This window comes from Pseudomonas sp. L7 (assembly GCF_046605565.1).
GTDB lineage: Bacteria > Pseudomonadota > Gammaproteobacteria > Pseudomonadales > Pseudomonadaceae > Aquipseudomonas > Aquipseudomonas wayambapalatensis.
In genome coordinates this window covers 1,108,587-1,223,929 of sequence record NZ_CP176784.1, presented here as the reverse complement: position 1 = coordinate 1,223,929, position 115,343 = coordinate 1,108,587, and the positions used below count along the sequence as shown (strand labels likewise).

Genomic DNA, 115,343 nt, shown 5'->3' with positions numbered 1-115,343 from the left:
TGCCACCGTACTTGCGCGCCTTCTTGCTGCCCAGCAGCAGGCCCATGGCACCGGCCGCCAGCGCCCCGCCTCCGGCACCGGAAAGCAGGCCGCCAAGGCCTGCCCCCTTGCCCTGGCCACCCCCGAGCAGGTCGCCAATACCGGGCACCTTGCCCTGCTGGTTCTGCAGCAGCGACTGGCCGGACTTGAGCAATTGATCGAGCAGACCACGGGTGTTCATCTGGATGACTCCTGGACGGATAGGGAAGCTCCAGATTAGGCCCGCAGCCTGAATTCTCGCTTAATGCATTTGCTTCGGGATGTTGCATTAGTCTCGTCGAGCGTTTCCACCGTGCGGATCTGTCAATCCCGCAAGTCCGACTCATGAATCGGGTTGGCCCGGCTGGTCGCACGCTGGTACTGCGCAGGCCAGGTTGCCTTGTTGCCACCCAGGTCATCATCGGCATGCAGCGGCCAGTAAGGGTCGCGCAGCAGTTCGCGGGCGAGGAAGATCACGTCGGCCTGACCGGTACGCAGGATGTGCTCGGCCTGGGCGGGTTCGGTGATCATGCCCACGGTGCCGGTGGCAATTTCCGACTCTTTGCGTACGCGCTCGGCGAAGCGAGTCTGGTAACCCGGGCCGGTGGGGATCTCGGCATTGACCGAGGTACCGCCCGAGGACACGTCGATCAGGTCGACCCCCAGCGCCCTCAGACGACGCGCCAGCTCGACCGTTTCGTCGGGGTTCCAGCCATCTTCGACCCAGTCGGTGGCCGAGACCCGCACGAATAGCGGCAACTCTTGCGGCCACACATTACGTACGGCCTCGGTCACCTGAAGCGTCAGACGAATACGGTTCTCGAAGCAGCTGCCGTACTCGTCACGCCGCTGGTTGCTCAGAGGTGAGAGGAACTGATGCAGCAGGTAGCCGTGGGCCGCATGGATTTCGACGACCTTGAACCCGGCCGTCTTCGCACGCTCGGCGGCCTGGACGAAGGCCTGGACGACGCCCTGGATTTCATCGTGGCTCAGCTCGCGCGGCGGCGTATGCTCCGGGTCGAAGGCAATCTTCGAAGGCCCGACCGGCTGCCAGCCGCCGTCCTCGATCTTGACGCTACCGTGTTTGCCCAGCCAGGGACGATGGGTGCTGGCCTTGCGCCCGGCATGCGCCAGCTGGATGCCCGGGACGGCGCCCTGGGAGGTGATGAAGCGGGTGATACGTTGCAGCGGGGCGATCTGGTCGTCGTTCCACAACCCGAGATCTTCGGCAGTGATTCTTCCATCGGCAGTGACAGCCACCGCTTCGGTGATCACCAGCCCGGCGCCACCGACGGCGCGACTGCCCAGGTGGACCAGATGCCAGTCGTTGGCCAGGCCATCGACGCTCGAGTACTGGCACATTGGTGATACCGCAATGCGATTGGGCAGGGTCAGCTGACGCAGGGTATACGGCTCAAGCAGCAGGCTCATGAGGGGACCTCCCAAGGACTCCAATGGTCATCCGACCCGGACACTCGTGTGCGGCCGTGGCCCGGTACCGGTCTTTGTTGAGACTAGACCAGATTACCTTGGGGGGAAGTTCCGCCGGATGGACGCCGCGCGCTGACACCTGCCCCGTGTCAGCGCGGCTCCATGTGCGCGATCATCAACTGCACGCTTTCATTGCCGCGAAACTCGTTCACATCGAGCTTGTAGGCCACCTCCACCCAACGCACTGTCGGATTGGGCCAGATTTCGCGGTCGATGCCGAAAGCGATCCCATCAAGTTTCACCGAGCCGCACTCGCTCTTGAGCACCACTTTCAAATGCCGCTCCCCTACCACGCGCTGTTCGACCAACTGGAACACGCCATGGAACAGCGGCTCGGGAAAATGCTGCCCCCAAGGGCCGGCATTGCGCAGGGCACGAGCCAGGTCCAGATGGAATTCCTCGACCGCCAGGGTGCCATCGGACAGCAGGCGCCCGGTCAGGTCGTCCTCGCACAACTGGCGCCGCACCTCTTCGTCGAACGCATCGGCAAAGGCCTGGAAGTTGGCCTCCGGCAGCGACAAGCCTGCGGCCATGGCATGGCCGCCGAACTTGCTGATCAGGTGCGGGTGGCGCGCGGCCACGGCATCCAGCGCATCACGGATATGGAAGCCCGGCACCGAACGCGCCGACCCCTTGAGCATACCCTCGCCCGCATCGGCAAAGGCAATGGTCGGCCGGTGGTAGCGCTCCTTCAGGCGCGAGGCGAGGATGCCGATCACACCTTGGTGCCAGTCGGCGTCGAACAGACACAGGCCATAGGGCATGGACTCGACCGGCAAGTCCTTGAGCTGGGCCAGGGCTTCACGCTGCATGCCCTGCTCGATGGACTTGCGATCCTGGTTGAGCCCGTCCAGTTGCCCGGCCATGTCCAGCGCCACGGCGGCGTCTTCGCACAGCAGGCATTCGATGCCCAGGCTCATGTCGTCCAGCCGACCGGCGGCATTGAGCCGTGGTCCGAGGATGAAACCCAGGTCGGTCGAGGTGATGCGCCGGTGATCGCGGCGCGCCACTTCGAGGATTGCCTTCAGCCCGGGGCGAGCGCGCCCGGCACGAATGCGCTCGAGGCCCTGGTGCACGAGGATACGGTTGTTGGCATCCAGCGGCACCACGTCGGCGACACTGCCCAGCGCCACCAGGTCGAGCAGTTCGCCGATGTTCGGCTGGGCTTGCGTCTCATAGCGGCCAAGGCTGCGCAGGCGGGCACGCAGGGCCATCAGCACGTAGAAGATCACCCCCACGCCAGCCAGCGACTTGCTGGGGAAGGTACAGCCTGGCTGGTTCGGGTTGACGATCGCATCGGCGTCGGGCAACTGCTCGCCAGGCAGGTGGTGGTCGGTGACCAGGACCTTGAGCCCGGCCGCCTTGGCCGCCGCCACGCCATCGACGCTGGAGATACCGTTATCGACAGTGATCAGCAGCTGTGGCTGACGCTGCAATGCCACCTGCACGATCTCGGGGGTCAGGCCATAGCCGTACTCGAAGCGATTGGGCACCAGGTAATCCACATGGGCCGCACCCAGCAGTCGCAGCCCCAGCACACCCACGGTGCTGGCGGTGGCGCCATCGGCGTCGAAGTCGCCAACGATCAGGATGCGCTGACGCAGGTCCAGGGCCTCGACCAACAGGTCGACGGCCGCCTCGATTCCTTTAAGTTGCTGGTACGGCAACAGGCGCGCCAGGCTCTTGTCCAGCTCGGACTCGCTCTGCACGCCGCGCGCGGCATACAGGCGGGTCAACAGGGGCGGCAGGTTACCGAGGAAGGGCAATGCCGATGGCAGGGGGCGGGGTTCGATACGCATGGGGTCTTCGGCGGTCAGATCGGATCAGGTCAGCCGCGCTCACCGAGCAGCCACTGCAGTTGGACTTCGTGCTGGCCACGGTCGTCGGTGACGAATACCGTGCCTTCACTGATCATCACATCCCATTTGATGGTACGCGGCATGTCGGTGGCCAGAACCTCCAGGACTTCCTGCGGAACAGCAGCGATACTCAGGTTTTTCAGGCCCTTGACCGCGCCGACCACCTTGTTCTCCCACACCCGCAAGCTGCCGTAGGCCAGCAGGCTGGTGCGCTCGGTGCGACGCGAGCACCAGGTCAGGCGCTCGGCGTCGGGCTGGCCGACTTCGATCCAGTGCAGGATGCGATCATCCAGGCTTTTTTCCCACAGGGCAGCTTCATCGACATCCGACAGACCGCGGCCGAACGACAGGTTCTCGTTGTACCAAAGGGCGTAGGCCAGCAGACGGACGGCCATGCGCTCCTCAGTCTCCGACGGGTGACGAGCGATCGTCTGACGGACGTTTTCGTACACGCCGCGGTCGAGGTCGGTCAGATTCAGTTCGAACTTGTAGGTAGTGGAAGGCTGGGCCATGGGAAAGGGGCTTCTTTGGAGAAAGTCGCAGAGTTTAACCGATCCGAGTTTGTTGGGGTGGGTGGTTGCGCATCTGCGTGCACTAGACTCTGCCTTGCAACAGTATCTGCCATTGACCAGCTGTGATAAAACCAAGCCTCTTTTCTGTCGCCACGGACGCACCATGCCCACCCCCGCCAAACCCCTCGCCGGTCTGAAGGTCATCGAGCTCGGCACCTTGATCGCCGGTCCCTTCGCTTCGCGTATCTGCGCCGAATTCGGCGCCGAGGTGATCAAGGTCGAATCACCTGATGGCGGCGATCCGCTGCGCAAGTGGCGCAAACTGTATGAAGGGACTTCGCTGTGGTGGTTCGTCCAGGCACGCAACAAGCAATCGCTTACCCTCAACCTCAAGCACCCCGAAGGGCGCGAGATCCTCAAGCAATTGCTGGCCGGCGCTGACATCCTGATCGAGAACTTCCGCCCTGGCGTGCTGGAGAAACTGGGCCTTGGCTGGGACGTGCTGCATGCCCTCAACCCACGCCTGGTGATGGTGCGCCTGTCAGGCTTCGGCCAGACCGGGCCGATGAAGGACCAGCCGGGCTTCGGTGCAGTCGGCGAGTCCATGGGGGGGCTGCGCTACATCACAGGTTTCGAGGATCGCCCGCCCGTGCGCACGGGCATTTCCATCGGCGACTCGATTGCCGCCCTCTGGGGCGTGATCGGCGCGCTGATGGCCCTGCGACATCGCGAGGTCAATGGCGGTGAAGGGCAGGTGGTGGATGTGGCGTTGTACGAGGCAATCTTTGCGATGATGGAAAGCATGGTGCCGGAGTTCGACGTGTTCGGCTTCATTCGCGAGCGCACCGGCAACATCATGCCGGGCATCACCCCCTCCTCCATCCACACCAGTGCCGACGGGCGGCACGTGCAGATCGGCGCCAACGGCGATGCGATCTTCAAACGCTTCATGCAGGCCATCGGCCGCGACGACCTGGCCGAGGACGCGACCCTGGCCAGCAACGATGGTCGTGACCTGCGTCGCGACGAGCTATACGGGGTGATCGACCGCTGGGTCAACAGCCTGCCGCTGGAACAGGTGATGCAGTCACTGAACGATGCCGGCGTGCCTGCCAGCCGCATCTATTCGGCCGAGGACATGTTCAGCGACCCGCAATTCCTCGCCCGGGAAATGTTCCTCCAGGCGAAACTCCCGGACGGCAAGCCCTTCAAGATGCCAGGTATCGTGCCCAAGCTGTCGCAGACACCAGGCTCCACGGAGTGGGTCGGGCCTGCGCTGGGGGAGCACACGGCGACGCTGCTCGCCGGGCTGGGCTACAGCGATGCCCAGGTGGCACGCCTGCGCGAGCAGGGGGCGGTCTGATCGGGCGCCGAACCAGCATGATGCGCTTGTGTGTGCTGCTCTGCGCCCTGCTGCTGCCCTGGCAGCAGGGCCAGGCCCGTGAGCGCCTGACCTGGCTGGTGCGCGACCTGCCGCCGTTCACCATTCTCGAAGGCCAGGAAAAGGGCCAGGGCGTGGTCGACCGCATGCTGCCTCTGCTCATCGAGCAGATGCCAGAATACGATCACACAGTCCTTCGGGTGAATCGCGCCCGTGGCATCCAGATGCTCCAAGAGCACAGCTTCACCTGCGACCCGACCCTGCTATGGACGCCGGAACGCGCCCGTTTCGTGCACTTTTCCCAACCCTCGCTGCCCATCCTCAGTGGCGGGCTAGTCATCCGCAAGGCTGACCAGAGGCTGCTGGACGATCCCGGGGAAGGCTCGCCTGTGGACCTGAAGCAGTTGCTGGAGCGTCCCGGGCTGAAACTGGGAATCGTGGCCCAGCGCAGCTACGGGGCAGTGGTCGACGATATCCTGCGGCTGTTGCCAGAAGCCACGCTGAGCCGCCACTACGGCAACGATGCCACCGCCAACCTCTTGCAGATGCAGCAGCTGGGGCGCCTGCAACTGGTGCTTGGCTACTGGCCAGAGGTGCGCTACCTGGTCCAGCAGCAGGGCGGCTCGCTGGACAGCTACCAGTTCCACCCGATCAAAGGGGCGAATCGCTACCAGTTTCTGCATGTGGGCTGCTCCGACACCCCACTAGGACGCGAGGCCATCGCCCATATCGACAAGCTGTTGCCACACCTGCGCCAGGAAGTCCTCCCTGAGTTCTACGCCAACTGGCTTGACCCCGAACTGCGCACAGAGTACCTGGAACAGACCCGACGCCTGGTCGAGGAGGCTCCCGCTCCGACCAGCATCAAGCCATGACGCAGGCAAAAGAAACCCCGGATGCTGGGGAAGACATCCGGGGTCAACGCAAAGCCCTTGAATGGACTCTGTACGGCGATCCAACGCTACCGGAGCAAAGCAGCGTTCGAGCACCCTATAAAATCTGACGAGACACTCAGGCAAAGGTTCCCTGAGGTTGATGCCGGTGTTGCAATGCCGCGATCACACAGGGCTGCAGACGCCCTTCGACGATCTGCAGGTCGCGGTGCAGACCGTCGACCAGATCGACCAGCAAGCGCTGCTCCTGTAGCTGGCGAACGCTCACGGCGCGGCGCAATACCTCGTTGCCCTGCGCATCGAGCACGGTGAGTTGGCGATTGCCGCGCGCATCCGCATCGTCGAGTCGGGTGTGATAAGGGGACAGGGCATCGTTGAGCAGGGAGCAGATTCTTTCCATCCGGCGTACTCGCTTTGTCGGGGACCTATCGGAACTGACCGTCAGGCACTTGGGAAAGTTCGCTCGCACCTGTATCAGCCAGCATGCGTGGGCAACATGACAGTTTCGATATCCCGCCCGGAGTGCCTGCGCGGCGGTCGACGCAGCCGCTGCAATGCCGCCTGCAACCCCCTCATCGACAACGGCCAGGGCAATTGGGCAACGACCCACTGCCCCTGACGCTGGGCCTCGGAAGCGAGATCAGGGCCGCGCACAGGGGGCTGTCCGACGAACAGCAGCGCACGCGCATGGCCCTGCCTGGTCACGTGCTTCAACAGTGCCTGGGCGCTCAGCGCCGGCATGCCATGGTCGATGATGAGCATGTCCAAGGCTCGCATCTGCGCCATGCTTGCCTTGGCGCTGGCCAGATCGCAGGCGATGCGCACGTTGAAAACCCCCAGGGCATTGCAGGCCTGGTGCAAAGCGATCTGCTGGGCGGGATGAGACTGGACGATAAGAATGTTGAGCCGGTGCATGAGCCGCTCCTGAGGGCTGCGAGCCCTGATGGACAGGGCGCCCACTCTAGAAAAGCAGCATAGGGACTCAAATAGGAAAAGCCTGAAAAGACGAAGGATGATTCTGTAATTAAAGAACCGCTCAAACGCAAACGGGGCAAGCCGATGTTCCGACTTGCCCCGCCAATGCCCTCGAGTACCGCGTTTTACAGCGGCTTGCCGCGGTTGCCGTGCTGGCTGACGAAGGCCTGGACCGTCTTCAGGTCATTGGCCAGGACCGTGCAACGCTCCTCGCGGCTGAACAGGTCGCTCAGGTGCGCAGGCAGCTCGAGGGCCTTGCCGACACCGGCCTTCTCCACTGCCTCGGGGAATTTGACCGGATGCGCGGTGCCCAGCACCACCATTGGCGTATCCAGGCTGCGACGGCACTCACGAGCGGCTTTGACGCCGATGGCGGTGTGCGGATCAAGCACTTCGCCGGTGGCCTTGAACACCTCGGCGATGGTCTCGCAGGTCTGCTCGTCGCTCACTGCCAGGGAGTCGAACAGCTTGCGCGCCTCGGTCCAGCGATCCTGCTCCACGCTGAAGCCACCACCCTGCTTGAAGTTGGCCATCAACTCGGCGATCGCCGCGCCGTTGCGACCGTGCAGGTCGAACAGCAGGCGCTCGAAGTTGGACGAGACCATGATGTCCATCGACGGCGAGAGCGTTGGGTGCAGCGCGTCCTTGACGTACTGGTTGCCGCTCATGAAGCGGTGCAGGATGTCGTTGCGGTTGGTGGCCACCACCAGCTGGCTGATCGGCAGGCCCATGTTGCGCGCCAGGTAACCGGCGAAGATATCGCCGAAGTTGCCGGTCGGGACCGAGAACGCGACCGAGCGCGCCGGGCCGCCCAACTGCAGTGCCGCATGGAAGTAGTAGACGATCTGGGCCATGATCCGCGCCCAGTTGATCGAGTTGACCGCGACCAGGCGAGTGCCCTTGAGGAAGGACTGGTCGGCGAAGCTGGCCTTGACCATCTCCTGGCAGTCGTCGAAGTTGCCTTCGATGGCGATGTTGTGGATGTTGTCACCGAGGATGGTGGTCATCTGCCGACGCTGAACTTCCGACACGCGCTGGTGCGGGTGCAGGATGAAGATGTCGACGTTGTCGCAACGGCGGCAGCCTTCGATGGCGGCGGAACCGGTATCACCGCTGGTGGCACCGACGATCACCACGCGCTCGCCACGCTTGACCAGCACGTGGTCGAGCAGACGGCCGAGCAGTTGCAGGGCGAAGTCCTTGAACGCCAGCGTCGGGCCGTGGAACAGCTCCATCACCCACTCGTTGCCGTTCAGCTGGCGCAGCGGTGCCACCGCGGCGTGGGCGAAGGCACCGTAGGTTTCCTCGAGGATCTTCTTGAAGTCGGCATCGGCGATGCTGCCGGTGACGAAGGGGCGCATCACTCGGAACGCCAGTTCGTGATACGGCAAGCCGGCCCAGGAAGCGATTTCTTCCTGGGTGAAGCGCGGCAGGTTTTCCGGCACGTACAGGCCGCCGTCGCTGGCAAGACCTGCCAGCAGGACGTCTTCGAAATTCAGGGCCGGAGCCTGGCCGCGAGTACTGATATAGCGCATTGTGCAAACCTTCGGTTCTGGGCGCGGGCCGCCGTCGCGGCCCGCCGCTGAATTAATTGAGCTGTTCGACGCGAATACGCACGACGTTGCCGACCACATCCTGCAGGGCTTCAAGGGCGACGATGGCATCGTTGATACGCTGCTCGACCACGCCGTGGGTCAGCAGAATCATCGGCACCAGGCCGTCCTGTTCTTCGGCTTCCTTCTGCATGATCGACTCTATGTTGATGCCACGCTCGGACAGGATGCTGGCGACCTGGGCCAGCACGCCTGGGTGATCCTTGGCCTGGATCCGCAGGTAATAGGCGCTTTCGCACGCCTCGATCGGCAGGATCGGGTGCGCCGACAGCGAATCCGGCTGGAAGGCCAGGTGCGGAACGCGGTTCTCCGGGTCGGAGGTCATGGCACGCACCACATCGACCAGGTCGGCGACCACCGACGAAGCGGTCGGCTCCATGCCGGCACCGGCGCCGTAGTAGAGCGTCGAGCCAGCAGCGTCGCCGTTGACCATCACCGCGTTCATCACGCCGTTGACGTTGGCGATCAGGCGGTCGCTCGGGATCAGCGTCGGGTGCACGCGCAGCTCGATGCCGTCGGCAGTGCGGCGGGCCACACCCAGGTGCTTGATGCGATAGCCCAGGGCTTCGGCGTAGTTGACGTCAGCAGTGGTCAGGCGGGTGATGCCCTCGGTGTAGGCCTTGTCGAACTGCAGCGGAATACCGAAGGCGATGGAGGCCAGGATGGTCAGCTTGTGCGCAGCATCGATGCCCTCGACGTCGAGGGTCGGGTCGGCCTCGGCATAGCCCAGCGCCTGGGCTTCGGCCAGCACGTCAGGGAAAGCACGGCCCTTTTCACGCATTTCGGTGAGGATGAAGTTACCGGTGCCGTTGATGATCCCGGCCAACCAGTTGATGCGGTTGGCCGACAGGCCTTCGCGGATCGCCTTGATCACCGGGATGCCGCCGGCAACCGCCGCCTCGAAGGCCACGATCACGCCCTTTTCACGGGCCTTGGCGAAAATCTCGTTGCCGTGCACGGCAATCAGCGCCTTATTGGCGGTGACCACGTGCTTGCCGTTCTCGATGGCCTTGAGCACCAGATCGCGGGCAATGGTGTAGCCACCGATCAGCTCGATGACGATGTCGATTTCGGGGTTGGTCGCGACTTCGAACACATCAGCGGTAATGGGGGTACCGGTAATCTGGCAGTTCGGGTTCTGCGAGCGCATGGCAATCTGGGCCACTTCAATACCGCGCCCGGCACGGCGGGCAATCTCCTCGGCGTTGCGCTGAAGTACATTGAAGGTACCGCCACCGACGGTCCCCAACCCACAGATGCCTACTTTGACCGGTTTCACTGTGAACTCCCCATTGAACGGCCGGCACCTGCGCCGACCGTGAAACATGCCGTCACCCCATGACGACGGCGTATTGAATGAATTACTTGGCGGCTTGCGCCTGGCCGGCCAGGGCCAGCTTGGCCACCTGCGGTGCCGGCTGGTAGCCCGGGATCACCTGGCCGCTTTCGAGCACGATCGCCGGCGTGCCGTTGACACCGATCGACTGGCCGAGCTGGAACTGCTTGCTGACCGGGTTGGCGCACTTGGCCGCCTTGATTTCCTTGCCGTCGACCATCTTGTCCATCGCCGCGCGACGGTCACTGGAGCACCAGACAGCCTGCAGTTGCTCGTCACCCGGCGAGCCCAGGCCCTGGCGCGGGAAGGCGACATAGCGCACCTCGATACCGCGCTTGTTAAGCTCGGGCACCTCGGCGTGCAGCTTGTGGCAGTACGGGCAGGTCGTGTCGGTGAACACGGTGATGTGCGATTTGGTTTCGCCCTTGGCCGGGTAAACCACCATTTCAGTCGCAGGAATACCATTGATCAGCTTGGCGATGCCCTGGCGTTCGGTTTTCTCGGTCAGGTTGACCGGCTTGCCATCCTGGATCTGGTACAGGTAGCCCTGCATGACGAACTGGCCATCTGCGCTGGCATAGAGCACGCGGCCGCCCTGCAGCTTGACTTCGTAGAGCCCGCCGACCGGGCTGGTGGCGACGCCTTCGATCGGGACTTCCAGTTCCAGTGTCTTGAGTGTGTTGCGAATGGCTTGCTCGGCACCGGCGTTGACATCGGTGGCCGCAGCGACGGCAAAGGTACTGGCCAGCGCCAGGGCGGCGGCGGCAAACATCTGGGTCACGCGCATGGGGTACTCCTGAAGGCGGACGGGGACCGGAGGACGTCGCCTGCGGAAAAAATCGCGGCGACCAGACAGTCCCTGGTGCAAACCGCTCAAGCCTACCACATCAGGCCGCGACGAAATCACTGTCTGATGGCCGCCGGGCGGAACATGAAAATCATTCATCCACGCGGATGGTGCTGGGCATGCAACTGCTGCAAACGTGCCTTGGCGACGTGGGTGTAGATCTGCGTGGTGGAAAGGTCGCTGTGCCCCAGCAGCATCTGCACCACCCTCAGGTCGGCACCATGGTTGAGCAGATGGGTGGCAAAGGCGTGACGCAAGGTATGCGGTGACAGTGGCTTGTCGATACCGGCCACGCGCGCGTGGTGCTTGATGCGGTGCCAGAACGTCTGGCGGGTCATTTCCTCGCCCCGCAGGCTGGGGAACAGCACATCGCTGGGGCGACCGTTGAGCAGCTCGCCGCGACCGTCGCGCACGTAGCGCTCGATCCACAGTACCGCCTCCTCGCCCATCGGCACCAGACGCTCCTTGCTGCCCTTGCCCATCACCCGCAGTACCCCCTGGCGCAGGTTGACCTGATCGAGGGTCAGGCTCACCAGCTCGGTGACCCGCAGGCCGCAGGCGTAGAGAACCTCGAGCATGGCTCGGTCGCGCTGGCCGATGGCTTCGGCCAGGTCGGGTGCCTTGAGCAGCGCTTCGACATCCGCTTCCGACAGGGATTTGGGCAAAGGCCTACCCAGCTGCGGCATATCGACCTGCAAGGTCGGATCGACACCAATGAGTTTTTCCCGCAGCAGATAGCGATAAAAGCCACGCACACCAGAGAGAAACCGCGCAGTGGAGCGCGGCTTGTAACCCTGATCGAAGCGCCAGGCAAGGTGGTCGAGGATCGAATCGCGGCCAGCCTCAGGCAACGCGACGCCACGCTCCTGCAACCAGCCATTGAACAGGGCCAGGTCGCTGCGGTAGGAAACGCGGGTGTTGTCGGACAGGCCTTTTTCCAGCCAGAGGGCATCGAGAAACTGATCGATCAGGGGGTGGTCCAGGGCGGGCATTCGGAGGGCTGCTGGGTGTTGAAAGTGGGCTTAGTGTTTCACAGCCGCATAATTGTTGTCTGTACCGGCCTCTTCGCGGCTAAAGCCGCTCCTACAGGGATCGCGCAGCGCCTGTGGGAGCGGCTTTAGCCGCGAAAGCGCCCGCACTGGAGAACTCAGGCCTGAGCCAGTACTGGCACCGGTCGCTTGTCCTCGTCGATGGCGACAAAGCTGAACACCCCATGAATCGCACGCTCGCGGCCGTCGAGGTACATGTTCTCGACGAACACATCGACCTGTACCTGCAAGCTGGTATTGCCCACCTTGATCACGCTGCCAACCAGCTCGACGATCGAGCCCGCCGGGATCGGGTGCTTGAAGTCGATGCGGTCGGTGGACACGGTCACCAGCGGCAGGCGACAGAAACGCGTAGCGGCGATGAACGACACCTCATCCATCCAGGCCAGCGCGGTGCCGCCAAACAAGGTGTTGTGGTGATTGGTGGTATTGGGAAATACGGCCTTGGTCACGCGAGTGATCGACAGCTCGGTACGGCGCTGGATTTCCTGGTCTCTTGGGGTGGTGGTCATGGGGTACTCGAATCGCAAGGGAATGGCAGCGGGGCGACCCGCGAAGCAGGCAACACCAATACCACAAAATGCAAAAAAGCAGCCCGAAGGCTGCTTTTTCTCTCGCAAGGCGACCAAGGCCGCCGGTCAAACTGCACTCAGGACAGTTTTTCCTTGATGCGAGCGGCTTTGCCGGACAGGTCGCGCAGGTAGTACAGCTTGGCTTTACGCACGTCACCACGACGTTTCACGGCCAGGCTGTCGATCTGTGGGCTGTAGGTCTGGAAGGTACGCTCTACGCCAACGCCGCTGGAGATCTTGCGCACGGTGAAGGCGCTGTTCAGACCGCGGTTACGCTTGGCGATAACAACGCCTTCGAACGCCTGCAGACGCGAGCGATCGCCTTCCTTCACTTTAACCTGAACGACAATGGTGTCGCCTGGTGCGAAGGTCGGGATTTCCTTGCTCATCTGCTCGGCTTCGAGCTGCTGGATGATCTTGTTGGTCATGCTGTGCTCCTAAGATGGATAACTTGATCCACCATCGATACGTTAACTATCGTCCCGCTCGCGGAGGTATTCCTCGAGCAGCTTCTTCTCTTCTCCAGAAAGCGAGCGACTTTCCAGAAGATCGGCGCGTCGTTCGAAGGTCCTACCAAGGGACTGCTTCATTCTCCAACGCCGGATGTGTGCATGGTTGCCACTTAGCAACACGTCGGGTACACGCTGATCCGCATACACCTCAGGTCGGGTGTAGTGCGGGCAATCCAGCAGACCATCGGTGAAGGAGTCTTCCTCCGCCGAGTCCACATGCCCTAAAGCTCCGGGCAGCAGCCGCGTAACCGCATCGATCAGTACCATGGCCGGCAGCTCGCCACCGGAAAGTACATAGTCACCAATCGACCACTCCTCATCGACATGAGCTTCGATAAAACGCTCGTCGATGCCTTCATAACGACCGGCGATCAGGATCAACGATTCCTGTTCGGCCAGGCCTTTGACCGCCTGCTGAGTCAGCTTGCGGCCTTGTGGCGAGAGGTAGATCACCTTCGCCGATGCTCCGGTCGCCTGCCTGGCACTGGCCAGGGCGTCTTCCAGAGGCTTGATCTTCATCACCATGCCCGGACCACCGCCAAACGGCCGATCATCCACCGTGTGGTGACGATCAGTGGTGTAGTCCCGTGGGTTCCAGCAGGTCACTTGCAGCAACCCCTGTTTCACCGCACGACTGGTAATGCCGTACTCCGTGATGGCCGAGAACATCTCGGGGAACAACGTGATGACTTCTACGCGAAGGTTACCCATCGTCTAGAAATCCGCGTCCCATTCGACTCGCATCACACCTGCTTCCAGGTCGATTGCCAGCACGCATTGCTCCGTATAGGGCAACAGACGCTCGCGATCATCCAGGCTGCCAGCGCAAGGCTTGACCACCATTACATCGTTCGCACCGGTCTCCAACAGGTGATCGACCTTGCCGAACAGTTGTTCGTCCTGGTTGATGACCTTCAGGCCCTGCAACTGGTACCAGTAGTACTCGTCGGCGGCCAGGTTGGGCAAAAGGCTCCGCGCAATGCAGATTTCGTAACCGCTCAGAAGACGGGCTTCATCGCGATCGTCGAGGCCTTTCAGTTTCACGACCAGGCCCTTCTGGGAGCCACGACCGCTGACCAGCTCGACCTGCTTTACCTTGCCTTCGTGCCGAAGCGTCCAGCGCGGATAATCCAACAGGTTTTCAATCGGATCGGTAAAGGAATACACCTTCACCTCGCCGCGAACGCCGTGAACCGAAAAAATCTTGCCAACGACGATGAGGTCGTCAGCCTTTTCTGGCGTCGCGTTCATACTGCTCAGGCAGCAGCCTTGGCAGCGTCCTTCAGCAGCTGAGCAACACGCTCAGACGGCTGCGCGCCCTGGCTCAGCCAGTAGGTGACGCGTTCCTGGTTGACCGACAGCTTGACTTCGGCGCCCGAGGCGATCGGGTTGAAGAAGCCAACGCGCTCAACGAAACGGCCGTCACGGGCGTTACGCGAGTTGGTCACGGTCAGGTGGTAGAAAGGGCGCTTTTTCGAGCCGCCACGGGCCAGACGAATGGTTACCATGTGAACATCGTTCCTATAGTCGGTACTGCAGTCAGTGCTGCAAATCTGAATGCCAAATAGGCACACGGGTGCCCAAAAGGCCGCATATTCTCAGGGAATACACGGACATTTGCAAATGGCTTTTTCGCAAGAGCCATGCAAAGCAATCCAGACCTGCCGCTTAAGCCGCTGTTTTGCGGCGCTTTCCCGCCGAGGCGGGGTCTGCCTGGCCGCCTTGAAATCAAGGCGACCAAGCGGATTCGGTTACAGCTTCGGCATGCCGCCGCCCGGCAGCATCCCGCCCAGGCCACGCATCATCTTGGCCATGCCGCCCTTGGCGGAGAATTTCTTCATCATCTTCTGCATCTGCTTGTGCTGCTTGATCAGTCGGCCGATATCCTGCACCTGCGTGCCGGAGCCCAGGGCGATACGGCGCTTGCGCGAACCGCTGATCAGGTCGGGGTCGCGACGTTCGGCAGGGGTCATGGAGTTGATGATCGCCTCCATCTGCTTGAACTGTTTCTCGGCCGCGCCCTGGGCATTGCCCATCTGCGACAGGTTGACGCCACCGATGCTGGGCAGCTTGTCCATCAGGCCACCCAGGCCGCCCATGTTCTTCATCTGCTGCAACTGGTCGCGGAAGTCTTCGAGATCGAAGCCCTTGCCCTTCTTCAGCTTCTTGGCCAGCTTGTCGGCCTTGGCCTTGTCGATGTTCTGCTCGGCCTGCTCGATCAGGCTGAGCACGTCACCCATGCCGAGGATGCGCGAGGCGATGCGGTCAGGGTGGAAAGGCTCGAGGGCTTCGGTCTTCTCGCCCATACCGATGAACTTGATCGGCTTGCCGGTGATGGCGCGCACCGACAGCGCGGCACCGCCACGGGCATCACCATCGACCTTGGTCAGCACCACGCCGGTCAGCGGCAGCGCCTCGCCAAAGGCCTTGGCGGTATTGGCGGCGTCCTGACCGGTCATGGCATCGACCACGAACAGCGTCTCGACCGGCTTGACCGCCGCGTGCAGGGCCTTGATCTCGTCCATCATGTCGGCGTCGATGTGCAGACGGCCGGCGGTGTCGAGGATGACCACGTCGATGAACTTGATCTTGGCTTCGCGAATCGCCGCCTCGGCGATATCGACCGGCTTCTGGCTGATATCGGACGGGAAGAAGGTCACGCCGATGTCGTTGGCCAGGGTTTCGAGCTGCTTGATCGCCGCCGGGCGGTATACGTCGGCGGACACCACCATGACGGTCTTTTTCTTGCGCTCTTTAAGGAAGCGCGCCAGCTTGCCGGCGGTGGTGGTCTTACCGGCGCCCTGCAGGCCCGCCATCAACACCACGGCTGGCGGAGCCGCATTGAGCGCGAGGTCTTCGTTGGCCGCGCCCATCAGGCTTTCCAGTTCGGCCTGGACGATCTTCACGAAGGCCTGGCCCGGCGTCAGGCTGCGCGACACCTCTGTGCCGACCGCGCGCTCCTTGATGCTGTTGACGAAGTCCTTGACCACCGGCAGGGCGACGTCGGCCTCGAGCAGGGCCATGCGCACTTCACGCAACGTGTCCTTGATGTTCTCTTCGGTCAGCTTGGCCTTGCCGGTGACATGGCGCAGCGTCTGTGACAGGCGGTCGGTCAGGTTTTCGAACATGGTGATCCTTTCAGGCCCAATTAAAGCCGAGGTTGTTCAGGCGCCCTGGCGGATATCCACACGCGCAGGGCACAGCAAGCCGGGCATTATAACGGAGAGCGGCGACGGCGCACACCTTGGCGCTGAGCGGCAGCGGCGGCGGCCTTTTCGCTGGCAAGTCACAGCGCCGAACCGCCGCCTCCATGAAACCTTGAGCCCGCGAAAAGGCCGACACGGCCTGCAGTCTTCCTAGGCAACCGCGTTCTATGCCAAACTCCCCTCCTTTAGGGCTCGCCTACCAGGACCTATGCTCTCCTCACCCAGCCTCATCCCCAACCTGATCGCGGCCATCCTTTATATTGCCGCGACCGCCTATCAAGGCTCGCGCCTGGCACAGGGTGCCAAGGTCGACAAACGCCTGCTCGGCCTGTTGGGCGTGATTGCCGTTGTCGCACAGACCGGCGCCCTGTTCTTCCAGTTGCTCACCCCACTGGGCCTGAGCCTCGACTTCTTCAGCGCCGCCAGCCTGATCGCCACCGCGGTGATCGCCCTGACGCTGCTCGCCTGCCTGAGCATTCCGGTGGAGAACCTGCTGGTGCTGCTGTTCCCGCTGGGTGCAGTGACAGCGCTGCTGGCACAGTTCGCGCCAGCCGGCACCGTGCCGCTGGTCAATGAAGAGCCCGGCATCCTGGCGCATATCCTGCTGTCGATCCTCGCCTATGGCCTGTTCACCATCGCCGTGGTCCAGGCCCTGCTGCTGTTGCTCCAGGACCACCAGCTCAAGCACAAGCACCCCTCGGGACTGATCCGCAACTTCCCCCCACTGCAAACAATGGAAAGCCTGCTGTTCGGCTTCCTCTGGGCGGGCTGGATCCTCCTGTCGCTGTCGCTGATCTCCGGCTGGCTGTTCTTCGAGAACCTGTTCGCCCAGCACCTGGTGCACAAGACCTCGCTGTCGTGCCTGGCCTGGATCGTGTTCAGCGTCCTGCTGTGGGGGCGCAATCGCCTGGGATGGCGCGGGCACAAGGCGATCCGCTGGACCCTGGCGGGTTTCTGCCTGCTGATGCTGGCCTACTTCGGCAGCAAGCTGGTCCGCGAATTCATCCTGCACATCTGACGGGCAATCATGGACACTTTGCCGTACGCCCCGCTGCTCGGCACCCTGGTACTGGCGTTGCTGTGGTCAGCGCTGTTCAGTGCGGTCGAGGCCGCCCGCCAGCAACTCAACGGCCACGTCCGCTCCAGCGAGACAGAAGCCCCCACCCTGCCCGCCCAGGCACTGGTCCTTTGCGCCAGCCTCGGCAAGTTGCTGGTGCTGGGCCTGGCCTGCCTGATCGGTCAGCGCTACAGCGGCGAACATGGCTTCTGGCTGGCCGGGCTCTGTGCCACGCTGACGCTGCTGGTGCTGGCCGAGTACCTGCCGCGGCGCCTGGCACGACGCAACCCGCACGCCTTCGCCAGCCTCGGTGGCAGCCTGCTCAAGCTGCCACTGGCAGCGCTGCAGCCGCTGGCCTGCCTGCTCGACGGCATGGCCAAAGTGATCCTGCGCCCGTTCCGCGTGCAGCCTCCCGCCGTCGCCCTGCACCCACAGGACGAAGACGCCCTGGATGACGACGAGCCGCACGAAACCCCACGCCAGGGCCTGATCGAGGGCCTGCAAGCGCTGGACAGGATTACCGTCAACGACATCCTGGTCCCGCGCAACGAAGTCGATGGCATCAACCTCGACGACCCGATCGAACAGATCATCGAACAGCTGATCCTCAGCCGCCACACCCGCCTGCCCGTCTATCACAACGACATCAACCAGGTCGAAGCGATCCTCAACACCAAGCTCATCAGCCACCTGCTGCCACGCGCCGAACTGACCCTGGAGAAACTCCAGGCCGCCTGCTACGAGCCCTACTTCGTCCCGGAAAGCACCCCGCTGCAACTGCAACTGCTGAACTTCCACAAGCAGCAGCGGCGCATGGGCGTGGTCGTGGACGAGTACGGCGAAGTGCTGGGGATCGTGACGCTCGAAGACATCCTTGAAGAAATAGTCGGCGAGTTCGAAGACGAGCAGAGCCTGGACAACCCCCATATCCATCCCCAGCCCGATGGCCGCTTCATCATCGAAGGCACCGCCTCGCTGCGCGAGCTCAACCGCAGCCTGGGCTGGCACCTGCCCTGCGACGGCGGCCCGAAAACCCTCAACGGCCTGGTCACCGAAGCACTGGAAAGCATCCCGGCAAGCGCGGTTTGCCTGAAAGTCGGACGCTACCGCCTGGAAATCCTCGAAACCGAGGACAATTGCGCCAGCAAGGTACTGGTCTGGACCGTAACCCGATAGCTATACTCGGGCCACGCTTACCCAGCCCTGCCGTCCCGCCTGCTACCCGCACCCGGCGCCCCACGGCCAGTCCGCCTCACTGACGTGCCAGCGGCCCTGCGTCCTATCCCGAACAGCGTCCGCGCCCTGCCATCCCGGGGCCCTCGTCAGCCTGGCGAACCACAACAATACGCTGCGGCCCGCCTGATCGGCCGCGCGAACGACTGTTCAGGGACCTACGCATGACAACCAGCAACACCTACGCCGAACCTGTCTCGGCGACCCCGGTCAATTCGCCCGCCCGGGTCGCCACCGCCAGCTTCATCGGCACCGCCATCGAGTTCTACGATTTCTACGTGTACGCCACGGCTGCGGCGCTGGTGATCGGTCCAGTGTTCTTCCCGTCCGGCTCAGGCACCGCGCAGATGCTTGCAGCCTTCCTCACCTTCGGTATCGCCTTCCTCGCCCGGCCGCTGGGTTCGGCCCTGTTCGGCCACTTCGGTGATCGCATCGGGCGCAAGTCGACCCTGGTCGCCTCGTTGCTGCTGATGGGGGTGTCCACCACACTGATCGGTGTCCTGCCAGGCTATGACAGCATCGGCGTATGGGCCCCGATCATTCTCTGCGTGCTGCGCTTCGGCCAGGGGCTGGGATTGGGCGGCGAATGGGGCGGTGCAGCCCTGCTCGCCACCGAGAACGCACCGCCCGGCAAGCGCGCCTGGTTCGGCATGTTCCCGCAGTTGGGCCCGTCGATTGGCTTCCTCGCCGCCAACGGTCTGTTCCTGACCCTGGCACTGGTGCTCAGCGACGAGCAGTTCCGTGAATGGGGCTGGCGCATTCCGTTCCTGCTCAGCGCTGCATTGGTGCTGGTGGGCCTTTACGTACGCCTGAAGCTCGAGGAAAGCCCGGTCTTCGCCAAGGCCGTGGCCCGTCAAGAGCGGGTGAAAATGCCGGTGGTCGACCTGTTCGCCAAGTACTGGATGCCCACCTTGCTGGGCGCTGCGGCGATGGTGGTGTGCTACGCACTGTTCTACATCTCCACGGTGTTCTCGCTCAGCTATGGCGTCTCCACACTCGGCTACAGTCGCGAAACCTTCCTCGGCCTGCTGTGCTTCGCCGTGGTGTTCATGGCACTGGCTACGCCGCTGTCGGCCTGGCTCAGCGACCGCTATGGGCGCAAGCCGGTGCTGATCGTCGGTGGGCTGCTGGCCATTGCCTCAGGCTTCACCATGGAACCCCTACTGACCTCGGGCTCCACCGCCGGCGTGGCGCTGTTCCTGGCGATCGAACTGTTCCTGATGGGCGTGACCTTCGCCCCGATGGGCGCGCTGCTGCCTGAGCTGTTCCCGACCCACGTGCGTTACACCGGGGCCTCGGCGGCCTACAACCTGGGCGGCATCGTCGGCGCCTCGGCGGCACCGTTCTTTGCCCAGCAACTGGTGAGCATGGGAGGTTTGAGCTGGGTGGGGGGATATGTGTCGGTGGCGGCGGTGATCAGCCTGATTGCAGTGCTGTGCCTGAAGGAAACTCGCCATACCGAGCTTTGAGCAGTTGGGGCAAGCCCGCTCCCGCAGGAATCCGTAGGAGCGGGCTTGCCCGCGAATGGGCTGCGCAGCAGCCCCGTGCGATCTCAGATCAGAACTCGACCTTCACCGCCTGCGAAGCACGGGTCGCCTTGGCGCGCGCCGCTTCGACCGACTCGTCGCGGGCCAGGCACACGCCCATGCGGCGGGTGCCGTTGATTTCCGGCTTGCCGAACAGGCGAATGGCGGTGTCCGGCTCGCTCAGCGCTGCGCCGAGGTTGGCAAAGCTGGTCTGCTGCGACTGGCCTTCGGGCAGGATCACGGCCGAGGCCGACGGACCGAACTGACGCACCACCGGGATCGGCAGGCCAAGAATCGCACGGGCATGCAGGGCGAACTGCGACAGGTCCTGGGAAATCAGGGTGACCAGACCGGTGTCATGCGGACGTGGCGACACTTCGCTGAACCACACCTGGTCGCCCTTGACGAACAGCTCGACGCCGAACAGGCCACGACCACCCAGCGCATCGGTGACCGCCTGAGCCACACGCTGCGACTCAGCCAGCGCCTTCGGGCTCATGGCCTGGGGCTGCCAGGACTCCTGGTAGTCGCCCTTCTCCTGACGGTGACCGACCGGCGCGAGGAAGGTGGTGCCGCCCACATGACGCACGGTCAGCAGGGTGATTTCGTACTCGAAATCAATGAAACCCTCGACGATCACCCGGCCCTTGCCAGCACGCCCGCCTTCCTGGGCGTAGTCCCAGGCTTTCTGCAGGTCGGCATCACTGCGCAGCAGGCTCTGGCCCTTGCCCGACGAGCTCATTACCGGCTTTACCACGCACGGATAGCCAACATCGGCCACGCCCTTGGCGAAGTCTTCATAAGTGTCGGCGAAGTGGTAGGGCGAGGTCGGCAGTTCCAGCTCTTCGGCAGCCAGGCGACGAATTCCTTCGCGGTTCATGGTCAGCTGAGTGGCGCGGGCGGTCGGCACCACGTTGAAACCTTCGTTCTCCAGCTCGACCAGCGTGGCGGTGGCGATGGCCTCGATCTCCGGCACGATGTAGTGCGGTTTTTCAGCCTCGATCACCGCACGCAGGGCGACGCCGTCGAGCATGTTGATCACATGGCTGCGGTGCGCGACCTGCATGGCAGGCGCGTTGGCGTAACGGTCCACGGCGATCACCTCGACGCCCAGGCGCTGCAGCTCGATCACCACTTCCTTGCCCAGCTCGCCGCAGCCACACAGCAGTACGCGGGTCGCGGTCGGCGACAATGGGGTTCCGATACGGGTCATTTCAGGTCCTCGAAGGCGTCCGGGGCGCGCCGGCTGGTGCTGCCCGCTGAAAAAGGACCGGTATTCTACATCAATCGGGCGCGGATCAACCCACCGCCAGCGCGCGTCGCGCCCGCCACGCCATGATCAGCCAGACCGCCGTCACACCAGCAAACTTCGAGGCCATCGCTGTGCCGATCACGGCAGGCGTCAGTGCACCGATCATGCCGAAGAAGATGAAGGTGTCCACCGGGATGCTCAGCGCCGAGCTCAGCCACAGGCGGTCACGCAGGGGTCTGCGGGTGACGCTGAACACCAGCCAGTCAATCAGTTCGGACACGAAGAACGCCGTAGCGCTGGCCAGGGCGATGGCCGGCTCCGAAGTCGCGTAGGACAGCACCAGCGCCGCCAGCATCGCGATCAGTGCGCCATGCCCGTAACGGGTCTGCACCATGTCACGCAGGATGAACACCAGCCCGCCCCAGGCGGACCAGATCACGTCCAGGTGCGGAGCGCTGGAGAAGGCGTAGTTGATGAGCACCACGCTGCTGATGTAGGCGATGAGGTAGAACATGATCCGGAGATTCGAGGGGCAAGCCCGACAGATTAGCGCCAGCCCCATCGTGGGACAAGTCGCAGCGGCAAACCGCCGCTAGCTCAACCGATCACCAACCCCGCCGCCACGGCCCGCTCATGGCACAGCTTGAGCACCGCCCGGCGCTCGTCATTGGCCATCCGTGCCCACCGGGTGATCTCCTGCACCGTACGCTGGCAACCGATGCAGATGTCCTGCTCATCCAGCGCACAGACGTTCACGCACGGCGAGGCGACCGGCCGCTCGTCAGTCTTCATCGACCACCAGCTCCCGCGCATAGCGCTCGGCGTTGTGCACATAGTGCGCGGCGCTGGCTTCGAGCATGCGCTTCTGCTGCTCGGTCAGCTCGCGCACCACCTTGCCGGGCGAGCCCATCACCAGCGAACCGTCGGGAATCTCCTTGCCTTCCGGGATCAGCGCATTGGCGCCGATGATGCAGTGCTTGCCGATCCGCGCACCGTTGAGGATGACCGCATTGATGCCGACCAGGCTGTAGTCGCCGACGCTGCAGCCATGCAGCATGGCATTGTGGCCAATGGTCACGCCCTTACCCAGGGTCAGCGGCGACCCCATGTCGGTGTGCATGACGGTACCGTCCTGGACATTGCTGTCCTCGCCGATGTCGATCAGCTCGTTGTCGCCGCGCAGCACGGCGCCGAACCACACACTGGCCCGGGCCTGCAGGCGCACCTTGCCGATCAAGGTGGCAGTGGGGGCAGCCCAACTGCTGGGATGGGCTTCGACCCGCAGGTCGCCCAAGCGGTATTTCATGTCGTGTTCCTCACGGTTGAACGCAGTCGGCGGGTGAACCCCGCTCAGTTCTGGATAAAGCGCTCTGGCGGCTGGTGCAGGCTGATACCGGCGTCGAACAGCACGTTGACCAGCTCGACGATCATGATCGCCGACAGCCCCCAGATCTTGTAGTCGCCATAACGGTAGCTGGGCACGTACCAACTGCGCCCCTGGTAGTCGATGCGATGGGTGTGGTCGCGTGGGTCCTGGCGAAAGAACGACAGAGGGACGTTGAAGACCGCGGCGATTTCGGCATCGTTGGGCTGGTACTCGACGTAATCCGGAATCAGCCCGACGAACGGCGTTACCTTCAGCCCGTGCAACGAAATAAGCGGGCTCAGGGGGCCGATCACCTCGACCAACCCCGGCGGCAGGCCGATTTCCTCCTCGGCTTCGCGCAGGGCGGTGAACACCAGGTCCGGGTCTTCCGGATCGCGGCGCCCTCCGGGAAAGGCCACCTCGCCACCATGGGTGGAAAGCCCCTTGGCACGCAGGGTGAGCACCAGCTCGGGCTCTTCGCTACGGGTAATGGGCAGCAGCACCGCCGCCTCGGGAAAACGGCGATCCGCCTCCAGTGACGCAGGGGTATGGTTGCTCATTCGGCGAAGAAGCTCGTCCAGCATTACGCACTCTCGATTCCAAGGCCTGCCTTGCATGATGCACCAAAGCCGCGAGGCACCCAAGCCCCGACGGCTTGCGACAACCCCGTCAGCCGCGCCAAGATAGCCGCTCACACAGGAATAAAAGCATGAAATTCTGCAGCGCGTGCGGCCAACCGGTCATTCAGCAGATTCCCGAGGGCGACAGCCGCCTGCGGTACGTCTGCCCCTCCTGCCAGACCATCCACTACCAGAACCCCAACATCGTCGCAGGCGTCTTGCCGATCTGGGGCAGCCAGGTGTTGCTGTGTCGCCGCGCCATCGAGCCCCGCCGCGGCTTCTGGACCCTGCCCGCCGGCTTCATGGAGAACGGCGAAACCCTTGACCAGGCCGCTCGTCGCGAGACCGTCGAGGAAGCCTGCGCACGCGTGGGCCCAACCACCCTCTACCAGTTGTTCGACCTGCCGCACATCAACCAGGTGCACGTGTTCTTCCGCGCAGAGCTCGCCGACCTGGACTTCGACGTCGGTGTCGAGAGCCTGGAAGTGCGGTTGTTCGAAGAGCATGAAATACCCTGGAACGAACTGGCTTTCCGCACCGTCACGCGGACACTAGAATGCTATTATCGCGACCGCATCGGGCAGCAGTACCCCATAGGCCATGAATACCTGCCGCCGATGAACGTTTCGTCGTCCACCTAGCTATTTCAGGATACGTTTCATGCGCTGGTTGCTTGCCCTCTTCTGCTTGTGCGTTGCATCGGTGTCCCAGGCGGCGTTCACCGAGACCATCATTCGCAAGCCCCTGCCCGCGACCACGTCACAGGGCACGCAGCCCCAGGCCAGGCCTGTGCAAAGCAGCAGCCAGCCGCAGATCGACAAGGTGCTGGTGCTCAAGTCAGAGCGGCGCCTGCAATTGATCAGCCGCGGCGAGCCACTCAAGACCTACCGCATCTCCCTGGGCAAACAACCCAAGGGCGCCAAGGAGCGCGAAGGCGACAAGCGCACCCCTGAAGGCTTCTACTGGCTCGACTGGCGCAAGGTCAGCGACCGCTACAACCTGGCCATGCACATCTCCTACCCAAACATCAGCGACGCCGCCAAGGCGCGCCGCGAAGGGGTCAATGCCGGCAGCATGATCATGATCCACGGCACACCGATCAACGAAGAATACCCGGAGTGGTACTTCCACACCCTCGACTGGACCGAAGGCTGCATCGCCATGCGCAACGACGACATGCGTGAAGTGTGGAGCATGGTCAAGGACGGGACCATGATCGAGATTCGCCCCTGAGCCCTCGGGCTCACCCTTGCAGCTCCCACTTCCCCAGCGTGGAGCCCGCCCGCGCCTGAGAAAGACGGCGCAGGCTGACGGCGCGTCCTACATTTTCAGCAAGTCCTCAGAATATCCCGACTCAAAAAGGTTATTTGCCTGATACCCATACAGGCAATGTATCGCATCCAAACGACTGTTCGAATTTTTAGAATCCACGCAAACGAGTACTTGAACCGTACGACCTCTGCGGAATTCTTCGATGGCGAACACCCCGTTTCCGGCTATCTGCCTTTCAATCATCAGTGCATTGCTCGCGCTGCTGACCAGCTCGGTTGCCCTTGCAGCCGATACCGCCAGCGAGCAGCTACGCGACCAGCAACGCGAGCTTCAGCAATTGCAGCAACAGCAGCGGCTGGAGCACTGGCAGCGCCGCCCTGCCCCGCAAGGATCAGGGCAGCCGACACCATCGGCAACCCCTTCAGCCCAATGCTGGCCGGTCAGCGGCCTGCGCCTGAGCGGCAACGTGCGCATCACCAACGCCACGCTCGAACAGAGCCTGCGCCCGCTGCTGCACTCGTGCATGACTGCGCACGCCATCAACCGACTGCTCCTGGCAATCACCGAAGGCTACGTAAGGGCGGGGTATCCGGCAAGCCGCCCTTATCTGAGACATCCCCCCAAGGCTGGCGCCCCCCTCGACATCGTCATCGTCGAAGGCTTCGTCGAGAGTATCGAGTTGGATACCGCGCTGCCGCTGTCGCTGGCCGGTGCCTTTCCCGACATGCTCGGCCATCCACTGTACCTGCCCGACCTGGAGCAAGGGCTCGATCAACTGAACCGCCTGCGCGCCTATGACCTGGGCGCCAACCTGTTGCCCGGCGACGTACCCGGCGGTACGCGGATACAACTCGAACCACGCCGGATCGGTTCGCGCTGGCATCTGGACAGCCGCCTCGACAACCGCGGCAGCGCACTCACCGGCCGCCATCGCCTGAACCTGAGCCTCGGCCTGGACAGCCCGCTGGGGCTGAACGACGACCTGCGCCTGTCATTGAACTCCAGTGTCTTCCAGGCACCGGGGCGCAGCCAGGGTGCCAGCCTCTACTACAGCGTTCCCTACGGCCCCTGGACCTTCGCCCTGAACGCCAGCCAGCTCAGCTACCGCGCACCACTACCCGGCAACCGCCTCAGCAGCCGGGGCAGCAGCAGCCTGCAAGGGCTGAGTGCCGACCGCATGCTGTGGCGCAACCAGCAGGGCATGCTCAACGCCAGCCTGCGCCTTGACCACAAACGCGTGGGCAACTGGCTCGGCCCGCTGAAGATCGCCCAGCAGAGCCCGACACTCACCACCCTCGAGGCGGGCCTCAACCTGCTCTGGCTCGAAGGCGGCCTGTGGAACGCCTATGTCGGCGTCGCCCAAGGCGTGGATCTGTTCGGTGCCGACCGCGCACCGCTTGGCCGCAAGAGCTCCGAGCCTGGTTTTCGCAAGTACCGCACCAACCTCCTGTACCTGCACCCGGGGCCCTGGCGCTGGCAGAGCGAACTGAACCTGCAATACAGCCCCGACCGCCTGCCGGCCATCGAACAGCTTGCCCTCTCCGACGACCTCGCCGTGCGCGGCTTTCGCCAGCACAGCGTCTCCGGCGCCAGCGGTGCGGTGTGGCGCAACACCTTGAGCCACACCCTTCCCCTCAGCCTGCCCCTGGAAATCCGCCCGCACCTCGGGCTGGACCTGGGCTGGACGCGCTTCGATCACGGCAGCAGCTCGCAACGCCTGAGCGGGGCCGTGCTCGGCGTGGTACTGGGCACGCCGGGCAATCGCCTGCGCCTGGACTACCAGCGCGCGCTGAGTGCCAGCGACCGATCACGCAGCACCCTGGAGCCGGGCTTCTGGGTGTTCGAATGGACCTTGACGATCTGATTCACCCACAACAAGAGAGACAACCCCGTGAACGATAAAAAGCCCCGCAAAGCGACCACTCCCGACGCCCTGCGCTGGAGCATATTTCTCACACTGGCAGCCGCCTCACCGGCCCTGCTCGCCCAGGGCAGCCTGCAACCGGCTCCTGGACCGGGCGGCACCCCGCTGATCAACGACGCCCATGGCGTGCCGGTCATCGAGATCGTCGCACCCAACGCCAGCGGCCTGTCGCACAACCAGTTCCTCCACTACAACATCGGCCAGGCGGGTGCGGTGCTCAACAACGCCCTGCAGGCCGGCCAGTCGCAACTGGCAGGCGCCCTGGCCGCCAACCCGCAGTTCCAGGGGCAGGCTGCCTCGACCATCCTCAACGAAGTGATCAGCCGCAACGCCTCGCTGATCGAAGGCCCACAGGAAATCTTCGGCCGCCCCGCCGACTACATCCTCGCCAACAGCAATGGCATCACCCTCAATGGTGGCAGCTTCATCAACACGACCCGCGCCGGTTTCCTGGTCGGTGATGTGCAGCTCGAGGACGGCCGCGTGCGCCTGCTCGACTCACGCAACGCCCATGGCATGCTCAGCGTGCTCGACGGTGGCCAGAGCAACGATGGCGGCGCCCTCGAACTGATCGCCCCGCGCATCGACAGCAAGGGTACGCTCAAGACCCGCGACGACCTGCAGTTGATTGCCGGACGCAACCGCATCGACGCCAGCAACGGCCAGGTCCTCGAACACCTGCCAGGCACCCCGGCGAGCATCGATGCCAGCCTGTTCGGCGCCATGTACGCCGGCCGCATCCGCGTGGTCAGCACGGCCGAGGGCGCGGGCGTGCGAATCGGCGCGATCGACATGCACGGGTACGATGGCATCCACGTCCAGTCGGCCGGCGGGCTGCACATCGGTGACGACGGCACGCGCAACGCCGCACTGCGCAGCCGACAGGGCGACCTCGACCTCAGCGCCAGCGGCGACCTGAGGCTGCAGGCCGTCACGGGCGAGGGCAAATCGATCAACGTCAATGCGGGCCAGAAACTCACGCTGGATACCACAGCCCGGGAAAACATCGAACGTGACCGTAAGTCATGGGACAAGAAGTGGCTGTTCGTCACCACCGAGACCTACGAACGCAACACCACCGAGACCGAGCGCACGCTTACCGGCACGCACTTGCAAGCCGATGACCGCCTGGCGCTGAAGTCCGGCGGCGACATGCAACTGGTAGCGGCCACCCTCAAGGCCGGCGGCGAACTCAACCTCGACAGCGCGACCAACCTGAGCATCGAAGCCGGCAAGCAGAGCCGACGTGTCGAAGAGCAGGTACGCCATCGCAAGCACCTGTGGCGGGGTGACAGCGACAGCGACCAGTACCAGGAGACCGCCAAACCCAGCGATCTGCAGGGGGGCACGCTGATCGCCAAGGCTGGTGAGGCACTCAAGGTCCAGGGCAGCCGGATGCACAGCGAGGGCGACATGGCGCTGTCGGCAAGCCAGGTCGACATCGCCACCACGGCCCTGGAGGCACGCGGCACACAACGCGACTACCGGGGCGACCTGGTTTCCGGCAGCTTCTTCGGCGACCGCGAAGGCAAGGACAATACCGCCCAGCAGGTCGCCGGCAGTGTGATCACCTCGGGCGCCAACCTGAACGTCACCGCCGGACAGGTCAGGGTCAAGGGCAGCACCATCGCCAGCGAAGGCGAATCGGTGCTCTACGGTGACAAGGGCAAGCTGGTGATCGAAGCCGACCACAGCCGCTCCAGCACCACCGACAAACAGAGCGACAGCAAGCTGTTCGGCCTGATCGGCCACGACCGCAGCCACAGCGCCAACCAGGAGAAGGTGCTGGCAAGCGACGTCAGTTCGAAAAGCGACCTGCGCCTGGCCAGCGCCGAAGAGTTGCGCATCCAGGGCGCCAAGGTCGAGGCCGGTCGGCAGCTCAAGATCGAAGCCAAGGGCGACCTCATCGTCGAGAGTGCGCAGGCGCGCAGCGACAGCAAGACCGACACGCAACAGCGCTCACTCACCGCCAGCGCCCGCCAGACCGCCAACGCCAAGGACGACAAGCCCGGATCTCGCCAGTACGAGGCTGGAGTCGGCTATGCGGTCGTCAGCACACACAGCCAGCAACGCGTGACCGAACAGGTGGCCAGCGAGCTCAAGGGCGGCTCGGTCGAACTGCAAAGCGGTGCGCACTTGCAGGTCAATGGCTCGAAAGTCACCGCCACTACTGGCGACCTCGCGTTGCAAGGGCAACGGATCACACTCGGCGCCACCCACAACGACCACCAGACAGACACCCAGAGCACCGACAGCGGTGGCAGCCTGGTCGTGACCGGCGGCATCGACCGAATCGGCAGCCTCTTCGAGGGGCATCATCAGAAGGAGACCGTGCGTGAGCGCGACAGCAAGGTACAACGCAGCGAATTGCAGGCAGGTGGCGATGTGAAGATCGACACAGGGACGTTGGTGACCGAGGCCGCACGCGTCGACGCTGGCAAGGCGTTGCTGGTCAAGGCCAAGGAGATCGAGAACCGAGCGGTACAGGATGTGCACGAACGCGAGCAGCGCAATGACAACTGGCGTGGCACCCTCGGTGCCAGCCTCGAATACCGCGACCTGACCCGGCCCATCGAGCGCCTGATACTCGGCGAGGAAGCCGCGCGCTTCCAGCAGGCCTCGCCCGAGGACGCGATGGCCGCACCCAGCGTCGGCGGCGACATGACCGTGGACCATCTGAAGCGCCTGGAAAACCAGCGCCGCGGTATCGCCCAGGTCAGCGAGCTGTCCGGTGCCAGCGTCAAGGTCGAAGCCGAGCGCATCGACGATCAAGGCACGGCCTGGCGCGCCAATGAGGGCCTCCTGGCGATCACCGCCAACCAGCATCATCAACGTGCGGCGGTCGACGAGCAGTCGCGCCTCGTCGAGCAATTGGCCGTTGGCGGTGACATGCGGGTCGACACCAGTACCGGCAACGACCTCAATGTGCGCGCCAGCGCTAAAGGTGGCTCGTCGAACAGCGAAGACAGCACCCGCAACGCCCGGGTCGGCAGCCTCTATGGGCAAACGGGTATCCAGGTCCAACTGGGCGCCGACGGCCTGTACGAAGGTACGCGCATCAACGCCGGCAACGGCGACCTCAGCATCACCAGCAACGGCAAGCTCTTGCTGAGCGCAGCTCACGACCAGCGCTCCGAACACCAGCGCCAGACCGACGGCAATGCCTGGGCCAAGGTGGGCAACCGCCCCGGCAGTACCGGTGTCGAGGGTCGCGGCTACCTTGACCTGACCGAGCTCCAGCGCCAGAAAAGCAAGGCCCAGGTCGGCCAGATCGACGCCAAGGGCAAGGTGCTGCTCAGCAGCGGCGCCGACCTTATCCTCGAAGGCACTCGCATCGGCAGCCGCGAAGCACCGACTGGCGGCATCGAACTGGACAGCGCCGGGCTGTTGCAGGTCAAGGCGGCCCACGACAGCCAGCAGGCCAGCGGCCACAACCTCGGCGGCGGGCTCGAGCTGGCAGCCAAGTTCGGCACGGGCAAAGGCGGCGCACTGGGCGGTCACTTCGCCAATGGCAAGCTCAACGAGAAGGCCAGCCAGGCAGTCGATGCCCGCTTCGACACCCAAGGCACCCTGCAGATCAGTAGCCGTGCACGCGACGATATCGCCCTGCATCTCCAAGGCCTGCAAGCCTCGGCCGCGCAGATCAAGCTGGAGGCCAGCAAGGGTGGCATGCTGGTCGAAGCCTCGTCCGACAAGGAGCAGCGCGACAACCTGGAGATCACTGCCGGTGCCGGTTTCAGGCTCAACCGCGGCGAAACCCCGGACAAGGATATCCGCGGCCTGCACGGGCGGGTGCAGGTCAATCTCGACAAGCGCGACAACCAGACCTGGAATGCCAGCACCTTGCGCGCTGACCGCATCGAGCTGGCAAGCCAAGGTGACACCCGCATCGAAGGCGCAAGCCTGGACGCCGACCGGATCCGCGGCGACATCGGTGGCGATCTGCTGCTGGCCAGCCGCAAGGATCGCGTCGACACACTGGTCGTCAAGGCCGACGCCCGTCTGAGCCACGAGAAGAATCCCCAGGGTTATCTCGATGCTGCCGGAGCCCTCTCCGGCCCAGCGGCAGGCAAGGTCACCGAGAAGGTTGGCCCGACGCTGAGCAAGGTGGACCCGAAGCTGTCGCCGACCGTGAAAGTCGAGGTGTCCCACACCCAGCGCGACACCGTCGCTCACCAGGCCACGCTCAAGGGCAATGAAGGCGTCGAGCTGAAGGTCGGTGGCCAGGCGCGTCTGGTCGGGGCACGGATCCAGTCGAGCGCTGGTGACGTCGATCTGCAGGCCCAGTCGGTCAGCCGCGAAACGCTCACGGGTCGTGACTACCAGCGCAATGTCTCGGTGGACTTCTCCAACTCGCCGGTCGACATGGGTACGGCCATTGCGGAACTGTCCAAGAGCAAGGGCGCGGCGGATGGTGAGAATGCGCTGGACCTGGGGCTGCTGCGCACCAGCGGGCATAGCCGCAGTGAGGAGTGGGTGTCGAATGTCGGGAGCAAGGGTGCGCGCTGATCGTTGAGTGCAGGAGCAGGGAGATCCTGTAGGAGCGGGCTGGTCCCGCGATGGCAACACCGCGGTGGATGGCACCGGCTATGCCGGTGTTCGCGGGCAAGCCCGCTCCTACAAGGGGGTGGCGTAGGTGCCTGGTATTCCTGGCGTCGCCTATGCGTATCGCATCCTTCGAAAATCAGAAAATACGCCTTTCCTGTAGTCCATTTCCCAAAGATACTCCCGGCGCCTTTTTTCCGTTGCGGCTCCTGGGGCAGCGCTCTAGTCTCGGCGCGTCGTTGCACATCAACGACACAGCTTTGACAGGCTGTGACGGTAAATAGCGTATGGCCAAACCTTGATGGCGGCTGTACGTGCGGGCACGCTCGCGTGCGCCGGAACTTTGCTATTTCCGCCGGTCTGTCAACCCACGTACAGCTGCCACCCTTCTGTTTGACAGCAGGTAGGTGGCCGCACATGAAGGTAAATAGCTATGTTAAAGATCGTCCCCGACCCACCTCACAACAACCACTCTCTCGAAGACACCATCATCCAAGCCACCGAGTACGCACTCTGCGCACAAACCGTGGCCCATCAAGCGGTCCTCCTCCAACCCAAGTCCCCCGTCTCGCTCCTGGTAATGGCTGCCATTCATGAAATGGAAGCGCTAAGGATTTTGCTGGAGTCGGCTTTGATACAGATTCAGATGCCGGCAGAGCCGCAGACAGCTCACTAAGCGGTTTTCGGGAGATGAAGGGATGGATACAAGCGACACCACACCGAACACCACCGTTGGCAAGACTCGGTTCTACCAAGGCAAGGGTCTGACCCAGCCGCTGTTCTGCATCGAGCCGGGCATCCCGTGCGAGCGTGCACGCGAGCAGGCTTCGGAGTTGATGGGGTACGTGCGCGACATGACCTTGAGCGGGGTGATGGATGAGAACCCGCAACTGGTCTGGGCTTCGTACTACCTGAGCGCATTGGCCAAGGCATTGATGGACGATGCGGAGCTGGGGATGGGCCGGTAAAAGCGGGGTTATCGGACCTGGAGTTGAGTTGGTTGTGGGAGATTCTGTCTGCCTCAAAATCTAAAGGTCCAGCCCAATCCCTGTGGGAGCGGGCTTGCCCGCGAAAAAGACACCGCGCTGCATGGCACCGGCTTGGCCGGTGATCGCGGGACAAGTCGCAGCGGCGGTTCGGCGCTCCCACAAGTTTTAGATAAGACCGTTGCTTCGGCAAGAAACAGGCAAGCTGGGGCACTACCACCTGAGCTGCCGCTCGCCCTTGGCAGCCTCCGGCCCCAACCACTGGGCGCCACGCAGCAAGGGCGTCAGCGCAGCATCAGGCTGGACCTCGAAACGGACCTGGGCGCGCCTAGCCAGCAGGTCGGCGTCAAGATCGAGCTGGTGTTGACCTTGCAGGGCCAGCGCGCCCTGCAAGTGCCAGTCACCTGCACAGCGCATTTGGAGCCAGCCCTGCCCCAACCCCAGCGACCATGGCGATACCAGCGCCAGGTCGTTCACCTGCAAACGCCCCTCGGCACCGACGCACTGTCGCCACGCACCCTTCACATTGACACGCCCCTGCCAATGCCCCGCCAGGCGATAAGCCACCGGCACACTCGCCGCAGCCTCGAGCGCCTCGACATCCGCCCGCCAGCGCCAGGGCCAACCGCTCAACCGCATCAGCCAATCCTGGCCCTGATAACCCAGGCGGATTTCGCCCTGTGCCTGCCACGGTCGCCACTGCCAGCTCAGCGGCCCGACATCGCCCACCTGCTCGGCCTGTCCGTGCCAGAGGCTGCCGCTGACGGCCCTGCCTGGCACCAGCCAGTGTGCAGGCAACTCGACGAGCAGCGTGACAGCACACACCAGCGCCGGCCACAGCAGCACGCGCGCCCTCATGGCCGGACCCGCAGGTCGAAGCGCAGGCGCTTGCCCTCCTGTTCCATACCCCATTGCAGCGGCTGTGCGCCATCGATCTGCAACGCCTGCAACCACCCCAGCAGCGCCTGCTCGTCCGCGACCGAGCCACGCACCTGCCAGCCCTGCTCCTGCGGCTCGACCTCTGTCAGCTCGATGTGCCGGGCCTGGGCAGACTGACGCAGACGCTCCAGGCTCAAGACCGGGCCGCCCTCAAGGCTGATCGCCGCTTCTGCCAGCCCGCGCCACTGGCTCATCTCGGCCCAGCGTGCGCTCGCCTCACGCACCAGGATGACGATCAGCAACAGCGCGATCAGCCCCCATGCCAGACGCATACGCTGGCGCTGTAAAAAGACGCGGATCATGAACGGCTCCCCAGGTCGAACACCACGCCCTGTGCCTGCACCTGCACCGCCGCCCCGACCTTTGCGGCCATTTCATCCCACGGCGGCACCGTGCCGTCGCCGTCCAATTGCAGATGCCAGCGCTGCCCATCGAAGCGCACGGCGCGCAGGCGCCACTGCGGGTGCTCGTGCAGCCAGCCCTGCAACTGCCCTTGCAAACCGTCGAGCCGACGCAGACGCAAAACCCGCTCGCCGTCGGCGTCACGCAGCCGCCTGAGCGCCTGCGCTGCCTGGCGTGGCGTGGCCTGCGGGCCGGTAACCGCCAGCACCTGCTGCCGATACAGCTGGGCCTGACGCCATTGCTGACTGATCCACAGACCGCCCCAGACGGCGGCGAGCACCAGGCAGGCGCCTACCAAGCGCTTTTGCAGCCCCGTGACCTTCAATGATTGGCGCGGACGACGCGTTTCCCGCAGCGCTGGCAAGGTATCGAGATCGGCAATCCGCTGTGGCCAGTGTCCATCGACCGGCTCAAGCGCCTGCGTATCCCACGGCGCAGGTGCAGAGCCCAACACCTGTGGCCAGGCCAGCCAGTGCTCGCTGCCCTCTTCGTCAACCCGCGCGTACAGGGTCGACCGTGCCTGTCGCCATTGCCATCCACAGCCCGGGTCGAGTGTCGGCAACAGCTGGAACTGCGACCAGCAACGCTCTACCTCCAGCCCCCACTCCACGCACTGGGCCAACCAGCCATCGAGCCGATCCCGCGCCACGACCACCAACCGCAGTTGCCCTGCCGTGCGACCGATGCATGCACAGTGCACCTCATCGCTCCCCTGCAACAGACGGTCCTCCAGCAGCAGCGGCCATTCCTCACGCTTGAGCCCGGGCGGCGCCGGCAACTGGAAATGGCTGCACGCCTCGCCCGGCACCACCAGGGCAACCCGGGCGATCAGATCCTGCGGCGGGCGCCCCTGCCCTTCGTCACGCAGCATGCCGCTTTCCAGCAGGCACCAGTGCCAACCTCCATCAGCCTCCGGACGCAACAGCAACCAGGGTCGCGCAGGCGAGCGCCGCCGCCATTCAAGCTTCATGAGCGCCCCCAGGGCAGGACGAATGTGCAGACATAAGGTGCTCCGTCACGCTGCAGATGCAGGCGCACGCCACGGCCGGGGTGCGTCGGTTGATCGGAAGGCCAGGCCAGCCAACTGCCGCCCTGGAAATACAGAATGCTCATCTCGCTGACCCGCTCCAGGCGCTCGCGTACCACCCAACGCGGCTTGTCGGCGGCGTAGAGATCGGCGGAAGTTTCCAGCAGCACGCGCTGCTCCCTCGGCTCGAAACGCAGGCGCTGACGCTGCAAGCGGGAACCGCCTTCGGCCTGGGGCCAGGCCGCAGCAGCGACCCACAGCAACTGCTGGTTCTGCGCCTGCCAATCGAGCCAGCGCATGGCCAGTGGCAGGCGCTGCTCGTACACCTGGCGCAGCACCGGGCTGTCGAACCGCCGCTCCAGCGCCAGGCAGAACTCCAGCACACCGGGCTCGTTCTGCTGCTCGGCGAGACGCTCGCGCACCGTGAGCCAGCCATGCACCAAGGCCGCCAGCAGGATGCCCAGCACCGCGGTCAGCGCCAGCGCCACCATCAGTTCGATCAGGGTCAACCCCGTCTGGCGACGCTTCATGGGCGCTCCAGAAACAGGGTGTACAAACCCAGCGGCACACGCTGATCGCGGTCGGCGAACAGGCGCAGCTCGCCACGGCGCAGATCGCGCACGCCGGTGCTGCGCAGTTGCAGGTCCCAGTGACACACCTGCGCGCCCTGTTGCAGCGCCCCGGCGGTGCGATTGCTGCCCGGCCAATACTGCTCGACCGCAAACCGTGCCTGCAGCTCACGGGCGCACAGGGCACCAAGGCGGTGCTGCTGCACGCCTTCCTGCACCGCCAGGCGCTGGCGCAACACCTGGCTGGTGATCACCGCCAGTACGGCGGCAATACCCAGCGCCACGCTGACTTCAAGCAAGGTGAAACCGCGCTGTCGCCGCCTCATGGAAGCGCCACGACCTGCAACTGCCCCTCGCGCCCCCAGCTCCAGCGCTGCCCGCCTTCGGCGCCACGCCAGTTCACCTTGCCGGGCCTTGCCCAACCTTCGGGGGTGAACACCAGTTGCGGCGCTGCTGCCGCCTGCCAGTCCGGGCGCAGGTCTTGCGGCCAATCCCCCAACGCGACCGTCTCCAGCACCCAGCCGGTGCCGTCATGGCGAACGAACTCAGGGCGCTTGCCGCTCCAGCGCAGGCCACGCAACTGGCCGGTATGCCGGGCCACGGCGGACTGCTCGCGGGTCGCGGCGACCAGCCGCTGCATGGCCTGGTCGACCCGCGTACGACCGCTGTCGAGCCAGGCCACGCTCAAGCCGGTCATCAGCCCGGCGATGGCCAGCACCACCAGCAATTCGAGCAGGCTGAAGCCGCGCTGGGAAGGCAAGTCAGAGGTCCCAGTTGCCCAGGTCGGCATCCAGCCCTTCGCCACCGACCACGCCATCGGCGCCGAGCGAATAGACATCGACACGGCCATGCTCGCCCGGCATGCGGTACTGGTAAGGCGTGCCCCATGGGTCTTCCGGCAGGCGACGAATGTAGCCATCGCTGCGCCAGGCACGCGGTAGCGGCTCCTGGCCCGGCTTCTTCACCAATGCGGCGAGGCCTTGCTCGCTGCTGGGAAAGCGCAGGTTGTCGAGCCGGTACATGTCCAGCGCCTGCTCGAGGGTGGCAAGGTCAGCCATCACCTTCTGGCGCATGGCCTTGTCCTGGTTGCCCAGCACGCTGGGCGCGACCACCGCGATCAGCAGGCCGATGATGAAAATCACCACCATGATTTCCATGAGGGTGAAGCCGCGCTGACGCCTGGCGCGATACTGCATGCAAAGACTCCTTTTCACAGTTGCAGACCCTGGTTGAGCTGCATGATCGGCAACAGCACCGCCAGCACGATGAACAGCACCACGCCGCCCATCACCAGGATCATCAGAGGTTCGAAAAGCGCCATGGCGGTGTCGACCTGACGGGCAAAGCCGCGCTCCTGGTCGTCGGCCACGCGCTCGAGCATGTCGGCCAGGGTGCCGCTGGCCTCGCCGCTGCCGACCATGTTCACCAGCAGTGGTGGAAACTGGCCGCTGGCATCCAGCGCCCGATGCAGGCTGGTGCCACCCTGGACCTGCAGGCGCACCTGCTCCAGGGCCAGGCGGATACGCTGGTTGGCGACCGTTTCGCTGGCCACCTGCAGTGCTTCGAGCAGGGCCACGCCACTGCCGCAGAGAATCGCCAGGCTGCGCGCCAGACGTGCGCTCTCCAGCACCTGCAGCAGGCTGCCGACACGCGGCAGGCGCAGCAGCAGGTCGTCGCGGCGCAGGCGCCAGTGCGGCTTGCGCAACAGCCAACCGCACAGCAGCGTCAGCGGGATCGCCGCACCCAGCAGCCAGGGCCCAGCGTTGGCCAGGCCCTGGCTGATGGCGATCAGCAACGAGGTGATCAGCGGCAGCGCCTGTCCGGAATGGGCGAACTGCTCGGTCAGCTTGGGCACCACGAACGTCATCAGACCGACCACCACCGCCAGCGACACACCCATCAGCACGCAGGGATAGATCAGCGCAGTGCGCGCCTTGTGCTGTTGGCGCTGGACCTGCTCCAGGTGATCAGCCAGGCGCGTCAGCACCTGCGCCAGGCGCCCGGAGCGCTCGCCCGCCTCGACCAGTGCGCAGTACAACCCGGTGAACGGCGCGCCTTGCCGCGCAAGACTGCGGGCCAACCCCAGGCCTTCGGCCAGCGCGCCGCGCACCGACACCAGCACGGCCTGCAAGGCTGGCGCGCGCAATTGCCGTTCGAGCGTGGCCAGGGCATCGACCAGGGGAATGCCGGCACCGGTGAGCGTGGCCAACTGGCGGGTCAGCTCGCACAGCTGGGCACGGCTCAGGCGCTGGCGACGCGGTTGCCGCAAGCTGCCTTCATGGCGTTGCAACTTGCGTGCGAACAGGCCCTGCTCACGCAACAACTGGCGCGCATGGCGCTCGCTGTCGGCCTGCACACTGGCCTTGTGCGGTTTGCCTGCCAGGTCCAGGGCCTGGTAGCGATAGGTCGGCATGCTCAGCCCTGCACCACGCGCAACACTTCGGCCAGGCTGGTCTCGCCACGGGCCAGGCAGTCACTGGCCATGGCCACCAGGCTCTGCCGGCGTGTGGCCAGGTGGGCCTGCATCGTCACTTCGCTGGCGCCCTCATAAAGCAGGGCGACCAAGCCTGCATCCAGCTCGATGAATTCATAAAGGCCCAAGCGCCCGACATAACCGCTGCCCTGGCAACTGTCGCAACCCACCGGATGGTGGGTGGCCTGCAAGGCGGCCAACTCCGGCCACAGGCGCCGCTCGGCGGCAAGCAACGGGCGTGGCTCGGCACAACTGCACAGGCGCCGGACCAGGCGCTGGGCCAGCACCCCGCGCAGGCTGGAGGCGATCAGGAAGGGTTCGATGCCCATGTCACGCAGGCGCGTCACCGCGCCGATCGCACTGTTGGTGTGCAAGGTCGAGAGCACCAGATGGCCGGTCAGGCTGGCCTGCACGGCGATCTGCGCCGTCTCCTGGTCGCGGATCTCACCGAGCATGATCACGTCCGGGTCCTGGCGCAGGATCGCGCGCAAGCCGGTGGCGAAGGTCAGCCCGGCACGCGGGTTGATCGCGGTCTGGCCGATACCGGCAATGGCGTACTCCACCGGGTCTTCGACGGTGAGGATATTGCGACTGCCGTCGTTGAGGCTGTTGAGGCTGGCGTACAGCGTGGTGGTCTTGCCCGAGCCCGTGGGGCCGGTGGACAGCACGATGCCATTGGGCCGCGCCAGGCACGCGCGCAGGCCCTGCAACGCTGCGGCCGGCATGCCGAGGTTGTCCAGCGCCAGCAGGCTGGCCTGCTTGTCGAGCACGCGCATCACCACGCGCTCGCCATGGATGCCGGGCAGTGTCGAGACCCGTACGTCCACTTCGCGTCCGGCGGCGCGCAGGGTGATGCGTCCGTCCTGGGGCTGGCGTTTCTCGGCGATGTCCAGGCGCGCCATGACCTTGATTCGCGACACCAGCATGGCCGACAGCGCTCGCGGCGGGCGCAGAACCTCGCGCAGATGACCATCGACGCGCAGGCGCACCACCAGGCTCTGCTCGAAGGTCTCGATGTGGATGTCCGAGGCACGCAGGCGCAGGGCCTGGCCGAACAGGCCGTTGATCAGGCGGATCACCGGGGCTTCGTCGTCGCTTTCGAGCAGGTCTTCGATGCGTGGCATTTCGCTCATCAGGCTGTCGAGGTCAACCTGCTCGCCGATGCCTTCGATCAATGCGGCGGTGGCCGAGTCGGCAGCCTGGTAGAGCTGGCCAAGACGCTCGTCGAAAGCGGCGCGATCGAGGCGCTCCAGGCGCAGTGGCTGGCCATGCACGCGCAGCAGCTCTTGCACTTGGTCGCTGTCGGCATCCTCGCGCAACCATAGCTGCCAGCCCTGGTCGTCCGGGGCCATGGCCACGCCAGCCTGACGCGCCAGGCGGTAGCCGAGCATCACCAGTTACCGCCTTCAAGCCGCGCGCGGCTGGCCGGGAACGCCTTGAGCAAGGCGCCACCCTCGGCGAGTTCCGGCATCTGCAAGGCCGTGTCCTGCTGCAGGCTGCGGTACTTTTCCTGGCTCAGCCCGGCAAGGCTCGGCCCGTCACGCATGATCCGCGGGCGGATGAACACCATCAGGTTCTGCTTCACGTTGCGGTTGCTGTCGGAGCGGAACAAACGGCCGAGCACGGGAATGTCACCGAGCAACGGCACGCGCTGATTGCTGGTGGTGGACTCGTCGCTGATCAGGCCACCGAGAATCACCAGGCCATTGTCGTCAACCATCACTTTGGTCTTGATCTCCCGCTTGTTGGTGATCACGTCGCTGGCGGCGCGCGAATCGGCGATCGAGGACACTTCCTGGACGATGTCCAGGCGCACGCTGTTGTCGCTGTTGACCTGCGGCTTGATGCGCAACTTCACCCCCACCTCCTTGCGTTCGATGGTCTGGTAGGGGTTGGCGTTGTTCTGGGTCACGGAGCCGGTGACGAAAGGGACTTCCTGGCCGACCAGGATCGACGCCTCGGCGTTGTCCAGGGTCAGCAGGGTCGGGGTCGACAGCAGGTTGAAACCGCTCTTGCCCTTGAGCGCGTTGATCAGCATGGCGAAGTTGAAACCGCCGCCGAAATGGCCGATGCCGGCGGTGGCGCCCGTGGTGGCCGAGAGCAGCTTGCCCAGCTCCTTGTTGTCGCCGCTGGCGGCAGCGCCGGCGATGTTGGCGATGTTCACCCCGTTGCTGCCGAAGTTGACGATACCGGCGCCGAACTTCTCGTCGGCGAACAGCCACTGCACGCCCAGCTCTTGGGCGCTGCTGTCGGACACTTCGGCGATGATCGCCTCGACCACCACCTGGGCGCGGCGGATATCGAGTTGCTCGACGATGTTGCGATAGGCCGCCAGCTCACTGTCGGGGCCGACCATGACCACCGCATTGGCGCCCTCTTCATACTCCAGGCGCACGCCCGAATCGCTGGCGGTGCGTACTGGCGCCTCCTTGCCTTCGCCGGCGGGCGCATCGGGCACCCCGCCGTCCTGGCCGAGACCGCGCAGCACCTTGACCACTTCCGCAGCATTGGCGTGACGCAGGTAGATCACCTGGGTGTTGCTGCTGTGCAGGTTGTCGCTGGGTCGGTCGAGCTGGCCGAGCAGCGCACGGACGCGCTCGCGGCTGTCGGCGCTGCCACGCACCAGCAGCGCATTGCTGCGCGGGTCGGCCACCACCTGGGCACTGTCGGCGCCCTGCTCGCGTGCCAGCAGGCGGGTGACCAGGGGCGCGGTGTCGGCGGCGCTGGCATGCTTGAGTGGCATCACCTGCAAGGGTTCGTCGCTGACCTGGTCGAGCTGGCGTAGCAGCTTGTCGATGCGCTCCAGGTTGCTGCGCCAGTCGGTGACCACCAGCAGGTTGGCGGCAGGGTATGGGGTGATCACCCCGACGCGCGGATCGATCAGCGGCTTGAGAATGCCGAGCATCTGTTCGCTGGCGGCGTTGCGCACATTGAATACCCGGGTCGCCACGCCGTCGCTGCCCTTGCTCTGCTTGCCGGCGTTCTCCACCGGCACCGGCTCCAGGCGCGCGGCCTGGTCGGGGACGATCTTCACGCTGCCGTTGGGCAGGTCCACGGCGGCAAAGCCCTGGGCACGCAACTGGGCGAGGAAGATGTCGTAGATGGCTTCGGCGTCGTGGCGATCGACGGTGCGTACCGTGACCTTGCCGGTGACCCGTGGATCGACGATGAAGGTGGTGCCCGTGATGCGCGAGACGCTGTCGATGAACTCGCCCATGTCGGTGTCGACGAAGTTCACCTCGTATTGCGGCACCCCGTCTTCGTCGACCTCAGGGTCTTCGGCCCAGGCCTGCGCAGAGCACAGGCCGAGGCTCAGCACGCAGGCCACAGCGTATCTTGCGATCATTGCTCATCCTTGCCGCTTGAAGCCGGTCACGGCGGGCCGTGGCGGCCAGGGCAGGCGCTCGCGCCGCCCCTGGTTGTCGAAAATCAGGCCATCGGCATCGATGTCCTGCAGCACGATCCCTGGCGCCAGTCGCTGGCCACGGCCCAGGGTGCGGACCTGCTGGCCGAAACGCAGCACCACCACCGTGGCGGACAGCGGCTCGGCCTTGAGCCCGCCGAGGTAGTGCAGCGGCAGGCGTGTCAGGGGGATGCCACCCTCATCGGATGGCGCCTGCCAGTGGCCAGCCATCAGGCCTGGCAAGGTCGATGCCTGTTCACGCGGGACACCGAGCGGTTGCGGCTGGCGACTCAGTTGCAGGATGCACTGGGCGGCGAGCCAGCCGGCCAAGGTCAGCAGCAGCACGTTGGGCAGGCGCGACAGCCCGATCACGACGCCACCTGGCGCGGGTGCCACCCCGGATGCCCTTGTACATAGCGCACCTCGGGCCATTGCAACGGCGCCAGTTGCCAGTTCGGCGCCTGGCGCGCCAGCCAGGCCTCGACCTTCTGCCACAGCGGCTCGCCGGCCTGGGCATCGAAGTGCAGGCCGAAGGTGCGGCACAGGCCCTGCACCGTGGGGAGCCCGGCGACGCGCTTGCCCATCGGGCTGTAGCTGACCTGCCAGGCGTGGCCTTGCCAGCGCGGCAGGTCCTGGCTGTTGTCGAGCAGCAGCGGGTCGCCGAACAATTGCTCGGCGGCATTCTCCAGCACCTGTTCCACCTGGCGCGCAGGGGCCTCGACCACAGGCGCCGAGTAGCCGCCGGTGAGGCTGATCAGATGCTCGCGGGTGATCGCCTGGCCAGCAGGCAGTGGATGGTCGTAACGCAGCCCCGGCAGCAGCACCGGCATGCTCGAGTCGTCGGCCAGGGCCTGATGCAAGAGACGATCCCAACTGCCGCCACGGGTATCACGGCGCCACAAGGCCTGCGGCGCGCGCGCCAGCGGCTGGTCAAGCCAGGCCGCATGACCGGCGCGCTGCTGGCGCAGCGTGGTGCGTAACTGGCTGGCGCGCGCTTGGGCAGTTGGCGAAAGTCGATCCTCGAAAGCAGGCACGAAACGCGCCTCGAATTGCCACTGCCCCGCGGTTTGCTGGCAACGCAGGCGATAGACGCCACTGGCGCGGCACCCAGCGAACAGCACCGGCACCTGACGGCCCGACGCTTGCGTGACAGGCACCGGTGTCGGCCATAGATCCTGGCCACGGGCACACAGCAGGACATCGATTTCGTCGATCCGCTCGGCCAGCCAAAGGCCGGGGCCAGTACCGACATCCGCCAGGGCGACCACCAGGTCGGCCTCGCGCCGGGCTTGCTGGAAACTTGGCAGCAATGATTGGTACCACTGCTTGAGCGAGGCTTTCTGATCCTGGGCGTAAGGGTCGGTCACACCGACCACCGCAATGCGCACGCCGCCGCGCTCGAACACACGCAGGGGCTCGACACCCAGGCCCTTGGCCTGTTCAACGCCAAGCCCGGCGCCGAGGGTAATCGCAGGGGACTGACGATAAAGACCGGCGCAGCGTTGCGGCCACAGCACGCGCTCATCACTGCTCACACGCACGTCGCTGGCCAGCATCCGACTGCCTTGCACGCCGCTATCGCCTTGGGTCAGGTAGGCCAGGCCGCTGCCGTTCCAGTTCTGGCCGTTTTCCAGGGTCAGGCAGCGCTCGGCGCCGGCCTCGTTGCGCATCTGCTCCATCAGTGCGGCCAATACGGCATAACCGCCAAGGCGCGCCTGGCTGGCCTGGCCGGCATCGAGCAATGGCGCGAGCTCGGCATGGCCGCTACTGGCATGGCTGCCGGTCATCCACGGAGCACGTCCCAGATGGCTGACCGGCCCCAGGCGCGTGGCCGGCACCACTGGCAGGCCAGGCTCGCGGGCATCGAGGGTGTCGGCGACATAGAGCAGTTCGAGCGAGGCGTCGCCGCCGCGCTGACCGGGGATCGCGGAGCAGGCGCCCAACAAAGGCGCCAAGGCCCCGACGCCCATCCAGCCAATCACTTCGCGTCTGCGCACACTGCTCGCCATCGCCCCCGCCATCCTTAACCTGAGTTCACGTTCGGCCCCGGATATTGGGGTGGCTGCGTGACAGTTTGATGGCAGAAATCCGACAGGCCATGCCGGAAAGATCTGAAAAATCTTGTTACTAATAGCGGTTGGTTTTAAAACCTCGTTAACATTTTTGCCAATCAATCATCATACTTGCCCCCTACAGTCTCGGTTCCTCTTACTCAGCCATTACAAGGACACCCTGATGAGTCGAGAAACCGGCGATAACCTGGACCGGAACCAGAGCGGCAACCTGCCGATGGCCAGCGTGATGGATACCTACCTGAGCCGTCGTACCGTGATGCGCGGCAGCCTCGGCGCGGCCATCGCGATGATCGCAGGCACCGGCCTGACCGCCTGTTTCGACGGGGGTGGCGGCAGCTCACATCACGATGACCCGGCCACCGAGCCGCCTGTGACCGAACCGCCAGCCAAGCTCAAGCTGGGCTTCCAGTCCATCGCCGGCTCGCGCACCGACGCCTGCGTCATTGCCCCCGGTTACAGCGCCTATGTGATCGCGCCGTGGGGCACGCCGCTGAACAGCAACGGCAATCCGTGGAAGTCCGACGGCAGCAATACCTCGACCGATCAGGCCAACGCGATGGGCATGAACCATGACGGCATGCACTTCTTCCCCATCAACGGCAGCTCCGACGATGGGTTGCTGGCGATCAACTTCGAATACATCGAAGCCGACGCGCTGCACCCGAACGGCCCGACCACCGATGGCACCGGCAAGCGCCCGGTCGAAGAAGTGCGCAAGGAGATCAACGCCCACGGCGCCGGCGTGGTGCGCCTGAGCAAGGTCAACGGCCGCTGGCAGGTGATGCAGAACGACCCGCTCAACCGCCGCTTCACCACTGCCTCGTTGATGGACATCGCCGGCCCTATGCGCGGCACCGATCACGTCAAGACCAAGTTCTCGCCGACCGGCACCCAGGCGCGCGGCACCAACAACAACTGCGGCAACGGCTACACGCCGTGGGGCACCTACCTGACCTGCGAGGAGAACTGGCCTGGCATCTTCGTCAACAAGGGTGTGCGCCCGGCTGATCAGGTGCGCATCGGCGTCAGTGCCAGCAGCGGCCAGTACAAGTGGGAAACCGTTGCTGGCGACGCCAGCGAGGTCAACGGCGAGTTCGCCCGCTTCAACGTGACCCCGACCGGCGCCAGCGCCACCGACGACTACCGCAACGAAGCCAGCACCTATGGCTACATCGTCGAGATCGACCCGTACAACAGTGCCACCCTGGCAGTGAAGCGCACCGCCCTTGGCCGCTTCCGCCACGAGGGCTGCTGCCCGGGCCTGCCGGTCGCGGGCAAGCCGCTGGTGTGGTACACCGGCGACGACTCGAACAACGAGTACCTGTACAAGTTCGTCTCCGACGCCGTATGGGATCCAGCCGACGCCACCCCGGCCGACCGTCTGGCTACCGGTGCCAAGTACATGGACAAGGGCAAGCTCTACGTCGCCCGCTTCAATGCCGACGGCAAGGGCGTATGGCTGCTGCTGGACGTGGCCACCCCCACCACCGCCGGGAGCACGCTGGGGGCGCTGTACGGTGATCTGCCGGGCATCATCCTCAACACCCGCGGCGCGGCTGACGCAGTCGGCGCGACGCCGATGGACCGCCCTGAGTGGACCGCCGTCAACCCGCTCAATGGCGATGTCTACCTGACGCTGACCAACAACAGCGCGCGTACTGCCGCCAAGGTGGATGCGGCCAACCCGCGCGGCCCGAACCGCCATGGCCACATCATCCGCTGGCACGACAGCGACGATCACAAGAGCTTCACCTGGGACATCTTCGTGTTCGGCGCCAACGCTGCCGGTACACCGGACATCAACCGCTCGGGCCTGACCGAACTGAACCAGTTCGCCAGCCCAGACGGGATGAGCTTCGATAGCCGTGGGGTGCTGTGGTTCGAGACCGACAACGGCGAGACCACCTTGACCAGCTACACCAATGACCAGTTGCTGGCGGTGATCCCCACCGACCTGGTCGATGCCACCGGCAAGCAGATCCCGGTCAACGCCCAGAACCAGGTGGACCTGCGGCGCTTCTTCGTCGGCCCTAACGGCTGCGAGGTGACGGGGATCAGCTTCACGCCAGACAACAAGACGCTGTTCATCAACATCCAGCACCCGGGGAACTGGCCGTATACCGACAAGGCGACAGATGTGACCCCGGCAGGGAGCCGGGTGCGACCACGGGCATCTACCGTGGTGATTCAACGTAATGATGGCGGGGAAATCGGGACCGCCTGAGCCTGGGCCGGGCAGTCAGCCTTGTGCTGGCTGCACCGGCCTCTTCGCGGGCAGGTCAGGCTTACCAGGCCATCGGTTCCCGCCCCAGCACCCGCACCTGCTGCGCCGGCACCCGCGCATGCCACTGCACCACCCCCAGCGCCTCGATCTGAAACTGACTGCGCACCGACCGCCCCTCTTCCTCGAACGAAAGCTGCAACAGGAAGAGCCCGCTGTTGAGCAACAACCCCTCGCTCAACCGGGCGAAGCTCTCGTCATCCAAAGCGCCCAGCGCCTGGCGTAACGCTCCTGCATCGACATAACCCGAAGCCGGCCGATTACTGATGATCCGGCTGAGCAGCGATCGGGAAAAGTGCCCCTCGTAGAGCGCCTCCAGCAACGGCAGGTGCTCCAGGTTCAAGGCATTGGCATTGAGCCGCCAGCCGCTGGTCTGCGGCAATGCGCACAGCATCGGATAACGCCCCTGGCGCCCGGCATCGGGCTCGAGCAGCAGGTTCAGTTCGCTCGGGTCGAGCATCGCCTGGTTGGCCGCCAGACGCGGTGGCTGCTGACGCAGGTACTGGCCGCTCTCGGCACCTTGCAGGCGCGTGTCGCTGTCAGCGTCCAGCCAATCGGCCAGGGCGTCGACCAATCGCTCGGCCGCCAAGTCGTCGCCGAGCAACCGGCGCAGCTGACGCTCGGCACGCTCGGCGTCTTCGCCCAGCAAGGCATTGACGTTGAAGCAGGTGTGCTGGTCGCGCACCCGCAGGCGTGCCTTGCCTGCCCCAAAGTCATACTCCAGCGCCTGGCCGCGCAGGGCCTGCCAGAACAGAGGGCTGGCGCGCCAGGCCGGATCGCGCAGGGCCTGGCTGGCATAGGCAAGGCCAGCCTGCTCCATCGCCCGCACCTGCACGCGCTGACGCAGCAAGCGCGTTTCATCGACCTGGCGACGCCCCTCCTCCACCAGCCAGGCCAGGCCCGCCGCAAGCATCGCCAGCGCCACCATCACCATCAGCAACGCTGCACCCTGTTGTCGCCCGCCACCCATTGCACCGCGCCTCTTCATCCGTGGAGGCGACAGTCAACACGGTGCGTGTTGCAAGCACATGGCAATGTTTCCCGACAGTCACGTTGGCGTCATCTGAAGCAGGCAGGATTGGCCTTCCTTTTCATGACCTTACAGGGGTTCTCACAAATGGGCGGTATAGGCATCTGGCAACTGGTGATCGTGCTGCTGATCGTTTTCCTGCTGTTCGGCACCAAGCGCCTCAAAGGCCTGGGCAGCGATGTCGGCGAAGCGATCCAGGGTTTTCGCAAGTCGATGGGCGGTGACGACAACAGCAGCGCATCACCCAGCGCACAGGTTCAACAGCAGCCAACGGATCGCCAAGGCTGATGTTCGAGATCGGTTTCAGCGAACTGCTGCTGGTTGGCGTCGTCGCTCTGCTGGTCCTGGGGCCCGAACGCCTGCCGGTGGCGATGCGCACCGTCGGGCGCGGCCTTGGGCAGGCGCGGCAGGCCATGAACATGCTGCGCGCCCAGGTCGAGCGGGAAATCGACATGCCAGCCCTGGATGATGCGGCGCTGCGCAAACTGGAGCAGGATATCCGCCAGGGTGTCAGCCTCGATGAAGCCCCCGCCAGGGAAGGTAGATCATGAGCTTCGCTATCCACGGAAGGTCGGCAATGCCGCTGACCGAACACCTGCGAGACGTACGCAAGCGCCTGGTGCGTTGCCTGCTGGCCATCGCCCTGGCGTTCGCCGGGTTGTTCCCCTTCGCCCAGACCCTCTACACCCTGGTCTCCGAACCGCTGCGCCGCTTCCTGCCCGAAGGCGCGAGCATGATCGCGACCAGCGTCACCTCGCCGTTTCTCACGCCCTTCAAGCTGACGGCCATGTGCGCGCTGTTCATCAGCATGCCAGTGCTGCTGCATCAGGCTTGGGGCTTCATCGCGCCGGGGCTGTATCGGCGGGAGAAACGCATCGCCCTGCCGCTGCTGGTGTCGAGCATCCTGCTGTTCTACGGCGGCATGGCATTCGCGTTCTTCCTGGTGTTTCCGATGATGTTCGGTTTCTTCGCCAGCGTGACGCCCGAAGGCGTGGCAATGATGACCGACATCAGCCAGTACCTGGACTTCATCCTCGCGCTTTTCCTGGCGTTCGGCCTGGCATTCGAGATTCCGGTGGCGACCTTCATCGTGGTCTGGGCAGGCATGACCGATGTTGCCAGCTTGCGCCGTAGCCGGCCCTACGTGATCGTCGGCTGTTTCGTGGCCGGTATGATCCTCACGCCTCCTGACGTGTTCTCCCAGACCATGCTCGCCATCCCGATGTGGTTGCTGTTCGAGATCGGCCTGCTGGCCTGCGGGGCCCTTCAAAACCGCTCCTGCCTTTCGTAGCGCCTACAGCGGGAGGCGTTGCCTGCTCCCTCTTGCACCACGCGGCTCACATGCTGGGGGCTCCGTCAGTTGATGAGTCCCCAGCATGATCCCACTAAGTCTGCACACCCGCTTCGCTCTTGATCGACTCACCGAAATCAGCCGGCCACTCTCAGCACAGGCCTTTCGCGAAATGCTCATCCCTGTGTTCGGTGACGACCTGCCAGACAGTTGCTACCAGCAGCTGCAGGACGCACTGCGCGACGGCACGTTGAGCAACCCTGTACACCAGGTCAGCCAACAGGTGGCGGGCAAAGCCTGCTACGACAATGCCACGCGTATCATCCACCTGCACCCCGAGGTGATCGCTGGCGCGCTGCTGCAGCCACAGGCAGCCTGTGAACTGGCGACCATCCTGCTGCACGAGTTCGGTCATCACCTGGACAACCTTCTGCGCCAAGACTTCGCGAAAGGCCTGGACGATGGCTTAGCCTCGGTGGCCGAGGATGCAGAACTCGAGGAAGGTGCGCGCTTCGCCTACCTGATCGGCTGCATGGAGTCAGGCCCGAGCGGTGATCTGCCGATCGCCCAACTGACCGAAGCAGGCCGAACCATCACCCTGCGAGCCGATGACCAGGCCATGCGCATGTTCATCCGCCAGAGCCAGGATGAACATGCGCAACGCGCCAACACCAATGAAGGCAGCACCGAGGGCTTTTCTGCGGGCAAGGGCGACAAGAAAAACCCTGAAATGTCCTGGGGGCATGAGTCGATCGAGGAAGACCTCAAGTACGCCGGGTTCAATGAGCAACAACGCAAGGCGATCTATTTCGGCAACTGGTTGCGCGACTACTCGCAGTTGCTCGATCCCAAGCTGGTCCGCGCCGAGGACGCGCCCAAAGAGTTCCCGCGCAAGCTCTCCCGGAAAGTCCTGACCCAACTCGTAGACCTGCTGGCGCTCAAGGCATTCCCCAGCCTGCAATCCACGCCGCAAGAGCGCGCGCACTACGTGATCACACCGCAGATGCTCGGGGTGTATCGTCCTACCGAGCACATCGACAATCCCTACAACCCCAGCCCGTCAGTGACTGATCCGCGCACCATCGATGCAGACTTCGAGCCGCCTGTGGCACAGGACGATCCGCGGTTGCAGGTCGATCCGGATACGTCCATGAAGCGCCAAATCTTCAGTTCCGTCGATTACATGTGCGGACGACTACGCGAGGCAATGGCGGCCGGCCCGACCCCTGAGGGCATGCGCAAATTCGGTGCAGCACTACACGTGCTGGAAGATTACTTCGCCCACTCCAACTACGCCGAATTGAGCCTGCACAAGCAGGGTCACGACACTGTACTGACCTGGACCGCACAAGCCGACTGCAAGCACGGCTGGCCCATTGTCACTGGCATGTTCGCCGGTAGCGATGTGATAGCCAGCCTGGCCGAGCCGATGGCCAAAGTACTCTTCGCGCCCTCCGGCGACTTCGAGAACATCACGCCAGGGCAACGCTCGGACACTGAACTGGCGCTGCTGATCCTGCTTCAGGATCACCCCGATCCGCAGTGGCAGGAACACCTGAACAGTGCACTGGAAATTCGCGATACATTGGCGGACCTTCCCGGGTTCAATGTGGCGAGGCGCGTTTCCTGGATCACGGGCTCACCGCTGCGCCTTGCAACCGACCTGCCCAAGATCGGCTATCGCGCCATCCTCAACCTGATCGGCAACTCGGTCGACGATATCCAGACGTACAGGATGGGCAATCCCATGCTCACCGGTTCGACCAATCCGACCCACTCCCAGCTTGCCAAGGACCATGACGTGCATCCGCTGCATACCTTGGCCACTCTGATGGCCCGGGTTGCGGTGCGCGATGTCGGCTTCGCCATGTACAAATACTGGCAGGGCGGCCGGTTGCGCGATCCGGTCAAGGTAGCGCGCAGCTACTTTACCCACCCCAATGACAGTGAGTGGCAGGACGAGCTGGTCAGCAAATGGGCTAGCGAGCATCCCAAGGAAATCCAGAAATCCAGCAACCCAGCCGTCTTCGAAGAGCTCCATCACCATCATGAGGCGCCAGCGGTGGATGAAAGCGCCTGGGAACGTCTGAAAGGGCTGTTCAGTTAAAACCTGTAGAAACGACAAGCCCCGGCAGGAGACTGCCGGGGCTTGTCGGTTTGCAGCAGCGAAACTTCAGCGCATTCAGACGTCGAGCAAAGGCCAGACCTCATACGCCGGCGTTTCATAAGGATGGCTCTGCTTCAATGCAGCAACCACCTGACGAACCCGCTCATCGGCCACCACCAGCTCCACCTTCCACTCCTCCACCACCTCGACCTGGCCAACCTGCCCGAGGAATGGCTGGCTGCCATCCAACGGGCGGAACTGACCCTGGCCAAGTGTCTGCCAGGCACAGTGATCGTAGTCACCGATACGTCCGCCTCCAGCAGCGAACACGGCGGCCTTGACCACTTCGACATGGCTGGCGGGGACGAAGAAGGCGAGCTTGTGCACCGCTTAGTTCACCCACACCCGCGCGTTGCGGAACATGCGCATCAGCGCGGCGTCTTCCTGCCAGTCATCCGGACGCCAGGAGTTCTGCACGGCGCGGAACACACGCTCAGGGTGCGGCATCATGATGGTGACGCGACCGTCGCGGCTGGTGAGGCCGGTGATGCCCCGTGGCGAACCGTTCGGGTTGGCCGGGTACTGCTCGGTGACCTTGCCGTGGTTGTCGACGAAACGCAGGGCCACGCAACCGGACAGGTCGGCTTCCAGCAGCGCCTCTTCGCTGGCGAACTCGGCATGGCCTTCACCGTGGGCGATGGCGATCGGCATGCGCGAACCGGCCATGCCCTGCAGGAAGATCGAGTTGGACTTCTGCACCTCGACCATGGCTACACGCGCTTCGAACTGCTCCGAGCGGTTGCGCACGAAGTGCGGCCAGTACTCGGTGCCCGGGATCAGTTCGTGCAGGTTGGACATCATCTGGCAACCGTTGCACACGCCCAGGGCGAAGCTGTCGGTACGCTCGAAGAAGGCCTGGAAGGCATCGCGGGCACGGCTGTTGAACAGCGCCGACTTGGCCCAGCCTTCACCGGCACCCAGTACGTCGCCGTAGGAGAAGCCACCGCAGGCGACCAGGCCCTTGAAGGCTTCGAAGTCGACACGACCGGCGAGGATGTCGCTCATGTGCACGTCGATGGCGGCAAAGCCTGCACGGTCGAAGGCCGCAGCCATCTCGACCTGGCCGTTGACGCCCTGCTCACGCAGGATCGCCACTTGCGGCCGCACACCCTTCTTGATGTAAGGCGCGGCAACGTCGTCGTTGACGTCGTAGCCGAGCTTGACCGACAGGCCTGGATTGTCCTCTTCGAGCAGGACATCGAACTCCTGGTCGGCGCAGTCGGCGTTGTCGCGCAGGCGCTGGATCTGGTAGCTGGTCTCGGCCCACTGGCGCTGCAGCATGCGGCGGTCATCGTCGAACAGCACTTCGCCGTTCAGGCTGATGGACACCTCACCGTTGTTGACCGGCTTGCCGATCACCGCGACGCACTCCTCGCCCAGGCCGGCGGCGCTGAACTGGGCCAATACGTCCGGAGTGGCGTCCTGGCGAACCTGGATGACCGCGCCCAGCTCTTCGTTGAAGAGGATGGCCGGCACGTCGCCCTTGCTGTCGGTCAGCGGATCGAGTTGCAGGTCGAGGCCGCAATGACCGGCGAAGGCCATTTCCAGCACGGTGGTGACCAGGCCGCCGTCGGAACGGTCGTGGTAGGCCAGCAGGTGACCGTCGGCGTTCAGGCCCTGGATCACGGCGAAGAACGCCTTGAGGTCTTCGGCGTCGTCGACGTCCGGTGCCTGGGCGGCGATCTTGCCGTAGGTCTGGGCCAGGATCGAGGCGCCCATGCGGTTCTTGCCGCGGCCCAGGTCGATCAGGATCAGGTCGGTTTCACCCTTGTCCATGCGCAGTTGCGGGGTGAGGGTCTTGCGGATGTCGGTGACCGGGGCGAAGCCTGTGATGATCAGCGACATCGGCGAGGTGACGCTCTTCTCGACGCCCTCTTCGCTCCACTTGGTCTTCATCGACATCGAGTCTTTGCCGACCGGAATGGTAATGCCCAGCTCGGGGCACAGCTCCATGCCGACAGCCTTGACGGTGTCGTACAGGCGCGCGTCTTCACCCGGGTGGCCGGCAGCGGACATCCAGTTGGCCGACAGCTTGATGTCGGACAGCTTGTCGATGCGCGAGGCGGCCAGGTTGGTGATGGTTTCGCCGATGGCCATGCGCCCGGACGCCGGGGCATCCAGCAGTGCCAGCGGTGTACGCTCGCCCATGGCCATGGCTTCACCGGTGTAGACGTCGAAGCTGGTGGCGGTGACGGCGCAGTCGGCCACCGGCACCTGCCACGGGCCGACCATCTGGTCGCGGGCGACCAGGCCGGTGATGGTGCGGTCGCCGATGGTGATCAGGAAGCTCTTGCTGGCCACGGCCGGGTGGCTCAGCACGCGCTGCACAGCCTGGTCGAGGTCCAGCTCGCTCGGGTCGAAATCATCGCCCAGCTCGGCTTCGCGAGTGACCGAACGGTGCATGCGCGGCGGCTTGCCCAGCAGCACGTCGAGCGGCATATCGACCGGCGTGTTTTTGAAGTGGCTGTCGGTGACAGTCAAATGCTGTTCTTCGGTGGCCTCGCCGACCACCGCGAACGGGCAGCGCTCACGCTCGCAGATGGCCTTGAAGCGCTCGAAATCGACGGCGCTGACGGCCAGCACGTAACGCTCCTGCGATTCGTTGCTCCAGATTTCGTGCGGGGCCATGCCCGGCTCGTCGTTGGGCACGTTGCGCAGCTCGAAGCGGCCACCGCGGCCACCGTCGTTGACCAACTCCGGGAAGGCGTTGGAGATGCCGCCGGCACCGACGTCGTGGATAAAGGCGATCGGGTTGGCGTCGCCCAACTGCCAGCAGCGGTCGATGACTTCCTGGCAGCGGCGCTCCATTTCCGGGTTTTCGCGCTGTACCGAGGCGAAGTCCAGGTCAGCCGAGCTGGCACCGGTGGCCACCGACGAGGCAGCGCCGCCGCCCAGGCCGATCAGCATGGCCGGGCCACCGAGCACGATCAGCTTGGCGCCAACGGTGATCTCGCCCTTCTGCACGTGGTCTTCGCGGATGTTGCCCATGCCGCCAGCGAGCATGATCGGCTTGTGGTAGCCGCGTACTTCTTCACCGTGCGGGGTGTTGATGGACTGCTCGAAGGTGCGGAAGTAACCGGTCAGGGCCGGACGACCGAATTCGTTGTTGAACGCAGCGCCGCCCAGCGGGCCTTCGATCATGATGTCGAGGGCGTCGACGATACGCTCCGGCTTGCCGTAGGCCTGCTCCCATGGCTGCTCGAAGCCCGGGATGCGCAGGTTGGAGACGGTAAAGCCGGTGAGGCCGGCCTTGGGCTTGGCGCCCCGGCCGGTGGCGCCTTCGTCGCGAATCTCGCCGCCGGAGCCGGTGGAGGCGCCGGAGAACGGGGCGATGGCGGTCGGGTGGTTGTGCGTCTCGACCTTCATCAGGATGTGCACCGGCTCCTGCACCGCACCGTACTGGCGGGTTTCAGGGTTCGGGAAGAAGCGGCCGGCGACGTTGCCGACGATCACCGAGGCATTGTCCTTGTACGCAGACAGCACACCTTCGTTGTGCATCTGGTAGGTGTTCTTGATCATGCCGAACAGGCTCTTTTCCTGAGCCTGGCCGTCGATGTCCCAACTGGCGTTGAAGATCTTGTGGCGGCAGTGCTCGGAGTTGGCCTGGGCGAACATCATCAGCTCGATGTCGTTCGGGTTGCGCTTGAGCCCCAGGAAAGCGTTGACCAGGTAGTCGATCTCATCTTCGGCCAGGGCCAGGCCCAGGTCGACGTTGGCCTGGGCCAGGGCGGCGCGGCCACCTGCGAGAATGTCGACCGAGGTCATCGGCTTGGGCTGGGCGTGGCTGAACAGGTCAGCGGCCTGTTCCAGTTGCGTCAGCACGCGCTGGGTCATGCGATCGTGCAGTTCGGCCGCGACCTGCGCGGCGTCGGCGTCGCTGAGCGAGCCGGCAACGTAGTAGGCGATGCCGCGCTCCAGGCGCTGGATCGACTGCAGGCCGCAGTTGTGGGCGATGTCGCTGGCCTTGGAAGCCCAGGGCGAAATGGTGCCCAGACGCGGCACGACCAGGAACAGGCGGCCGCTCGGCTCCTGTACCGGCACGCTCGGGCCGTACTTGAGCAGACGCCCCAGCACCTGCTGCTGGTCGGCGGTCAGCTCGCCGTCGACGTCGGCGAAGTGGGCAAATTCGGCATACAAACCAGTAACAGCGGGGACTTTCTGGCTCAGTTGCTCGAGTAATTTACCGTGGCGAAAGGCAGAAAGGGCAGGAGCGCCGCGCAGGATCAACATCGTCGGGACAGCCTCAGGAAGGGGTGTGCTTAGAGGCCGTGCATTCTAGCCTAATTCGACGGCTTTCGGCACCCGCCAGAGGGCAATGCTGCCGGGCGGCGGAACCGGACCTGAGGGTCAGAATTCTGCCGGGTTGGCTTGGGGGATTTTTCGCCTGTTGAGCGCCAGGCTTGAAGGGTTTTTCGTCCGAAAGATCGAGCGCCGCCCGCGCGGCGCTTCGCGGGCGGCGCTCGATCTTTCAGACACCCTCCCTCCAAAGACATGTACCTCCCAGCTCCCCCACCCTCCAAAGGCATACACCTCCCCGCCCCACCACAACCCGCGCCTCCCCCTCGCAACCCAAAACCCGCTACCAGACAAGCTACCGGTTGTCGAGATATGGCGCGGGCGGTCCTTTGCGTATACTGCAACCTATGTTCGCCCACACTGCTTTGCGCCAGCGCTGCGCCAGATGGCTCTTCGCAACCGGACTCTTGCTGATGCTCGGTGCCTGTGTTGAAAAACCCAGCACCCTCGAGCGCGTGAAGGAGGACGGCGTGCTGCGCGTCATAACCCGCAACAGCCCGGCCACCTACTTCCAGGACCGCAACGGCGAAACCGGTTTCGAATACGAGCTGGTCAAGCGTTTCGCCGACGATCTCGGCGTCAAGCTGGAGATCGAGACCGCCGACAACCTCGACGATCTCTTCGACCAGTTGGGCAAGCCTTCCGGCCCGGTGCTGGCCGCCGCCGGCCTGGTCAGCAGTGAGCAACGCACCACCCAGGCGAAGTTTTCCCACCCGTATCTCGAAGTCACCCCCCAGGTCATCTACCGCAACGGCCGCTCCCGCCCCACCGAACCCAAGGACTTGATCGGCAAGAAGATCATGGTGCTCAAGGGCAGCAGCCACGCCGAACAGCTGGCCGAACTGAAGAAACAGTATCCGACGCTTGAATACGAAGTGTCCGACGCCGTGGAGGTGGTCGACCTGCTGCGCATGGTCGACGAAGGCCAGATCGACCTGACACTGGTCGACTCCAACGAGCTGGCGATGAACCAGGTGTACTTCTCCAACGTGCGCGTGGCCTTCGACCTGGGTGATGCCCGCGACCAGCGCTGGGCCGTGGCGGCCGGCGAAGACAACAGCCTGCTCAACGAGATCAACGAGTTTCTCGACAAGGCGCAGAAGAACGGCACGCTTCAGCGTCTGAAAGACCGTTATTACGGCCATGTGGACGTGCTTGGCTACGTCGGTGCCTACACCTTCGCCCAGCACCTGCAGCAGCGCCTGCCCAAGTATGAAAAGCACTTCAAGAGCTACGCCAAGGTCGAGCAGGTCGACTGGCGGCTGCTGGCGGCGATCGGTTACCAGGAATCGATGTGGCAGCCCGAGGTGACCTCCAAGACCGGCGTACGCGGCCTGATGATGCTGACCCAGCGCACCGCCCAGGCCATGGGCGTGTCCAACCGGCTGGACCCGAAGCAGAGCATCATGGGTGGGGCGAAATACTTCATGCTCATCAAGGAGCAACTGGACGACAGCATTCAGGAGCCGGACCGCACCTGGTTCGCCCTGGCCGCCTACAACGTCGGCAGCGGCCACCTCGAGGACGCCCGCACACTCGCCAAGCGTGAAGGCCTGAACCCGAACAAGTGGCTGGACGTGAAGAAGATGCTGCCGCGCCTGTCGCAAAAGCAGTGGTACAGCAAGACCAAGTATGGCTACGCCCGCGGCGGCGAGCCGGTGCACTTCGTGGCCAACATCCGTCGCTACTACGACATCCTCACCTGGGTGACCCAGCCGCAGCTCGAAGGCCAGGTGGCCGAGGGCAACCTGCATGTGCCGGGGGTCAACAAGGACAAGCCGGCGGAACAATCACCGCCGATGTGACATCCCGCCTCCCGTTGTAGGACCGCAGGTCCCTGTGGGAGCGGGCTTGCCCGCGAAAGGAACACCGCGATGCATGGCACCGGCTACGCCGGTGATCGCGGGACAAGTCGGGGCGCCGAACCGCCGCTCCCACAGGGATTGGGCTGGCCTTTAGATTTTGAACAAGACAGTTGCTCCTACAGGGATCGTGTCAGCTAAGCTTTGGCCCGGCGCGCCTTGAAGAAATCGCTGAGGATCTGCCCGCACTCCTGCGCCATCACGCCTCCCTCCACCATCACTCGATGATTCAAAAAGCCCTGGGTGAAGAACTGCCCCTGGCTCTGCACCACCCCGGCCTTGGGTTCCAGCGCCCCATACACCACCCGCTCGATTCGCGAATGGACGATCAGCCCCGCACACATGCTGCAGGGTTCAAGGGTCACATACAGGGTGCTGCCCGGCAGCCGGTAGTTGCTGACAGCCTTGGCCGCATCGCGGATGGCGACCATTTCGGCGTGGGCGCTGGGGTCACTGTCGGTGATGGGCCGGTTGAAACCTCGGCCAATCACCTGCCCCTGCTGCACCAGCACCGCACCTACCGGCACCTCGCCCAGCAAGGCGCCTTCAGCCGCCAGTTCCAGGGCCAACTGCATGAATGCCTGATCGCCGCTGCGATCGATGATCCGCGGACGCATCAGACCACCGCGATCGCGGCCATCAGGCCGGTTTCCATGTGGTCGATCACATGGCAGTGGAACATCCAGGTGCCCGGGTTATCCGCCACCAGCGCCACCTGGGCACGTTCGTTCTTGCCCAGCAGGTAGGTGTCGGTGAACCAGGGCTCGGTGATCTTGCGGCGATTGGAGGCGATCACCTTGAAACTCATACCGTGAAGATGGATAGGGTGCTGGTACTGGGTCATGTTCTTCAGCTCGAAGATATAGCTGTTGCCCTTTTTCAACGTGGCGATCGGCCGGTCGGCGCAGGTCTTGTCGGTGATGTCCCAGGCCTGGCCGTTGATCTGCCACAGACTCGGTGGCTTGCCATTGTCGGTGTTCACCGAAACCTTGCCCGCCCACTCGAAATTGAAGTTCAGCTTCTCGGCGTTCTCCAGGTCCGGCTCGGCGATCGGGTTCGGCGGCAACGCCTTGGGCCAGTCGCCCGGCGCCTCGCTGCTGGCGACCGAACGCAATGTGCCCAGGCGCACGAAACCGTCGCGCAGGGAAATCTCCTCGCCGGCCTCGGGAATTCGGATGGCCAGGCAGATGCGCATGCCGGGGCCCAGCCAGTACTCGTCCTCGAGCGGCCTCGGGGTCACTGGGTTGCCATCGAGCGCATAGACCATCGCCTCGTAGTTGCCCTTGAGGTTGATGCGGTAGGTCCAGGTGTTGTCCAGGTTGAGCAGCCGCACGCGCACCACTTGGCCCGCAGGCAACTCGGTGACTGCCTCGGCCTTGCCGTTGATGGTGATCAAGCGGCCAGCCGTGCCATTGCGCGCCGCTTCGCGAGGCACACTGAATGGCATGAATTCGCCCTGTTCGTCCACGTGCCAGGTCTTCAGGCTCAGGGTGCGTTCATGCCGGAAACCCGTCGGCTCGCGCTCCTCGACGATCAGCGGCCCGACCAGGCCGCGCCCCAGCTCTTCGGAGCTGCTGACATGCGGGTGATACCAGTAGCTGCCGGCATCCGGCACACGGAACTTGTAGTCGAAGAACTCGCCCGGCTTGACCGGCAGTTGCGACACATAAGGTACGCCGTCCATTTCCAGCGGCAGGCGGATGCCGTGCCAATGGATGGTGGTTTCCACCGGCAGGTGATTGATGAAGCGTACCCGCAACCAGGTGCCCTGGCGCACCCGCAACTCGGTGCCCGGTGCCGACGGCCCGAAAGCCCAGGCTTCGGTCTTGAATCCGGGGACCAGCTCGACATCCAGGGGCGCCGCGATCAGCTCGTAGTCGTGCCCGGCATTGTCGTCCTCGACCTTGCCCAGCCAGTAGCGAGCCGCGCCTCCGGCGCCCAGGCCAACCACGACGAGGCCGGTGAGGCCCTTGAGCATTTGTCGACGGGTAAAGGACATACGTGCAGGCACCTCGTTTTGCGCAATCAAGCTGCCAGCACCGCTGGCAATGAAGGGCGAATACGATACACCTGCAATTGAGAAAGATTAAGTGAACTGTTGTCGCGCTGCTGCACCAGGCCGGCTTCAGCGGTATCGAGATGGTCTATTGCGCGCTGTCCTTCAAGGGCTGGGTGGCCTATCGTGGCTGACACGCGGGAACGCGAGGGTGAAACAGGTCGAACCCTCGCTGCTTTCGGCCCAGCAGTGCCCCTGGTGCAATTGCATGATCGACCGCACGATCGACAGGCCCAGCCCACTGGACTGTGACGAATGCTGGCGCGAGGCATCGACCCTGTAGAAACGTTCGAACACGCTTTCAAGGTGCTCAGGCGCAATTGCCTGCCCACGGTTACGCACCTGGATCAACACCTCATCGCCCTGCTCACCGGCGGTCACCTCGATGACACTGCCCGGCTCGGCAAAGCGCACCGCATTGGCCAGCAGGTTGGCCAGTGCCCGGCGCAGCAACGCGGCGTCGGCCCAGACCGTGCCTTCGCCATGCCATACCAGCCGCACGTCGCGCTCGCAGGCGAGGTCTTCGAAGTAATCGCACAGACGCCCCAACTCCTGGGCCAATTCAAGCCCGGTGCGATCGATGGGGTGGTCGGCATGTTCGGCGCGGGCCAGGAACAGCATGTTGTCGATCATCCGCGACAGCCGTTGCAACTCTTCGAAGTGCGAGCCCAGCAGGCGCTGGTAGTAATGCGGTTCACGCACCTGACCAAGGCCGACCTCAGTCTGGCCCAGCAGGTTGTTGATGGGTGTACGCAGGTCGTGGGCCATGTCGGCACTGACCTGCTTGAGCTGCTCGAAACCGCGTTCGAGCCGCGCCAGCATGGCATTGAACTGCTCGATCAGGGCATCCAGCTCGGCGGGTGCATCGTCGCGCTGCAGCCGCTGCGACAAGGTGCCGACGCCAATGGTTGCCGTCTGGCGCGCCAACCGGCGCAGTGGCGACATGCCGCGGCGGGCGAGCAGATAGGCCAGGGCTGCCGCCAGCACGGCCATCACCGACGAGAACAAGATGATGTTGTCGCGGTACTCGCGCAGGATGCGGGTGCGCTCGGTCAGCAAGCGCCCCGACAGAATCTCCAGCGCCGCGCCGCCACCCGGTGGCGCGCTGAGCACTGCGGTATAGATGAAAGGCGTGCCATCGGCGGTGGTGCTGCGCTGCACCGCGTCCAGCCCCAGCGCGTCCCCGGCGGGCAGAGGCGTGACCTGCGGCACTTCGCGGCGCCCTGGGTTGACCTCCAGCAGTGGCGCCCCGGCGACCGGCCGGATAACCAGCAAGGATTCGGTATTGCCCAGCATGTTGGCAAACAGCTGCGGCTTGTCACGCACCAGTTCTCGGGCGTCCATGTCACGCAGCAAGGTACGGATCTGCTCGACGCGGGTCAGCAGCGCGCCGTCGTCACGCAGCGCCAGTTGTTGCCCGAGTGCGACATACAGTGCGCCGCCCAGCAGAGCCAGGGCGACGAAGGAAAAGGTTGCCAGCAATACCGCCAGCCGCACGGTCAGCGACAGGCGCCTCATGCCTCGAGCTCGCAGCGATAGCCAACGCCGTGCACGGTATGGATCAGGCGCACCGCAAAGGGTTCGTCGACTTTCTGCCGCAGGCGCCGCACCGCGACGTCCACCACATTGGTGTCGCTGTCGAAATTCATGTCCCACACCCGCGACGCGAGGAAGGTGCGCGACAGCACCTGCTCAGGATGCTGGAGAAAACACGCCAGCAACTTGAACTCCTTGCTGGTCAGGTCGATGCGAATGCCTGCGCGTTCGCAGCGGTGCTTGCCGAGATCCAGGCGCAGGTCGCCGGCGAAGTCGTTGACGAAGGCATTTTCGCTGAGCATGCCGTAACCGTCCGCCGACCACTGCAGGCCAGCCCCAGCCGGCGCTGCCGGGAAGCGCTTGGTCAATGCAGGGTAGTCTTCGCCCGCTTCCGGGGCACGGGCGGCGATGTAGACCAGGCCTTTGACCTTTTCGGCATCACCGGCCTGGCTGATGACCATGCCGCCGTAGGAGTGACCGACCAGGATCACCGGGCCGTCCTGCTGGGCGAGCGCCCGATTGACGGCCGCGACGTCGTCGTCGAGCGAGGTGGTCGGGTTCTGGACTGCGGTCACGTGCAGGCCTTTGGCTTGCAGCAGCGGAATCACCTTGGACCAGCTGGAAGCATCGGCGAACAGGCCGTGAACCAGCACGATGTTCTTCACTTCCTGCGGCGCGGTATCGGCGGCCCAGGTAGAGGTGGCGCCGAAAGCAGCGCCGGCGAGTGACAGGGCAAGGACGAGCGAGCGGAGTTTCATGGGTGTTCCTCTGGGTGCGTACGGGAGTGAGCTCACTGTACGAAGCCAGGGGAAACCGGGGCATGACCCGGTCATTACAAAAGAATGACGGAGCCGGGCATGCCGGTTCGGGCCTCATCGCGGGACCAGCCCGCTCCCACAGAATGGACTGCCCCCAAGAAGTTGGACACCAATCCAACCTTTGGGGGCAGTTCAGAGGCACCATGATCTTGCGCCTGTGGGAGCGGGCTGGTCCCGCGATAGGGCCGGATCAGGCTACACAACTCCCACCAGCAGGTGCACAACCCCACCCGCCAGCACCATGACCCCGGGCACACCGGCCGCCTTCAGCGCGCCCTCGTCCAGCCGCGCCGGGTCCAGCAACTGCACGCGCACGCGGGTCAACGCGACGCGCTGCTGCGACTTGAGATTCCCCGCCCCACCCAATGCCGCCAGCACGTCTGGCAACAGCTCACCGACCGCCGCCGGCGCGGGCTCCTCGGCAATCAGGTCCGGCGTCAGCGCCTTCCAGAATGCCCGTTGCAATTTCTCGAACATGCTCAGCCCTCCACGGCCAATGAGGTTTCGACGTCACGTGCCTGATAGCCGCGCAGGGCTTCGCGCACCTGATCGGCCTCCTCCAGCCCCAGCACCTGACGCGCCAGTTGCTGGCAATCCTGCAGGTCCATCTCGCGTACCCGGGCCTTGATGGTCGGAATCAGCGGTACGCTGACCGACAGTTCGTCCACCCCCAGCCCCAGCAGCACCGGCACCGCCAGCGACTCCGACGCCAGCGCGCCACACACCCCGACCCACTTGCCATGGGCATGGGCCGCCTTGACCGTGGTGGCGATCAGGCGCAGCACCGCCGGGTGGAAACTGTCGGCCTGGCCGGCCAGGCGCGGATGGTCGCGGTCCATGGCCAGGGTGTACTGGGTCAGGTCATTGGTGCCGATGGAGAAGAAATCCACCTCAGGCGCAAACACATCGGCCATCAGCGCCGCCGACGGCACCTCGATCATGATTCCCAGCTTGGGCAGGTTCGCCAGGCCGAGGGCATGCGCTTCCTCCTGCAGGATCTTGCGGGCCTGGCGCAGTTCCGAGAGCAGGCTGACCATCGGCAGCATGATGTGCAGGCGAGCCACGCCTGCACTGGCGAGGATGGCGCGAAACTGCTCGCGCAACAGTTGCGGGCGCTCCAGACACAGGCGGATACCGCGCAGACCGAGGAAGGGGTTCTGTTCGACCGCCATCGGCACATAGGCCAGCGGCTTGTCGCCGCCGACATCCAGGGTGCGCACCACCAGGTTGCGCTCCGGGCCCAATGCCTGGGCGATCGCGCTGTAGGTATCGGCCTGCTCCTGCGGGCTGGGCGCACGGTTGCGGTCCAGGTAGAGAAACTCCGAACGCAGCAGGCCGACGCCTTCGCCGCCCAGCTCCACCGATTGTTGTGTCTCCTGCTGCGAGGCGACGTTGGCCGTCACCTCGATCCGATGCCCATCCCGGGTGATCGCAGGCGCCTGTGCCTGCTGCAGGTCCTGGGCGCGCCGCAGGCCCTGTTGCTGGCGATCGATACGCTGGCGCTCGATGGCCGCGGGGTCCGGGCTCAAGAGCAACTCACCCTTGTCGGCGTCGAGCAGCACCTGAGTCCCATCGGCCAGCGCCAGCACGCTCGCTGGCACGCCACAGATCGCCGGCAGCCCCAGCGCCCGGGCGAGGATCGCCACATGGCTGGTCGCACCACCACCAACGGTGACGAAGCCCAGCACCTTGTCGGGGTCGAGGCTCGCGGTCTGCGACGGGGTCAACTGCTCGGCCACCAGGATCGCCTGCTCGGGCAGGGTCCAGGCGCTGTCCGCAACGCCAAGGATCAACTTCAGCACCCGCTGCCCGACATCCGTGAGGTCGGCGGCACGCTCGGCGAGCAAGGCACTGCCCAGCCCTTGGAACAGCGCACCGGTGGCCAGCGTGGCATGGTTCCAGGCGAACGCCGCGCTCTTGCCCTCGCCGAGCAATTGATGGGCCTGCTCAAGCAGGGTCGGGTCTTCCAGCAGTTCCTGGTGGGCCCGGAAGATCTCGGCCTGGGCCGCGCTGCCCGCTTTGGCTTGCATCGCCTGCAGTGCAAGATCGGCCTCTTGCAGGGCGCGGTCGAGCGTGGCGCGCTCCAGCGCCTGCCCGGCACCCGACTCGCTGATCGACAGCTCAGGCTCGACAACCTGGACTACCTGTCCAAACGCCGAGCCGGGCGAGGCGCAGACGCCACGCAACAGGGCTTCCTGTTCGCTGTCCGCCAGCACCTGCTGCCCCTCGTCAACAACGCTCACCGCTTCGCCACAACCTTCCAGCAACAGTGCGGTCAATGCGGCGAGCGCTGCTTCGGCATCCTCGCCTGCCGCACTGACCTGCACGGCATCCCCCTGCGAGGTCTGCAGCGCCATGATCGCCACCAGCGACTTGGCATTGGCGCTCTCGACGCCCTTGTGCAGGCAGATGCTCGCCTTGAAACCCTTGGCCGCCTGGGCCAGCACCGCCGCCGGACGCGCATGCAGGCCGTTGGCATTGGGCAGCATGAGTGGCCGGGTGAACAGTGCCTCACCCTCCTCCTCTTGCGCCTGCTGTTCACCCGCCTGCAGGGCCACACGCAACACCGGCTGCGCCTGTTGCACCAGGCTGCCGTCGTCGGCCAGCACGGTGAACGGCTCGCCACTGACCACCAGCATCAGCGTCAGCAAGCTGCGCGCATGCAGGGCGATATAGTCGGCATCGAACTCGATCAGTGGTTGCCCTGCCTCGACCCGCTGGCCTTCCACGACCAGGCGGGTGAAGCCCTTGCCCGCCAGGTTCACGGTGTCCAGGCCGACATGCAACAGCACCTGCACGCCCTGGTCATCGGTGATACTGACGGCATGGCCGCTGTCCTGGATATTGCTGACCGTGCCTGCGAGCGGCGCACAGAGCACCGAGGAAGTCGGATCGAGGCACAGGCCATCGCCGACCAGGCGGCTGGAGAAGGCAGGATCGGGCACCTTGTCCAGGGCAAGCAGCACCCCGGACAGGGGAGCCAGCAGTTCCAGCGGTTGGGATGAGGTCATGACGTCACCTGCTGTCGTGTTCTTGAAAGTCATCGGAGCGGTCTACTTCCACCAGTACTCGATCTGCACACCGACGTTGGCGCCATGGCGCGCGGTGCCGTACGAGCCGGTATCGGACAAGGCGGAACCCGCCGCCAGTTCATTGGCTGCACGCTTGGCCGCCTCGTTCCAGGTGGCGTAGGTGTAGTACAGGCGGATTTCCGGGCGCGCCCAGAACTCGGGGCCCTTGGGCGACCAGGTCGGGGCGAAGGTGAACTTGCTGAGCTTGCGGGTACCGCCGCTGGCATCGATCTGATCATGCCCCAGCTCGGCCACCAGCTTGAACTGTTCGCTGATGGCATAGGCCGGGCGCACGCCCAGCGACATCCAGGTCTGATCCTGGCTGCCAGGGCGGATATCCTTCTGGTAGACGGCCTCGACCTGGCCACCGAAGCGCGGCGTCACCTGCCAGTCGAAGAACTCCACCACCCGGTAGCTCTTGCTGCTGTCGTCCAGTGCGGTATTGCCGGTGTAGCCAAGGCCGGTGCCCGGCCCTTCGCCGTACTGCAGGGCGAACTTGTTGCGGCCACCAAGGAAGGGTTTCTGCACGTGCTGCGCGGTCATCGCCCAGCCAGTATGGGTGTCGCGACCTCCGGCCTTGTCGATGTAGCTCAGGCCCAGTTCCAGCTCGCCATCAGGGTTGGTCTTGAAGCCGGCGACGTTGAAGTCGTGGCGGGTGGCGTATTCCTTCTGGTACAGGTTGTCCTTGCGCGAGATCGCGTAGCTGTACCTGAGGTCGCCGATCTTCACATCCTCGATCCCGCCGCCCGTGGCGCTCTGGTTCCAGTAGTAGAAGTCGGAAATGTGGATGTCGTTGCGCTTGTAGTAGCGCCGCCCGGCCCAGATCGAACCCCCATTGAGGCTGGGCAGGTTCGACCACTGCGCATACATCTGCGGCATGCGCGCGCTGCCGTGGTCGTCGCCCTGGAACTGCAGCGAGCGGTCGTACTTGTTGTACAGCGAGGCCATGGCATCGACGCTCAGCACCGAACCGTCGTCGAAAGTCAGCAGGTCCTGGCGCAATTCCAGCTCGGCGTACTGCTCGCACTCGTTGCCCAGGCGGTACTTCGAAGGCGCACCCGGCAACTGGAAGCACTGCTGCGGACCACTGCCGGTGGAGGTGCCGGCGCCGCTGCGCAGGTAGCCGGCAAACTCCAGGGCCTGGGCGGCAACGGGAACACAGAAACAGGACGCGACGAGGCCGAGCTTTATTGTTGTTCTCATGAAGCACTCCGGTATTTTTATTATGGTGTTCCAGCCCCCCGCACTCCCGGACGGGGGTATTGCAAAGGCTCAGTCCTTCAGGTGCAGCACGAACGATTCGTAGGGCCGCAGAGCAATGCTGGCGGTACGCTGCGGGCAGTCGGCGTAATTGCTGATCAACACGCGCTGCTCGGTGCCATCGACAATCAGGCCGTCCGGTAGACGGATCTGGCAGGGGTTGGCGTAGAAGTTGTTGAGCACCAGCAGGCGCTCGCCCTGGCCCTCGCGCAGGTAGGCCCAGACGTGCGGGTGGTCGTCCAGCAACAGGCTGTACACCCCGTCCTGGATCAGCGGCTCACGACGGCGCAGGGCGATCAGCGCGCGGTAGTGGTGCAGCACCGAGTCGGGATCGTCCAACTGCTGCTCGACGTTGATCTGCGCGGCATTGGCTGCAACACCGATCCATGGCTCGGCGCTGCTGAAACCGGCGTGCGCCCCGGCAGTCCACTGCATCGGCGTACGGCCGTTGTCGCGCGACTTCTGCATGATCGCCGCCATGCTGTCGGCTTGTGAAACCCCGGCATCGCGCTTGAGGCGGAAGATATTCAGCGTCTCGACATCGCGGTACTGGTCGATGTGCTCGAAGCCCGGATTGGTCATGCCCAACTCTTCGCCTTGGTAGATGAAGGGCGTGCCCTGAAGGAAATGCAGCGCGTTGGCGAGCATCTTCGCCGACACCACGCGGTATTCGCCGTCGTGGCCGAAACGCGAGACCACCCGCGGCTGGTCGTGGTTGCACCAGAACAAGGCGTTCCAGCCGCCGCCGGCCTGCATGCCCACCTGCCAGTCGGAGAGGATCCGCTTTAGCTGCAGAAAGTCGAAGTCGGCCTTCACCCACTTCTGCAGGTTGGGATAGTCCACCTTCAGGTGATGGAAGTTGAAGGTCATCGACAACTCCTTCGACGCCGGGCTGGAATAACGCACGCAGTGCTCCAGGGTGGTCGAGGACATCTCGCCGACGTTGATCAGGTCGTGGCCTTCGAAGACTTCGCGGTGCATTTCCTGGAGGTAGTCGTGCACGTTCGGGCCGTCGGTGTAGAAACGTCGGCCATCGCTGTGGTCTTCGGGGAAGTCGGCGGGCTTGGAGATCAGGTTGATCACATCCAGGCGGAAGCCGCCCACGCCCTTGTCGCGCCAGAAGCGCATCAGCTTGTACACCTCGGCGCGGACCTTGGGGTTGTCCCAGTTGAGGTCGGCCTGGGTGTGGTCGAACAGGTGCAGGTAGTACTGGCCGGTCTGCGCTTCGTATTCCCAGGCCGAACCGCCGAACTTGGATTCCCAGTTGTTCGGCTGGTCGCGCCAGATGTAGAAATCGCGGTAAGGGTTGTCGAGGCTGCTGCGTGCCTGCTGGAACCAGGCGTGCTCGATCGAGGTGTGGTTGACCACGATGTCGAGCATCAGCTTGATGCCGCGCTTGCCGGCCTCGCGGATCAGCAGGTCGCAATCGTCCATGCTGCCGTAGCTGGGGTCGATGGCGTAGTAGTCGCTGATGTCATAGCCGTTGTCGCGCTGGGGCGAGCGCAGGAAGGGTGTCAGCCACAGGCACTCGACCCCCAGCCACTGCAAGTAGTCGAGCTTGTCGACCACGCCAAGCAGGTCACCGGTGGCGTTACCCCCGTGGCTGTGGAAGCTTTTCGGGTAGATCTGGTAGATCACCTGGTGTTGCCAGTCTTGCATGGTGGATTCCTCGACGACGGTTGCAGGGTCAGGCGACGCGATAGCCTGGGCGGACGATCTTCACGCTCAGCGCGCAGGTCAGGACGAAGGGCACGACAATGGCCACGAACATGCCGAGGACGAAGATCGGGATGTACTGCGGAATGATCGAGATGAAGCCCGGCAGCCCGCCCACCCCAATGGCCGAGGCCTGCACCTTGTTCAGCGACAGCACGATGCTGCCCAGGGCCGAGCCCAGCAGGGCGGCGTAGAAGGGAAACTTGAAGCGCAGGTTGACGCCGAACATGGCAGGCTCGGTGATGCCGAAATAGGCCGAGATCGCCGAGGTCGAGGCCATGCTCTTGTCCCGTGCGTTGCGGCTCATGTAGAACACCCCGAGCGCAGCGCTGCCCTGGGCCAGGTTGGACATGACGATCATCGGCCAGATGAAGGTGCCACCCTGGGTCGAGATCAGTTGCAGGTCCACGGCCAGGAACATGTGGTGCATGCCGGTGATCACCAGTGGCGCATAGAGCATGCCGAAGATCGCCCCGCCGACCATGGGCGCCAGGTCGAACAAGGTCACCACGCCCTCGGTGATGAGGATGCCCAGGTGGCGGGTGACCGGGCCGATGATCGCCAGCGCCAGCACGCCGGTGACGACGATGGTAGTGATCGGCACCACCAGCAGCTGGATGGCATTCGGCACCCGGGCGCGCAGCCATTTCTCGATCACGCTCATTACGTAGGCGGCCATCAGAATCGGCAGGATCTGCCCTTGGTAGCCGACCTTCTCGATCTGGAACCAACCGAAAATATCGAAGTACGGCAGGCTCTGGCCGTCGAGACCGGCGACGGCCTTGCCGTAGTTCCAGGCGTTGAGCAAATCGGGGTGCACCAGCATCAGGCCCAGCACGATGCCGAGGATCTCGCTGCCGCCGAAGCGCTTGGCCGCCGACCAGCCAACCAGCGCCGGGAGGAACACGAACGAGGTGTTGGCCATCAGGTTGATCAGGCTCCACAGCCCGTCGAGATTGGGGTACGCCTCCAGCAGCGTCTTGCCCTCGATGAACATGCCCTTGGCGCCCATCAGGTTGTTCACGCCCATCAGCAGGCCGGCAATGATCAGCGCCGGAAGGATCGGCATGAACACATCGGAGAACACCCGAACCAGGCGTTGCATGGCGTTGGCCTTGTCGCCACCGGTTTTCTTCACGTCGGCGATGGTCGAGGCCGCCATCCCGGTTTCCTGGCGCAGCGCGGCATAGACCCGCTCCACTTCGCCGGGCCCGATGACGATCTGGAACAGCCCGCCGGTAAAGAACGAACCCTTGACCAGGTCGATGCGGGCGAGCGCGGCGCGGTCGACCTGGGCCGTGTCCTTCACCGCCAGACGCAGGCGGGTCACGCAATGGGCAGCTTGTTCGAGGTTGTCGCGGCCCCCGAGGCTCTCGAGAAGGTCGCGGGCAATCTGCGGGTAATCGTGGCTCATGCTTGTTCTTCCATTCTTGGAATTCTTGTTATGCAGAGTTCTGTGGCAGCACGCCGAGAGCAAAAGTACTCGTACAGACGAGTTAAAGCAACAACTCGTCTGTACGAGTTGTAAAATGTCATTTTCAACCGGGCACAACGACACCTCGGCCATGGACAAAACGGCCCCGGCCCCCTTAAGGTTCCTGGCTTGAACGCGGACGCGGCACAGAGCCATCTCATGAGCAAATACAACCAGATCTACAGCGATCTGCTTGCCAGCATCACCACCGAACGCCTTGAGCGCGGCACCCGCCTGCCCTCGGAAACCGAGTTGATGGACGCCTATCAGGCCAGCCGCGGCACCGTCCGCCGGGCCATCGAGCAACTACAGGAGCGCGGCTTCGCGCAGAAGATCCACGGCAAGGGCACGTTCGTGCTCTCACCCAACCCGATCGAGTTCCAGCTCGGCGGCATCGTCAGTTTTCACGAGACGCACCTGGACCTGGGCGACGATGTCGGCACCGAAGTAGTGGAGTTCAGCCAACTGCCGCTCGAAGGTGCCCTGCTGCAGCACATCGAAGCCGAACCCGGCAGCCTGATCACCCGCATCAAGCGGGTGCGGCGCATCGATGGCAAGCGGGTGATCCTGGACATCAACCATTTCGTTGCCGACCTGATCCCAGGGCTGGACCAGGCGATTGCCGGGCAGTCGATCTACGCCTACATCGAGCAGACCCTGCAACTGCAGATCAGCTACGCCCGCCGTACCATCGAGGCGCAGCCTCGCAGCAAGGACGACAAGGCTCTGCTCGACCTGGACGGGCAGAGTCACGTGATCGTGGTGAGCAACCAGACGTTCCTGCAGGATGGGCGGCAATTCGAGTACACCGAGTCGCGGCATACGCTGGACAAGTTCTACTTTTCGGATATTGCGCGAAGGTAGGTTGAATGAACGCGCCTGTAGACGGCCCATCGGCAGAGCAACAACTCAGGTCCACCAAAATGAATCTTCCAATCGTAGATACCTTCACTCCCGCCTTTGAAGATTGGGAAACACGGGACCCTACTGTGCAAGAAGCACTACAGGCAGGCAGTTTCCATCATCGCGTTCCCGTCAGACTAAGGGCGACGGTGTCCAATGCTGTCGAGGCGGCATTCTTCGCCGCGCAGGGAAAAGACAATGCCTTACGGAATTTCATAAATAGGCGCCTTGATGAAAGTTTGGCGTTTACTGCCTGGCGCAAAGCAATGCCATCGTCAACGCCCACCGAATTGTCCCGCTATCGAAACTCTTTTCCCTTCTACGACCTTGAAACAGTATCCGCGCAAATCAATGCCCTGAAACAACGGCTGAGCGAAGGTCAATACCTGTTCCATGGAGGACTCTGGCCAGGCGCAGATAGCCTCATCACAAACCGTCCTCTTTCTACGTCTCTATGCCCCCAGGTGGCACTGAGCAATGCGTACCATAACGCCAAAGCCTTTGATGCTGGGCGAATCGATTTGTGGGTACTGCGTGTCACGGCTCCTCGAAGCCATGCCTTTGTCTTCAAACGAAAGGGAACAAACCTTGGGCATGAAAACGAGGTGCTATTTGCCGAAGGCGCCCATTTGAGCTTGGTGTCCGAGCACATTGCGTGCACTGATCACTGCGTAGGGAAATATGGTTATGCCGACAAAAGGATACCTGTGTACGTCATGAGCATTAATATCTCGTAACGCTCGGCTCCAGCGACGGGCAGGTGTTCCCAAAGCCGGCCAATGAGTTCAAAGGATCAATAAAAAGGGCGCCTTTGCGGCGCCCTCTTCACATCATTCCCACTCGATCGTCGCCGGCGGCTTGCTCGACACGTCGTAGGTCACCCGCGAGATCCCGTCGATCTCGTTGATGATACGGCCGCTGACAGTCTCCAGCAGCTCATACGGCAGGTGCGCCCAGCGTGCGGTCATGAAGTCCACGGTCTCGACGGCGCGCAGCGCGACGACCCAGGCGTAGCGACGGCCATCGCCGACGACGCCGACCGATTTCACCGGCTGGAACACCACGAATGCCTGGCTGGTCTTGTGGTACCAGTCGGCCTTGCGCAGTTCTTCGATGAAGATGTGGTCGGCACGACGCAGGATGTCGGCGTACTCTTTCTTCACTTCCCCGAGGATGCGCACGCCCAGGCCCGGGCCCGGGAACGGGTGGCGGTAGACCATGTCGTACGGCAGGCCCAGCTCCAGGCCGATCTTGCGCACTTCGTCCTTGAACAGTTCACGCAGCGGCTCGACCAGCTTGAGGTTCATTTCCTCCGGCAGGCCACCGACGTTGTGGTGCGACTTGATCACGTGGGCCTTGCCGCTCTTGGCGCCAGCCGACTCGATCACGTCGGGATAGATGGTGCCCTGGGCGAGGAACTGGATGTTTTCCAGTTTGCTGGCTTCGGCATCGAACACGTCGATGAAGGTACGGCCGATGATCTTGCGCTTCTTCTCCGGGTCGGCCTCACCGGCTAGGTTGTCGAGGAACTGCTGCTCCGCATCGGCACGGATCACCTTGACGCCCATGTTCTCCTTGAACATGGCCATCACCTGGTCGCCTTCGTGCAGGCGCAGCAGGCCGTTGTCGACGAATACGCAGGTCAGCTGGTCGCCGATGGCGCGGTGCAGCAGCGCGGCAACCACCGAGCTGTCGACGCCGCCAGACAGGCCCAGCAGGACGTTGGCCGAACCGACTTGCTCACGCACCTGGGCGATGGCGTCTTCGACGATGTTGGATGGGGTCCACAGGGCTTCGCAGCCGCAGATGTCCTGGATGAAGCGCGAGAGGATGCGACCACCCTGCTTGGTGTGGGTCACCTCCGGGTGGAACTGCACGCCGTAGTAGCCGCGGGCATCGTCGAACATGCCGGCGATCGGGCAGCTCGGGGTGCTGGCCAGCACGTGGAAGTCGCCCGGCATCTGGGTGACCTTGTCGCCGTGGCTCATCCACACGTCCAGGCCCAGTACGCCGTCAGCGTCGACATGATCTTCGATGCCGTCGAGCAGGCGGCTCTTGCCGACCACATCGACGCGGGCGTAGCCGAATTCGCGCAGTTCGGAACCTTCGACCTTGCCGCCCAGTTGTTCGGCCATGGTCTGCATGCCGTAGCAGATGCCCAGCAGCGGTACGTTCAGGTCGAACACCGCCTGCGGTGCACGCGGGCTGTTGGCTTCGTGGACCGACTCGGGGCCACCGGCCAGGATGATGCCGCGCGGGTTGAAGGCGCGGATCGCTTCATCGTCCATGTCGAACGGGTGCAGTTCGCAGTAGACACCGATCTCGCGCACGCGGCGGGCGATCAGCTGGGTGTACTGGGAACCGAAATCGAGGATCAGGATTCGGTGAGCGTGAATGTCGAGGGCCATGACTCAATCTCGTCAGTGGAAATCGGAAACGACGCGGGGCTGTTCGTGACAGCCCCGCTCTCGGTTGTTGCTGAAGCCTCAGCCTACGCGGTAGTTAGGGGCTTCCTTGGTGATCTGCACGTCGTGCACGTGGGACTCGGCCATGCCGGCACCGGTGATGCGCACGAACTCCGGCTTGGTGCGCATCTCTTCGATGGTCGCGCTGCCGGTGTAGCCCATGGAGGAACGCAGCCCGCCCATCAGCTGGTGGATGATCGCAGCCAGGGCACCCTTGTAAGGGACGCGGCCTTCGATACCTTCCGGAACCAGCTTCTCGGCACCGGCCGAGGAGTCCTGGAAGTAACGGTCCGAAGAACCCTGCGCCTGTGCCATGGCACCCAGCGAGCCCATGCCACGGTATGCCTTGTACGAACGGCCCTGGAACAGCTCGACTTCACCCGGGGCTTCTTCGGTACCGGCGAACATCGAGCCCATCATCACGCACGAGGCGCCAGCGACGATGGCTTTGGAGAGGTCACCGGAGAAACGGATACCGCCGTCGGCGATCAGTGGCACACCCGTGCCTTCCAGTGCTGCGGCGACGTTGGCGATGGCGCTGATCTGCGGCACGCCGACACCGGCGACGATACGGGTGGTGCAGATCGAGCCCGGGCCGATGCCGACCTTGACCGCATCGGCGCCGGCTTCGGCCAGGGCCTTGGCGGCGGCACCGGTGGCGATGTTGCCGCCGATCACCTGCACCTGCGGGTAGTTCTCCTTGACCCAGCGAACGCGGTCGATCACGCCTTTGGAGTGACCGTGTGCGGTGTCCACCACCACCACGTCGACGCCAGCGGCAACCAGTGCCGCGACACGCTCACCGGTGTCCTTGCCGGTGCCGACTGCAGCGCCGACGCGCAGGCGACCCTGGTCGTCCTTGCTGGCCAGTGGGTAGGCCTTGGCTTTTTCGATGTCCTTGACGGTCATCATGCCCTTGAGGGCGAACTTGTCGTCGACGATCAGGACTTTTTCCAGGCGGTGCTTGTGCAGCAGCTCGCGGACTTCGTTCTTGTCGGCGCCTTCGCGGACGGTGACCAGACGCTCCTTGGGAGTCATCACGTCGCGTACCTTGGCTTCCAGACGCGTCTCGAAACGCACGTCGCGGGAGGTGACGATACCGACCAGGTCACCGTTCTCCAGCACCGGAACACCAGAGATATTGTTCAGGCGGGTCAGGTCGAACAAGTCGCGTACGGTGGCGTCGGCATCGATGGTGATCGGATCCTTGACCACGCCAGCCTCGAACTTCTTGACCTTGCGCACTTCGCCGGCCTGCTGTTCGATGGTCATGTTCTTGTGGATGATGCCGATGCCGCCTTCCTGAGCCATGGCGATGGCCAGGCGCGCTTCGGTCACGGTATCCATGGCGGCGGAAACCAGTGGAATGTTCAGCTCGATGCCACGGGTCAAACGGGTCTTGAGACTGACTTCATTGGGCAGTACCTCGGAGTAACCAGGTACAAGGAGGATATCGTCGAAGGTCAGGGCTTCTTGGCTGATACGCAGCATCGCGGGGGCTCCCGGGCGGGAAAAATGGAAGCGCGCCATTATACTCATCCATGGCGCGCCGCTCAATGCAAAAAAGGGGCCTTCGGTCCAGTTCCTGCCGCTCAGGCCACCTTCACCTGCACCACGGCCACTGGCTGGTCGAGCCAGTCGGCGAAACTGTCGAGGAACGCCTGGGTAAACCCGGCCTCGCCCCAGTTGTTGAAGATGAACCCCAGGTTGGAAAAGGCACAGGGTTGCAGATACAGAAAGCCGTTGATGTCATCCTCGAAGCCGCACAGCGGGCAGGTGAAGTTGTCGCTGACGCCCGGCATCCACTCTTCCAGACTTTCGAACAGCGGCTCGCCCACCTCGCGCCGACACTCAGGGCATCCCGCCTCTTCGAGGAAACCGTCGGTCGGGGTATAGATGCAGCGCTTGAGCATCACCTCCAGGCCGTTGACTGGCTCGCCGAAGGGCAGTTTCTCGGGATGCAGCGCCACCTTGCGCGCGCCTTGGGCCAGGGCGTGGCCCATGCGATTGCCGGTGCGCCCGCAGGTGCTCAGTTGCTCCTCGACGATCTTCTCGCGCACCAGCCAGCGCAGGATCGCCCGTGCGCGGGCCTCGTGAACCGGAACGGTGGACTGCTTGGGGACGATGATGCTCTGGGTGTTCATGAACGGGACGGGCCTGAGACTGCGGTAATCGCGTAAGTCTACGCCCTGCTCAGCCGCTCAGGTAGCGACCGATCAGCGCCACCCCGCTGGCCAGCACCAGCCAGGTGACCAGCCGCACGAAGGCTTCGCGGGACAGTTTCAGGCTCAGGCGCCTGCCGACCCAGAGCCCTGCGAACATCACAGGCAGCAAGCAGGCTGCCAGCATCAACAGGCTGGCGTCGGCATAGACCCCGGCAATCAGGAACAGCGACAGGCGCACCAGGGTGCTGCAACTGATCAGCGCGCTCTGGGTGGCGCGTACCTGCTCCTTCACCTCCAGCCGGGCGCTCAGGTAGATCGCATAGAGGAAGCCACCGCTGCCGAACAGCGCACCGAACAGCCCGCCAATCGTGCCCATCGGCACCGCCCACAGGCCCGACAGACTGGCCGGCCGGACCTTCACCGCCAGGCTGTAGATGGCATAGGCGGTGACGAACAGGCCCATCAGCAACAGCAGCAGGTCGGATTTCAGGTGCAACAGGAACACCACGCCCAGGGTACAGCCCACTGCCATGCACGGCAGCAAACGCAGCAGTTCGCCGCGAACCACATCGCGGCGCGAAGGCAGCAGGTTGCCGAAGGCGGCGACGAAATCCAGCAGCACCAGCAGGGGGATGATCCGCGACAACGGCATGAAGTGGATCAGCACCGGGCCGGCTACCAGCGCGGTGCCGAAGCCGGCGATGCCGAAGACGACATAGGCGGCGGCGATGGCCAGCAGGATCGGGAGCCATTCCAGTGGGGTGGCGGGGAGAAGTTCGAGCATCGTGCCGGGTCCTGAGGCAGTCCTTTGGGGGTGGGCTGGAGCTTACAGGAATTGGCGGGGGCTCGAGAGGTGTGAGGGGGTTCAAGGGGCCTGGCTTAGATTCTGCGGCGCTCTTGAGATCGAGCGCCGCCCGCGCGGCGCTTCGCGGGCAAGCCCGCTCCTACGTTTGTTTCGGGCCAATTATTCCTGTGCCACAGGCGCGCGACCGCCTGGTGTGTACGACTCGATGTCGCGCTGTACTCCGAAGGGGGGCGCGCGAAAATGCCACAGGATTCACTGGCCCGAAACAAACTGTAGGAGCGGGCTTGCCCGCGAAGCGCCGCGCGGGCGGCGCTCGATCTCAAGATCCCCGAAAATCCCAAGCCAGGCCACAGACCGCCCAGATGCTATCTGCGCCCAACCCCCTCTGCCCCTTGATACCCCCCCCACCCTCCCCCTTATCATGCCCGCCATGATCAGAGACCCTTTCGAACGACTCGGCCTGGACCGCGAGGTCCTCACCGTCAGCCAGCTCAACGGCCGCGCCCGTGTGCTGCTCGAAGACGTGTTCCGCAGTGTCTGGGTGGAAGGCGAGATATCCAACCTCGCCCGCCCGGCCTCCGGCCACCTGTACTTCACCCTCAAGGACAGCGGTGCCCAGATCCGCTGTGCATTGTTCCGGCAGAACGCTGCCAGGGTCCGCCAGGCCCTGCGTGACGGCCTGGCGGTCAAGGTACGCGGTAAGGTCTCGCTGTTCGAGGGGCGCGGCGATTACCAGTTGATCGTCGATACCGTCGAGCCCGCCGGTGACGGCGCCTTGCGCCTGGCCTTCGAGGCGCTGAAGGAAAAGCTCGGCAACGAAGGGCTGTTCAGTGCCGAACGCAAGCAGCCGCTGCCGGCTCACCCGCGCCGCATCGGCATCGTCACCTCGCCAAGCGGCGCGGTGATCCGCGACATCATCAGCGTCTTTGCCCGCCGTGCACCGCAAGTCGAGCTGAACCTGGTCCCCACGGCAGTACAAGGACGCGAAGCCATCGGCCAGATCGTCCGCGCCTTGCAACTGGCCGACAGCCTTGGTTTCGATGCACTGATCCTGGCCCGTGGCGGCGGCTCGCTGGAAGACCTCTGGTGCTTCAACGAAGAAGCCGTCGCACGTGCCATCGCCGCCTGCGTGACGCCTATCGTCAGTGCGGTGGGCCATGAGACCGACGTGTCGATCAGCGACTTCGTCGCCGACGTGCGCGCCCCGACCCCTTCGGCGGCCGCCGAATTGCTCGCACCTGACAACAGCGGCCTGCAGCAACGCCTCGACAGCCTGCAACGGCGCCTGTTACTGCGCATGCAGCACCGCCTGAGCCACGATCGCCTGCGCCTGGAAGGCCTGGCCCGTCGCCTGCGTCACCCCGGCGAACGCCTGCGCCAGCAGGCCCAGCGCCTGGATGACCTGGACATGCGCTTGCGCCGCGCCTTCATGCTCGACATGAACCAGCGCCAGCAACGCCTGGGCCGCCTCGACACGCGCCTGGCCGCGCAGCATCCCGGGCGCACCCTCAAGCTGCTCGGACAGCGCCTGGACAGCCTCGCCGAGCGTCTGCCGCGGGCCATGCGCGAAACGCTCAAGGACCGCCGCCAGCGCTTCCAGGCGCAATTGCAGACGCTGCAGGTGGTCAGCCCGCTGGCCACCCTGGCCCGCGGCTACAGCATCCTGCTCGACGAACGCGGCCAGGCCATCCGCAGCGCCGCCCAGACCCGCAACGGCCAGCGCCTGACCGCGCGCCTGAACGAAGGCGATCTGCAGGTCAGGGTCGAAGACAACCACCAGACTCCGGTCACCCTCTCTCTACTGGACTGACACATGCCCCGTCTGCTTGCCCCCCTGCTCGCACTCTGCGCCCTGCTGCTGGCCAGCACGGCCCAGGCCAGCTACATCACCCGCACCCTCAACAAGCCAGTCCCCGGTGGCGTGGCGGTGGTCGACCTCGGCCCCGCCGCCAGTGCGCCGAGCGCGCGCTTCGACGGCAAGCCGGTGCTGGTGGTCAAGGAACAGGACACCTGGCTGGCCATCGTCGGTATCCCGCTGACGCAGAAACCCGGCACAGCCACCCTCACCCAGGGCGCACGCTCCCTGCCCTTCAGCGTGGGCAGCAAGAAATACCCCGAGCAGCACATCACGCTGAAGAACAAGCGCCAGGTCAATCCCGAGCCGGATGACCTCAAGCGCATCGACCGCGAGCTGGCCGAGCAGGTCAAGGCATACCGCAGCTTCAGCCCGGGCATGCCGAGCAACCTGATCCTCGACAAACCGGTCAACGGCCCCCTGTCGAGCAAGTTCGGCGTGCGCCGCTTCTTCAATGGCGAGGAGCGCAACCCCCACGCCGGGCTGGACTTTGCCGTGCCCGCCGGCACCCCGATCAAGACCCCGGCCAACGGCAAGGTGATCCTGGTTGGCGACTACTTCTTCAATGGCCGCACGGTGTTCGTCGACCATGGCCAGGGCTTCATCAGCATGTTCTGCCACATGTCCAAGGTCGATGTGCAACCGGGGCAGGTGCTGCGCCGCGGCGACGTGGTCGGCAAGGTCGGCTCCACGGGCCGGGCAACCGGGCCGCACATGCACTGGAACGTCAGCCTGAACGATGCTCGAGTGGACCCGGCGATCTTCATCGGAGCGTTCCAGCCCTGAGATCGGTGACAAGCCCGCTCACACCGGGGATTTCCTGTGGGAGCGGGCTTGTCCCGCGATGGCCGCGCCGCAGTCGCATCACCTTGCGCAGCAGCAAACCTCGGCACAATAAAAAATCACTAACAATCAAAACACAGCCATAAAATCTCACCCATAAGCTTTTTTTAAGCATTCCTCTCAATTTTTTTCGAACACTTGCCATCTCCCACTCCCACTGGTTAGGGTTGAGGGCATGAAAACCTCGATCACCCTCATTCTGCTCCGCCAACACCGCAGCCTTTGCCTGGTCAGTGCACGACTACCTGGGTGAACCGCGTCGCCTCGCCTCTTCATCTCGTTATCGCTTGGCAGGCCCGATCAGGCCGCACATTAAAGGATTGCTCCAAATGACCATGCTCAAAGACCCGTCGAAGAAATACCGCGCCTTCCCGACCATCGACCTGCCAGACCGTACCTGGCCGTCGAAGGCCATCACCCAGGCGCCAATCTGGTGCAGCTCCGACCTGCGTGACGGGAACCAGTCGCTGATCGAGCCGATGGACGCCGAGAAGAAGCTGCGTTTCTGGAAAACCCTGGTGCAGGTTGGCGTGAAAGAGATCGAGGCGTCGTTCCCGTCTGCCTCGCAGACTGACTTCGACTTCGTACGCACCCTGATCGAAGACGGCCACATCCCGGACGACACCACCATCCAGGTACTGACCCAGGCCCGTGAAGACTTGATCGCCCGCACCTTCGAGTCCCTGCGTGGCGCGAAGAAGGCCATCGTCCACCTGTACAACGCCACATGCCCGGCGTTCCGCCGCATCGTCTTCAACCAGGACAAGCAAGGCGTGAAGGACATCGCGGTGAACGCAGCCAAGCTGTTCGTCAAGTACGCCGCCCAGCAGCCGGAAACGCACTGGACCTTCCAGTACTCGCCGGAAACCTTCAGCGCCACGGAGCTGGAGTTCGCCAAGGAAGTGTGCGACGCGGTGATCGAGGTGTGGAATCCGACCCCCGAGCACAAGATCATTCTCAACCTGCCGGCCACCGTGGAAGTCGCCACGCCAAACGTCTACGCCGACCAGATCGAATGGTTCTGCCGCAACGTCAACCGCCGTGACAGCGTGATCATCAGCCTGCACACCCACAACGACCGCGGCACCGGCATCGCCGCCACCGAGCTGGGCCTGATGGCGGGCGCCGACCGCGCCGAAGGCTGCCTGTTCGGCAACGGCGAGCGTACCGGCAACGTCGACCTGGTCACGCTCGCGCTGAACCTCTACACCCAGGGTATCGACCCACAACTGGACTTCTCCGACATCGACGGCGTGCGCAAGGTCGTCGAAGAGTGCAACCAGTTGCCGGTGCACCCACGTCATCCATATGTCGGTGATCTGGTGCATACCGCCTTCTCCGGCTCGCACCAGGACGCCATCCGCAAGGGCTTCGCCAAGCAGCAGGACGGCGAGCTGTGGGAAGTGCCGTACCTGCCGATCGACCCGGCCGACATCGGCCGCAGCTACGAAGCGGTCATCCGCGTCAACAGCCAGTCCGGCAAGGGTGGTATCACCTACCTGCTCGAACAGGAATACGGCATCAGCCTGCCGCGCCGCATGCAGATCGAATTCAGCCAGGTGGTCCAGGGCGAGACCGACCGTCTCGGCCTGGAAATGACCGCCCAGCAGATCTACAGCCTGTTGCACAAAGAGTACCTGCAGGCCAACGCCCCTTATGCACTGGTCAGCCATCGCCTGCAGGAAGAGAACGGCAACAGTGCCGTGGAAGTGGAAGTCGCCGGTGAAGGCGAGACCACCCTGCACTGGCGCGGCAAGGGCAACGGCGCCCTCGAAGCCCTGGTAGCCGGGCTGCCGATTGCAGTCGAGATCATGGACTACAACGAGCACGCCATCGGTGCCGGCACCAATGCCAAGGCCGCGGCCTACATCGAACTGCGCGTGGCCGGCGGTCGTCCGGTGCATGGCGTGGGTATCGATGAGAACATCACCACCGCAAGCTTCAAGGCGCTGTTCAGTGCATTGAACCGCTCGCTGAGCCAGCAGGCCGCCAAGGCGGCGTAACGGCACGCGCAGCACACAGAGCCCGCATCGGTCGATGCGGGCTTTTTCATTTCATGGCGGGCCATGATGGAGGCAAAACCTGCACATAAAAAAAAGGGGCGCCGACCAAGCGCCCCACAAGCCGTACAGCACACAACGAAATTCGTATCAGTCCAGCAGCGCCATCGCCTCGGCGCTGCAGGCTTCGATCCGCGCCCAGTCACCGTTCTTGATCCAGCTGCTATCCAGCATCCAGGTCCCGCCTACGCACATCACATTCGGCAATGCCATGTAGTTGCGCGCGTTGGCCGGGTTCACCCCGCCGGTCGGGCAGAAGCGGATATCGCCGAACGGGCCGCCGTAGGCCTTGATCGCCGCCACGCCGCCAACGATCTCGGCGGGGAACAGCTTGAAGCGACGATAGCCCAGCGCGTAGCCCGCCATGATTTCCGACGGCGTGCTGATGCCTGGCAGCAGCGGAATATCACTCTGCACACCAGCCTCGAGCACTTCGCGGGTAATCCCCGGCGTCACCACGAACTGCGCCCCCGCCGCTTCGACGGCCGCGAACATCGCAGGATCGAGCACGGTGCCGGCACCGATGCACAGTTCAGGACGCTGCTCACGCAGCACCTGGATGGCCTTGAGACCGTGCTGCGAACGCAGGGTCACCTCCAGGGTACGGATGCCACCGGCTGCCAGGGCATCGGCCAACGGCAGGATGTCTTCCTCGCGGGCGATGGTGATCACCGGCAGGATGCGCGCCTTGCCGCAGATCTCATCGATCCGGGCGGCTTTCTCGGCCATCGAGAGCAGAGGTTGTGGGCGTTCAAGCGTGGTCATGACAGTGGATCCTTGGCTCATGGGCACCAGTAGATGTCCAGGGGGTCGTGAAGAAAGGCGCGAATGGGCATTTGCGTGAGGTCGTCGCCAGCCAGAGCGGCGCGCAGGGTAGCGAGTTTGCCTGACCCCTGCACGGACAGTGCGACGAAAGCAGCGCTCGACAGCAGCGCGCGGGTCATCGACAGGCGTTGGTGCGGCACGCTCGGTGCCAGCAATGCCAGGCAGCGGCGCGCGCTCTTTGGATCGAGGCCCTCGACCAGGTTCGGGCTGTCCGGGAACAGCGATGCGGTATGGCCATCGTCGCCCATGCCCAGCACCAGCACGTCGATCGGCGGCAGGTCGGCCAGCATCTGGTCGGCCTGTTGCGCCGCCGCGTCGAGGTTGTCGGCGCGCTGGTACAGGCCCATGAACCGCGCCTTGGCCGCCTCGCCCTTGAGCAAGTGCCGGGCCAGCAGCCCGGCATTGCTGTCGGCATGCTCGACCGGCACCCAGCGCTCGTCGGCCAGCGACACGGTCACCTTCGACCAGTCGAGTTTTTCCAGGGCCAGTTGCTCGAGAAACGGGACCGGGCTACGCCCGCCAGACAGCACCACACAGGCCTGACCCTTGCTGGCGATGGCGGCGCGCAGGCGCTCGGCCACATCGCCGGCCAGCGTCGCGGCCAGGCGCTTGGCGTCTGTCAGCGCGTGAACCTTCGCGGTCGCCGGCAGTTGCAGTTCAGATATCGCCATACCAGGCTCTCCCATCGCGTGTAATCAGTGCAATCGAGCTCATGGGCCCCCAGGACCCGGCCGCATAAGGCTTGGGCGCGTCACCGGCGTTCTTCCAGCCGGCGATCAACTGGTCGCACCAGGTCCAGGCGTACTCGATCTCGTCCTTGCGCACGAACAGGTTCTGGTTGCCGCGCATCACTTCGAGCAGCAAACGCTCGTAGGCATCCGGAATCCGCGCGCTGCGCCAGGTGTCGGAAAAATTCAGTTGCAGTGGGCCGCTGCGCAGTTGCATGCCCTTGTCCAGCCCCTGCTCCTTGGTCATCACCCGCAGCGAGATACCTTCGTCGGGCTGCAGACGGATGATCAGCTTGTTGCCGATCTGCAAACGCTGCTCCGGGGCGAAGATATAGTGCGGCGTTTCCTTGAAGTGGATGACGATCTGCGACAGCTTCTGCGGCATGCGCTTGCCGGTACGCAGATAGAACGGCACGCCCGACCAACGCCAGTTGCGGATGTCGGCGCGCAGGGCGACGAAGGTTTCGGTGTCGCTCTGGGCGTTGGCGTTCTCTTCTTCCAGGTAGCCCGGCACCGGGGTTCCGTCGCTGTAGCCGGCAATGTACTGGCCGCGCACCACACGGGTGCTCAGCCCCTCGCCGGTGATCGGCGCCAGCGCCTTGAGGACCTTGACCTTCTCGTCGCGGATGCTGTCGGCCGACAAATCGCTGGGCGGGTCCATGGCGATCAGGCACAGCAGCTGCAGCAGGTGGTTCTGGATCATGTCGCGCAGTTGGCCGGCCTTGTCGAAGTAGCCCCAGCGCCCTTCGATGCCGACTTTCTCGGCAACGGTGATCTCCACGTGGGAGATGGAGTTCTGGTTCCACTGTGTTTCGAACAGGCTGTTGGCAAAGCGCAAGGCGATCAGGTTCTGTACCGTTTCCTTGCCCAGGTAGTGGTCGATGCGATAGACCCGGCTTTCGGGGAAGAAGCGCGCCACGGCGTCATTGACCCGACGTGACGACTCCAGGTCGTGCCCGATGGGTTTTTCCAGCACGACGCGGGTGCGCGATGCCAGGCCGGCCTTGTCGAGGTTTTCGCAGATGGCCCCGTAGACCGCCGCCGCAGTGGCGAAATAGGCGATCAGTGGCTGTCCTTCACCGGCCTGCTCGGCCAGGGCCTGGTAGCCTTCGGGCTGGACAAAGTCCAGGTGCAGGTAGCTCAGGCGGTCGAGAAACCGTTGCAGGGCCTGGGGTTCGATATCGGCAGCCGGCACGAAGCGGCGCAACTGGGCTTCGATGTTCGCCAGGTGCTGCTCGGGGGTGCCAGCTTCGCGGGCCAGGGCCAGCAGCCGGGTGTCGGAATGCAGCAGGCCGGCGCGGTCCAGCTCGTAGAGGGCAGGAAACAGCTTGCGCAACGCCAGGTCGCCAAGGGCGCCAAAGAGGGCGAATGTGCAAGGTTCTACACTGATAGCAACCATGATGTTGGTTCTTTTATTAAAGTTGGCCTAGAAATACCGTTTTCGATGACAATTTTCAAGCGTGATGTAGTAAAAATAACAACATCTCGTACAGCGATTACAGACAAGTGGTATGACAATCCCACCATCAGTACGATAGACAACCGTGCAAAAAGCCGACTGTTCCCTCAGCCGGCCGTCTTTCCGACCCAAGGACATCCCATGGACCGTGTGCGAAACCTCCTGGAACAGATCCAGGGACGCCTCGACGAGCTGAACAAGGCCGAACGCAAAGTCGCCGAAGTCATCCTCCTCAACCCGCAGCAGGCCACCCGTTTCAGCATTGCCGCCCTGGCCCAGGCGGCCAAGGTCAGCGAACCGACCGTCAACCGCTTCTGCCGCTCGTTCGGCGTCAGCGGCTACCCCGAGCTCAAGCTGCAACTGGCGCAGAGCCTGGCCAGCGGCGCGGCCTACGTAAGCCGCGCGGTGGAAGCCGACGACGATCCTGCCGCCTACACCCAGAAGATCTTCGCCAGCGCCATCGCATCGCTCGACAGCGCCTGCCAGCAGATCGACCCGCAGCAGGTCAGCCGCGCCGTGGACATGATGATCCAGGCCCGGCAGATCCATTTCTTCGGCCTGGGCGCCTCGGCGCCGGTGGCCATGGACGCCCAGCACAAGTTCTTCCGCTTCAACCTGGCGGTGTCGGCACACCCCGACGTGCTGATGCAGCGCATGCTGGCATCGGTCGCGCACACCGGCGATCTGTTCGTGATCATTTCCTACACCGGGCGCACCCGCGAACTGGTCGAGGTGGCGAAACAGGCCAGGGAAAACGGCGCCTCGGTGCTGGGTATCACTGCCGCCGGTTCGCCCCTGGCCAAGGCCTGCAGCATGAGCCTGCACCTTCCGCTGCCGGAAGACACCGACATCTACATGCCGATGACCTCGCGGATCATCCAGTTGACGGTGCTCGATGTGCTGGCCACCGGCATGACCCTGCGCCGCGGCTCGGATTTCCAGCCACACCTGCGCAAGATCAAGGAAAGCCTCAACGCCAGCCGCTACCCCGCCGAAGACAGCTGACTCAACTGAGCCGATGCGCCTGCAGCCGCAACTGCGCGCGCTGCCCGGGCGCCAGGCTCAATCCTTCGCCGCTGCCACTGGCAGCCTCGACGCAGACGAACCCCTGGCTCTCGCGCCCGCTCACCCCCATCAATGGGCGATTGCCAGGGTGCCAGACCACCGTGTCGTCGCTGTCGCTGGTGTCGATGCACAGTTCGCGCGCCCAGGCCGAGTCATGCAACTGCACCTTCGGCGTGCCCGGGTAGACCTTCTGGCAACCCCCTTTGAGCGTGAGCACGCCATCTTCACGGCATGCCTGTCGGTTGAGGCGGTCGTAGCCGTCGATATCCTCCAGGCCCGACAAAGCGATCTGCGACACATCGCTGATGCGCCAGAACGCCAGCAATGCGTGGCTCAGCTGGCAGGGTTCGCTGTCCTGGTGCTCGGTGCACAGGCGCAGTTCCATGCTCGAGCCCAGCCGGGCGTGCAAGTCGACCTGCCAGTCGCACAGGTCCAGACGCCACTTGAGCGTGACGCCCTCCTCGTCTTCGCGGCTGTCGAGCAGCTTCCAGTCCAGCAAGCGCCCCCAGCCATGAGCCGGCCACAGGTCCTCGCTGGGATGACGGCCATACCAGGGCCAGCACACCGGCACGCCGCCACGGATCGCACCGACCTGTGGCCATTGTTCGGCGCACCACAGCCAGGGTTTCTCGCCGGTCGGCTGAAAGTGCAGCAATTGTGCGCCCTGGCGGCTGAACACCGCCTGGCAGCATGGGTGATCGATGATCAGGACATCGCGCTGCTGGTGACGCTCCCACTCGAAAACCGGCCGCGGCCGTTGCGAAGTGAAAAAGCGATGGAGCGGATGTTCAGACATGTTCAGAAAGCTCTTGTTGTTTGAGATAGCGCTGTCTTTACCCAAGCCCGAGATCCACTGCAGAACAGTGGATCTCGGGGTGTGGGGGTGGATGGCGTAAATTTACAACAATTTTTCTTAGAATGACGACTGAATCTTCAAGCCTGCGACCAACGCGTTGTCGACATCGTCCACACCGCCCGGGCTCTTGATGTACTGCAGGTTCGGGCGCACGGTCAGCCAGTTGGTGACGTGGAAGCCGTAGTACAGCTCGGCGTTGTACTCGGTGCGCTGCAGTGGCACGAAGCCCGGATTGTCGTAGTCGTCGATACCGCTCTGGGCGTTGAGCAGTTCGGCGCGCTTCTTCACGTCGTCGTTGACGTGGATGCGCGCGATGCCGAAGCCGATATCATCCTTGGGCCGTGCATCGAACGCGCCCTTGTAGACCATCCCCACCTGCTGGTAGTTGTCCACCACGTTGGTGGCCTTGTCGTGCACGGTGAAGTTGGCGAACAGGCTCAGGCCGCGGTTGGCATCGCCGTTGTGCGCAGTGACCTGCTGCTGGGCCACGACCCACCAGCCATGCTTGCTCGAGTGCGACTTGAAGGCTTGGCCAGTCAACGCCTGCGGGTTGCCGTTGATGTCGTCGTAGACGTCGTCGGCCTTGGCGGTGCTGTAGTAGTAGCCCAGGCGGTATTCGCCCGGCAGGCCGTTGACCTTCGGCGACCAGACCATTTCCACCGGCAGGATCGCGCCCTTGGTCCCGCTGCCACTGAGCTTGAAGCCGTTGCCGGTCTCGAGGTTGGACGGGTTCTGCTCGTAGGCACCGACCTGGACGAAGAACTCCGGCGTGATGTTGTACTTCACCCGCAGCGCCCACTGGCTGACCGGCCAGTTGTACCAGATGCCACCCACCCAGTTACCCACCTGCGAACCGCAGAACGCCAGGTTCTGGAAGTCGCAAGGGAAGCTGTTGAAGTCCTCGCCTTCACCGAAGCGGCCGACCTTCACGTCCAGCGCGCCGTCAAAGTACTTCTGCTTGACCCACATCTGCGTCAGGCGCCAGGTCTGGCCACGGCCCCAGACTTCCTGCACCGAGCTGAACTGCCCGGCGCGCGGGTCGCTGATGCGGTCGTTGGACAGGTTGCGTCCGCTACGCTCGGTGATCGCCAGCTTGAACTCCGCATCGTGCCAGCCAAGGATCTTCTGCAGGTCCAGGTGCGCGCCGAGGGCGAACTGATCGCTGTAGCGCGCGGTCTTGTCGTTGTTGTAGCCACCGTGCAGGTTACCGGCCACTTCACCCACGTAGTCGAGAGTGAAGTCGTAGCCTTTTTCCAACAGCTCGGTGCGAGCCCCACCCCAGTCGCCAGTCATCCATTTCGACTCGCTGGAGAAAGCCTCGGCAGCATGCGCGCCATTGCTGCCCACGAGGGCGAGCAGGGTCAGCGAGCCTAGTGCCTTGATACGCTTGCGATGGTCCATCCCTTGTTTCCTCTTTTCTTGTTATCGATGGTTTGCTGCTTCAACGTCCCTTGATACGTGTCACGTTGTCCTTGACTGGCGCGTCCGCTGCCGGCAGGTCCAGGCGCTCGCCGCTGCTCGCGTCGAACAGCAGGACCCGCGCCGGATCGAACTGCAGGTTCAGGCTGTCACCGACATTGCAGGCGACATCCGGCGCCAACCGGCAGCAGACCTTGGTCTGGTTGAGGGTGACGAACACCAGCAGGTCGGGCCCGGTGGGCTCCAGGACCTGCACTTCTGCACGCACCGCCGGCAAGCCGTTGCCTTCGGCGCTACCGAGTGCGATCTGCTCGGGGCGTACGCCGAGGATCACCTCACGGCCGTCCAGCGCTTCGCTGGCCGCGCCCAGGGGCAGTTCGCAGCGGGCCTGGCCGCTGTCGAGCAGGGCGAACAGGCGCCCGTCCTGCTTGCTGATGCGCACGGGGATGAAGTTCATCGGTGGCGAGCCGATGAAGCTGGCGACGAACAGGTTGGCCGGATCGTTGTAGATCTGCTGGGGCGTACCGAACTGCTGGATGATGCCGTCCTTCATCACCGCGACCTTGTCCCCCAGGGTCATGGCCTCGATCTGGTCGTGGGTCACGTACACCGTGGTGGTTTTCAGGCGCTGGTGCATCAGTTTCATTTCGGTGCGCATCTCGACCCGCAGCTTGGCGTCGAGGTTCGACAACGGCTCGTCGAACAGGTAGATCTTCGGCCTGCGCGCCAGGGCCCGGCCCATGGCCACGCGCTGCTGCTGTCCGCCGGAGAGCTGGCCCGGCTTGCGATTGAGCAGGTGCTCGATCTGCAGCAGCTTGGCCACCCGCGCGACTTCCTCGTCGATCGCCGACTGCGGCATCTTGCGGATCTTCAGGCCGAACTCGATGTTCTCGCGCACGCTCATGGTCGGGTACAGCGCATAGGACTGGAACACCATGGCGATGTCACGATCCTTCGGGCTCATGCCGGAAACGTCCTGGTCATCGATCAGGATCGCCCCGCCGGTGATGTTCTCGAGGCCGGCGATGCAGTTCATCAAGGTGGACTTGCCGCAGCCGGAAGGGCCGACCAGGATCAGGAACTCGCCGTCCTTGATCGCCAGCTGGATATCCTTGAGGGTGTCCGGCAAGCCGGTGCCGTAGGTCTTGTTTACATTGCGAAGTTCGAGCGTTGCCATGACTTACCCCTTGACTGCGCCGGCGGTCAGCCCACGCACGAAATACTTGCCTGCGACCACATAGACCAGCAGGGTTGGCAGTGCGGCGATCATTGCCGCGGCCATGTCGACGTTGTATTCCTTGGCACCGGTGCTGGTGTTGACCAGGTTGTTCAGGGCCACGGTGATCGGTTGCGAATCGCCGCTGGAGAACACCACGCCGAACAGGAAGTCGTTCCAGATCTGGGTGAACTGCCAGATCAGGCAGACCATGATGATCGGCGTCGACATCGGCAGGATGATGCGGCGGAAGATGGTGAAGAACCCGGCACCATCCAGGCGTGCAGCCTTGACCAGCGCCTCGGGAATGCTCACGTAGTAGTTGCGGAAGAACAGCGTGGTGAAGGCCAGGCCATAGACCACGTGCACCAGCACCAGCCCCGAGGTGGTGCTGGCCAGGCCCAGCTTGCCGAGGGTGAACGAGGCTGGCAGCAGCACGGTCTGGAATGGCAGGAAGCAGCCGAACAGCAGCAGGCCGAAGAACAGTTGCGAGCCACGGAAGCGCCACATCGACAGCACGTAGCCGTTCAGCGCGCCGATGGCCGTGGAGATCAGCACCGCCGGAACGGTGATCAGGATCGAGTTCCAGAAATACCCACTGACCGTGCCCCAGGCCTTGACCCAGCCAATCGCGGTGAACAGCTCCGGCCAGCTCAAGAGGTTGCCGGTGCTGATGTCTTCCGGGGTCTTGAAGCTGGTCAGCAGCATCACCACCAGCGGCACCAGGTAGAGCAGCACCGCCAGCAGCAGCACGGCGTGGATGGCGATGCGACCCAGGCTGAGGGCCGGCTTGTCGAGATTAGTGGTCATTGCGCTTGGTCCTCAGCTCGGAATACAGGTAGGGCACGAGGATCGCGAGGATCGCGCCGAGCATCAGGATCGCGCTGGCCGAGCCCATGCCCATCTGCCCGCGGCTGAAGGTGAACGAGTACATGAACATCGCGGGCAGGTCCGAGGAATAGCCAGGACCACCGGCGGTCATCGCGGCCACCAGGTCGAAGCTCTTGATGGCGATGTGCGAGAGGATCATCAGCGAGCTGAAGAACACCGGGCGCAGGCTTGGCAGCACCACGGTCCAATAGATGCGCGGCATGCTCGCGCCGTCGATTTGCGCAGCACGGATGATCGACTGGTCGACACCGCGCAGCCCGGCAAGGAACATCGCCATGATGAAGCCCGAGGCCTGCCATACCGCGGCGATCACCAGGCAGTAGACGACCCGGTCCGGATCGATCAGCCAGTCCAGGCGAAAGCCCTCCCAGCCCCAGTCGCGCAGCAGCTTGTCCAGGCCCATGCCCGGGTTGAGCAGCCACTTCCAGGCGGTGCCGGTCACGATCATCGACAGTGCCATGGGGTACAGGTAGATGGTGCGGATCACCCCTTCGCGGCGGATACGCTGGTCGAGGAACACCGCCAGCAGCACGCCGATCACCAGGGTGATGCCGATGAACATTCCGCCGAAGACCAGCAGGTTCTTGCTCGCCACCCACCAGCGGTCGTTGTCGAACAGCCGCGCGTACTGGGCCAGGCCTGCCCACTTGTAGGTGGGCAGGAAGGTCGAGGTGGTGAACGACAGGACGAAGGTCCACAGGATGTAGCCGTAGAAGCCCACCAGCACGATGAACATGCTCGGCGCCAGTACCAGTTTCGGTAACCAGCGCTGGAGCGCGTCCAGGGGTGAGGCCCGCAGTTGGGCGGTGGTCGTAGTCATGATTTCAGATACCGGAACGAGGGCGGGGCTGCGCACCGCATCGCGGGACAAGCCCGCTCCCACAAAGATCTGGCCCACCCACAGGTTCAGCGCATGGCGCCAAACCTGTGGGAGCGGGCTTGTCCCGCGATTGGGCCGTTATTGGGCGGCCTTGACCGCTGCGTTGAGCTTCTTCGCCGCATCGGCCGGATCGGCCTTCGAGTCGTTGATGTAGTTGGTCACCACATCGAAGAACGCCCCCTGCACGGCAAGCGTGGTCGCCATGTTGTGCGCCATGCTCGGCTGCAGGCCACCCGACTTGGCGTCTGCCAGGAAGTCCTTGGCAGCGGTCTGGGCGCAACTGTCGAAGCCATACTTGCTCATGTCGGCCAGCATGTCGTTGCGCACCGGGATCGAGCCCTTGTTGATGCTGAAGGTCTTCTGGAAGTCTTCACCCAGCACACGCTTGGCGATGTCCTGCTGGCCTGCAGTGGTGCCTTCGTTCTTCTGCTTGAACACCGCCAGCGAGTCGATGTTGTACAGGAAGCCTTTATCAGTGCCGGGGAAGGGTACGCACTGGTAGTCCTTGCCGGCGGTCTTCTTGGCCAGGGTCCACTCGCTCTTGGCCCAGTCGCCCATGATCTGCATGCCGGCCTTGCCGTTGATGACCTTCGCGGCCTCGAGGTTCCAGTCCTGGCCCTTGCCGTCAGGGTCCATGTAGGTGGCGACCTTCTTCAGCTCGGTCAGGGCCTTGACCATCTCCGGGCCGGTCAGGGCTTTTTCGTCGAGGTCGACCAGGGCCTTCTTGTAGCCCTCCACCCCCATCACCGCCAGCACCACGTTCTCGAACACGGTGCTGTCCTGCCATGGCTGGCCACCGTGGGCCAGGGGAATGAAGCCTGCGGCCTTGAGCTTGTCGGCTGCGGCATAGAATTCGTCGAGGGTGGTCGGCGCCTTGTCGATGCCGGCCTTCTTGAACACCTCAGGGTTGATCCACAGCCAGTTGATGCGGTGGATGTTCACCGGCACGGCGACGTAGTCACCTTCGTACTTGACGGTGTCGGCGACCTTCTTGTCGAGCAGGCTGTCCCACTTCTCCTGCTTGGCGACGTCCTTGAGCACATCGCTGTCGAGCAGGCCGGTGGCCGCCCAGTCCTGGATGTCCGGGCCCTTGATCTGGGCAACGCCTGGCGGGTTGCCGGCGACGGCGCGGCTCTTGAGCACGGTCATCGCGGTGGAACCACCGCCACCGGCAACAGCGCCGTCCTTCCAGGTGAAGCCGTCTTTCTCGACCTGGGCCTTGAGGACATCAACGGCAGCTTTCTCGCCACCGGAGGTCCACCAGTGCACCACCTCGACGCTGCCTTTGGATTCGGCGGCCAAGGCGCTGAGGGGCATGAGCGAGGCGAGGGAAATAGCGGCGGCGAGGCGCAGAGTGGAATTCATCGGTATACCTTTCTTGTTGTTATGCGGTGCAAGTCGTTCGCTTGCGTTGCATGAAGTCTAATGAGCGCGCAGACCAGGGCAGGTAACGAAGCGATGCGCGAATGTCATCACTTGGTTACATTGCCCAGGGCCAGCGCAGTGGCCAGGCTTGGTGCCAACGGCAGGCGCGGCAGGAGCACCGCCTGGTAGGCGTGGTAGAGATCGGGCTTGCCGCCCCAGATGCTTGCGCCAGGGCGGTTCTGCGGGTCCAGCTCATGGTGCCAGCTGCCGTGGACGCGATCGATGAAATGGCTGTCGATGAAGTCCCAGAAGCGCCGGTACCACTGCTCGTATTCACCTTCCCCGGTACGACGCAACAACGCTGCAGCCGTCGCACAGGCTTCGGCGTGGGTCCAGTGCAGGCGCGCCCGGACCACTGGCCGGTTCTGCCAGTCGAGGGTGTAGACGATGCCCGGCGCGCCATCAGCGTGCCAGGCGTGACGACAGGCATTGGCGAACAGCCCGCGCGCGTCGCTCAGCAACCACTGCGGGGCGGGCAGGCCAGCACGCTGGCGCGCAGCCTCCAGGTGCAGGACCAAGCGTGCCCACTCGAAGGCATGACCGGGCGTGGTGCCGTAGGGGCGAAAGCCGTCGGTGGGGTTGTCGTGGTTGTACTCGGGCAGCGCCTGCCAGTTGACGTCGAAATGCTCGATGACAGCGAAGTCATTGCCAGCGGCATAGGTGTGGATGATCCGTTCGACGATACGCAGGGCACGGTCCAGCCAGTGCGTGTGGCCAGTGACATCGGCCAGGGCAAGGAAAGCCTCGGTGGCGTGCATGTTGCTGTTGGCGCCACGGTAGGCTTCCGGCTGCGTCCAGTCACGGGCGAAGGACTCGCGCAGGGCGCCCTCCTCCTCGCTCCAGAAGCGCGTCTCGATGATCGCGATGGCCGCGCCGAGCAACTGCTCGGCGCCTGGTGCACCGGCGACTGTCGCAGAACTGGCGGCCAAGGCGACGAAGGCATGCAGGTAGGCGGTCTTGCCGGTATCGCCCTCACCGTCGGCGCGGGCGAACCAGCCATCATCCCGCGCATCGCGCAACGGCCCTGCGAGCAGTGCTGCGACGCCGTGCTCCACCAGCGGCAGGCAACCAGGAATGCCCTGCACATGCGCCATGGCGAAGCAGTGGGTCATGCGCGCAGTGTGCAGGGTTTCGGCGATCGCACCGTCAGGCAGCAGGCCATGGGCATCGAGGCTGCCGAAACCGTCAGGCAGGCGCGAGGCCTTGGCGAAGGTCACCAGGCGCTGGCCCTCGGCGACCAGCCAGGCGTTGTGAACCGGGGAGTCGAGCCAACTGCAGAAAGGGAAATCAACGCTGTCCATCACCTGCTCAATCCTTGCCAGGGACAGGCCGGGTGCCTGTCGTCAGCGAATTCTAGCCAGCCGCCCCGGCGGGCATGTCACGAAGGCCTGCCTGAATGTCACCATCCTGTGACACTTGCAGTGGCCTCATCGCGGGACAAGCCCCACAGGGCCCCGCTGGTTTCGAAATCAGCGGGGCCCTGTGGGGCTTGTCCCGCGATGAGGCTGGCCCAATCAATCGATATTCCGGGGCAGGTACAAGGTCACCCGCAACCCACCCTCACGCAGGTTCAACAAGCTCACCTCCCCGCCATGGCTATGGGCGATATTGCGCGCAATCCCCAGCCCCAGCCCATACCCCTGCTGCTGCCCCGCCAGGCGGAAATGCGGCTCGAACACCTGCTCCAGGCGCTGCTCCGGCACCCCCGGCCCCTGGTCGTCGACCTGCAGCACGAAGGCCTCGGTGCTGTCGATGATGCGCAGGTGCGCACGCTCGCCGTACTTGATGGCGTTGTCGATCAGGTTGCCGATGCAGCGGCGCAGCGCCAGCGACTTGCCAGGGTACGGCGCCAGCGCGCGGCCCTCCAAGGTGATGCGCCCATCGCCCAGGTAGGGTTCGGCAAGAATCTCCAGTACCTGGTTGAGGTCGATCGGTTCGATGTTTTCGTGGATGTCGGTATCTTTCACGCATTGCAGCGCGCCCTTGACCAGCAGCTCCAGCTCGTCGAGATCGCGGCTGAACTTGGCCTGCAGGTGCTCGTCTTCAAGCAGTTCCACGCGCAGTCGCAGTCGGGTGATCGGCGTGCGCAGGTCGTGGGAGATGGCGCTGAACAGCTGCGAGCGTTCGGTCAGGTAGCGGCTGATGCGCTCACGCATGGCATTGAACGCGCGCCCCACCTCGACCACTTCGCTGCCGCCACCTTCAGCCACCGGCGGCACGTCCGCCCCCAGTGACATCTCCCGCGCCGCCCGCGCCAGGCGCTTGAGCGGCCAGCTCTGCCAGTGCACCAGCAGGCCGATGAACAACAGCAGCAACAGGGTGGTCAGGGCGATGAAGCCGATCTGCTGGCGCGGCAGGCGCTCGGGTTCAAGGCCGGTATAGGGCTCGGGCAGCAGCGAGGCGATGTACAGCCACTCGCCTTCGTCCAGGCGGATCTGGGTGACCAGCACCGGCGGATTGAGCGGTTCGAGGGTCAGCGCGTAGTGGGCCCAGGAGCGCGGCAGCTCGTCGAGCTTCAGGCCGCTGTTGAAGATGCGCAGGTCGTCGGGGCTGACGAACTCGACGGAGATTTCCATCTGCTGGCCCAGGCGTTCGTGCAGCACCTGCTGGAACACCTCGATCACCGCCTGCTTGCGCGGGGTGATGGGCAGCACCGGCATGTCCAGCGGCTTTTCGTTGAGCGAGACGAAAAAGCGCGTACCGCCCATGCTACGCAACTGGTCGAGCACCATCGGCCGGTAGGCCACCGGCAGGGAACGGAAGTAGCTGACGCTGGCGCTCATCGAGTGCGCAAGGCTGCTGGCGCTGGCGCGCAGCCCCTGCAACTGGCTGGCGCGCAGCTGGGCGACCCAGATCACGCTCGACAGCCCCTGGGCGATCAGCACCACCAGCAAGGTGAGCAGCAACATGCGCCCGAGCAGCGAGCGCGGCAACAGGCGCCAGCGGCGCTCGGTGGCCTGCTCAGCCGGCACAGCTGACATTCGCTGCAAGCAGGTAGCCGCTGCCGCGCACGGTGCGGATCAGCCGCGGTGGCTTGTCGGTGTCGCGCAGGCGCTGGCGCAGGCGGCTGACCGCCATGTCGACGATGCGGTCCAGCGGCATCGGTTCACGCCCGCGGGTGGCATTGCCAATGGTGTCGCGGTCGAGGATCTGCTGGGGATGGTCGAGAAACAGCTTGAGCAGGGCGAAGTCGGCACCGGAGAGAATCACTTCTTCACCATCGCGGTGGAACAGGCGATGGCTGACCGTATCCAGGCGCCAGTCTTCGAAGGTGAGCACCGCGCTGGCGGGGGTGGCCGTGGTGAAGTCACAGCGACGCAGCAGGGCCTTGATCCGCGCCTGCAGCTCGCGCGGGCTGAAGGGCTTGCCCAGGTAGTCGTCGGCGCCCAGCTCCAGGCCGATGACACGGTCGGCTTCATCGGAGCTGGCGGTGAGCATGATGATCGGCACCCGCGACTGACGCGGATGCTGACGCACCCAACGGCACAGGCTGAAGCCGTCCTCGTCGGGCAGCATCACGTCGAGGATCACCAGGTCGTAGTTGCCGGCATCCAGCGCGCGGCGAAAGCCCTGGCCGTCGGGTTCGGCATGGACCTGGAAGCCGGAGCGGCTGAGGTAGGTCTGCAGCAGCTCGCGAATGTCCTGATCGTCATCGACCATCAGGATGGTTTTACCGGCAGTGCTCACAATGAATTCCCTTGGGTCGGTACAGGTCTTGATGCCTGTTGTGGCGACATTCTATCGGCGTCGATGCCCTTCGCGGACAAGCCCGCTCCTACAGTTTTTTGTGGGAGCGGGCTTGCCCGCGAATGGCACCACAACCGACCGTCAGTGGTCCAGCCTCTGCTGCAAGGCCACCCCGGCCCCGAGCAACCCGGAAAACTCCGCCGTCACCAACCATACCGGCACACCGGGGAAGTAGCCGCTCATGCAGCCCTTGTCGGCAAAGCTTGCCGCGAACCCGCTGCGCAGGAACAGCTCGGCGAAGCGCGGCACCACGCCGCCAACAATATAGACGCCGCCACGCGCCCCCAGGGTCAGCACATTGTTACCCGCGACACGCCCGAGAAAACGTGAGAACTGTTCGATCACCGCCAGGGCCTGCGGCTCGCCGCCCAGCGCGGCATCGGTGATCTGCGCCGGGGTCTTGTGACGGGGTGTGTCGCCATCCAGTGCACAGATGGCCTGGTACAGCCGCACCAGCCCGCCACCACTGAGCACCGTCTCGGCGCTGACATGGCCAATCTGCCCGTGGATCTGCTGATGGATCGCCGCCTCGCGGGCATTGCCCACCGGCAGGTCGACATGCCCGCCTTCGCCCGGTAGCGCCATCCAGTGCTGCTCGCCAAGGCTCAGCAAGGTGCCGACGCCAAGGCCGGTACCCGCGCCGATGACCAGCGCCGGGCGCGCGGCGTCCGCCTGCCCGGGGCACACCTCTACGAACTCGCCAGGCTTGAGGCGGGTCATGCCCAGGGCCATGGCGGAAAAGTCGTTGATCAGCGACAGGCGCTCGACCTGCAGCACCTTGCAGAAGGCCGAGCGGCTCAGGCGCCAGTGATTGTTGGTGAAGCGAAACTCGTCGCCATCGACAGGGCCGGCTACCGACAGGCACACGTCCGAGACATCGCCACGCTTGAGGCCCTGGTCCTTGAGGTAGGCCTCGATGGCCTGCTCGGGGCTGGAATAGTCCGCTGTCGCCAGCACCTGCACCGCGTGCAGGTCATTGTCACGCCACAGGGCAAAGCGGGCGTTGGTACCGCCGATGTCACCGACCAGCGAGGCCTTCATTTGAAACGCTCCAGGGCAGAGGTAAAGGCGCTGGCGCCCTGCTCTGCCGGGCTGAACGCGACGCGCATGAAGCCGAACAGCTCGCGCCCGCACCCCAGGTCATTACCCAGGGGCGCATCAGGCTGATCGCGCCCGGCCAGCTCCTCGGCCGACACCATCAGTTGCAGCGTGCCTTCGACACCGTCGACGCGCACGATATCACCATCGCGCACCCGTGCCAGCGGCCCGCCGTCATACGCTTCGGGGCACACGTGGATCGCCGCCGGGATCTTGCCCGACGCACCAGACATGCGCCCGTCGGTAACCAGCGCGACCTTGTAGCCGCGGTCCTGCAGCACGCCGAGGAACGGCGTCAGCTTGTGCAGCTCGGGCATGCCATTGCAACGCGGACCCTGGAAACGCACCACGGCGACGAAATCGCGCTCCAGCTCGCCGGCCTTGAAGGCATCGGCCAGCGACTGCTGGTCGTGGAATACACGCGCCGGCGCCTCGACCACCCGGTGTTCGGGGGCCACGGCAGAGACCTTCATCACGCCACGGCCGAGGTTGCCCTCCATCACCCGCAGGCCGCCTTCGGCCGAGAACGGCCGCGAGGCCGGGCGCAGGATGTTTTCGTCCAGGCTGTGCTGCGGCCCTTCGCGCCACACCAGCTTGCCGTCGTCGAGGAACGGTTCCTGGGTGTAGCGGCGCAGACCGTGGCCGGCCACGGTATTGACGTCCTCGTGCAGCAGCCCGGCGTCGAGCAGCTCGCGGATCAGGAAGCTCATGCCGCCTGCAGCCTGGAAGTGGTTGATGTCGGCCTTGCCGTTCGGGTACACGTTCGACAGGGTCGGCACCACCTCGGAGAGGTCGGCCATGTCCTGCCAGGTCAGCTGGATCCCGGCAGCCTGGGCAATCGCCGGGATGTGCAGGGTGTGGTTGGTCGAACCGCCGGTGGCGTGCAGGGCGACGATGGAGTTGACCAGCGCCTTCTCGTCGACGATCTCGCCCAGGGGCATGAAGCTGCCACTGGCCTTGGTCATGCGCGTGACCTGCTGGGCCGCCTCGGCGGTCAGGGCATCGCGCAACGGGGTGTAGGGATTGACGAACGAGGCCCCCGGCAGGTGCAGGCCCATGACCTCCATCACCAGCTGGTTGGTGTTGGCCGTCCCATAGAAGGTGCAGGTGCCAGGGCTGTGGTAAGACTTCATCTCCGACTCCAGCAACTCCTCGCGGCTGGCCTTGCCTTCGGCGTAGCGCTGGCGCACGTCGGCCTTTTCCTTGTTCGAGATACCCGAAGGCATCGGCCCGCCAGGAACGAAGATGGTCGGCAGGTGGCCGAAGCGCAACGCACCCATCATCAGGCCAGGCACGATCTTGTCGCAGATGCCCAGCATCAGCGCGGCATCGAACATGTTGTGTGACAGGGCGATGGCGGTGGACATCGCGATCACTTCGCGGCTGGCGATCGCCAGCTCCATGCCAGGTTCACCCTGGGTCACGCCATCGCACATGGCCGGTACGCCACCGGCGAACTGGCCGACCGAGCCGATCTCGCGCAGCGCCTGTTTGATCTGTTCGGGGAAGTGCTGGTACGGCTGGTGCGCCGAGAGCATGTCGTTGTACGCAGAGACGATGGCCACGTTGGCGGCGTTCATCATCCGCAGGCTGTGCTTGTCCTGGCTGCCACAACCGGCCACACCGTGGGCGAAGTTGGCGCACTGCAGGCTGGCACGCATCGGGCCGTCGCTGGCCGCGCCGCGAATGAGCTCAAGGTAGCGTTCACGGGTGGCACGGCTGCGTTCGGTCAGCCTTGCGGTGACCTCAAGGATGCGCGGATGCATGTACTGGACTCCAGGCTATGTGTAAGGGCGACCTGAACCGGCATTTCCACTCCAAACGGTTGCGACCTAGGCTCAAGGCAGGGGCCGGAAAGGTCGTTGGCGTGGAAGGCTCGATCACTCGTTGTAGGTTTACCAAAATATTGCCACTAAAAATGCTTGTTTTCTATCTTGGAGTGAATAATCTTGTAATTCCAATAACAAAACCGTTTCAGTGAAGCTTCTGCCCATTTTGTGCCATAGGCTTCACCCAGACTGCCAGAGGTAATGCCAATGACCCTTCGCATCGCGATCAATGGATTCGGCCGCATCGGACGCAACGTCCTGCGCGCACTCTATACCCAAGGCTACCGCCAGGACCTGCAGGTCGTCGCCATCAACGACCTGGGCGACAGCGCGATGAACGCCCACCTGCTCAAGTACGACAGCGTACATGGCACCTTCGATGCCACCGTGGAGGCCGATCATGAGAGCCTGACGGTCAACGGCGATCGCATCGCGGTCAGCGCTATCCGCAACCCCGCCGAACTGCCCTGGAAAGCCGAAGCCATCGATGTGGTGTTCGAATGCACCGGGCTGTTCACCGACCGCGCCAAGGCGGCGGCCCACATCACCGCCGGCGCCGGCAAGGTGATCATCTCGGCACCGGCCAAGGGCGCCGATGCTACCGTGGTGTATGGCGTCAACCATGATGTGCTGCGCGCCTCGCACCAGATCATCTCCAACGCCTCGTGCACCACCAACTGCCTGGCGCCGATTGCCCAGGTGCTGCACCGCGAGTTCGGCATCGAGCAGGGCTTGATGACCACCATCCATGCCTACACCAACGACCAGGTACTGACCGACGTCTACCACAGCGACCCCTACCGGGCCCGCTCGGCCACCCAATCGATGATCCCGAGCAAGACCGGCGCCGCCGAGGCCGTGGGCCTGGTGCTGCCAGAACTGGCCGGCAAGCTCACCGGCATGGCGGTGCGGGTGCCGGTGATCAACGTGTCGTTGGTCGACCTGACCGTCAACCTCAAGCGCGAAGCCAGTGCCGACGAGGTCAACCGCCTGTTCCTCGAAGCCAGCCGTCATTCGCGCGTGCTCGGCTACAACAGCCTGCCGCTGGTATCGTGCGACTTCAACCACAACCCGTTGTCGTCGATCTTCGACGCCAACCACACCCGCGCCAATGGCCGCATGCTCAAGGTGCTGGCCTGGTACGACAACGAATGGGGCTTCTCCAACCGCATGCTCGACAACTGCCTGGCGTTGTTCAGGGCGCAGTGAAAGGCCTTGGGGCTGCCTGGCGGCCCCACCTTTACCCCTTCATGACATTTCTCCGCTTGACCTGGCGCATGGATGATAAGCATTATCATTCACCCCTCATCGGCCAGGTTTCCCCGTGAGTCAGTCCCGGTTCAACTCAGTCTTCCTCACCCAGCGCCTCACCCTGCTGCGCACCTTGCAGCGCATGGTCGGCAACCCCAGCACGGCGGAGGACCTGCTGCAGGAAACCTACCTGCGGGTTACCCGCGCGCTGGGTGAGCGCCCTATCGAACACCTCGAACCCTTCGTGTTCCAGACCGCCCGCAACCTTGCCCTCGACCACTTGCGCGCGCGCCGCGTGCAGTCGCGCACTCTGGTCGACGATGTGCCCGAGCAGGTGCTGCACAATGTCGCCGCGCCGCTGGGCAACAGCGAGGATGCGGTGCATGCCGAGCAACTGCTCAAGCGCCTGAGCGTCAGCCTCGGCCAGCTCACGGCACGCCAGCAGCGCATCTTCATTCTCAGCCGCCTGCACGGTGCCAGCTACCTGGAAATCGCCGAGCAGTTGCAGGTCTCGGCCAGCACCGTGCAGAAGGAACTGAAGCTGATCATGGCGATCTGCATGGGTGTGGCCGACCGCCTCAAGTAAGCGACCGCTCGCCACCTGGGCAGGTGCTGGCTCTTGCCATGCCTGCGCACACCGCCGATCATCTGCAAAAAACGCCATGCAAGGATCCCCCGTGAGCAACCCCGCCCCTCGCCCATCGCCCGCCGAGCCAGACGCCCGCGCCCGCGCCATGGACGAAGCGCAGGACTGGCTGATCCGCCTGCAATGCCCCACCGAGCAGGACACCCAGGACTTCGAAGCCTGGCTGGGCGCCGCCGAGCAGAACGCCGAAGCCTATGTCGAAGTCGAAGCGTTGTGGAACGGCGTCAGCCTGCGCCACCTGGCGAGCGATCTGCACCAACAGCGCCGCACTTCGCTGCGCGGGCGCCTGCGCAGCCACTGGAAACCGCTGGCCACGGCGGCCATGCTGCTGGTCGGGCTGTTCACCTTTGGCAACCTGCCAGTGCGCCTGCAGGCCGATCACCTGACGGTGGTCGGCGAACGCCAGCGGCTGCAACTGGACGATGGCGCCAAGGTGCTGCTCAACACCAACTCGGCCTTTGCCAGTGACCTGCGCGACGGGCGCCAGGTTGCGCGGCTGTTGCAGGGCGAAGCCTATTTCGAAGTGCCCGGCGGCAACCAGCCGCCGCTTGAAGTCCAGGCCGGCCCCTTGCGCGCCCAGGTACGCGACACCAACTTCGCCGTACGCTACCTCGATGGCCAGGCGCAGGTGCGCGTGCAGCGCGGCGACGTCGACCTGCAGGCCGCCAGCGACCAGCGCATCCGCTTGAGCGCCGGTGACAGCATCAGCGTCGGGCCTGATGGCTTCGGTCAACGCCAGCGCGCCGACCTGCACAAGGAACTGGCCTGGATCGATGGCCGCCTGGTGTTCGAGAACTGCCCGTTGAGCCAGGTACTCGATGAACTGCGCCGCTATTACCCGGGCTGGATCATCAACCGCAACGACCACCTGGAACAGGTGGCCGTTACCGGCAACTACCGCCTGGACCAGCCCCTGGAGACCCTGCGGGCCCTGGCCCATATCACCTCGGCGCAGTTGCACGAATACCCGGCGGTGGTGATTCTCAACTGAGTGAAGCCTGTGGGGGCGTCGAACCGCCGCTCCCACTAAATTATTTTTACGCGACTCCCACACCACGTCCGTCTCGTCATAGCCAATGCAACTGATTCTTGTTCGAAAACAAGAACTGCACTCACCTATAACAGTTCGCGCGACAGGGAGCGCTTCCGATGTCCTCAGGTTCAACCCGCCCTTCCCCCTCTTCCCGACGCATGGGGCAACTGTCCCTGCTGACCCTGGCACTGCTGGCCAGTGGCGCCTGCAGCCTGCCCGCGCTGGCCGCAGAGCCTGCCCAGGCCGCCAGCCCACGCATGGGCGACTACCGTTTCGCCATTGCCCAGCAGCCACTGGTCTCGGCAATCAATGCGTTCAGCGAAGTCACTGGCTGGCAGGTCGGCTTCTCCGCCGAGCTGGCCGAGGGCGTGGCTTCGCCGGGCGTGCAAGGGGCACTGGCACCGGAAGCGGCACTGCAGAAACTGCTGCACGGCACCGGCCTGGGCTTTCGCAAGATCGGCAACGGCAACGTCGTGCTCGAGCGCCAGACCGCAGGCAACGCCATCGCCCTGCAACAGTTGACCGTCAGCGCTACCCGCAGCGCCCAGGACGTAAGCCAGGTGCCGAGCACGGTCAGCGTGCAGACCCGCGAGCAACTGGACCGCCAGAACGTCAACGACATCAAGCAACTGGTGCGCTACGAGCCCGGCGTCTCGGTGGGCGGTGTCGGCCAGCGCAGCGGCCTGAACGGCTACAACATCCGCGGCATCGACGGCGAGCGGATCCTCACCCAGGTCGATGGCGTGTCGATCCCCGACAGCTTCTTCTACGGCCCCTACGCCCAGACCCAGCGCAATTACGTCGACCCCGAGATCGTCAAGCGCGTCGAGATCCTGCGTGGTCCGGCCTCGGTGCTGTACGGCAGCAACGCCATCGGCGGCGCGGTCAGCTACTACACCCTTGATCCGGACGACATCATCAAGCCCGGCAAGGACGTCGGCGCCCGGCTGAAGACCGGCTACAGCTCGGCCGACGAAAGCTGGCTGACCTCCGCCACCGTCGCTGGCCGCCAGGGCGACTTCGACGGTCTGCTGCACCTGAGCCAGCGCAACGGCCACGAGACCGAATCCTACGGTGGCCACGGCGGCACCGGCCTTGCCCGCACCGAAGCCAACCCGGAAGACGTGCGCACCACCAACGTGCTGGCCAAGCTGGGCTGGAACTACGCTGACGACGCGCGCCTGGGCTTCACCTACGAACACTACAAGGACGACCGCGACCAGAACATCCTCAGCGCGGTGGGCGGCCCGTTCATCCCTGGCTTCGGCGCCATGAACTCCTATCGCATGCGCCAGGGCAATGACACCGTCACCCGCGAGCGCTTCGGCATCAACCACGAGTTCGGCCTCGACAGCCTGGTCGCGGACCACGTCAAGTGGAGCCTGAATTACCAGATCGCCAAGACCGACCAACGTACCGACGAGCTCTACTTCGCCTCCGGTCGCCAGGTGTTCCGCGACCGCCAGACCACCTACAAGGACCGCCAGTGGGTGTTCGATGGTCAGTTGGACAAAGCCTTCAGCATCGGCGAGACCGACCACCTGCTCACCTATGGCACCACAATCAAGCACGAGAAGGTCACCGGCTCGCGCAGCGGTACCGGCACTTGCCTGAACATCGGCGGCACCTGCCGCGCCATCGGCCAGAACAGCGCGAGTGATAGCCAGGCGCTGGTCAGCGACTTCCCGGACCCGACCATCAACACCTACAGCCTGTTCGCCCAGGACGAGATCCGCTGGAACAACTGGACCTTCCTGCCGGGTGCGCGTTACGACTACACCCGCATGGAACCGAAGATGACCGCCGAATTCCTGCGGGGCATCCAGGGCACCGGCGCGGCACCGTCCAGCGTCGACGATTCGGACAAGAAGTGGCACCGCGTCTCACCCAAATTCGGCATCACCTACGCCTTCAACGACAACTACACCTGGTATGGCCAGTACGCAGAAGGCTTCCGCACCCCAACCGCCAAGGCCATGTACGGGCGCTTCGACAACCCGACCCTGGGCTATCGCGTCGAACCCAACCCGAACCTGGAACCCGAGAAGAGCAAGAGCTACGAGACCGGCCTGCGCGGCAACTTCGACGCCGGCAACTTCGACGTGGCGGTGTTCTACAACAAGTACCGCGACTTCATCAACGAAGACGCCGTGCAGTCGGCCAACCTGGGCTCGACCTTCCAGGCCAACAACATCAAGCACGCGACCATCAAGGGTGCCGAGTTCAAGGGTCGCCTGAACCTCGATCACTTCGGCGCGCCGCAAGGCCTCTACACCCAGGGCTCCCTGGCCTACGCCCATGGCCGCAACGACGACAATGGCCAGCCGCTGAACAGCGTCAACCCACTGACCGCCGTGATGGGCCTGGGCTACGAACAGCAGAACTACGGCGGCCTGCTCAGCTGGACACTGGTCAAGCGCAAGAACCGTGTCGACGACTCCACCTTCTTCGCCCCCGACGGCGCCAGCAAGCAGTTCCGCACCCCAGGCTACGGCGTGCTGGACCTGACCGGCTTCTACAAGGTGACCGAAGACGTGACCGTCAACGCAGGTCTCTACAACCTCACCGACAAGAAGTACTGGCAGTGGGATGATGTGCGCGGCTACGACGGCCTTGGCGAGGCGGCAGTGACCCAGCCGGCCAACCTCGACCGCCTGACCATGCCGGGACGCAACTTTGCCATCAATGTGATCTGGGACATCTGATCCAGGCCAGCATCCCTGCGGGAGTGGCCCTGTGCCGCTCCCGCAAGGGGCATCCCTCTCCCCCGCCCGAACACAAATGCCTCCCACTCCCAGGTGAGGTTTTTTTACTGTCCTGCGTCTTCTCTTTCGTCTTGTACCTAGACAGCCCCATTTCCCAAGGATGCACCCATGACCAGCCACACCTCCGAGCGCGCCGCCCTGCGCTCGCAACGCCTGAACCAGGTCACCCACGCACCGCACACCGAGCTGGACGCTCTGGTCAAGTCGCACGCGCCGTTCGACAGCCGCGAGAGCTTCGCCCGCTTCGTCGTCGCCCAGTACCTGTTCCAGTCCGAGCTGCAGGCGCTGTACACCGACCCTGCACTGATCGCCATCGTCCCTGACCTGGCCGAGCGTTGCCGGGCCGAACAGGCGCGCCTGGACCTGGCCGACCTGAACACCGAAGTACCCGCCCCGGTTGCCGGCGCTCTGGTCAAACCAAGCCTGGGCGAAGCCCTGGGCTGGATCTTCGTCTCCGAAGGCTCCAAACTGGGCGCAGCGTTCCTGATCAAGCGTGCCGTGGCCCTGGAGCTGTCCGACACCTTCGGCGCCCGTCACCTGGGCGAGCCGGCCGGCGGCCGTGCAGAGGGCTGGAAACAGTTCACCCGCATCCTCGACAGCCTGGAGTTGTCGGCCGAAGAGGACGCCGCCGCCGAGCGTGGCGCGGTCGCTGCCTTCGAGCGCTTCACCGAGCTGCTCAAGCATGCCTACGCCACGGATGCCGCGCTGGCCTGAGACGCACCTGCCGGCCACCATTCGGGTGGCCGGACCGCTTTGCAGTGAGACCATGACCCGACTTGCCCGCTCCCGACTGTCCCGCCTGCTGTATGCGATCCTGGCTTATGTCAGCCTCGGGATAGGTCTGGTCGCCATCGTCATTCCTGGCTTGCCCACCACCGAGTTCATCCTCCTGGCCGCCTGGGCCGCGACCCGCAGTTCGCCGCGCCTGTCCGCCTGGCTGGAGAACCACCGTCTGTTCGGGCCGATCCTGTGGAACTGGCGCAACGGCAAGGTGATCCAGCGCCGCGCCAAGGTCAGCGCGACCATCAGCATGCTGCTGTGCGCAGGGTTGATGCTCACCGTTCTCGAACACCACTGGCCAGTGTTTCTTGCCATCGCCGGGATGACCCTGGGCAACCTGTGGATCTGGTCGCGCCCCGAACAACCCACCGCACCACTGCCCGCCCAACTGCAACGCTGAGCATTTGCATCCTTGCGCGGGATGTACTGCAATGGGATCCACTCAGGAGGATCCTGCATGCCCCAGTTGCTCGACACCATCGCCCGTGAACTGAAACTCGACCATGCCGCCCTGCGCTGGCACGGCGTCGGCGGGCTGCCCTCGACCTTCGCCGTCACCGACCTGGCCGCCGCGAGCATGGCCGCCGCCGGTCTGGCACTGGCCAGCCTGCTGCAGCGCCAGACCGACCACTGCCCGCTGGTCAGCATCGATCGGCGCCTGGCCTCGTTCTGGTTTGCCACCAGCCTGCGCCCCCAGGGCTGGCAGACACCGCCTCTGTGGGATGCCGTCGCCGGCGACTACCCCACCCGCGATGGCTGGATTCGCCTGCACACCAACGCTCCCCATCATCGCCAGGCCGCACTCGGCGTGCTGGGCACCCCGGCCGATCGCCAGGCGGTCGCCGAGCAGGTCCGGCGCTGGGACGGCGAGGCGCTGGAAAGCGCCGTGGTCGAAGCCGGAGGCTGTGCGGCGAAGATGCGCAGTTGGGCCGAATGGTGCGAGCACCCGCAGGGGCGGGCAGTGAACATGGAGCCACTGGTGTTGCGCGAGCATTTCGACGCGGCAGCGCCATTGGCCTGGCAAGGCTGTGAAACACGTCCGCTGGCCGGCATCAAGGTGCTCGACCTCACCCGCATTCTCGCCGGCCCTACAGCCAGCCGTCTGCTGGCAGGCTTCGGCGCCGACGTGCTGCGCATCGACCCACCCGGCTGGGACGAACCGGCGGTGGTCGCCGAAGTCACCCTGGGCAAGCGCTGTGCACGCCTGGACTTGCGCGCGACGCCTGACCGCAAGGTGTTCGAGCGGTTGCTGGGTGAGGCCGACATCCTCCTGCATGGCTATCGCGCCGATGCACTGGAACATCTGGGTTTCGGCGCACAGCGCAGGCGTCAGCTCAACCCCGGGCTGATCGACGTCAGCCTCAACGCCTACGGCTGGAGCGGCCCCTGGCAGGAACGTCGCGGCTTCGACAGCCTGGTGCAGATGAGCAGCGGCATCGCCCGCGAAGGCATGCGCTGGAAACAAACGGAAAAACCCGTGCCTTTGCCGGTGCAGGCGCTCGACCATGCAACCGGGTACCTGATGGCGGCCGAAGCGATCCGTGGGCTGGAGCAGCGCCTGGCTGGAAGGGCCGGTTACCGGGCACGGCTGTCCCTGGCACGCACCGCCAAGCTGTTGGTGGAGCATGGAACGATGGGGGATGACTTGCCCCTGGCAGCAGAAACGCCCGAGGATCTCGACCCGCATCTGGAACGGACACCTTGGGGGACCGCGCAAAGGATCAGGGGGCCGTTGAAGGTTGGGCCTGCCCATATGCACTGGGCACGCGGGGCATGCGAGCTGGGCTCGGCTCAAGCGCGTTGGTGACGGTTACGACCTCCACCCACTTACAAACTCAGCGCCCCCGAGTACAGCGCGTAAGCCGCCACCGCCGCCCCCACCAGCACCGCCGCGAATATCAGCTTCTCCCAGCGGCTGAACACCACCTGCCCCTGTTCATGCCTGGCCCGGGCAAACAGGATCACCCCCGGCGCATACAACAGCGCCGAAAGCAGCAGGTACTTGAGGCCCCCGGCATACAGCAACCACAACGCATAGACCAGCGCCAGCAACGCCACCGCCAGATCCTTGCGCCGCAGCCCCGCCTGCCCGGCATAACTCTCGCCCCGCCAGGCCAGCAGCACGGCGTAGGCCGCTGACCAGAAGTACGGCACCAGGATCATCGACGACGCCAGGTAGATCAGGCTGGTATAGGTGCCGGCCGAAAACAGGGTGATCAGCAGGAAGCCCTGGATCATGCTGTTGGTCAGCCACAAGGCATTGGCCGGCACATGATTGGCATTTTCCCTGGCCAGAAAACGCGGCATGGTCTGGTCGCGAGCGGTGGCGAAGAGGATCTCGGCACACAGCAACGCCCATGACAGCAGCGCCCCAAGCAGCGACACCGCCAACCCGATACTGATCAGCATCGCCCCCCAGGGCCCGACGATATGCTCCAGCACCGAGGCCAGCGACGGGTTCTGCAACCCGGCCAGTTCAGGCCGGGTCATCACCCCCAGCGACAGCACGTTGACCAGCACCAGCAGCGCCAGCACCCCGAGAAAGCCGATCACCGTGGCCTTGCCGACATCCGACCGGTGCAGCGCACGCCCGGAGTAGACACTGGCGCCCTCGATGCCGATGAACACGAACACCGTCACCAGCATCATGTTGCGCACCTGCTCCAGCACGCTGCCGAACTTCGGATTGCCCAGCCCCCAGATATCGCGGGTGAAGATATCCGCGCGGAAGGCGAAGGCCGCGATGACGATGAAGATCAGCAGTGGCACGACCTTGGCCACCGTGGTGACCTGGTTGATGAAGGTCGCCTCCTTGATGCCGCGCAGCACCAAAAAATGCACCGCCCACAGCAACAGCGAAGCGCAGCCGATGGCTATCGGCGTGTTGCCTTCACCGAACACGGGAAAGTAGAAACCCAGGGTGCTGAACAACAGGACGAAGTAGCCGACATTCCCCAGCCAGGCACTGATCCAGTAACCCCAGGCCGACGAGAAGCCCATGTAGTCGCCAAAGCCGGCTTTGGCATAGGCGTAGACGCCCGAGTCCAGGTCAGGCTTGCGGTTGGCCAGGGTCTGGAACACGAAGGCCAGCGCCAGCATGCCGACGGCCGTGATGGCCCAGCCGATCAGGACCGCGCCAACGTCGGCACGGGCGGCCATGTTCTGCGGCAATGAAAAGATCCCGCCGCCGATCATCGAACCGACCACCAGGGCGATCAGCGCCCCCAGGCGAAGCTTATGTCCCGGTTCGCCCATCTGCTGCTCCCTCACGCCTGTCGCCTGTATGAAACATAACGGCCATTACATATAAATGTTACAGCTTGTTTATTAATCAAAGCCATTAAAGCTATAGCACTCATAACGCATTTGTCTATATGACGACGGCGGCCAATGTGCACATTGTCGAGCAACTCGCAAATTCGCGACACCCTGTCGAAAGGCCCGTGAAAAATTTGCGAAACCGGTAAAAGCGACTAGCTTGAGAGTTCGCAAGCCAAACAGAGCGTTTGCTCTAGAAGTACATGGAGGTGCCAGCGCACAAGGCTTGCAGCAAAGCGGTCGGCACTCTCCAGGAGACGCGAGAAAGAATTTCTCTCACGCTGTTGCGCCATGAACTGATCCACATCAGCGAATGACTACAGCGCCGGATTTATTCTGTCGTCAACTTTCTCCTGGCATGGAGTTGTTAAATGTCTGATTCTCCCGGAAAACTTAAACTCGGCGCATTAGTTGCACTTGTCGTGGGGTCGATGATTGGTGGGGGGATCTTCTCCCTGCCGCAAAACATGGCCGCCAGCGCGGGCGTAGGTGCCGTGCTGATCGGCTGGGCCATCACGGCCGTCGGCATGCTCACCCTGGCCTTCGTGTTCCAGACCCTGGCCAATCGCAAACCTGATCTGGATGGTGGCGTGTACGCCTACGCCAAGGCCGGCTTTGGCGACTACATGGGCTTTTCGTCGGCCTGGGGCTACTGGATCAGTGCCTGGCTGGGCAACGTCGGCTACTTCGTCCTGCTGTTCAGCACCCTGGGGTACTTCTTCCCGGTCTTCGGTGAAGGCAACACCCCGGCAGCAGTGATCGGCGCATCACTGCTGCTGTGGGGCGTGCACTTCCTGGTCCTGCGCGGCATCAAGGAGGCGGCGTTCATCAACCTGGTCACCACCGTGGCCAAAGTCGTGCCGCTGGCGCTGTTCGCACTGATCTGCCTGTTCGCCTTCAAGCTCGACGTGTTCACCGCCGACATCTGGGGCCTGGGCTCGCCCGACCTCGGCAGCGTGATGGACCAGGTGCGCAACATGATGCTGGTCACCGTATGGGTGTTCATCGGCATCGAGGGCGCAAGCATCTTCTCCTCGCGGGCGGCAAAACGCTCCGACGTGGGCAAGGCAACGGTCATCGGTTTCATCACCGTGCTGCTGTTCCTGGTGCTGGTCAACGTGCTGTCGATGGGCGTAATGACCCAGCCGGAGCTGGCCAAGCTGCAGAACCCGTCGATGGCCGCGGTGCTGGAGCATGTGGTCGGTCACTGGGGCGCGGTGCTGATCAGCGTCGGCCTGATCATCTCGCTGCTGGGGGCACTGCTGTCGTGGGTGCTGCTGTGCGCGGAGATCATGTTCGCCGCCGCCAAGGACCACACCATGCCCGAGTTCCTGCGCCGCGAGAACGCCAACCAGGTGCCGGCCAACGCCCTGTGGCTGACCAACGCCATGGTGCAGATCTTCCTGGTCATCACCCTGTTCTCCAACAGCACCTACCTGTCGCTGATCTACCTCGCCACCTCGATGATCCTGGTGCCCTACCTGTGGTCGGCGGCCTACGCGGTACTGCTGGCGGTGCGTAGCGAAACCTACGAACAGGCCCTCGCCGAACGCAAGAAAGACCTGATCATCGGCGGTATCGCCCTGTTGTACGCGATCTGGCTGCTGTACGCCGGAGGCGTGAAATACCTGCTGCTGTCGGCCCTGCTCTACGCCCCTGGCGCGATCCTGTTCGCCAAGGCCAAGCGCGAGGTCGGCCAACCGATTTTCACCAACGTGGAAAAACTGATCTTCGCCGCTGTGATCGTCGGCGCCCTGGTGGCGGCCTACGGGTTATACGACGGCTTCCTGACCCTTTGACCACGTCTTCGTATGATTGGAGGAATCATCATGTCCACGGATAAACAGAAATACGGCGTGCATTCCGAAGCCGGCAAGCTACGCAAGGTGATGGTCTGCGCCCCGGGACTGGCGCACAAGCGACTGACCCCCAGCAACTGCGATGAACTGCTATTCGACGACGTGATCTGGGTCGACCAGGCCAAACGCGACCACTTCGACTTCGTCACCAAGATGCGCGAACGCGGCGTCGATGTGCTGGAAATGCACAACCTGCTGACCGACATCGTGCAGAACAAGGAGGCCCTGGCCTGGATCCTCGATCGCAAGATCACCCCCAATACCGTTGGCGTTGGCCTGACCAATGAAGTGCGCAGCTGGCTCGAAGGCCTCGATCCGCGCCACCTGGCCGAGTTCCTGATCGGCGGCGTGGCCGGCCAGGACCTGCCACAGAGCGAAGGCGCCGATGTGGTGAAGATGTACAACGACTACCTCGGCCACTCCAGCTTCATCCTGCCGCCCCTGCCCAACACCCAGTTCACCCGCGACACCACCTGCTGGATCTACGGCGGCGTCACGCTGAACCCGATGTACTGGCCGGCGCGACGCCAGGAAACCCTGTTGACCACCGCCGTATACAAGTTCCACAAGGAATTCACCGGCGCCGACTTCCAGATCTGGTATGGCGACCCTGACAAGGAACACGGCAGCGCCACTCTCGAAGGCGGCGATGTCATGCCGATCGGCAAGGGCATCGTGCTCATCGGCATGGGCGAGCGCACCTCGCGCCAGGCCATCGGCCAACTGGCACAGAACCTGTTCGCCAAGGGCGCAGTGGAAAAAGTCATCGTCGCCGGCCTGCCCAAGTCGCGTGCCGCGATGCACCTGGACACCGTGTTCAGCTTCTGCGACCGCGACCTGGTCACGGTCTTCCCGGAAGTGGTGCGCGAGATCGTGCCGTTCATCATCCGCCCCGACGAAAGCAAGCCCTACGGCATGGATGTACGCCGTGAGAACAAGTCGTTCATCGAGGTGGTCGGCGAGCAGCTCGGGGTCAAGCTGCGCGTGGTCGAGACTGGCGGCAACAGCTTCGCCGCCGAACGCGAACAGTGGGATGACGGCAACAACGTGGTGGCCCTGGAGCCTGGCGTGGTCATCGGCTACGACCGCAACACCTACACCAACACATTGCTGCGCAAGGCCGGGATCGAGGTCATCACCATCAGCGCCGGTGAACTGGGCCGTGGTCGTGGCGGCGGCCACTGCATGACCTGCCCGATCGTACGCGACCCTATCGACTACTAACGCCCTCGATCCGGCCCGCGCTTACGAGGCGTGGGCCGGGCACTCACCGCATTCAAGGAGACACTGTCATGGCGTTCAACATCCACAACCGCAACCTGCTCAGCCTCGAGCACCACACCACCCGTGAGCTGCGCTACCTGCTGGATCTCTCCCGCGACCTCAAGCGCGCCAAGTACACCGGCACCGAGCAGCAGCACCTGAAGGGCAACAACATCGCCCTGATCTTCGAGAAGACCTCGACCCGCACCCGCTGCGCCTTCGAAGTCGCCGCCTACGACCAGGGCGCCAACGTCACCTACATCGACCCCAACTCCTCGCAGATCGGCCACAAGGAGAGCATGAAGGACACCGCCCGCGTGCTCGGGCGCATGTACGACGCCATCGAGTACCGCGGCTTCAAGCAGGAGATCGTCGAAGAACTGGCCAAGTTCGCCGGCGTACCGGTGTTCAACGGCCTGACCGACGAATACCACCCGACCCAGATGATCGCCGACGTGCTGACCATGCGCGAACACAGCGACAAGCCATTGCACGACATCAGCTATGCCTACCTGGGCGATGCGCGCAACAACATGGGCAACTCGCTGCTGCTGATCGGTGCCAAGCTCGGCATGGACGTGCGCATCGCCGCGCCCAAGGCGCTGTGGCCGCATGACGACCTGGTGCAGCGCTGCAAGCAGTACGCCGAGGAAAGCGGCGCGCGCATCACCCTCACCGAAGACCCGAAGGCGGCAGTCAAGGGGGTCGATTTCGTCCATACCGACGTCTGGGTATCGATGGGCGAGCCTGTGGATGCCTGGGGCGAGCGCATCGAGCAACTGCTGCCGTATCAGGTGAACAAGGAACTGATGAAGGCCACCGGCAATCCGCGCAGCAAGTTCATGCATTGCCTGCCGGCGTTCCACAACTCCGAGACCAAGGTCGGCAAGCAGATCGCCGAAAAATACCCGCACCTGGCCAACGGCATCGAAGTGACCGATGACGTGTTCGAGTCACCAGCCTGCATCGCCTTCGAGCAAGCGGAGAACCGCATGCACACGATCAAGGCGATCTTGGTATCGACCCTGGCTGATCTCTGACCCCCACTTCCGGGCTGGCCCCATCCCCTGTGGGAGCGGGCTTGTCCCGCGATGACGGTGTGTCAGGCAGGTCGCCATCGCGGGACGAGCCCGCTCCCACAGAGGTTTTGCGCAGCCCTTCAGAAAGGACATTCCCAATGCGTATCGTTGTTGCACTGGGCGGCAACGCCCTCCTGCGCCGCGGCGAGCCAATGACCGCCGACAACCAGCGCGCCAATATCCGTACTGCCACCGAGCAGATCGCCAAGATCCACCCTGGCAACGAACTGGTCATCGCCCACGGCAATGGTCCGCAGGTCGGCCTGCTGTCGCTCCAGGGCCAGGCCTACAAGCCCGACGAAGCCTACCCGCTGGACGTGCTCGGTGCCGAGACCGAAGGCATGATCGGCTACATGATCGAACAGGAACTGGGCAACCTGCTGGACTTCGAAGTGCCCTTCGCCACCCTGCTGACGCAAGTCGAGGTCGACGCCAACGACCCGGCCTTCAAGGACCCGACCAAGTTCATCGGCCCGGTCTACGCCAAGGACGAGGCCGAGCGCCTGGCCAAGGAAAAAGGCTGGGTGGTCAAGGCCGACGGCGACAAGTACCGCCGTGTGGTCGCCAGCCCCAAACCCAAGCGCATCTTCGAGATCCGTCCGATCAAGTGGCTGCTGGAAAAAAGCAGCATCGTCATCTGCGCCGGTGGCGGCGGCATCCCCACGATGTACGACGAAAACCGCAAGCTCAAGGGCATCGAGGCGGTGATCGACAAGGACCTGTGCTCGGCGCTGCTGGCCGAGCAACTGGGCGCCGACCTGCTGATCATCGCCACCGATGTCGATGCCGCCTACATAGACTTTGGCAAGCCGACGCAGAAAGCCATTGCCCAGGCGCATCCCGACGAGCTGGAAAAACTCGGCTTCGCAGCGGGTTCGATGGGGCCGAAGGTACAGGCCGCCTGCGATTTCGCCCGCCACACGGGCAAGGTTGCGGTGATCAGCTCGCTGGAAAATATCGAAGAGATCGTCAAGGGTACTGCCGGTACGCGGGTATCGACCGCCAAGCCAGGTATCAGCTACCGTTGAGTGCAGTTGGCCGGTGCACGGCGCCGGCCATTTCCAACCTTGCGGAGGACGCCATCATGGCCCAGTACAGTCCTGGTCATGTTCATATCGAGCGCACGGCGCTGAACCAGAATGATCACAGCTACGACCTCAACATCGAGTACGAAGCCACTCAGGATCCCACGGAAGGCCGCGGTATCCAGTTCCGCATGCATGGCAGCATCGAAGGCAAGACGGTCGACGAAAAATTCTTCCTGGCCAAGGACCAGGTACTGCCCAGCTTTCTGATGCAGTTGAGCCGCAGGGCCCAGGCGCACCTGCCGGCGCCGAAGAAATTCGAGAACCTGAGCTCGCCGCACAAGCTCTACGACCACATGTTCGAGGACATCCGCCAGAAGCTGGACGTGAAGTCCGGGGATCCGATCAAGCCCGAGCATCTGGGTAATCCGTAATACCACCATCGCAGGACAAGTCGCAACGGCGGTTCGGCGTCCCGACTTGTCCCGCGATTGGGCCTTCCACCTCGCCAATGGCATACTGACGCCCTTTCCCCCACGCCCGTTGCCCCCATGCGCATCCACGTCAGCTTCATCGACCGCGTCGGCATCACCCAGGAAGTCCTGGCCCTGCTCGGTGCCCGCAACCTCAACCTCGATGCCGTGGAGATGGTCCCGCCGAACGTCTACATCGACGCCCCCACACTCAGCCCCGCCGTGCTCGAAGAGCTGCACGACGCCCTGTTCGAGGTGCGCGGCGTGCAGTCGGTGGAAGTGGTCGACATCCTCCCCGGCCAGCGTCGCCACCTGCAGCTCGACGCCCTGCTCGCGGCCATGAGCGACCCGGTGCTGGCAGTGGACAGCGCCGGCAAGGTGCTGCTGGCCAACCCTGCGTTGATCGCGTTGTGCGGACGCGAATCGGCCGGTCGATCGGTGGGCGAGCTGTTTGCTGACAGCGACCTGCTCCAGGCCCTGCTCGACAACAACTTCCACCTGCCGATGCGCGAGATGCAGCTCAATGGCCAGAGCCTGCTGCTCGATGCCACGCCGATCACCAACGCTGGCGGCTTGCTTACCCTGTATCCACCCAACCGCATGGGCGAACGCCTGTCGGCGCTGCACCATGATCACGCCGAAGGCTTCGATGCGCTGCTCGGCGACTCTCCGGCGATCCGCACGCTCAAGGCCCGCGCCCTGCGCGTGGCCACCCTCGATGCCCCCTTGCTGGTGCACGGCGAGACCGGCACCGGCAAGGAGCTGGTAGCACGCGCCTGTCATGCCGTCAGCAGCCGTCATGCCGCGCCATTCCTGGCACTCAACTGCGCCGCATTGCCCGAGAGCCTGGCCGAGAGCGAGCTGTTCGGCTATGCCCCCGGCGCCTTCACTGGCGCACAACGTGGCGGCAAACCCGGGTTGATGGAGCTGGCCAACCAAGGCACGGTATTCCTCGACGAGATCGGCGAAATGTCGCCCTACCTGCAGGCCAAGCTACTGCGCTTTCTCAGCGACGGCAGCTTTCGCCGGGTGGGGGGCGACCGCGAGGTGAAGGTCGATGTGCGCATCATCAGCGCCACCCACCGCGACCTCGAACGCATGGTCGCCGAAGGCACTTTCCGCGAAGACCTGTTCTACCGCCTGAACGTCCTCAACCTGCAAGTCCCGCCACTACGTGAGCGCGGCCAGGACATCCTGTCACTGGCGCATTTCTTCATGCAGCAGGCCTGCACCCAGATCCAGCGCCCGCCCTGCCGCCTGACCCCGGCCACCCATCCGGCACTGCTGGCCAACCCCTGGCCGGGCAACGTGCGCCAGTTGCAGAACGTGATCTTCCGCGCAGCGGCGATCTGCGAGAGCAACCTGGTGGATATCGGCGACCTGGATATCGCCGGAACCTCAGTGGCACGTGGGCAGGATGGTGAGGTGGCGAGCCTGGAACAGGCGGTAGGCGACTTCGAGCGTGAGCTATTGCAGCGCCTGTATGCCAGCTATCCCTCGACCCGACAGTTGGCGGGAAGGCTGCAGACATCACATACCGCGATCGCCCAGCGGCTGCGCAAGTACGGAATTCCAGGCAAGTCCTGAGCTTGGAGCGCACCAGATAACCCCGTTTTTGCAGATTTTTCCTACATATTGAACCAAGCCCCTCCCACTTAGAATGGCGGCCGTACCACCGCACGCGTGTTCCGGGTGCATCTTCGATAAAGCCCCTGCGCACGATCGAAAGCGCGCTCAGGAACACCTCTCTCACAGTGACAAAGAGTGGCGTTTCAATGCTCGAACTCGATTTCTATGGCACTCTCGTGGCCGCCTCACTGGTACTGCTACTCGGACGCGGTCTTGTCGCCCACGTCAACGTCCTGCGTACCTACAACATCCCCGAACCCGTCGCAGGCGGCCTGGTCGTTGCCGTGCTGTTGCTGTCACTCCGGGCCCTGGACATACACATCCAGTTCGACACCTCCCTGCAAGCCCCACTGATGCTGGCCTTCTTCGCTACCATCGGTCTGAGCGCCGACCTCGGCAGCCTGAAAAAAGGCGGACGAACTGTCGGACTCTTCCTACTGGTCGTTACCGGGTTTCTGATCGTGCAGAACGCCATCGGTATCAGCCTGGCAAAACTGCTGGGCCTCGACCCACTCATGGGGCTGCTGGCAGGCTCGATCTCGCTCTCGGGCGGCCACGGTACAGGGGCCGCCTGGGGCTCGACCTTCAGCACCCAGTACGGACTACCCTCGGCCAGCGAACTGGCGTTGGCTTCGGCCACCTTCGGCCTGGTGCTGGGCGGACTGATCGGTGGTCCTGTAGCCCGGTTGCTGGTCAGCCGCGTCCAGGCCCCCGGCCTCGAACCTGAAACACCTCGCATACCGAAAGGCTTCGAACAGCCCAACAAGGAACGCCTGATCACCCCTTTCTCGATGATCGAAAGCCTGGCGCTGATCTCGGTCAGCCTGTTGGCAGGCACCCTGTTGAACAGCCTGTTGCGCGGCACCGCGTTCGAACTTCCGACCTTCGTCTGCGTGCTGTTCGTGGGTGTCGTGCTGAGGAACGGACTGTCCGCCGGGGGTGGGTACCAGGTGTTCGAACGCGAGATTTCGGTACTGGGCAATGTCGCACTGTCGCTGTTCCTGGCCTTGGCGTTGATGTCCCTGAAACTCTGGGACCTGGCCGCCCTGGCACTGCCCTTCCTGATCCTGTTGGGTGCACAGACACTGGTCATGGCACTGTTCGCGATCTTCGTCACCTTCAGGGTCATGGGGCGCAATTATGATGCGGCGGTGCTGGCAGCCGGGCATTGCGGATTCGGACTCGGCGCCACACCCACCGCCATCGCCAACATGCAAGCGGTGACCCAGCGCTACGGTGCATCGCAGATCGCCTTTCTCGTCGTACCCATGGTGGGGGCGTTCTTCATCGACATCGTCAATGTCATCGTGATCAAGCTGTACCTGGCGTTGCCCTTCTTTACCCCGCTATAACCTGCCTGCCGACTTGTATCGATATCGATACACCGTAATCATTTCGATACAAGGCATCTTGCATCCCCATCTCCAAGGGTTTGATCACTCGAGCCTTTTCTTCTAAGCCCGCACTGTAGCGTTTTCATTCCAAAGATGTGGCAAGCGTTCGCCAACAAATAAATAAGTCATTGATTTTATAGTGATTTAAATAAATGGCCGCATTATTGCTTAGGGAAATCCAATCTCAAGAGCGCGGACCGACCGCGCCCAACGCCCCCTGCTTCCCGAGGATTTCCCATGAGCGAGTTGCGTTTCACCGAAGATCACGAATGGCTACGCGTCGAAGCTGACGGCAGCGTCACCGTAGGCATCACCGCCTATGCTCAGAACGCCCTTGGCGATGTGGTCTTCGTGCAACTGCCGGAACTGCAGCACTATGAAAAAGGCGCCGAAGCCTCCACCGTCGAATCGGTCAAGGCTGCCAGCGGCGTATACATGCCGCTGAACGGTGAAGTGGTCGCGGTCAACGAAGGCCTCAACGACAGCCCCGAGCAGGTCAACGA

Annotated in this window: 101 protein-coding genes and 1 pseudogene (2 of these 102 cut by a window edge); 38 read left to right on the top strand and 64 right to left on the bottom strand. The window is 64.2% G+C overall.

Going from position 1 to position 115,343, the window contains the following annotated elements; all coding sequences use genetic code 11:
• The 4 genes from ACK3BK_RS05855 to ACK3BK_RS05840 all read right to left on the bottom strand — a co-directional run.
• Positions 1-220, bottom strand: partial view of a tellurite resistance TerB family protein gene (locus tag ACK3BK_RS05855; RefSeq protein WP_411383897.1) — the start only. Its footprint begins 491 nt before the window's first position; only the first 220 of its 711 coding nucleotides appear in the window; its start codon is at positions 218-220; the stop codon falls past the left edge of the window.
• Positions 221-342: 122 nt separating this feature from the next.
• The gene (locus tag ACK3BK_RS05850; RefSeq protein ID WP_411383896.1) at positions 343-1,449 is read right to left on the bottom strand and encodes an NADH:flavin oxidoreductase/NADH oxidase; all 1,107 of its coding nucleotides are present in this window, start codon (positions 1,447-1,449) and stop codon (positions 343-345) included.
• A gap of 149 nt (positions 1,450-1,598) precedes the next feature.
• On the bottom strand, positions 1,599-3,308 hold the full coding sequence (recJ, locus tag ACK3BK_RS05845) for a single-stranded-DNA-specific exonuclease RecJ (protein ID WP_186668694.1): 1,710 nt from the start codon (positions 3,306-3,308) through the stop codon (positions 1,599-1,601).
• Positions 3,309-3,337: 29 nt separating this feature from the next.
• Positions 3,338-3,880, bottom strand: a complete 543-nt coding sequence (locus ACK3BK_RS05840) for a YaeQ family protein (protein WP_186668695.1) — start codon at positions 3,878-3,880, stop codon at positions 3,338-3,340.
• Between the two features lie 163 nt (positions 3,881-4,043).
• On the opposite strand from ACK3BK_RS05840, the gene ACK3BK_RS05835 reads away from it, so the two are divergent.
• On the top strand, positions 4,044-5,243 hold the full coding sequence (locus tag ACK3BK_RS05835; protein ID WP_186668697.1) for a CaiB/BaiF CoA transferase family protein: 1,200 nt from the start codon (positions 4,044-4,046) through the stop codon (positions 5,241-5,243).
• 20 nt (positions 5,244-5,263) lie between these two features.
• On the top strand, positions 5,264-6,136 hold the full coding sequence (locus tag ACK3BK_RS05830) for a TIGR02285 family protein (RefSeq protein ID WP_186668802.1): 873 nt from the start codon (positions 5,264-5,266) through the stop codon (positions 6,134-6,136).
• Positions 6,137-6,272: 136 nt separating this feature from the next.
• Here the strand turns inward: ACK3BK_RS05830 and ACK3BK_RS05825 are convergent, their stop codons facing one another.
• From ACK3BK_RS05825 to ffh, 12 genes are all read right to left on the bottom strand, one after another.
• On the bottom strand, positions 6,273-6,554 hold the full coding sequence (locus ACK3BK_RS05825) for a DUF3509 domain-containing protein (RefSeq protein ID WP_186711312.1): 282 nt from the start codon (positions 6,552-6,554) through the stop codon (positions 6,273-6,275).
• A 74-nt stretch (positions 6,555-6,628) separates the two neighbouring features.
• Positions 6,629-7,069 (bottom strand): histidine kinase, encoded by a 441-nt coding sequence (locus tag ACK3BK_RS05820; RefSeq protein WP_186668701.1) that lies wholly within the window; start codon positions 7,067-7,069, stop codon positions 6,629-6,631.
• 185 nt (positions 7,070-7,254) lie between these two features.
• Positions 7,255-8,664 carry a threonine synthase gene (gene thrC / locus ACK3BK_RS05815; protein ID WP_186668703.1) on the bottom strand — a complete coding sequence of 470 codons (1,410 nt, stop codon included), beginning with the start codon at positions 8,662-8,664 and terminating at the stop codon, positions 7,255-7,257.
• Between the two features lie 52 nt (positions 8,665-8,716).
• Complete coding sequence (locus ACK3BK_RS05810) at positions 8,717-10,021, bottom strand: homoserine dehydrogenase (RefSeq protein ID WP_411383895.1); 1,305 nt, start codon at positions 10,019-10,021, stop codon at positions 8,717-8,719.
• Between the two features lie 82 nt (positions 10,022-10,103).
• Positions 10,104-10,865 carry a DsbC family protein gene (locus ACK3BK_RS05805; RefSeq protein WP_411383894.1) on the bottom strand — a complete coding sequence of 254 codons (762 nt, stop codon included), beginning with the start codon at positions 10,863-10,865 and terminating at the stop codon, positions 10,104-10,106.
• 155 nt (positions 10,866-11,020) lie between these two features.
• A complete protein-coding gene (gene xerD, locus ACK3BK_RS05800) occupies positions 11,021-11,917 on the bottom strand; it encodes a site-specific tyrosine recombinase XerD (protein ID WP_186720672.1) in 897 nt (298 codons plus the stop codon).
• Between the two features lie 155 nt (positions 11,918-12,072).
• On the bottom strand, positions 12,073-12,486 hold the full coding sequence (locus ACK3BK_RS05795) for an acyl-CoA thioesterase (RefSeq protein WP_063543306.1): 414 nt from the start codon (positions 12,484-12,486) through the stop codon (positions 12,073-12,075).
• A 137-nt stretch (positions 12,487-12,623) separates the two neighbouring features.
• Positions 12,624-12,974: a 50S ribosomal protein L19 gene (gene rplS, locus ACK3BK_RS05790; protein ID WP_023629812.1), complete on the bottom strand. Its 351-nt coding sequence runs from the start codon at positions 12,972-12,974 to the stop codon at positions 12,624-12,626.
• 42 nt (positions 12,975-13,016) lie between these two features.
• The gene (gene trmD / locus ACK3BK_RS05785) at positions 13,017-13,769 is read right to left on the bottom strand and encodes a tRNA (guanosine(37)-N1)-methyltransferase TrmD (RefSeq protein ID WP_186711270.1); all 753 of its coding nucleotides are present in this window, start codon (positions 13,767-13,769) and stop codon (positions 13,017-13,019) included.
• A gap of 3 nt (positions 13,770-13,772) precedes the next feature.
• Positions 13,773-14,309, bottom strand: a complete 537-nt coding sequence (gene rimM, locus ACK3BK_RS05780) for a ribosome maturation factor RimM (RefSeq protein ID WP_054895624.1) — start codon at positions 14,307-14,309, stop codon at positions 13,773-13,775.
• A gap of 5 nt (positions 14,310-14,314) precedes the next feature.
• Positions 14,315-14,566, bottom strand: a complete 252-nt coding sequence (rpsP, locus tag ACK3BK_RS05775; RefSeq protein ID WP_008094480.1) for a 30S ribosomal protein S16 — start codon at positions 14,564-14,566, stop codon at positions 14,315-14,317.
• Positions 14,567-14,809: 243 nt separating this feature from the next.
• Entirely contained in the window at positions 14,810-16,186 is a 1,377-nt protein-coding gene (gene ffh / locus ACK3BK_RS05770) for a signal recognition particle protein (protein ID WP_063543302.1), read from the bottom strand.
• Positions 16,187-16,472: 286 nt separating this feature from the next.
• Here ffh and ACK3BK_RS05765 point away from each other — a divergent pair, with 286 nt between their 5' ends.
• From ACK3BK_RS05765 to ACK3BK_RS05755, 3 genes are all read left to right on the top strand, one after another.
• A complete protein-coding gene (locus ACK3BK_RS05765; RefSeq protein ID WP_186668713.1) occupies positions 16,473-17,282 on the top strand; it encodes an inner membrane protein YpjD in 810 nt (269 codons plus the stop codon).
• Positions 17,283-17,291: 9 nt separating this feature from the next.
• Positions 17,292-18,497, top strand: a complete 1,206-nt coding sequence (locus ACK3BK_RS05760; protein WP_411383893.1) for a transporter associated domain-containing protein — start codon at positions 17,292-17,294, stop codon at positions 18,495-18,497.
• A 221-nt stretch (positions 18,498-18,718) separates the two neighbouring features.
• Positions 18,719-20,023, top strand: a complete 1,305-nt coding sequence (locus ACK3BK_RS05755; protein ID WP_186711272.1) for an MFS transporter — start codon at positions 18,719-18,721, stop codon at positions 20,021-20,023.
• An 88-nt stretch (positions 20,024-20,111) separates the two neighbouring features.
• Here the strand turns inward: ACK3BK_RS05755 and purT are convergent, their stop codons facing one another.
• The 5 genes from purT to ACK3BK_RS05730 form a co-directional block, all read right to left on the bottom strand.
• The gene (gene purT / locus ACK3BK_RS05750; protein WP_112897568.1) at positions 20,112-21,293 is read right to left on the bottom strand and encodes a formate-dependent phosphoribosylglycinamide formyltransferase; all 1,182 of its coding nucleotides are present in this window, start codon (positions 21,291-21,293) and stop codon (positions 20,112-20,114) included.
• Between the two features lie 85 nt (positions 21,294-21,378).
• Positions 21,379-21,846, bottom strand: a complete 468-nt coding sequence (locus tag ACK3BK_RS05745) for a VUT family protein (protein ID WP_065863171.1) — start codon at positions 21,844-21,846, stop codon at positions 21,379-21,381.
• Between the two features lie 83 nt (positions 21,847-21,929).
• Positions 21,930-22,124 (bottom strand): DUF1289 domain-containing protein, encoded by a 195-nt coding sequence (locus ACK3BK_RS05740; RefSeq protein WP_411383892.1) that lies wholly within the window; start codon positions 22,122-22,124, stop codon positions 21,930-21,932.
• Positions 22,114-22,638, bottom strand: coding sequence for a gamma carbonic anhydrase family protein (locus ACK3BK_RS05735; RefSeq protein WP_065863173.1), 525 nt, complete (start codon positions 22,636-22,638; stop codon positions 22,114-22,116). Before ACK3BK_RS05735 ends, ACK3BK_RS05740 begins: the two co-directional genes overlap by 11 nt.
• 44 nt (positions 22,639-22,682) lie before the next feature.
• Positions 22,683-23,282, bottom strand: a complete 600-nt coding sequence (locus ACK3BK_RS05730; RefSeq protein ID WP_054894676.1) for a CoA pyrophosphatase — start codon at positions 23,280-23,282, stop codon at positions 22,683-22,685.
• Between the two features lie 125 nt (positions 23,283-23,407).
• Between ACK3BK_RS05730 and ACK3BK_RS05725 the strand changes: the two genes are divergently transcribed.
• The 6 genes and pseudogenes from ACK3BK_RS05725 to ACK3BK_RS05700 all read left to right on the top strand — a co-directional run bounded on the left by ACK3BK_RS05725 (position 23,408) and on the right by ACK3BK_RS05700 (position 32,027).
• Entirely contained in the window at positions 23,408-23,959 is a 552-nt protein-coding gene (locus ACK3BK_RS05725) for an NUDIX hydrolase (RefSeq protein ID WP_186711273.1), read from the top strand.
• 172 nt (positions 23,960-24,131) lie between these two features.
• Positions 24,132-24,551: pseudogene (locus tag ACK3BK_RS05720) on the top strand (L,D-transpeptidase family protein); the annotation flags it as partial.
• Positions 24,552-24,792: 241 nt separating this feature from the next.
• The gene (locus tag ACK3BK_RS05715; protein ID WP_411383891.1) at positions 24,793-26,454 is read left to right on the top strand and encodes a ShlB/FhaC/HecB family hemolysin secretion/activation protein; all 1,662 of its coding nucleotides are present in this window, start codon (positions 24,793-24,795) and stop codon (positions 26,452-26,454) included.
• A gap of 27 nt (positions 26,455-26,481) precedes the next feature.
• Complete coding sequence (locus ACK3BK_RS05710; RefSeq protein ID WP_411383890.1) at positions 26,482-31,023, top strand: hemagglutinin repeat-containing protein; 4,542 nt, start codon at positions 26,482-26,484, stop codon at positions 31,021-31,023.
• A 469-nt stretch (positions 31,024-31,492) separates the two neighbouring features.
• The gene (locus ACK3BK_RS05705; protein WP_186720666.1) at positions 31,493-31,735 is read left to right on the top strand and encodes a hypothetical protein; all 243 of its coding nucleotides are present in this window, start codon (positions 31,493-31,495) and stop codon (positions 31,733-31,735) included.
• A gap of 22 nt (positions 31,736-31,757) precedes the next feature.
• Complete coding sequence (locus ACK3BK_RS05700; RefSeq protein WP_411383889.1) at positions 31,758-32,027, top strand: DUF3077 domain-containing protein; 270 nt, start codon at positions 31,758-31,760, stop codon at positions 32,025-32,027.
• Between the two features lie 231 nt (positions 32,028-32,258).
• Here ACK3BK_RS05700 and ACK3BK_RS05695 read toward each other — a convergent pair whose 3' ends face one another.
• From ACK3BK_RS05695 to ACK3BK_RS05640, 12 genes are read right to left on the bottom strand one after another with little or no spacing between them, the layout of a single operon-like run.
• The gene (locus tag ACK3BK_RS05695) at positions 32,259-32,903 is read right to left on the bottom strand and encodes a general secretion pathway protein GspN (protein ID WP_186668731.1); all 645 of its coding nucleotides are present in this window, start codon (positions 32,901-32,903) and stop codon (positions 32,259-32,261) included.
• Positions 32,900-33,286, bottom strand: coding sequence for a type II secretion system protein GspM (gene gspM, locus ACK3BK_RS05690; RefSeq protein WP_411383888.1), 387 nt, complete (start codon positions 33,284-33,286; stop codon positions 32,900-32,902). The genes ACK3BK_RS05695 and gspM overlap by 4 nt, the downstream gene beginning before the upstream one ends.
• Positions 33,283-34,356, bottom strand: coding sequence for a type II secretion system protein GspL (gspL, locus tag ACK3BK_RS05685; RefSeq protein ID WP_411383887.1), 1,074 nt, complete (start codon positions 34,354-34,356; stop codon positions 33,283-33,285). The genes gspM and gspL overlap by 4 nt, the downstream gene beginning before the upstream one ends.
• The gene (locus tag ACK3BK_RS05680; RefSeq protein WP_186711447.1) at positions 34,353-34,943 is read right to left on the bottom strand and encodes a type II secretion system protein; all 591 of its coding nucleotides are present in this window, start codon (positions 34,941-34,943) and stop codon (positions 34,353-34,355) included. The genes gspL and ACK3BK_RS05680 overlap by 4 nt, the downstream gene beginning before the upstream one ends.
• Entirely contained in the window at positions 34,940-35,308 is a 369-nt protein-coding gene (locus ACK3BK_RS05675) for a type II secretion system protein (protein WP_186720661.1), read from the bottom strand. Before ACK3BK_RS05675 ends, ACK3BK_RS05680 begins: the two co-directional genes overlap by 4 nt.
• On the bottom strand, positions 35,305-35,742 hold the full coding sequence (gene gspH, locus ACK3BK_RS05670; protein WP_186668741.1) for a type II secretion system minor pseudopilin GspH: 438 nt from the start codon (positions 35,740-35,742) through the stop codon (positions 35,305-35,307). The genes ACK3BK_RS05675 and gspH overlap by 4 nt, the downstream gene beginning before the upstream one ends.
• A 1-nt stretch (position 35,743) precedes the next feature.
• The gene (gene gspG / locus ACK3BK_RS05665; protein ID WP_411383886.1) at positions 35,744-36,178 is read right to left on the bottom strand and encodes a type II secretion system major pseudopilin GspG; all 435 of its coding nucleotides are present in this window, start codon (positions 36,176-36,178) and stop codon (positions 35,744-35,746) included.
• Positions 36,179-36,192: 14 nt separating this feature from the next.
• A complete protein-coding gene (gene gspF, locus ACK3BK_RS05660; protein ID WP_186720660.1) occupies positions 36,193-37,395 on the bottom strand; it encodes a type II secretion system inner membrane protein GspF in 1,203 nt (400 codons plus the stop codon).
• A 2-nt stretch (positions 37,396-37,397) separates the two neighbouring features.
• The gene (locus ACK3BK_RS05655) at positions 37,398-38,846 is read right to left on the bottom strand and encodes a GspE/PulE family protein (protein ID WP_186668747.1); all 1,449 of its coding nucleotides are present in this window, start codon (positions 38,844-38,846) and stop codon (positions 37,398-37,400) included.
• On the bottom strand, positions 38,846-40,801 hold the full coding sequence (gene gspD / locus ACK3BK_RS05650; protein WP_186668749.1) for a type II secretion system secretin GspD: 1,956 nt from the start codon (positions 40,799-40,801) through the stop codon (positions 38,846-38,848). Before gspD ends, ACK3BK_RS05655 begins: the two co-directional genes overlap by 1 nt.
• 3 nt (positions 40,802-40,804) lie before the next feature.
• A complete protein-coding gene (locus ACK3BK_RS05645) occupies positions 40,805-41,230 on the bottom strand; it encodes a pilus assembly protein PilZ (RefSeq protein WP_288374397.1) in 426 nt (141 codons plus the stop codon).
• Complete coding sequence (locus ACK3BK_RS05640) at positions 41,227-42,867, bottom strand: lipoprotein UxpA (protein ID WP_411383885.1); 1,641 nt, start codon at positions 42,865-42,867, stop codon at positions 41,227-41,229. The genes ACK3BK_RS05645 and ACK3BK_RS05640 overlap by 4 nt, the downstream gene beginning before the upstream one ends.
• A gap of 226 nt (positions 42,868-43,093) precedes the next feature.
• Between ACK3BK_RS05640 and ACK3BK_RS05635 the strand changes: the two genes are divergently transcribed.
• Complete coding sequence (locus tag ACK3BK_RS05635) at positions 43,094-45,157, top strand: PhoX family protein (RefSeq protein ID WP_411383884.1); 2,064 nt, start codon at positions 43,094-43,096, stop codon at positions 45,155-45,157.
• A 61-nt stretch (positions 45,158-45,218) separates the two neighbouring features.
• Here ACK3BK_RS05635 and gspK read toward each other — a convergent pair whose 3' ends face one another.
• On the bottom strand, positions 45,219-46,184 hold the full coding sequence (gspK, locus tag ACK3BK_RS05630) for a type II secretion system minor pseudopilin GspK (protein WP_411383883.1): 966 nt from the start codon (positions 46,182-46,184) through the stop codon (positions 45,219-45,221).
• A gap of 147 nt (positions 46,185-46,331) precedes the next feature.
• On the opposite strand from gspK, the gene tatA reads away from it, so the two are divergent.
• The 4 genes from tatA to ACK3BK_RS05610 all read left to right on the top strand — a co-directional run bounded on the left by tatA (position 46,332) and on the right by ACK3BK_RS05610 (position 49,642).
• Positions 46,332-46,532 (top strand): twin-arginine translocase TatA/TatE family subunit, encoded by a 201-nt coding sequence (tatA, locus tag ACK3BK_RS05625; protein ID WP_411383882.1) that lies wholly within the window; start codon positions 46,332-46,334, stop codon positions 46,530-46,532.
• Positions 46,532-46,795 carry a Sec-independent protein translocase protein TatB gene (tatB, locus tag ACK3BK_RS05620; protein ID WP_186711438.1) on the top strand — a complete coding sequence of 88 codons (264 nt, stop codon included), beginning with the start codon at positions 46,532-46,534 and terminating at the stop codon, positions 46,793-46,795. Before tatA ends, tatB begins: the two co-directional genes overlap by 1 nt.
• Positions 46,792-47,535 (top strand): twin-arginine translocase subunit TatC, encoded by a 744-nt coding sequence (gene tatC, locus ACK3BK_RS05615; RefSeq protein ID WP_411383881.1) that lies wholly within the window; start codon positions 46,792-46,794, stop codon positions 47,533-47,535. The genes tatB and tatC overlap by 4 nt, the downstream gene beginning before the upstream one ends.
• A gap of 85 nt (positions 47,536-47,620) precedes the next feature.
• Positions 47,621-49,642, top strand: a complete 2,022-nt coding sequence (locus ACK3BK_RS05610; RefSeq protein WP_411383880.1) for an HET-C-related protein — start codon at positions 47,621-47,623, stop codon at positions 49,640-49,642.
• Positions 49,643-49,717: 75 nt separating this feature from the next.
• On the opposite strand, the gene ACK3BK_RS05605 is transcribed toward ACK3BK_RS05610, so the two are convergent.
• Both ACK3BK_RS05605 and purL read right to left on the bottom strand, forming a co-directional pair.
• Positions 49,718-50,029, bottom strand: coding sequence for an NGG1p interacting factor NIF3 (locus ACK3BK_RS05605; RefSeq protein WP_186668766.1), 312 nt, complete (start codon positions 50,027-50,029; stop codon positions 49,718-49,720).
• A gap of 3 nt (positions 50,030-50,032) precedes the next feature.
• Positions 50,033-53,932, bottom strand: coding sequence for a phosphoribosylformylglycinamidine synthase (purL, locus tag ACK3BK_RS05600; RefSeq protein WP_411383879.1), 3,900 nt, complete (start codon positions 53,930-53,932; stop codon positions 50,033-50,035).
• A gap of 413 nt (positions 53,933-54,345) precedes the next feature.
• On the opposite strand from purL, the gene mltF reads away from it, so the two are divergent.
• The gene (gene mltF, locus ACK3BK_RS05595; protein WP_411383878.1) at positions 54,346-55,803 is read left to right on the top strand and encodes a membrane-bound lytic murein transglycosylase MltF; all 1,458 of its coding nucleotides are present in this window, start codon (positions 54,346-54,348) and stop codon (positions 55,801-55,803) included.
• 194 nt (positions 55,804-55,997) lie between these two features.
• Here the strand turns inward: mltF and tadA are convergent, their stop codons facing one another.
• The 9 genes from tadA to treP all read right to left on the bottom strand — a co-directional run bounded on the left by tadA (position 55,998) and on the right by treP (position 67,731).
• Positions 55,998-56,477 (bottom strand): tRNA adenosine(34) deaminase TadA, encoded by a 480-nt coding sequence (gene tadA, locus ACK3BK_RS05590; RefSeq protein WP_411383877.1) that lies wholly within the window; start codon positions 56,475-56,477, stop codon positions 55,998-56,000.
• Positions 56,477-57,859 (bottom strand): multicopper oxidase family protein, encoded by a 1,383-nt coding sequence (locus ACK3BK_RS05585; RefSeq protein WP_288374389.1) that lies wholly within the window; start codon positions 57,857-57,859, stop codon positions 56,477-56,479. The genes tadA and ACK3BK_RS05585 overlap by 1 nt, the downstream gene beginning before the upstream one ends.
• Positions 57,860-58,021: 162 nt before the next feature.
• The gene (locus ACK3BK_RS05580) at positions 58,022-59,434 is read right to left on the bottom strand and encodes a heavy metal sensor histidine kinase (protein ID WP_411383876.1); all 1,413 of its coding nucleotides are present in this window, start codon (positions 59,432-59,434) and stop codon (positions 58,022-58,024) included.
• Positions 59,431-60,117, bottom strand: a complete 687-nt coding sequence (locus ACK3BK_RS05575) for an alpha/beta fold hydrolase (protein ID WP_411384445.1) — start codon at positions 60,115-60,117, stop codon at positions 59,431-59,433. Before ACK3BK_RS05575 ends, ACK3BK_RS05580 begins: the two co-directional genes overlap by 4 nt.
• Positions 60,118-60,465: 348 nt before the next feature.
• On the bottom strand, positions 60,466-60,747 hold the full coding sequence (locus ACK3BK_RS05570) for a PTS transporter subunit EIIB (RefSeq protein WP_186668777.1): 282 nt from the start codon (positions 60,745-60,747) through the stop codon (positions 60,466-60,468).
• Between the two features lie 2 nt (positions 60,748-60,749).
• On the bottom strand, positions 60,750-63,281 hold the full coding sequence (gene ptsP, locus ACK3BK_RS05565; RefSeq protein WP_411383875.1) for a phosphoenolpyruvate--protein phosphotransferase: 2,532 nt from the start codon (positions 63,279-63,281) through the stop codon (positions 60,750-60,752).
• A 42-nt stretch (positions 63,282-63,323) separates the two neighbouring features.
• The gene (locus ACK3BK_RS05560; RefSeq protein WP_411383874.1) at positions 63,324-64,544 is read right to left on the bottom strand and encodes a maltoporin; all 1,221 of its coding nucleotides are present in this window, start codon (positions 64,542-64,544) and stop codon (positions 63,324-63,326) included.
• Between the two features lie 69 nt (positions 64,545-64,613).
• On the bottom strand, positions 64,614-66,260 hold the full coding sequence (treC, locus tag ACK3BK_RS05555; protein WP_411383873.1) for an alpha,alpha-phosphotrehalase: 1,647 nt from the start codon (positions 66,258-66,260) through the stop codon (positions 64,614-64,616).
• 28 nt (positions 66,261-66,288) lie between these two features.
• A complete protein-coding gene (treP, locus tag ACK3BK_RS05550) occupies positions 66,289-67,731 on the bottom strand; it encodes a PTS system trehalose-specific EIIBC component (RefSeq protein WP_186668785.1) in 1,443 nt (480 codons plus the stop codon).
• Between the two features lie 219 nt (positions 67,732-67,950).
• Between treP and treR the strand changes: the two genes are divergently transcribed.
• Together treR and ACK3BK_RS05540 are read left to right on the top strand one after the other, a co-directional pair.
• Complete coding sequence (gene treR, locus ACK3BK_RS05545; protein WP_411383872.1) at positions 67,951-68,655, top strand: trehalose operon repressor; 705 nt, start codon at positions 67,951-67,953, stop codon at positions 68,653-68,655.
• Positions 68,656-68,660: 5 nt separating this feature from the next.
• Complete coding sequence (locus ACK3BK_RS05540) at positions 68,661-69,431, top strand: hypothetical protein (RefSeq protein ID WP_411383871.1); 771 nt, start codon at positions 68,661-68,663, stop codon at positions 69,429-69,431.
• Positions 69,432-69,524: 93 nt separating this feature from the next.
• On the opposite strand, the gene guaA is transcribed toward ACK3BK_RS05540, so the two are convergent.
• The 4 genes from guaA to ACK3BK_RS05520 form a co-directional block, all read right to left on the bottom strand.
• On the bottom strand, positions 69,525-71,102 hold the full coding sequence (gene guaA, locus ACK3BK_RS05535; RefSeq protein ID WP_186711287.1) for a glutamine-hydrolyzing GMP synthase: 1,578 nt from the start codon (positions 71,100-71,102) through the stop codon (positions 69,525-69,527).
• Between the two features lie 78 nt (positions 71,103-71,180).
• Positions 71,181-72,650 (bottom strand): IMP dehydrogenase, encoded by a 1,470-nt coding sequence (guaB, locus tag ACK3BK_RS05530; protein WP_054895167.1) that lies wholly within the window; start codon positions 72,648-72,650, stop codon positions 71,181-71,183.
• A 101-nt stretch (positions 72,651-72,751) separates the two neighbouring features.
• Entirely contained in the window at positions 72,752-73,303 is a 552-nt protein-coding gene (locus ACK3BK_RS05525) for a sugar ABC transporter ATPase (RefSeq protein ID WP_065863208.1), read from the bottom strand.
• 49 nt (positions 73,304-73,352) lie between these two features.
• Positions 73,353-74,108, bottom strand: coding sequence for a sulfite exporter TauE/SafE family protein (locus ACK3BK_RS05520; RefSeq protein ID WP_411383870.1), 756 nt, complete (start codon positions 74,106-74,108; stop codon positions 73,353-73,355).
• A 451-nt stretch (positions 74,109-74,559) separates the two neighbouring features.
• Between ACK3BK_RS05520 and xseA the strand changes: the two genes are divergently transcribed.
• The 3 genes from xseA (at position 74,560) to leuA (ending at position 78,830) form a co-directional block, all read left to right on the top strand.
• A complete protein-coding gene (xseA, locus tag ACK3BK_RS05515; RefSeq protein WP_186720636.1) occupies positions 74,560-75,939 on the top strand; it encodes an exodeoxyribonuclease VII large subunit in 1,380 nt (459 codons plus the stop codon).
• 3 nt (positions 75,940-75,942) lie between these two features.
• Positions 75,943-76,770 (top strand): M23 family metallopeptidase, encoded by an 828-nt coding sequence (locus ACK3BK_RS05510; RefSeq protein WP_186711603.1) that lies wholly within the window; start codon positions 75,943-75,945, stop codon positions 76,768-76,770.
• Between the two features lie 386 nt (positions 76,771-77,156).
• The gene (gene leuA, locus ACK3BK_RS05505) at positions 77,157-78,830 is read left to right on the top strand and encodes a 2-isopropylmalate synthase (RefSeq protein WP_411383869.1); all 1,674 of its coding nucleotides are present in this window, start codon (positions 77,157-77,159) and stop codon (positions 78,828-78,830) included.
• A gap of 147 nt (positions 78,831-78,977) precedes the next feature.
• On the opposite strand, the gene ACK3BK_RS05500 is transcribed toward leuA, so the two are convergent.
• Genes ACK3BK_RS05500 through zwf form a run of 3 tightly spaced genes read right to left on the bottom strand, consistent with a single transcriptional unit; the run spans position 78,978 to position 81,839 of the window.
• Positions 78,978-79,652 (bottom strand): bifunctional 4-hydroxy-2-oxoglutarate aldolase/2-dehydro-3-deoxy-phosphogluconate aldolase, encoded by a 675-nt coding sequence (locus ACK3BK_RS05500; protein ID WP_054895162.1) that lies wholly within the window; start codon positions 79,650-79,652, stop codon positions 78,978-78,980.
• A 17-nt stretch (positions 79,653-79,669) separates the two neighbouring features.
• Positions 79,670-80,383 carry a 6-phosphogluconolactonase gene (pgl, locus tag ACK3BK_RS05495; protein ID WP_411383868.1) on the bottom strand — a complete coding sequence of 238 codons (714 nt, stop codon included), beginning with the start codon at positions 80,381-80,383 and terminating at the stop codon, positions 79,670-79,672.
• Positions 80,370-81,839 (bottom strand): glucose-6-phosphate dehydrogenase, encoded by a 1,470-nt coding sequence (zwf, locus tag ACK3BK_RS05490; protein WP_186667971.1) that lies wholly within the window; start codon positions 81,837-81,839, stop codon positions 80,370-80,372. Before zwf ends, pgl begins: the two co-directional genes overlap by 14 nt.
• A 210-nt stretch (positions 81,840-82,049) precedes the next feature.
• Here zwf and hexR point away from each other — a divergent pair, with 210 nt between their 5' ends.
• A complete protein-coding gene (gene hexR / locus ACK3BK_RS05485; protein WP_200604055.1) occupies positions 82,050-82,904 on the top strand; it encodes a DNA-binding transcriptional regulator HexR in 855 nt (284 codons plus the stop codon).
• A 1-nt stretch (position 82,905) separates the two neighbouring features.
• On the opposite strand, the gene ACK3BK_RS05480 is transcribed toward hexR, so the two are convergent.
• The 11 genes from ACK3BK_RS05480 to edd form a co-directional block, all read right to left on the bottom strand.
• Complete coding sequence (locus ACK3BK_RS05480; protein WP_186667969.1) at positions 82,906-83,760, bottom strand: D-hexose-6-phosphate mutarotase; 855 nt, start codon at positions 83,758-83,760, stop codon at positions 82,906-82,908.
• 117 nt (positions 83,761-83,877) lie between these two features.
• The gene (locus ACK3BK_RS05475; protein ID WP_186667967.1) at positions 83,878-85,221 is read right to left on the bottom strand and encodes a carbohydrate porin; all 1,344 of its coding nucleotides are present in this window, start codon (positions 85,219-85,221) and stop codon (positions 83,878-83,880) included.
• Positions 85,222-85,261: 40 nt separating this feature from the next.
• Positions 85,262-86,416, bottom strand: coding sequence for an ABC transporter ATP-binding protein (locus tag ACK3BK_RS05470; RefSeq protein WP_186667965.1), 1,155 nt, complete (start codon positions 86,414-86,416; stop codon positions 85,262-85,264).
• A 3-nt stretch (positions 86,417-86,419) separates the two neighbouring features.
• Complete coding sequence (locus ACK3BK_RS05465; RefSeq protein WP_186667963.1) at positions 86,420-87,265, bottom strand: carbohydrate ABC transporter permease; 846 nt, start codon at positions 87,263-87,265, stop codon at positions 86,420-86,422.
• Positions 87,255-88,166: a carbohydrate ABC transporter permease gene (locus tag ACK3BK_RS05460; protein WP_054895154.1), complete on the bottom strand. Its 912-nt coding sequence runs from the start codon at positions 88,164-88,166 to the stop codon at positions 87,255-87,257. The genes ACK3BK_RS05465 and ACK3BK_RS05460 overlap by 11 nt, the downstream gene beginning before the upstream one ends.
• A 138-nt stretch (positions 88,167-88,304) precedes the next feature.
• Positions 88,305-89,591, bottom strand: coding sequence for an ABC transporter substrate-binding protein (locus ACK3BK_RS05455; RefSeq protein ID WP_411383867.1), 1,287 nt, complete (start codon positions 89,589-89,591; stop codon positions 88,305-88,307).
• Between the two features lie 107 nt (positions 89,592-89,698).
• On the bottom strand, positions 89,699-90,952 hold the full coding sequence (locus tag ACK3BK_RS05450; protein ID WP_411383866.1) for an AGE family epimerase/isomerase: 1,254 nt from the start codon (positions 90,950-90,952) through the stop codon (positions 89,699-89,701).
• A gap of 213 nt (positions 90,953-91,165) precedes the next feature.
• Positions 91,166-92,560 carry an ATP-binding protein gene (locus tag ACK3BK_RS05445; protein ID WP_411384444.1) on the bottom strand — a complete coding sequence of 465 codons (1,395 nt, stop codon included), beginning with the start codon at positions 92,558-92,560 and terminating at the stop codon, positions 91,166-91,168.
• A 52-nt stretch (positions 92,561-92,612) separates the two neighbouring features.
• The gene (locus ACK3BK_RS05440) at positions 92,613-93,311 is read right to left on the bottom strand and encodes a response regulator (RefSeq protein WP_189657787.1); all 699 of its coding nucleotides are present in this window, start codon (positions 93,309-93,311) and stop codon (positions 92,613-92,615) included.
• Between the two features lie 168 nt (positions 93,312-93,479).
• Positions 93,480-94,439 carry a glucokinase gene (locus ACK3BK_RS05435; RefSeq protein WP_411383865.1) on the bottom strand — a complete coding sequence of 320 codons (960 nt, stop codon included), beginning with the start codon at positions 94,437-94,439 and terminating at the stop codon, positions 93,480-93,482.
• Entirely contained in the window at positions 94,436-96,262 is a 1,827-nt protein-coding gene (gene edd, locus ACK3BK_RS05430) for a phosphogluconate dehydratase (RefSeq protein ID WP_411383864.1), read from the bottom strand. Before edd ends, ACK3BK_RS05435 begins: the two co-directional genes overlap by 4 nt.
• A gap of 270 nt (positions 96,263-96,532) precedes the next feature.
• On the opposite strand from edd, the gene gap reads away from it, so the two are divergent.
• The 7 genes from gap to ACK3BK_RS05395 all read left to right on the top strand — a co-directional run bounded on the left by gap (position 96,533) and on the right by ACK3BK_RS05395 (position 104,607).
• The gene (gap, locus tag ACK3BK_RS05425; RefSeq protein WP_186721717.1) at positions 96,533-97,534 is read left to right on the top strand and encodes a type I glyceraldehyde-3-phosphate dehydrogenase; all 1,002 of its coding nucleotides are present in this window, start codon (positions 96,533-96,535) and stop codon (positions 97,532-97,534) included.
• A gap of 115 nt (positions 97,535-97,649) precedes the next feature.
• Positions 97,650-98,162 carry an RNA polymerase sigma factor gene (locus tag ACK3BK_RS05420; protein WP_054895146.1) on the top strand — a complete coding sequence of 171 codons (513 nt, stop codon included), beginning with the start codon at positions 97,650-97,652 and terminating at the stop codon, positions 98,160-98,162.
• 148 nt (positions 98,163-98,310) lie between these two features.
• The gene (locus tag ACK3BK_RS05415) at positions 98,311-99,213 is read left to right on the top strand and encodes a FecR family protein (protein WP_411384443.1); all 903 of its coding nucleotides are present in this window, start codon (positions 98,311-98,313) and stop codon (positions 99,211-99,213) included.
• 158 nt (positions 99,214-99,371) lie between these two features.
• Complete coding sequence (locus ACK3BK_RS05410) at positions 99,372-101,960, top strand: TonB-dependent receptor (RefSeq protein WP_411383863.1); 2,589 nt, start codon at positions 99,372-99,374, stop codon at positions 101,958-101,960.
• Positions 101,961-102,128: 168 nt separating this feature from the next.
• A complete protein-coding gene (locus ACK3BK_RS05405) occupies positions 102,129-102,734 on the top strand; it encodes a biliverdin-producing heme oxygenase (protein WP_411383862.1) in 606 nt (201 codons plus the stop codon).
• A 52-nt stretch (positions 102,735-102,786) separates the two neighbouring features.
• Positions 102,787-103,200, top strand: coding sequence for a YbaN family protein (locus tag ACK3BK_RS05400; RefSeq protein ID WP_186667933.1), 414 nt, complete (start codon positions 102,787-102,789; stop codon positions 103,198-103,200).
• Between the two features lie 57 nt (positions 103,201-103,257).
• Positions 103,258-104,607, top strand: coding sequence for a CoA transferase (locus ACK3BK_RS05395; protein WP_411383861.1), 1,350 nt, complete (start codon positions 103,258-103,260; stop codon positions 104,605-104,607).
• 20 nt (positions 104,608-104,627) lie between these two features.
• Here ACK3BK_RS05395 and arcD (ACK3BK_RS05390) read toward each other — a convergent pair whose 3' ends face one another.
• The gene (arcD, locus tag ACK3BK_RS05390; protein ID WP_186667929.1) at positions 104,628-106,055 is read right to left on the bottom strand and encodes an arginine-ornithine antiporter; all 1,428 of its coding nucleotides are present in this window, start codon (positions 106,053-106,055) and stop codon (positions 104,628-104,630) included.
• A gap of 434 nt (positions 106,056-106,489) precedes the next feature.
• Here arcD (ACK3BK_RS05390) and arcD (ACK3BK_RS05385) point away from each other — a divergent pair, with 434 nt between their 5' ends.
• From arcD (ACK3BK_RS05385) to gcvH, 8 genes are all read left to right on the top strand, one after another.
• On the top strand, positions 106,490-107,917 hold the full coding sequence (gene arcD, locus ACK3BK_RS05385; RefSeq protein WP_186667927.1) for an arginine-ornithine antiporter: 1,428 nt from the start codon (positions 106,490-106,492) through the stop codon (positions 107,915-107,917).
• A gap of 30 nt (positions 107,918-107,947) precedes the next feature.
• Positions 107,948-109,201 carry an arginine deiminase gene (arcA, locus tag ACK3BK_RS05380; RefSeq protein ID WP_186667925.1) on the top strand — a complete coding sequence of 418 codons (1,254 nt, stop codon included), beginning with the start codon at positions 107,948-107,950 and terminating at the stop codon, positions 109,199-109,201.
• Between the two features lie 68 nt (positions 109,202-109,269).
• Entirely contained in the window at positions 109,270-110,280 is a 1,011-nt protein-coding gene (locus ACK3BK_RS05375; RefSeq protein WP_054895515.1) for an ornithine carbamoyltransferase, read from the top strand.
• Positions 110,281-110,417: 137 nt separating this feature from the next.
• Entirely contained in the window at positions 110,418-111,347 is a 930-nt protein-coding gene (gene arcC, locus ACK3BK_RS05370) for a carbamate kinase (protein ID WP_411383860.1), read from the top strand.
• 56 nt (positions 111,348-111,403) lie between these two features.
• Positions 111,404-111,778: a DUF5064 family protein gene (locus ACK3BK_RS05365; RefSeq protein ID WP_186667914.1), complete on the top strand. Its 375-nt coding sequence runs from the start codon at positions 111,404-111,406 to the stop codon at positions 111,776-111,778.
• Positions 111,779-111,895: 117 nt separating this feature from the next.
• The gene (locus ACK3BK_RS05360; protein WP_186721709.1) at positions 111,896-113,404 is read left to right on the top strand and encodes a sigma-54-dependent transcriptional regulator; all 1,509 of its coding nucleotides are present in this window, start codon (positions 111,896-111,898) and stop codon (positions 113,402-113,404) included.
• 188 nt (positions 113,405-113,592) lie between these two features.
• Positions 113,593-114,798: a sodium/glutamate symporter gene (gene gltS / locus ACK3BK_RS05355; RefSeq protein ID WP_186667911.1), complete on the top strand. Its 1,206-nt coding sequence runs from the start codon at positions 113,593-113,595 to the stop codon at positions 114,796-114,798.
• Positions 114,799-115,077: 279 nt separating this feature from the next.
• On the top strand, positions 115,078-115,343 hold the 5' portion of the coding sequence (gene gcvH, locus ACK3BK_RS05350; RefSeq protein WP_411383859.1) for a glycine cleavage system protein GcvH. 118 nt of this gene lie beyond the right edge of the window; 266 of the gene's 384 nt are visible here — the first part of the coding sequence; its start codon is at positions 115,078-115,080; its stop codon lies beyond the right edge, outside the window.

Coding starts and splice junctions, on each gene's coding strand:
- ACK3BK_RS05850 (WP_411383896.1), bottom strand. CDS start 1,449: ATGAGCCTGCTGCTTGAGCCGTATACCCTGCGTCAGCTGACCCTGCCC.
- recJ (WP_186668694.1), bottom strand. CDS start 3,308: ATGCGTATCGAACCCCGCCCCCTGCCATCGGCATTGCCCTTCCTCGGT.
- ACK3BK_RS05840 (WP_186668695.1), bottom strand. CDS start 3,880: ATGGCCCAGCCTTCCACTACCTACAAGTTCGAACTGAATCTGACCGAC.
- ACK3BK_RS05835 (WP_186668697.1), top strand. CDS start 4,044: ATGCCCACCCCCGCCAAACCCCTCGCCGGTCTGAAGGTCATCGAGCTC.
- ACK3BK_RS05830 (WP_186668802.1), top strand. CDS start 5,264: ATGCGCTTGTGTGTGCTGCTCTGCGCCCTGCTGCTGCCCTGGCAGCAG.
- ACK3BK_RS05825 (WP_186711312.1), bottom strand. CDS start 6,554: ATGGAAAGAATCTGCTCCCTGCTCAACGATGCCCTGTCCCCTTATCAC.
- ACK3BK_RS05820 (WP_186668701.1), bottom strand. CDS start 7,069: ATGCACCGGCTCAACATTCTTATCGTCCAGTCTCATCCCGCCCAGCAG.
- thrC (WP_186668703.1), bottom strand. CDS start 8,664: ATGCGCTATATCAGTACTCGCGGCCAGGCTCCGGCCCTGAATTTCGAA.
- ACK3BK_RS05805 (WP_411383894.1), bottom strand. CDS start 10,865: ATGCGCGTGACCCAGATGTTTGCCGCCGCCGCCCTGGCGCTGGCCAGT.
- xerD (WP_186720672.1), bottom strand. CDS start 11,917: ATGCCCGCCCTGGACCACCCCCTGATCGATCAGTTTCTCGATGCCCTC.
- ACK3BK_RS05795 (WP_063543306.1), bottom strand. CDS start 12,486: ATGACCACCACCCCAAGAGACCAGGAAATCCAGCGCCGTACCGAGCTG.
- rplS (WP_023629812.1), bottom strand. CDS start 12,974: ATGACCAACAAGATCATCCAGCAGCTCGAAGCCGAGCAGATGAGCAAG.
- trmD (WP_186711270.1), bottom strand. CDS start 13,769: ATGGGTAACCTTCGCGTAGAAGTCATCACGTTGTTCCCCGAGATGTTC.
- rimM (WP_054895624.1), bottom strand. CDS start 14,309: ATGAACGCGACGCCAGAAAAGGCTGACGACCTCATCGTCGTTGGCAAG.
- rpsP (WP_008094480.1), bottom strand. CDS start 14,566: ATGGTAACCATTCGTCTGGCCCGTGGCGGCTCGAAAAAGCGCCCTTTC.
- ffh (WP_063543302.1), bottom strand. CDS start 16,186: ATGTTCGAAAACCTGACCGACCGCCTGTCACAGACGCTGCGCCATGTC.
- ACK3BK_RS05765 (WP_186668713.1), top strand. CDS start 16,473: ATGCTCTCCTCACCCAGCCTCATCCCCAACCTGATCGCGGCCATCCTT.
- ACK3BK_RS05760 (WP_411383893.1), top strand. CDS start 17,292: ATGGACACTTTGCCGTACGCCCCGCTGCTCGGCACCCTGGTACTGGCG.
- ACK3BK_RS05755 (WP_186711272.1), top strand. CDS start 18,719: ATGACAACCAGCAACACCTACGCCGAACCTGTCTCGGCGACCCCGGTC.
- purT (WP_112897568.1), bottom strand. CDS start 21,293: ATGACCCGTATCGGAACCCCATTGTCGCCGACCGCGACCCGCGTACTG.
- ACK3BK_RS05745 (WP_065863171.1), bottom strand. CDS start 21,846: ATGTTCTACCTCATCGCCTACATCAGCAGCGTGGTGCTCATCAACTAC.
- ACK3BK_RS05740 (WP_411383892.1), bottom strand. CDS start 22,124: ATGAAGACTGACGAGCGGCCGGTCGCCTCGCCGTGCGTGAACGTCTGT.
- ACK3BK_RS05735 (WP_065863173.1), bottom strand. CDS start 22,638: ATGAAATACCGCTTGGGCGACCTGCGGGTCGAAGCCCATCCCAGCAGT.
- ACK3BK_RS05730 (WP_054894676.1), bottom strand. CDS start 23,282: ATGCTGGACGAGCTTCTTCGCCGAATGAGCAACCATACCCCTGCGTCA.
- ACK3BK_RS05725 (WP_186711273.1), top strand. CDS start 23,408: ATGAAATTCTGCAGCGCGTGCGGCCAACCGGTCATTCAGCAGATTCCC.
- ACK3BK_RS05715 (WP_411383891.1), top strand. CDS start 24,793: ATGGCGAACACCCCGTTTCCGGCTATCTGCCTTTCAATCATCAGTGCA.
- ACK3BK_RS05705 (WP_186720666.1), top strand. CDS start 31,493: ATGTTAAAGATCGTCCCCGACCCACCTCACAACAACCACTCTCTCGAA.
- ACK3BK_RS05700 (WP_411383889.1), top strand. CDS start 31,758: ATGGATACAAGCGACACCACACCGAACACCACCGTTGGCAAGACTCGG.
- ACK3BK_RS05695 (WP_186668731.1), bottom strand. CDS start 32,903: ATGAGGGCGCGCGTGCTGCTGTGGCCGGCGCTGGTGTGTGCTGTCACG.
- gspM (WP_411383888.1), bottom strand. CDS start 33,286: ATGATCCGCGTCTTTTTACAGCGCCAGCGTATGCGTCTGGCATGGGGG.
- gspL (WP_411383887.1), bottom strand. CDS start 34,356: ATGAAGCTTGAATGGCGGCGGCGCTCGCCTGCGCGACCCTGGTTGCTG.
- ACK3BK_RS05680 (WP_186711447.1), bottom strand. CDS start 34,943: ATGAAGCGTCGCCAGACGGGGTTGACCCTGATCGAACTGATGGTGGCG.
- ACK3BK_RS05675 (WP_186720661.1), bottom strand. CDS start 35,308: ATGAGGCGGCGACAGCGCGGTTTCACCTTGCTTGAAGTCAGCGTGGCG.
- gspG (WP_411383886.1), bottom strand. CDS start 36,178: ATGCAGTATCGCGCCAGGCGTCAGCGCGGCTTCACCCTCATGGAAATC.
- gspF (WP_186720660.1), bottom strand. CDS start 37,395: ATGCCGACCTATCGCTACCAGGCCCTGGACCTGGCAGGCAAACCGCAC.
- ACK3BK_RS05655 (WP_186668747.1), bottom strand. CDS start 38,846: ATGCTCGGCTACCGCCTGGCGCGTCAGGCTGGCGTGGCCATGGCCCCG.
- gspD (WP_186668749.1), bottom strand. CDS start 40,801: ATGATCGCAAGATACGCTGTGGCCTGCGTGCTGAGCCTCGGCCTGTGC.
- ACK3BK_RS05640 (WP_411383885.1), bottom strand. CDS start 42,867: ATGGCGAGCAGTGTGCGCAGACGCGAAGTGATTGGCTGGATGGGCGTC.
- ACK3BK_RS05635 (WP_411383884.1), top strand. CDS start 43,094: ATGAGTCGAGAAACCGGCGATAACCTGGACCGGAACCAGAGCGGCAAC.
- gspK (WP_411383883.1), bottom strand. CDS start 46,184: ATGGGTGGCGGGCGACAACAGGGTGCAGCGTTGCTGATGGTGATGGTG.
- tatA (WP_411383882.1), top strand. CDS start 46,332: ATGGGCGGTATAGGCATCTGGCAACTGGTGATCGTGCTGCTGATCGTT.
- tatB (WP_186711438.1), top strand. CDS start 46,532: ATGTTCGAGATCGGTTTCAGCGAACTGCTGCTGGTTGGCGTCGTCGCT.
- tatC (WP_411383881.1), top strand. CDS start 46,792: ATGAGCTTCGCTATCCACGGAAGGTCGGCAATGCCGCTGACCGAACAC.
- ACK3BK_RS05610 (WP_411383880.1), top strand. CDS start 47,621: ATGATCCCACTAAGTCTGCACACCCGCTTCGCTCTTGATCGACTCACC.
- purL (WP_411383879.1), bottom strand. CDS start 53,932: ATGTTGATCCTGCGCGGCGCTCCTGCCCTTTCTGCCTTTCGCCACGGT.
- mltF (WP_411383878.1), top strand. CDS start 54,346: ATGTTCGCCCACACTGCTTTGCGCCAGCGCTGCGCCAGATGGCTCTTC.
- tadA (WP_411383877.1), bottom strand. CDS start 56,477: ATGCGTCCGCGGATCATCGATCGCAGCGGCGATCAGGCATTCATGCAG.
- ACK3BK_RS05585 (WP_288374389.1), bottom strand. CDS start 57,859: ATGTCCTTTACCCGTCGACAAATGCTCAAGGGCCTCACCGGCCTCGTC.
- ACK3BK_RS05580 (WP_411383876.1), bottom strand. CDS start 59,434: ATGAGGCGCCTGTCGCTGACCGTGCGGCTGGCGGTATTGCTGGCAACC.
- ACK3BK_RS05570 (WP_186668777.1), bottom strand. CDS start 60,747: ATGTTCGAGAAATTGCAACGGGCATTCTGGAAGGCGCTGACGCCGGAC.
- ptsP (WP_411383875.1), bottom strand. CDS start 63,281: ATGACCTCATCCCAACCGCTGGAACTGCTGGCTCCCCTGTCCGGGGTG.
- ACK3BK_RS05560 (WP_411383874.1), bottom strand. CDS start 64,544: ATGAGAACAACAATAAAGCTCGGCCTCGTCGCGTCCTGTTTCTGTGTT.
- treC (WP_411383873.1), bottom strand. CDS start 66,260: ATGCAAGACTGGCAACACCAGGTGATCTACCAGATCTACCCGAAAAGC.
- treP (WP_186668785.1), bottom strand. CDS start 67,731: ATGAGCCACGATTACCCGCAGATTGCCCGCGACCTTCTCGAGAGCCTC.
- treR (WP_411383872.1), top strand. CDS start 67,951: ATGAGCAAATACAACCAGATCTACAGCGATCTGCTTGCCAGCATCACC.
- ACK3BK_RS05540 (WP_411383871.1), top strand. CDS start 68,661: ATGAACGCGCCTGTAGACGGCCCATCGGCAGAGCAACAACTCAGGTCC.
- guaA (WP_186711287.1), bottom strand. CDS start 71,102: ATGGCCCTCGACATTCACGCTCACCGAATCCTGATCCTCGATTTCGGT.
- guaB (WP_054895167.1), bottom strand. CDS start 72,650: ATGCTGCGTATCAGCCAAGAAGCCCTGACCTTCGACGATATCCTCCTT.
- ACK3BK_RS05525 (WP_065863208.1), bottom strand. CDS start 73,303: ATGAACACCCAGAGCATCATCGTCCCCAAGCAGTCCACCGTTCCGGTT.
- ACK3BK_RS05520 (WP_411383870.1), bottom strand. CDS start 74,108: ATGCTCGAACTTCTCCCCGCCACCCCACTGGAATGGCTCCCGATCCTG.
- xseA (WP_186720636.1), top strand. CDS start 74,560: ATGATCAGAGACCCTTTCGAACGACTCGGCCTGGACCGCGAGGTCCTC.
- ACK3BK_RS05510 (WP_186711603.1), top strand. CDS start 75,943: ATGCCCCGTCTGCTTGCCCCCCTGCTCGCACTCTGCGCCCTGCTGCTG.
- leuA (WP_411383869.1), top strand. CDS start 77,157: ATGACCATGCTCAAAGACCCGTCGAAGAAATACCGCGCCTTCCCGACC.
- ACK3BK_RS05500 (WP_054895162.1), bottom strand. CDS start 79,652: ATGACCACGCTTGAACGCCCACAACCTCTGCTCTCGATGGCCGAGAAA.
- pgl (WP_411383868.1), bottom strand. CDS start 80,383: ATGGCGATATCTGAACTGCAACTGCCGGCGACCGCGAAGGTTCACGCG.
- zwf (WP_186667971.1), bottom strand. CDS start 81,839: ATGGTTGCTATCAGTGTAGAACCTTGCACATTCGCCCTCTTTGGCGCC.
- ACK3BK_RS05480 (WP_186667969.1), bottom strand. CDS start 83,760: ATGTCTGAACATCCGCTCCATCGCTTTTTCACTTCGCAACGGCCGCGG.
- ACK3BK_RS05475 (WP_186667967.1), bottom strand. CDS start 85,221: ATGGACCATCGCAAGCGTATCAAGGCACTAGGCTCGCTGACCCTGCTC.
- ACK3BK_RS05470 (WP_186667965.1), bottom strand. CDS start 86,416: ATGGCAACGCTCGAACTTCGCAATGTAAACAAGACCTACGGCACCGGC.
- ACK3BK_RS05465 (WP_186667963.1), bottom strand. CDS start 87,265: ATGACCACTAATCTCGACAAGCCGGCCCTCAGCCTGGGTCGCATCGCC.
- ACK3BK_RS05460 (WP_054895154.1), bottom strand. CDS start 88,166: ATGACTACGACCACCGCCCAACTGCGGGCCTCACCCCTGGACGCGCTC.
- ACK3BK_RS05455 (WP_411383867.1), bottom strand. CDS start 89,591: ATGAATTCCACTCTGCGCCTCGCCGCCGCTATTTCCCTCGCCTCGCTC.
- ACK3BK_RS05450 (WP_411383866.1), bottom strand. CDS start 90,952: ATGGACAGCGTTGATTTCCCTTTCTGCAGTTGGCTCGACTCCCCGGTT.
- ACK3BK_RS05445 (WP_411384444.1), bottom strand. CDS start 92,560: ATGTTGCTGCTCACCTTGCTGGTGGTGCTGATCGCCCAGGGGCTGTCG.
- ACK3BK_RS05440 (WP_189657787.1), bottom strand. CDS start 93,311: ATGGTCGATGACGATCAGGACATTCGCGAGCTGCTGCAGACCTACCTC.
- ACK3BK_RS05435 (WP_411383865.1), bottom strand. CDS start 94,439: ATGAAGGCCTCGCTGGTCGGTGACATCGGCGGTACCAACGCCCGCTTT.
- edd (WP_411383864.1), bottom strand. CDS start 96,262: ATGCATCCGCGCATCCTTGAGGTCACCGCAAGGCTGACCGAACGCAGC.
- gap (WP_186721717.1), top strand. CDS start 96,533: ATGACCCTTCGCATCGCGATCAATGGATTCGGCCGCATCGGACGCAAC.
- ACK3BK_RS05415 (WP_411384443.1), top strand. CDS start 98,311: ATGGACGAAGCGCAGGACTGGCTGATCCGCCTGCAATGCCCCACCGAG.
- ACK3BK_RS05410 (WP_411383863.1), top strand. CDS start 99,372: ATGTCCTCAGGTTCAACCCGCCCTTCCCCCTCTTCCCGACGCATGGGG.
- ACK3BK_RS05405 (WP_411383862.1), top strand. CDS start 102,129: ATGACCAGCCACACCTCCGAGCGCGCCGCCCTGCGCTCGCAACGCCTG.
- ACK3BK_RS05400 (WP_186667933.1), top strand. CDS start 102,787: ATGACCCGACTTGCCCGCTCCCGACTGTCCCGCCTGCTGTATGCGATC.
- ACK3BK_RS05395 (WP_411383861.1), top strand. CDS start 103,258: ATGCCCCAGTTGCTCGACACCATCGCCCGTGAACTGAAACTCGACCAT.
- arcD (WP_186667929.1), bottom strand. CDS start 106,055: ATGGGCGAACCGGGACATAAGCTTCGCCTGGGGGCGCTGATCGCCCTG.
- arcD (WP_186667927.1), top strand. CDS start 106,490: ATGTCTGATTCTCCCGGAAAACTTAAACTCGGCGCATTAGTTGCACTT.
- arcA (WP_186667925.1), top strand. CDS start 107,948: ATGTCCACGGATAAACAGAAATACGGCGTGCATTCCGAAGCCGGCAAG.
- ACK3BK_RS05375 (WP_054895515.1), top strand. CDS start 109,270: ATGGCGTTCAACATCCACAACCGCAACCTGCTCAGCCTCGAGCACCAC.
- arcC (WP_411383860.1), top strand. CDS start 110,418: ATGCGTATCGTTGTTGCACTGGGCGGCAACGCCCTCCTGCGCCGCGGC.
- ACK3BK_RS05365 (WP_186667914.1), top strand. CDS start 111,404: ATGGCCCAGTACAGTCCTGGTCATGTTCATATCGAGCGCACGGCGCTG.
- ACK3BK_RS05360 (WP_186721709.1), top strand. CDS start 111,896: ATGCGCATCCACGTCAGCTTCATCGACCGCGTCGGCATCACCCAGGAA.
- gltS (WP_186667911.1), top strand. CDS start 113,593: ATGCTCGAACTCGATTTCTATGGCACTCTCGTGGCCGCCTCACTGGTA.